The sequence below is a fragment of the Glacieibacterium frigidum genome (genome assembly GCF_007097155.1).
GTDB lineage: Bacteria > Pseudomonadota > Alphaproteobacteria > Sphingomonadales > Sphingomonadaceae > Glacieibacterium > Glacieibacterium frigidum.
Window position 1 is genome coordinate 111280 of sequence record NZ_VJWA01000002.1, and the last position, 110729, is coordinate 222008.

At 69.6% G+C, this 110729-nt stretch carries 113 protein-coding genes and 3 tRNA genes (2 of these 116 only partly in view); 49 read left to right on the plus strand and 67 right to left on the minus strand.

Features of this window, described 5'->3' with window-relative positions; genetic code table 11:
* The 4 genes in view from FMM06_RS10020 to FMM06_RS10035 are tightly spaced (each overlapping or abutting the next) and all read left to right on the plus strand, a layout consistent with a single transcriptional unit that may run on beyond the window.
* On the plus strand, nucleotides 1-947 hold the 3' portion of the coding sequence (locus FMM06_RS10020) for an NAD(P)H-dependent amine dehydrogenase family protein (RefSeq protein ID WP_144237270.1). 94 nt of this gene lie to the left of the window's left edge; the window shows 947 of its 1041 coding nt (coding positions 95-1041); the start codon falls outside the window, past its left edge; the stop codon is at nucleotides 945-947.
* The gene (locus FMM06_RS10025) at nucleotides 944-2089 is read left to right on the plus strand and encodes a thiolase family protein (protein ID WP_144237271.1); all 1146 of its coding nucleotides are present in this window, start codon (nucleotides 944-946) and stop codon (nucleotides 2087-2089) included. The genes FMM06_RS10020 and FMM06_RS10025 overlap by 4 nt, the downstream gene beginning before the upstream one ends.
* A complete protein-coding gene (locus FMM06_RS10030) occupies nucleotides 2086-3012 on the plus strand; it encodes an NAD(P)H-dependent flavin oxidoreductase (RefSeq protein ID WP_235889265.1) in 927 nt (308 codons plus the stop codon). Before FMM06_RS10025 ends, FMM06_RS10030 begins: the two co-directional genes overlap by 4 nt.
* The gene (locus FMM06_RS10035; RefSeq protein ID WP_144237272.1) at nucleotides 3009-3395 is read left to right on the plus strand and encodes a nuclear transport factor 2 family protein; all 387 of its coding nucleotides are present in this window, start codon (nucleotides 3009-3011) and stop codon (nucleotides 3393-3395) included. Before FMM06_RS10030 ends, FMM06_RS10035 begins: the two co-directional genes overlap by 4 nt.
* On the opposite strand, the gene FMM06_RS10040 is transcribed toward FMM06_RS10035, so the two are convergent.
* From FMM06_RS10040 to FMM06_RS10080, 9 genes are all read right to left on the minus strand, one after another.
* Nucleotides 3392-4183 carry a DUF1295 domain-containing protein gene (locus FMM06_RS10040; protein WP_144237273.1) on the minus strand — a complete coding sequence of 264 codons (792 nt, stop codon included), beginning with the start codon at nucleotides 4181-4183 and terminating at the stop codon, nucleotides 3392-3394. The two genes, FMM06_RS10035 and FMM06_RS10040, sit on opposite strands and share 4 nt — an antisense overlap.
* Before the next feature lie 9 nt (nucleotides 4184-4192).
* Nucleotides 4193-5977: an AMP-binding protein gene (locus FMM06_RS10045; RefSeq protein WP_144237274.1), complete on the minus strand. Its 1785-nt coding sequence runs from the start codon at nucleotides 5975-5977 to the stop codon at nucleotides 4193-4195.
* 8 nt (nucleotides 5978-5985) lie between these two features.
* Entirely contained in the window at nucleotides 5986-6486 is a 501-nt protein-coding gene (locus FMM06_RS10050; protein ID WP_235889266.1) for a nuclear transport factor 2 family protein, read from the minus strand.
* Nucleotides 6483-7709, minus strand: coding sequence for an acetyl-CoA acetyltransferase (locus tag FMM06_RS10055; RefSeq protein ID WP_144237275.1), 1227 nt, complete (start codon nucleotides 7707-7709; stop codon nucleotides 6483-6485). The genes FMM06_RS10050 and FMM06_RS10055 overlap by 4 nt, the downstream gene beginning before the upstream one ends.
* Before the next feature lie 52 nt (nucleotides 7710-7761).
* Nucleotides 7762-8643: an NAD(+)/NADH kinase gene (locus tag FMM06_RS10060; RefSeq protein WP_144237276.1), complete on the minus strand. Its 882-nt coding sequence runs from the start codon at nucleotides 8641-8643 to the stop codon at nucleotides 7762-7764.
* 3 nt (nucleotides 8644-8646) lie between these two features.
* Nucleotides 8647-9630, minus strand: coding sequence for an SPFH domain-containing protein (locus tag FMM06_RS10065; protein ID WP_144237277.1), 984 nt, complete (start codon nucleotides 9628-9630; stop codon nucleotides 8647-8649).
* 1 nt (nucleotide 9631) lies between these two features.
* Entirely contained in the window at nucleotides 9632-10303 is a 672-nt protein-coding gene (locus tag FMM06_RS10070; protein ID WP_235889267.1) for an NUDIX hydrolase, read from the minus strand.
* A 156-nt stretch (nucleotides 10304-10459) separates the two neighbouring features.
* Nucleotides 10460-10534: transfer RNA gene (locus tag FMM06_RS10075), tRNA-Gln, on the minus strand.
* A 23-nt stretch (nucleotides 10535-10557) separates the two neighbouring features.
* Nucleotides 10558-11598 (minus strand): glycosyltransferase family 4 protein, encoded by a 1041-nt coding sequence (locus tag FMM06_RS10080; protein ID WP_144237279.1) that lies wholly within the window; start codon nucleotides 11596-11598, stop codon nucleotides 10558-10560.
* Between the two features lie 198 nt (nucleotides 11599-11796).
* Here FMM06_RS10080 and FMM06_RS10085 point away from each other — a divergent pair, with 198 nt between their 5' ends.
* Nucleotides 11797-12747, plus strand: a complete 951-nt coding sequence (locus FMM06_RS10085; RefSeq protein WP_144237280.1) for an NAD-dependent epimerase/dehydratase family protein — start codon at nucleotides 11797-11799, stop codon at nucleotides 12745-12747.
* On the opposite strand, the gene fabI is transcribed toward FMM06_RS10085, so the two are convergent.
* From fabI to FMM06_RS10100, 3 genes are read right to left on the minus strand one after another with little or no spacing between them, the layout of a single operon-like run.
* Nucleotides 12744-13547: an enoyl-ACP reductase FabI gene (fabI, locus tag FMM06_RS10090; protein WP_144237281.1), complete on the minus strand. Its 804-nt coding sequence runs from the start codon at nucleotides 13545-13547 to the stop codon at nucleotides 12744-12746. The genes FMM06_RS10085 and fabI overlap by 4 nt on opposite strands.
* Entirely contained in the window at nucleotides 13540-14421 is an 882-nt protein-coding gene (locus FMM06_RS10095) for a YihY/virulence factor BrkB family protein (RefSeq protein ID WP_185965144.1), read from the minus strand. The genes fabI and FMM06_RS10095 overlap by 8 nt, the downstream gene beginning before the upstream one ends.
* Before the next feature lie 47 nt (nucleotides 14422-14468).
* Complete coding sequence (locus FMM06_RS10100; protein ID WP_144237283.1) at nucleotides 14469-15419, minus strand: DnaJ C-terminal domain-containing protein; 951 nt, start codon at nucleotides 15417-15419, stop codon at nucleotides 14469-14471.
* A gap of 63 nt (nucleotides 15420-15482) precedes the next feature.
* On the opposite strand from FMM06_RS10100, the gene greA reads away from it, so the two are divergent.
* The 6 genes from greA to FMM06_RS10130 all read left to right on the plus strand — a co-directional run bounded on the left by greA (nucleotide 15483) and on the right by FMM06_RS10130 (nucleotide 20711).
* The gene (gene greA, locus FMM06_RS10105; protein ID WP_144237284.1) at nucleotides 15483-15956 is read left to right on the plus strand and encodes a transcription elongation factor GreA; all 474 of its coding nucleotides are present in this window, start codon (nucleotides 15483-15485) and stop codon (nucleotides 15954-15956) included.
* Between the two features lie 38 nt (nucleotides 15957-15994).
* Nucleotides 15995-16573 (plus strand): pyridoxamine 5'-phosphate oxidase, encoded by a 579-nt coding sequence (gene pdxH / locus FMM06_RS10110; protein WP_144237285.1) that lies wholly within the window; start codon nucleotides 15995-15997, stop codon nucleotides 16571-16573.
* Complete coding sequence (locus tag FMM06_RS10115) at nucleotides 16570-17487, plus strand: cation diffusion facilitator family transporter (RefSeq protein ID WP_235889268.1); 918 nt, start codon at nucleotides 16570-16572, stop codon at nucleotides 17485-17487. The genes pdxH and FMM06_RS10115 overlap by 4 nt, the downstream gene beginning before the upstream one ends.
* Complete coding sequence (locus FMM06_RS10120) at nucleotides 17478-18287, plus strand: PhzF family phenazine biosynthesis protein (protein ID WP_144237286.1); 810 nt, start codon at nucleotides 17478-17480, stop codon at nucleotides 18285-18287. The genes FMM06_RS10115 and FMM06_RS10120 overlap by 10 nt, the downstream gene beginning before the upstream one ends.
* A 64-nt stretch (nucleotides 18288-18351) precedes the next feature.
* Nucleotides 18352-19731, plus strand: a complete 1380-nt coding sequence (locus FMM06_RS10125) for a cytochrome P450 (RefSeq protein WP_144237287.1) — start codon at nucleotides 18352-18354, stop codon at nucleotides 19729-19731.
* Nucleotides 19728-20711: an alpha/beta fold hydrolase gene (locus FMM06_RS10130; protein WP_235889269.1), complete on the plus strand. Its 984-nt coding sequence runs from the start codon at nucleotides 19728-19730 to the stop codon at nucleotides 20709-20711. Before FMM06_RS10125 ends, FMM06_RS10130 begins: the two co-directional genes overlap by 4 nt.
* Here the strand turns inward: FMM06_RS10130 and FMM06_RS10135 are convergent.
* Nucleotides 20681-21490 (minus strand): hypothetical protein, encoded by an 810-nt coding sequence (locus FMM06_RS10135; protein ID WP_144237288.1) that lies wholly within the window; start codon nucleotides 21488-21490, stop codon nucleotides 20681-20683. The genes FMM06_RS10130 and FMM06_RS10135 overlap by 31 nt on opposite strands.
* 218 nt (nucleotides 21491-21708) lie before the next feature.
* Here FMM06_RS10135 and FMM06_RS10140 point away from each other — a divergent pair, with 218 nt between their 5' ends.
* Nucleotides 21709-22683 (plus strand): sigma-54 interaction domain-containing protein, encoded by a 975-nt coding sequence (locus FMM06_RS10140; protein WP_235889270.1) that lies wholly within the window; start codon nucleotides 21709-21711, stop codon nucleotides 22681-22683.
* A gap of 65 nt (nucleotides 22684-22748) precedes the next feature.
* Nucleotides 22749-23513, plus strand: a complete 765-nt coding sequence (locus FMM06_RS10145) for a tetratricopeptide repeat protein (protein WP_144237290.1) — start codon at nucleotides 22749-22751, stop codon at nucleotides 23511-23513.
* Nucleotides 23514-23517: 4 nt separating this feature from the next.
* On the opposite strand, the gene FMM06_RS10150 is transcribed toward FMM06_RS10145, so the two are convergent.
* From FMM06_RS10150 to mnmA, 19 genes are all read right to left on the minus strand, one after another.
* Complete coding sequence (locus FMM06_RS10150; protein WP_144237291.1) at nucleotides 23518-23925, minus strand: flagellar export chaperone FliS; 408 nt, start codon at nucleotides 23923-23925, stop codon at nucleotides 23518-23520.
* Nucleotides 23926-23936: 11 nt separating this feature from the next.
* Nucleotides 23937-25301: a flagellar filament capping protein FliD gene (fliD, locus tag FMM06_RS10155; protein ID WP_144237292.1), complete on the minus strand. Its 1365-nt coding sequence runs from the start codon at nucleotides 25299-25301 to the stop codon at nucleotides 23937-23939.
* A 30-nt stretch (nucleotides 25302-25331) separates the two neighbouring features.
* Nucleotides 25332-26390, minus strand: a complete 1059-nt coding sequence (locus FMM06_RS10160; protein WP_144237293.1) for an EscU/YscU/HrcU family type III secretion system export apparatus switch protein — start codon at nucleotides 26388-26390, stop codon at nucleotides 25332-25334.
* Nucleotides 26390-27136: a flagellar biosynthetic protein FliR gene (locus tag FMM06_RS10165; protein ID WP_144237294.1), complete on the minus strand. Its 747-nt coding sequence runs from the start codon at nucleotides 27134-27136 to the stop codon at nucleotides 26390-26392. The genes FMM06_RS10160 and FMM06_RS10165 overlap by 1 nt, the downstream gene beginning before the upstream one ends.
* A complete protein-coding gene (locus FMM06_RS10170) occupies nucleotides 27133-27405 on the minus strand; it encodes a flagellar biosynthetic protein FliQ (protein WP_144237295.1) in 273 nt (90 codons plus the stop codon). Before FMM06_RS10170 ends, FMM06_RS10165 begins: the two co-directional genes overlap by 4 nt.
* Nucleotides 27402-28109, minus strand: coding sequence for a flagellar type III secretion system pore protein FliP (fliP, locus tag FMM06_RS10175; RefSeq protein WP_407925204.1), 708 nt, complete (start codon nucleotides 28107-28109; stop codon nucleotides 27402-27404). Before fliP ends, FMM06_RS10170 begins: the two co-directional genes overlap by 4 nt.
* Nucleotides 28058-28306 (minus strand): flagellar biosynthetic protein FliO, encoded by a 249-nt coding sequence (locus FMM06_RS10180; protein ID WP_144237297.1) that lies wholly within the window; start codon nucleotides 28304-28306, stop codon nucleotides 28058-28060. Before FMM06_RS10180 ends, fliP begins: the two co-directional genes overlap by 52 nt.
* Nucleotides 28303-28593: a FliM/FliN family flagellar motor switch protein gene (locus FMM06_RS10185; RefSeq protein WP_235889271.1), complete on the minus strand. Its 291-nt coding sequence runs from the start codon at nucleotides 28591-28593 to the stop codon at nucleotides 28303-28305. Before FMM06_RS10185 ends, FMM06_RS10180 begins: the two co-directional genes overlap by 4 nt.
* Nucleotides 28590-29306, minus strand: coding sequence for a FliM/FliN family flagellar motor switch protein (locus FMM06_RS10190; RefSeq protein WP_144237298.1), 717 nt, complete (start codon nucleotides 29304-29306; stop codon nucleotides 28590-28592). The genes FMM06_RS10185 and FMM06_RS10190 overlap by 4 nt, the downstream gene beginning before the upstream one ends.
* 8 nt (nucleotides 29307-29314) lie before the next feature.
* On the minus strand, nucleotides 29315-29824 hold the full coding sequence (locus FMM06_RS10195) for a flagellar basal body-associated FliL family protein (RefSeq protein ID WP_144237299.1): 510 nt from the start codon (nucleotides 29822-29824) through the stop codon (nucleotides 29315-29317).
* A 10-nt stretch (nucleotides 29825-29834) separates the two neighbouring features.
* The gene (locus FMM06_RS10200) at nucleotides 29835-31196 is read right to left on the minus strand and encodes a hypothetical protein (RefSeq protein WP_144237300.1); all 1362 of its coding nucleotides are present in this window, start codon (nucleotides 31194-31196) and stop codon (nucleotides 29835-29837) included.
* The gene (locus FMM06_RS10205; protein WP_144237301.1) at nucleotides 31193-31534 is read right to left on the minus strand and encodes a hypothetical protein; all 342 of its coding nucleotides are present in this window, start codon (nucleotides 31532-31534) and stop codon (nucleotides 31193-31195) included. The genes FMM06_RS10200 and FMM06_RS10205 overlap by 4 nt, the downstream gene beginning before the upstream one ends.
* Nucleotides 31531-32841, minus strand: coding sequence for a FliI/YscN family ATPase (locus FMM06_RS10210; protein ID WP_144237302.1), 1311 nt, complete (start codon nucleotides 32839-32841; stop codon nucleotides 31531-31533). The genes FMM06_RS10205 and FMM06_RS10210 overlap by 4 nt, the downstream gene beginning before the upstream one ends.
* Nucleotides 32838-33356 carry a FliH/SctL family protein gene (locus tag FMM06_RS10215; protein ID WP_144237303.1) on the minus strand — a complete coding sequence of 173 codons (519 nt, stop codon included), beginning with the start codon at nucleotides 33354-33356 and terminating at the stop codon, nucleotides 32838-32840. The genes FMM06_RS10210 and FMM06_RS10215 overlap by 4 nt, the downstream gene beginning before the upstream one ends.
* The gene (locus FMM06_RS10220; RefSeq protein ID WP_144237304.1) at nucleotides 33349-34344 is read right to left on the minus strand and encodes a flagellar motor switch protein FliG; all 996 of its coding nucleotides are present in this window, start codon (nucleotides 34342-34344) and stop codon (nucleotides 33349-33351) included. Before FMM06_RS10220 ends, FMM06_RS10215 begins: the two co-directional genes overlap by 8 nt.
* Nucleotides 34341-35882, minus strand: coding sequence for a flagellar basal-body MS-ring/collar protein FliF (gene fliF / locus FMM06_RS10225; protein ID WP_144237305.1), 1542 nt, complete (start codon nucleotides 35880-35882; stop codon nucleotides 34341-34343). Before fliF ends, FMM06_RS10220 begins: the two co-directional genes overlap by 4 nt.
* On the minus strand, nucleotides 35879-36196 hold the full coding sequence (gene fliE / locus FMM06_RS10230; protein ID WP_144237306.1) for a flagellar hook-basal body complex protein FliE: 318 nt from the start codon (nucleotides 36194-36196) through the stop codon (nucleotides 35879-35881). Before fliE ends, fliF begins: the two co-directional genes overlap by 4 nt.
* On the minus strand, nucleotides 36193-37188 hold the full coding sequence (locus FMM06_RS10235) for a sigma 54-interacting transcriptional regulator (RefSeq protein WP_144237307.1): 996 nt from the start codon (nucleotides 37186-37188) through the stop codon (nucleotides 36193-36195). The genes fliE and FMM06_RS10235 overlap by 4 nt, the downstream gene beginning before the upstream one ends.
* A gap of 116 nt (nucleotides 37189-37304) precedes the next feature.
* Nucleotides 37305-38402 carry a tRNA 2-thiouridine(34) synthase MnmA gene (gene mnmA / locus FMM06_RS10240; protein ID WP_144237308.1) on the minus strand — a complete coding sequence of 366 codons (1098 nt, stop codon included), beginning with the start codon at nucleotides 38400-38402 and terminating at the stop codon, nucleotides 37305-37307.
* 123 nt (nucleotides 38403-38525) lie between these two features.
* Here mnmA and sciP point away from each other — a divergent pair, with 123 nt between their 5' ends.
* Complete coding sequence (sciP, locus tag FMM06_RS10245; protein WP_144237309.1) at nucleotides 38526-38822, plus strand: CtrA inhibitor SciP; 297 nt, start codon at nucleotides 38526-38528, stop codon at nucleotides 38820-38822.
* 153 nt (nucleotides 38823-38975) lie between these two features.
* Nucleotides 38976-39677, plus strand: coding sequence for a response regulator transcription factor CtrA (gene ctrA / locus FMM06_RS10250; protein ID WP_144237310.1), 702 nt, complete (start codon nucleotides 38976-38978; stop codon nucleotides 39675-39677).
* A 134-nt stretch (nucleotides 39678-39811) separates the two neighbouring features.
* Here ctrA and FMM06_RS10255 read toward each other — a convergent pair whose 3' ends face one another.
* The 8 genes from FMM06_RS10255 to murI all read right to left on the minus strand — a co-directional run bounded on the left by FMM06_RS10255 (nucleotide 39812) and on the right by murI (nucleotide 46106).
* Nucleotides 39812-40543, minus strand: coding sequence for an RNA methyltransferase (locus FMM06_RS10255; protein WP_144237311.1), 732 nt, complete (start codon nucleotides 40541-40543; stop codon nucleotides 39812-39814).
* Nucleotides 40540-41034, minus strand: coding sequence for a transcriptional regulator NrdR (nrdR, locus tag FMM06_RS10260; RefSeq protein ID WP_144237312.1), 495 nt, complete (start codon nucleotides 41032-41034; stop codon nucleotides 40540-40542). The genes FMM06_RS10255 and nrdR overlap by 4 nt, the downstream gene beginning before the upstream one ends.
* On the minus strand, nucleotides 41035-42348 hold the full coding sequence (glyA, locus tag FMM06_RS10265; protein WP_144237313.1) for a serine hydroxymethyltransferase: 1314 nt from the start codon (nucleotides 42346-42348) through the stop codon (nucleotides 41035-41037).
* Entirely contained in the window at nucleotides 42345-42803 is a 459-nt protein-coding gene (gene rpiB, locus FMM06_RS10270; RefSeq protein WP_144237314.1) for a ribose 5-phosphate isomerase B, read from the minus strand. Before rpiB ends, glyA begins: the two co-directional genes overlap by 4 nt.
* A 91-nt stretch (nucleotides 42804-42894) precedes the next feature.
* Entirely contained in the window at nucleotides 42895-43836 is a 942-nt protein-coding gene (locus tag FMM06_RS10275; protein WP_144237315.1) for a DUF808 domain-containing protein, read from the minus strand.
* Entirely contained in the window at nucleotides 43836-44867 is a 1032-nt protein-coding gene (locus FMM06_RS10280; RefSeq protein WP_144237316.1) for an enoyl-CoA hydratase/isomerase family protein, read from the minus strand. The genes FMM06_RS10275 and FMM06_RS10280 overlap by 1 nt, the downstream gene beginning before the upstream one ends.
* Complete coding sequence (locus tag FMM06_RS10285) at nucleotides 44867-45307, minus strand: PaaI family thioesterase (RefSeq protein WP_144237317.1); 441 nt, start codon at nucleotides 45305-45307, stop codon at nucleotides 44867-44869. The genes FMM06_RS10280 and FMM06_RS10285 overlap by 1 nt, the downstream gene beginning before the upstream one ends.
* 7 nt (nucleotides 45308-45314) lie before the next feature.
* Nucleotides 45315-46106: a glutamate racemase gene (gene murI, locus FMM06_RS10290; protein ID WP_144237318.1), complete on the minus strand. Its 792-nt coding sequence runs from the start codon at nucleotides 46104-46106 to the stop codon at nucleotides 45315-45317.
* Nucleotides 46107-46171: 65 nt separating this feature from the next.
* Between murI and FMM06_RS10295 the strand changes: the two genes are divergently transcribed.
* From FMM06_RS10295 to FMM06_RS10320, 6 genes are all read left to right on the plus strand, one after another.
* Nucleotides 46172-46951 (plus strand): lysophospholipid acyltransferase family protein, encoded by a 780-nt coding sequence (locus FMM06_RS10295; protein WP_235889272.1) that lies wholly within the window; start codon nucleotides 46172-46174, stop codon nucleotides 46949-46951.
* A gap of 28 nt (nucleotides 46952-46979) precedes the next feature.
* The gene (gene hemB, locus FMM06_RS10300; protein ID WP_144237319.1) at nucleotides 46980-47969 is read left to right on the plus strand and encodes a porphobilinogen synthase; all 990 of its coding nucleotides are present in this window, start codon (nucleotides 46980-46982) and stop codon (nucleotides 47967-47969) included.
* 46 nt (nucleotides 47970-48015) lie between these two features.
* Nucleotides 48016-49053, plus strand: a complete 1038-nt coding sequence (gene argC, locus FMM06_RS10305) for an N-acetyl-gamma-glutamyl-phosphate reductase (RefSeq protein ID WP_185965145.1) — start codon at nucleotides 48016-48018, stop codon at nucleotides 49051-49053.
* Entirely contained in the window at nucleotides 49050-49580 is a 531-nt protein-coding gene (locus tag FMM06_RS10310; protein WP_144237320.1) for a GNAT family N-acetyltransferase, read from the plus strand. Before argC ends, FMM06_RS10310 begins: the two co-directional genes overlap by 4 nt.
* On the plus strand, nucleotides 49577-50086 hold the full coding sequence (locus tag FMM06_RS10315; RefSeq protein WP_144237321.1) for a gamma carbonic anhydrase family protein: 510 nt from the start codon (nucleotides 49577-49579) through the stop codon (nucleotides 50084-50086). Before FMM06_RS10310 ends, FMM06_RS10315 begins: the two co-directional genes overlap by 4 nt.
* A gap of 300 nt (nucleotides 50087-50386) precedes the next feature.
* Complete coding sequence (locus tag FMM06_RS10320) at nucleotides 50387-51205, plus strand: PEPxxWA-CTERM sorting domain-containing protein (RefSeq protein WP_185965146.1); 819 nt, start codon at nucleotides 50387-50389, stop codon at nucleotides 51203-51205.
* Between the two features lie 52 nt (nucleotides 51206-51257).
* On the opposite strand, the gene FMM06_RS10325 is transcribed toward FMM06_RS10320, so the two are convergent.
* From FMM06_RS10325 to prsK, 4 genes are all read right to left on the minus strand, one after another.
* Nucleotides 51258-51671 (minus strand): holin family protein, encoded by a 414-nt coding sequence (locus FMM06_RS10325; protein WP_144237323.1) that lies wholly within the window; start codon nucleotides 51669-51671, stop codon nucleotides 51258-51260.
* Between the two features lie 204 nt (nucleotides 51672-51875).
* A tRNA-Pro gene (locus tag FMM06_RS10330) sits at nucleotides 51876-51952 on the minus strand.
* A gap of 180 nt (nucleotides 51953-52132) precedes the next feature.
* Nucleotides 52133-53491 (minus strand): PEP-CTERM-box response regulator transcription factor, encoded by a 1359-nt coding sequence (prsR, locus tag FMM06_RS10335; protein ID WP_144237324.1) that lies wholly within the window; start codon nucleotides 53489-53491, stop codon nucleotides 52133-52135.
* On the minus strand, nucleotides 53488-55614 hold the full coding sequence (gene prsK / locus FMM06_RS10340) for an XrtA/PEP-CTERM system histidine kinase PrsK (protein ID WP_185965147.1): 2127 nt from the start codon (nucleotides 55612-55614) through the stop codon (nucleotides 53488-53490). The genes prsR and prsK overlap by 4 nt, the downstream gene beginning before the upstream one ends.
* Before the next feature lie 135 nt (nucleotides 55615-55749).
* Between prsK and FMM06_RS10345 the strand changes: the two genes are divergently transcribed.
* Entirely contained in the window at nucleotides 55750-56988 is a 1239-nt protein-coding gene (locus tag FMM06_RS10345) for a mannose-1-phosphate guanylyltransferase/mannose-6-phosphate isomerase (protein WP_144237326.1), read from the plus strand.
* Here FMM06_RS10345 and FMM06_RS10350 read toward each other — a convergent pair.
* Entirely contained in the window at nucleotides 56978-59683 is a 2706-nt protein-coding gene (locus FMM06_RS10350) for a TonB-dependent receptor plug domain-containing protein (RefSeq protein ID WP_144237327.1), read from the minus strand. The two genes, FMM06_RS10345 and FMM06_RS10350, sit on opposite strands and share 11 nt — an antisense overlap.
* A 66-nt stretch (nucleotides 59684-59749) precedes the next feature.
* Nucleotides 59750-61057, minus strand: a complete 1308-nt coding sequence (dctA, locus tag FMM06_RS10355; protein WP_144237328.1) for a C4-dicarboxylate transporter DctA — start codon at nucleotides 61055-61057, stop codon at nucleotides 59750-59752.
* A 103-nt stretch (nucleotides 61058-61160) separates the two neighbouring features.
* On the opposite strand from dctA, the gene FMM06_RS10360 reads away from it, so the two are divergent.
* The 3 genes from FMM06_RS10360 to FMM06_RS10370 all read left to right on the plus strand — a co-directional run bounded on the left by FMM06_RS10360 (nucleotide 61161) and on the right by FMM06_RS10370 (nucleotide 63743).
* Complete coding sequence (locus FMM06_RS10360; protein ID WP_144237329.1) at nucleotides 61161-62003, plus strand: oxygenase MpaB family protein; 843 nt, start codon at nucleotides 61161-61163, stop codon at nucleotides 62001-62003.
* Nucleotides 62004-62708: 705 nt separating this feature from the next.
* A complete protein-coding gene (locus FMM06_RS10365) occupies nucleotides 62709-63005 on the plus strand; it encodes a UrcA family protein (RefSeq protein WP_144237330.1) in 297 nt (98 codons plus the stop codon).
* Nucleotides 63006-63275: 270 nt separating this feature from the next.
* Nucleotides 63276-63743, plus strand: a complete 468-nt coding sequence (locus FMM06_RS10370; RefSeq protein ID WP_144237331.1) for a hypothetical protein — start codon at nucleotides 63276-63278, stop codon at nucleotides 63741-63743.
* Between the two features lie 32 nt (nucleotides 63744-63775).
* On the opposite strand, the gene gdhA is transcribed toward FMM06_RS10370, so the two are convergent.
* Nucleotides 63776-65137 carry an NADP-specific glutamate dehydrogenase gene (gene gdhA / locus FMM06_RS10375; RefSeq protein WP_144237332.1) on the minus strand — a complete coding sequence of 454 codons (1362 nt, stop codon included), beginning with the start codon at nucleotides 65135-65137 and terminating at the stop codon, nucleotides 63776-63778.
* Between the two features lie 163 nt (nucleotides 65138-65300).
* Between gdhA and FMM06_RS10380 the strand changes: the two genes are divergently transcribed.
* The 4 genes from FMM06_RS10380 to FMM06_RS10395 are packed head-to-tail and all read left to right on the plus strand — an operon-like array spanning nucleotide 65301 to nucleotide 71746.
* Nucleotides 65301-66515 (plus strand): efflux RND transporter periplasmic adaptor subunit, encoded by a 1215-nt coding sequence (locus tag FMM06_RS10380; protein ID WP_144237333.1) that lies wholly within the window; start codon nucleotides 65301-65303, stop codon nucleotides 66513-66515.
* A 1-nt stretch (nucleotide 66516) separates the two neighbouring features.
* Complete coding sequence (locus tag FMM06_RS10385) at nucleotides 66517-69735, plus strand: efflux RND transporter permease subunit (protein WP_144237334.1); 3219 nt, start codon at nucleotides 66517-66519, stop codon at nucleotides 69733-69735.
* On the plus strand, nucleotides 69732-71186 hold the full coding sequence (locus FMM06_RS10390; RefSeq protein WP_144237335.1) for an efflux transporter outer membrane subunit: 1455 nt from the start codon (nucleotides 69732-69734) through the stop codon (nucleotides 71184-71186). Before FMM06_RS10385 ends, FMM06_RS10390 begins: the two co-directional genes overlap by 4 nt.
* Before the next feature lie 32 nt (nucleotides 71187-71218).
* Complete coding sequence (locus tag FMM06_RS10395; RefSeq protein WP_144237336.1) at nucleotides 71219-71746, plus strand: hypothetical protein; 528 nt, start codon at nucleotides 71219-71221, stop codon at nucleotides 71744-71746.
* On the opposite strand, the gene FMM06_RS10400 is transcribed toward FMM06_RS10395, so the two are convergent.
* A complete protein-coding gene (locus FMM06_RS10400) occupies nucleotides 71743-72723 on the minus strand; it encodes an SDR family oxidoreductase (protein WP_144237337.1) in 981 nt (326 codons plus the stop codon). The genes FMM06_RS10395 and FMM06_RS10400 overlap by 4 nt on opposite strands.
* Before the next feature lie 211 nt (nucleotides 72724-72934).
* Here FMM06_RS10400 and FMM06_RS10405 point away from each other — a divergent pair, with 211 nt between their 5' ends.
* The 8 genes from FMM06_RS10405 (at nucleotide 72935) to FMM06_RS10440 (ending at nucleotide 81892) form a co-directional block, all read left to right on the plus strand.
* Nucleotides 72935-74422, plus strand: a complete 1488-nt coding sequence (locus FMM06_RS10405; RefSeq protein ID WP_144237338.1) for a carboxylesterase/lipase family protein — start codon at nucleotides 72935-72937, stop codon at nucleotides 74420-74422.
* Nucleotides 74419-75144, plus strand: a complete 726-nt coding sequence (locus FMM06_RS10410) for an SDR family NAD(P)-dependent oxidoreductase (protein WP_144237339.1) — start codon at nucleotides 74419-74421, stop codon at nucleotides 75142-75144. The genes FMM06_RS10405 and FMM06_RS10410 overlap by 4 nt, the downstream gene beginning before the upstream one ends.
* A gap of 97 nt (nucleotides 75145-75241) precedes the next feature.
* On the plus strand, nucleotides 75242-77434 hold the full coding sequence (locus tag FMM06_RS10415; protein ID WP_235889273.1) for a TonB-dependent receptor: 2193 nt from the start codon (nucleotides 75242-75244) through the stop codon (nucleotides 77432-77434).
* Between the two features lie 52 nt (nucleotides 77435-77486).
* A complete protein-coding gene (locus tag FMM06_RS10420; RefSeq protein ID WP_235889274.1) occupies nucleotides 77487-78839 on the plus strand; it encodes an FAD-binding oxidoreductase in 1353 nt (450 codons plus the stop codon).
* A gap of 12 nt (nucleotides 78840-78851) precedes the next feature.
* Nucleotides 78852-80171 (plus strand): MFS transporter, encoded by a 1320-nt coding sequence (locus FMM06_RS10425; RefSeq protein ID WP_235889275.1) that lies wholly within the window; start codon nucleotides 78852-78854, stop codon nucleotides 80169-80171.
* Nucleotides 80172-80178: 7 nt separating this feature from the next.
* Nucleotides 80179-80946, plus strand: a complete 768-nt coding sequence (locus FMM06_RS10430; RefSeq protein ID WP_144237341.1) for a helix-turn-helix transcriptional regulator — start codon at nucleotides 80179-80181, stop codon at nucleotides 80944-80946.
* Nucleotides 80947-81654 carry a FadR/GntR family transcriptional regulator gene (locus tag FMM06_RS10435; protein WP_144237342.1) on the plus strand — a complete coding sequence of 236 codons (708 nt, stop codon included), beginning with the start codon at nucleotides 80947-80949 and terminating at the stop codon, nucleotides 81652-81654.
* Between the two features lie 40 nt (nucleotides 81655-81694).
* Entirely contained in the window at nucleotides 81695-81892 is a 198-nt protein-coding gene (locus tag FMM06_RS10440) for a hypothetical protein (protein ID WP_144237343.1), read from the plus strand.
* Between the two features lie 355 nt (nucleotides 81893-82247).
* Here the strand turns inward: FMM06_RS10440 and FMM06_RS10445 are convergent, their stop codons facing one another.
* On the minus strand, nucleotides 82248-83135 hold the full coding sequence (locus tag FMM06_RS10445) for a LysR family transcriptional regulator (RefSeq protein WP_144237344.1): 888 nt from the start codon (nucleotides 83133-83135) through the stop codon (nucleotides 82248-82250).
* Between the two features lie 95 nt (nucleotides 83136-83230).
* Between FMM06_RS10445 and FMM06_RS10450 the strand changes: the two genes are divergently transcribed.
* Nucleotides 83231-84334: an aldo/keto reductase gene (locus FMM06_RS10450; protein ID WP_144237345.1), complete on the plus strand. Its 1104-nt coding sequence runs from the start codon at nucleotides 83231-83233 to the stop codon at nucleotides 84332-84334.
* A gap of 30 nt (nucleotides 84335-84364) precedes the next feature.
* On the opposite strand, the gene FMM06_RS10455 is transcribed toward FMM06_RS10450, so the two are convergent.
* Nucleotides 84365-84715, minus strand: coding sequence for a LysR substrate-binding domain-containing protein (locus FMM06_RS10455; RefSeq protein ID WP_207790279.1), 351 nt, complete (start codon nucleotides 84713-84715; stop codon nucleotides 84365-84367).
* Nucleotides 84716-84912: 197 nt separating this feature from the next.
* Here FMM06_RS10455 and FMM06_RS10460 point away from each other — a divergent pair, with 197 nt between their 5' ends.
* Nucleotides 84913-87753 carry a TonB-dependent receptor gene (locus tag FMM06_RS10460; RefSeq protein WP_144237346.1) on the plus strand — a complete coding sequence of 947 codons (2841 nt, stop codon included), beginning with the start codon at nucleotides 84913-84915 and terminating at the stop codon, nucleotides 87751-87753.
* A 142-nt stretch (nucleotides 87754-87895) separates the two neighbouring features.
* Here FMM06_RS10460 and FMM06_RS10465 read toward each other — a convergent pair.
* Together FMM06_RS10465 and folK are read right to left on the minus strand one after the other, a co-directional pair.
* A tRNA-Lys gene (locus tag FMM06_RS10465) sits at nucleotides 87896-87971 on the minus strand.
* On the minus strand, nucleotides 87962-88459 hold the full coding sequence (gene folK, locus FMM06_RS10470) for a 2-amino-4-hydroxy-6-hydroxymethyldihydropteridine diphosphokinase (RefSeq protein WP_144237347.1): 498 nt from the start codon (nucleotides 88457-88459) through the stop codon (nucleotides 87962-87964). Before folK ends, FMM06_RS10465 begins: the two co-directional genes overlap by 10 nt.
* Before the next feature lie 27 nt (nucleotides 88460-88486).
* Between folK and FMM06_RS10475 the strand changes: the two genes are divergently transcribed.
* From FMM06_RS10475 to FMM06_RS10485, 3 genes are all read left to right on the plus strand, one after another.
* Nucleotides 88487-89158 carry a uracil-DNA glycosylase gene (locus tag FMM06_RS10475; RefSeq protein WP_144237348.1) on the plus strand — a complete coding sequence of 224 codons (672 nt, stop codon included), beginning with the start codon at nucleotides 88487-88489 and terminating at the stop codon, nucleotides 89156-89158.
* Between the two features lie 73 nt (nucleotides 89159-89231).
* Nucleotides 89232-90542, plus strand: coding sequence for a DUF418 domain-containing protein (locus tag FMM06_RS10480; protein ID WP_144237349.1), 1311 nt, complete (start codon nucleotides 89232-89234; stop codon nucleotides 90540-90542).
* Nucleotides 90539-90871, plus strand: coding sequence for a GFA family protein (locus FMM06_RS10485; RefSeq protein ID WP_144237350.1), 333 nt, complete (start codon nucleotides 90539-90541; stop codon nucleotides 90869-90871). The genes FMM06_RS10480 and FMM06_RS10485 overlap by 4 nt, the downstream gene beginning before the upstream one ends.
* Here FMM06_RS10485 and aguB read toward each other — a convergent pair.
* The 5 genes from aguB to FMM06_RS10510 form a co-directional block, all read right to left on the minus strand.
* A complete protein-coding gene (gene aguB, locus FMM06_RS10490) occupies nucleotides 90868-91713 on the minus strand; it encodes an N-carbamoylputrescine amidase (RefSeq protein WP_144237351.1) in 846 nt (281 codons plus the stop codon). The genes FMM06_RS10485 and aguB overlap by 4 nt on opposite strands.
* Nucleotides 91710-92684, minus strand: a complete 975-nt coding sequence (locus tag FMM06_RS10495; protein WP_144237352.1) for an agmatine deiminase family protein — start codon at nucleotides 92682-92684, stop codon at nucleotides 91710-91712. The genes aguB and FMM06_RS10495 overlap by 4 nt, the downstream gene beginning before the upstream one ends.
* Nucleotides 92685-92700: 16 nt before the next feature.
* The gene (locus FMM06_RS10500) at nucleotides 92701-93441 is read right to left on the minus strand and encodes an RlmE family RNA methyltransferase (protein WP_144237353.1); all 741 of its coding nucleotides are present in this window, start codon (nucleotides 93439-93441) and stop codon (nucleotides 92701-92703) included.
* Entirely contained in the window at nucleotides 93438-94433 is a 996-nt protein-coding gene (locus FMM06_RS10505; RefSeq protein WP_144335441.1) for a Ppx/GppA phosphatase family protein, read from the minus strand. Before FMM06_RS10505 ends, FMM06_RS10500 begins: the two co-directional genes overlap by 4 nt.
* A 100-nt stretch (nucleotides 94434-94533) precedes the next feature.
* Nucleotides 94534-95379, minus strand: coding sequence for an LOG family protein (locus FMM06_RS10510; protein WP_144237354.1), 846 nt, complete (start codon nucleotides 95377-95379; stop codon nucleotides 94534-94536).
* Between the two features lie 143 nt (nucleotides 95380-95522).
* On the opposite strand from FMM06_RS10510, the gene FMM06_RS10515 reads away from it, so the two are divergent.
* From FMM06_RS10515 to FMM06_RS10535, 5 genes are all read left to right on the plus strand, one after another.
* Complete coding sequence (locus FMM06_RS10515) at nucleotides 95523-96647, plus strand: phosphoserine transaminase (protein ID WP_144237355.1); 1125 nt, start codon at nucleotides 95523-95525, stop codon at nucleotides 96645-96647.
* Between the two features lie 108 nt (nucleotides 96648-96755).
* On the plus strand, nucleotides 96756-98336 hold the full coding sequence (serA, locus tag FMM06_RS10520; RefSeq protein WP_144237356.1) for a phosphoglycerate dehydrogenase: 1581 nt from the start codon (nucleotides 96756-96758) through the stop codon (nucleotides 98334-98336).
* Nucleotides 98333-99412: an ATP phosphoribosyltransferase regulatory subunit gene (locus FMM06_RS10525; RefSeq protein ID WP_144237357.1), complete on the plus strand. Its 1080-nt coding sequence runs from the start codon at nucleotides 98333-98335 to the stop codon at nucleotides 99410-99412. The genes serA and FMM06_RS10525 overlap by 4 nt, the downstream gene beginning before the upstream one ends.
* A gap of 2 nt (nucleotides 99413-99414) precedes the next feature.
* Nucleotides 99415-99963, plus strand: a complete 549-nt coding sequence (locus FMM06_RS10530) for an NADPH-dependent FMN reductase (RefSeq protein ID WP_328591553.1) — start codon at nucleotides 99415-99417, stop codon at nucleotides 99961-99963.
* Between the two features lie 54 nt (nucleotides 99964-100017).
* Nucleotides 100018-101307, plus strand: a complete 1290-nt coding sequence (locus tag FMM06_RS10535; protein WP_144237359.1) for an adenylosuccinate synthase — start codon at nucleotides 100018-100020, stop codon at nucleotides 101305-101307.
* On the opposite strand, the gene FMM06_RS10540 is transcribed toward FMM06_RS10535, so the two are convergent.
* From FMM06_RS10540 to FMM06_RS10565, 6 genes are all read right to left on the minus strand, one after another.
* Nucleotides 101304-101573, minus strand: a complete 270-nt coding sequence (locus FMM06_RS10540) for an NINE protein (protein WP_144237360.1) — start codon at nucleotides 101571-101573, stop codon at nucleotides 101304-101306. The two genes, FMM06_RS10535 and FMM06_RS10540, sit on opposite strands and share 4 nt — an antisense overlap.
* A gap of 52 nt (nucleotides 101574-101625) precedes the next feature.
* On the minus strand, nucleotides 101626-102027 hold the full coding sequence (locus tag FMM06_RS10545) for a GFA family protein (RefSeq protein WP_144237361.1): 402 nt from the start codon (nucleotides 102025-102027) through the stop codon (nucleotides 101626-101628).
* A gap of 13 nt (nucleotides 102028-102040) precedes the next feature.
* Nucleotides 102041-103102, minus strand: a complete 1062-nt coding sequence (gene aroC / locus FMM06_RS10550) for a chorismate synthase (RefSeq protein ID WP_144237362.1) — start codon at nucleotides 103100-103102, stop codon at nucleotides 102041-102043.
* The gene (locus FMM06_RS10555) at nucleotides 103102-105912 is read right to left on the minus strand and encodes an SLBB domain-containing protein (RefSeq protein ID WP_185965148.1); all 2811 of its coding nucleotides are present in this window, start codon (nucleotides 105910-105912) and stop codon (nucleotides 103102-103104) included. The genes aroC and FMM06_RS10555 overlap by 1 nt, the downstream gene beginning before the upstream one ends.
* Nucleotides 105913-106009: 97 nt before the next feature.
* Nucleotides 106010-106198 (minus strand): hypothetical protein, encoded by a 189-nt coding sequence (locus FMM06_RS10560; RefSeq protein ID WP_144237364.1) that lies wholly within the window; start codon nucleotides 106196-106198, stop codon nucleotides 106010-106012.
* A gap of 144 nt (nucleotides 106199-106342) precedes the next feature.
* Nucleotides 106343-107230, minus strand: a complete 888-nt coding sequence (locus FMM06_RS10565; RefSeq protein WP_185965149.1) for a branched-chain amino acid aminotransferase — start codon at nucleotides 107228-107230, stop codon at nucleotides 106343-106345.
* Between the two features lie 68 nt (nucleotides 107231-107298).
* Here FMM06_RS10565 and FMM06_RS10570 point away from each other — a divergent pair, with 68 nt between their 5' ends.
* On the plus strand, nucleotides 107299-107799 hold the full coding sequence (locus tag FMM06_RS10570) for a MarR family transcriptional regulator (RefSeq protein ID WP_144237366.1): 501 nt from the start codon (nucleotides 107299-107301) through the stop codon (nucleotides 107797-107799).
* On the opposite strand, the gene FMM06_RS10575 is transcribed toward FMM06_RS10570, so the two are convergent.
* Nucleotides 107784-108341: a hypothetical protein gene (locus FMM06_RS10575; protein WP_144237367.1), complete on the minus strand. Its 558-nt coding sequence runs from the start codon at nucleotides 108339-108341 to the stop codon at nucleotides 107784-107786. The two genes, FMM06_RS10570 and FMM06_RS10575, sit on opposite strands and share 16 nt — an antisense overlap.
* Before the next feature lie 8 nt (nucleotides 108342-108349).
* A complete protein-coding gene (gene proC / locus FMM06_RS10580) occupies nucleotides 108350-109138 on the minus strand; it encodes a pyrroline-5-carboxylate reductase (RefSeq protein ID WP_144237368.1) in 789 nt (262 codons plus the stop codon).
* A 56-nt stretch (nucleotides 109139-109194) separates the two neighbouring features.
* Here proC and FMM06_RS10585 point away from each other — a divergent pair, with 56 nt between their 5' ends.
* Complete coding sequence (locus FMM06_RS10585; RefSeq protein WP_144237369.1) at nucleotides 109195-109596, plus strand: DUF1801 domain-containing protein; 402 nt, start codon at nucleotides 109195-109197, stop codon at nucleotides 109594-109596.
* On the opposite strand, the gene FMM06_RS10590 is transcribed toward FMM06_RS10585, so the two are convergent.
* Nucleotides 109593-110066 carry a hypothetical protein gene (locus tag FMM06_RS10590; protein WP_144237370.1) on the minus strand — a complete coding sequence of 158 codons (474 nt, stop codon included), beginning with the start codon at nucleotides 110064-110066 and terminating at the stop codon, nucleotides 109593-109595. The genes FMM06_RS10585 and FMM06_RS10590 overlap by 4 nt on opposite strands.
* Nucleotides 110067-110159: 93 nt before the next feature.
* Nucleotides 110160-110729, minus strand: the 3' portion of a protein-coding gene (locus FMM06_RS10595; protein WP_144237371.1) for a cyclase family protein. 99 nt of this gene lie beyond the right edge of the window; the window shows 570 of its 669 coding nt (coding positions 100-669); its start codon lies off the right edge, out of view; its stop codon occupies nucleotides 110160-110162.

Below are 110729 nucleotides of genomic sequence, written 5' to 3' on the forward strand. Positions count from 1 at the left end.
ACGTCTATGGCGCGGCCAAGGCCGGGCGCGACGCGGGCGAGCTGGCGCGGCGGCCCGCGACGGGCGTGCTGGCGACCAACGACCGCGCGGCGATCCTCGCGCTCGACGCCGATGTCGTGCTCCACACACCGCGCATCACCCTCCCCTACGACGCGCTCGTCGACGATGTCGTGGCGCTGCTGCGGTCGGGCAAGAATGTCGTGTCGACCGCGGGCTTTCATTGGCCGCAGGCGCACGGGCCCGACTATGTCGCGCGGCTGCACGATGCGGCGGTGGCTGGCGGCGTGACCCTGGCGGGCGTCGGCATCAACCCGGGGCTGGTCGTCGAGCGCATCGCGCTGGCGGCGACGGCGATGTGCCAGGACCTCGACCGCGTCTCGGTCTTCGAGACCGTCGACGCTTCGGCGATGACGTCGCCCGAATTCGTCTTCGGGCTGATGGGCTTCGGCAGCGATCCGTCAGTCGCCGACATCCGCGAGGGGCCGCTCGCGACGCTGTACGGCACGCTGTTCTCGGAGGTGCTGCACTTCGCGGCGGCCAATTTGGGCAGCCACGTCACCGGCATCGTCGCCGACCACCGCCTGACGCTGGCGCCCAAGCCGATCACCATCGGCGCGGGCACGATCGCCGCCGGCCAGGTCGCCGCGACCGAATGGCGATGGACGGCAAGCACCGCCGCGGGCCCCGAGCTGCTGCTGTCGATCCTGTGGACCGCCGACACTGGGCTGCACGGCCCCGACCGGCTCGGGCACTGGAACATCGTCATCGACGGCCGCCCGACGATCCGCATGACTATGGACATTTCGGAGCGCGACCCTGCCGCTCCGCCGTCGCGCGCGCTGACCGACGCGGTGATCGCGGTGGCGATGCGCGCCATTCCCGATGTCATCGCAGCGCCGCCCGGCCTGTTCGCCTATCACCCGCCCGCCGCGTGGAAAGCCGCATGAACGTCCTCATCTTCGACGCCGTGCGTACCCCGCGCGGCAAGGCACGGCCCGACGGCGGACTGGCACAGGAGACGCCGCACGGCCTCGTGGCTCATCTCGCGGCGGCGATCGGCGCGCGCGGCAACGACCCGCGCGCGGTCGACCAGCTGACATTGGGCTGCGTCGGGCAGATCGGCGCGCAGGGCGGGCATATCGGCATGGTCGCCAAGCTGGCGTGCGGCCTGCCCGACCGCGTCGCGCCGCACAGCCTCAACAATTATTGCGCGTCGGGGCTGAGCGCGATCGGCCAGGCGGCAGCGGCAGTCGCGGCGGGGCAGATCGACCGGGCGCTAGCGGGCGGTGTCGAGATGATGTCGCGCGTGCCGTTCATGGCCGACAAGGCTGACTATTACGAGGCGACCGACTTCGCACCGCGGCGGCGCTACATCCCCGTCGCGGTCGCCGCCGACCTGCTCGCAGTCAAGGAACGGATCGACCGCGAGGCGCTCGACCGGGTTGCCGCGACCTCGCAGGCGCGGGCTGCCGCTGCCGAGGACACGCCCGCGCTGATCGCATCGCGCATCGCGATCGGCGGGCTGGACCGCGAGGAAGCGCCGCGCGCAACCACGCCCGAAGCGCTCGCCAAGATGCCGCCCGCCTTCGCCGCGATGGCCGCCGGCTATGTCGAGGCGCTCGGCGGCGCGACGATCGAACATCGCCACACCGTCGCGCACGCGCCGCCGATGACCGACGGCGCCGGCCTCGCGCTGATCGGCCGCAACGGCGAGGGGGCGCGGGCGCGCATCCTCGCCTATGCGGAAGCCGGCGGCGACCCGCGCGACTCGCTCACCGCGGGCTTCACCGCGATGAACCGCGCGCTGGCGCGCGCCGAGCTGGGATTGCGCGACCTCGACCGCATCGAGTTCATGGAGGCTTTCGCGGTGACCATCGCCAAATTCATGCGCGACTGTCCGGTCGATCCGGACCGCGTCAATGTCTCGGGCGGGCACCTCGCCAAGGGCCACCCGATGGGCGCGACGGGGGCGATCCTGTTGTCGACCCTGCTCGACGCGCTGGATGCGGCGGACGGCACGCTAGGCATGGTCGTCGTCACCGGCGCGAACGGGGTCGGCGCGGCGATGATCGTGGAGCGGCTGCGGTGAGCGCGCTGCTCGCTAGGCTTCGCCTGCCCGTCGTCGCGGCACCGATGTTCCTCGTGTCGGGCCCCGACATCGTCATCGCCGCGGCGCGCGCCGGCATCGTCGGGTCGTTCCCGACGCCCAACTGTCGCACGGCCGAAGAGCTCGACGCGTGGATGACGCGGATCGTCGCCGAGACCGCCGGCGCGCCCGGCCTGTGGGCGGCGAACCTCGTCACCCACTCGTCGAACGCGCGGCTGGCGGACGACCTCGCGCTCGTCGCCAAGCATCGCCCGCCTGTGGTCATCACGGCGCTCGGCAGCCCGGCGCCGGCGATCGCCGCGGTGCATGCCTATGGCGGGCTCGTCCTTGCCGACGTGACGACCGAGGCGCTCGGGCGCAAGGCGGCGGCGGCCGGTGCCGACGGCCTCGTCGCGGTCGCGAGCGGCGCAGGCGGACACACCGGCAGCCTGTCGCCCTTCGCCTTCGTGTCGGTGCTGCGCAGCTTCTTCGACGGGATTGTCTGCGTCGGCGGGGGCATCGCCGACGGCGGCGCGGTGGCGGGCTCGGTCGCGGCCGGCGCGGACCTCGTCTACATGGGCACGCGCTTCCTCGCCGCGCGCGAGAGCATGGCGAGCGACGCCTACAAGGCGATGGTCATCGCCGCGGGTGCCGAGGATCTGGTCGTCAGCCCGGCGATTACCGGCACCGCCGCGTCGTGGCTGAAGCCCTCGCTGACCGCCGCGGGGTACGACGTCGGCAACCTGGGTGCAGCGCCGCCCCGCAACTATGGCGGCGAGCCGACCGCGAAGTGGCGCGACCTGTGGGCGGCGGGACAGGGCCTGCACGCCGTCACGGCGGAGGAACCGGTCGCGGCAATCGTCGACGAACTCGAGCGCGGCTACGATGCTGCGTTCGCACGCCTTTCCGACAGGAGACGGACATGACCGAGCAGGAAATCCTCGACTTCGCCAAGCGCTTCGTCGCGCACATCCAGGCCGGCGACGCCGAGGCGATGCGCGCCTGCTACGCCCCCGATGCCAAGATCTGGCACAACACCGACGGCATCGAGCAGACGATCGACGACAATATCAAGGTGCTCAACTGGTTCATCCGCACCCTGCCCGACCGCCACTATCACGTGCAGCGCGTCGAGGCGCTGAAGGACGGCTTCGTCCAGCAGCACATCCTGTCGGCGACGCTTCCCGACGGCACGAGATGGGCGATGGACGCGTGCGTGGTCGTGAAGATGGAGAACGGGCTGATCACCCGCCTCGACGAATATCTCGACTCGGCGAAGGGCGCGCAGCTGCGGTCGTTCGGGCGCTAGGCCCGCGGCGGCATCGGCACGAAGCCCGAGGTGCGGCGCATATACTCGGCGTACTCGGGCTTCTGCTTGCGCATCTTGTTCTCGACCGTCGGTGCGCCCGACCATTTCATCAGGGTCCAGGTCAGCAGCGCCGGGCCGATGAACGACCAGACCCCGGGCGCGGTCTCGGCAGCGACGAGGTAGATGCCCCACCACGCGCAGGCATCGCCGAAGTAGTTCGGGTGGCGGGTGAAGCGCCACAGGCCCGACTGCATCACCTTGCCGGCGTTGGCGGGGTTGCGCTTGAACGCCACCAGCTGCGCGTCGCCGATGCTCTCGAACGCCACGCCGAACAGCGCGAGCGCTGCACCGGCAACCGCCAGCGCGCCCAGCGGCGGACCGGCCGCGACCTGCCCCAGCTGGACGGGCAGGCAGACGATGAACAGCAGCGGCGCCTGCGTCGCGAAGACCAGCAGCGCCGACGCCTTGCCGAAGCCCCAGCCCTTCTTCGCCTCGGCCTTGCCGAGCAGCGCGACATAGCGCCGGTCGCTGCCGTGGCTGCGCCAGCGCCAGACCATATAGCTGCCCAGCCGCACCCCCCACAGCGCGCACAGGCCGAGCAGCAGCAGCTTGCGCTCGTACAGCCCGTCGGTGAGCGCGAAGCTCGTCAGCCCCATGATGACCATGCCGAACGCCCAGAAGCTGTCGACCGGCGTCACGTCGCGCGTCTTCAAGCAGATCGCCCAGAGCAGGACGAAGCAGCCGACGAGGATCAGCGCGTTGATGGCGAGCAAGGTCGCGGCGTTCATGTCATCCCCCTAGATTTCGCGGACGCCCGCCTCCGGCGGCTCCGCGTACAGCGCGTCGACCAGATCGCTGCGGTTATCGAGCACCGCGCGGCGGTTGATCGTGCCCTTGTCCGAAATCTCGTTAGCGTCGGCGGCGGGCGGCCGGTCGAACAGCGCCACGCGGCGCACCGTCGCCGAGGCACCGCGCTGGGTCGCGTTGAACTCGCGCAAACGTTCGACGATCTGGTCGAACGCGTCGTCGGGCGCACCCTGCTTCGGCCACGCTAGTAGCGTCAGGAACGGCCGGCTGTCGTCCGCGACGACGAGCTCGGCGACGAGCGGCGCCAGCGCCTTGAGCAGCGCCTCGCGCAGCTGCCCGCCATAGACCCAGGTGCCATTGCTGAGCTTGAACTCCTCCGCCATGCGGCCCGCGAAGGCGAGGCCCTGTTCGGGCGCCGCGCGGTCGTGGAACACCGCCATGTCGCCGGTGCGGTAATAGCCCTCCTCGTCGAACACCGACGCGGTCTTGTCGGGCTCGTCGAGGTACGACCGCATCAGCATCGGCCCGCGCATCCGCACCTCGTAGCGCGCGCCGTTGGGGACGAGCTTCAATTCGACACCGGGCCCCGGCAGCCCGATGCCGACCTTGTCGGTCTCGAAATGGATCGCGCAGCACCCCGATACCGTCTCGGTCATGCCGTACCCCGTCGTCATGTGGACGCGGTGCCCGGTCGCGGCGACGGCGTGCGCCTGCAGCCGGTCATAAACGTGCTGCGGCAGCCCCGCGCCGCCGTAGAGCATCAGGCGCATCTTCGCGAAGAAGGTGTCGCGCAGCTGCGTATCGGCGTCCATTGCGTCGACGAGCATCGCGTAACCCAGCGGCACGTTGTTGAAGTACGGCACGCTCAGCTCGCGCAGATTGGCGATCGAGGTGGCGAACAGCCCCGGCGCGGGCTTGCCGGCGTCGATGTGGAGCGTGCCGCCAAGCAGCAACCCGGCGCGCAGCACCGAGGCGCCCGCGGCGTGATGCCACGGCAGCCAGTCGAGCATCGTCTCGTCCCACCCCGCCGCGCGGCCGATCAGCCCGATGCCCTGCGCGGTGTTGGAGGCGAGCGCGCTTAGCGACTGCTCGACGACCTTGGGCAGGCCGGTCGACCCGGAGGTCATCATGTAGCTGGCGGGGGCGTCGGTATCGATCGCCGCGATGGCGTCGGCGACAGCAGCGGTCGGCGTCGTTGCGAGGACATCGGCGAGCGCCACCGCGTCGCCGAACGGTGCGGGGTCGCGCGAGATCACGATCGCCGTGCTGCCGATCGCCTCCAGGGCGGCCGCGTATTTCGGGTTCGGGTCGGCGAAGATCGCCGCGGGCCGCGTCTTGGCGAAGACATGCCGCAACCGCGCATGGTCGCCGCCCGCGACGCCGTAGGCCGGGCTGACCGGACACAGGATCGTGCCGGTCGCGAACGCCGCGAAGCCGAGCGCTGCGACCGCGACGCTGTTCTCCGCCATGACGACGAGCACGCTGCCGCGCGGCAGCGTGTCGAGCAGCCACTGCGCCGCCGCCTGCACCTGAGCGGCGAGCTCGGCGAAGCTCGTGTACGCCCAAGCCCCGTCGGGCCCGCGCTCGGCGAGCGCCGGGGCGTCGCCCTTCGCCGCTGCCATCTTCAGGAACGAGCGCGCCAGATTGGCGTCGATCGCTTCAAGCGGGTGGTTGCTGCGCAGCCGGATCGTGCCGTCGGCATCCTCGCGCAGGTCGAGATCGACCGACATGAACTGCGCCGGCCGGAACGGGGCGGACCGCCAGTCGTCCGCCATGCCGCTGCTCACTGTGCCGGACGCCCGATCAGCTGCTTGACCTGCGCCGTCCAGCCGCCGCCGGCCTTCTGCGCCTCGATGACGCCGCGGTCGACATAGTCGCGCCAGCCGCTGATCTTGTCGCCGCGGAACTCGATGACCCCGGCATAGGGCGCCGCGATGTCGACGCCGGCGGCCGTCGTATATTCGTCGACGCCTTCGACGAACAGCCGGTCGCCGACCTCGGCATGGTGGAAGATGCGCCAGCGCACCTCGCCGATGCCGGCGCCGAACGCGGTGATGAACTTCAGCGCGGCGTCCTTGCCGACCGCGGGCGGTGCGATCGCTGCGGCGTAGTGCCAGACGACATCGTCGGTCATCTGCGACAGCACGAAGTCGACGTCCTTGCGCTTCCAGCCGTCAATCACGGCTTGAAACTGTTCCATGCGGGTCATGCGGCGGGTCCTTGCAAAGGCAGGCTGGAGGGCGGCGAGCCCGGGGATGGCGAGCACGACACGGCGCGCGATCACGCCGCGGCGCGCTCGACGATGAAGCTGACCGTGGTCGTCGTCGAACCGCCGATGTTGAGCGTCTGGACGCGCTCGGCACCCTCGACCTGATAGTCGCCCGCGGTGCCTGTCACCTGCTTATGCGCGTCGAGCAGCATGCGCACCCCCGTCGCGCCGACGGGGTGGCCCAGGCCGATCAGCCCGCCCGAGGGGTTGATCGGGCACGCGCCGCCCATCTCGATGACCCCCTCCTCGATCGCCTTCCAGCTTTCGCCGGGGGCGGTCAGGCCGAGGTGATCGATCGCCATGTACTCGGTCGCGGTGAAGCAGTCGTGCGTCTCGACCGCGTCGATGCTGGCAAGGTCGATGCCGGCACGTGCGCGGGCATCCTCGATGGCGCGGCGGACCTGTGGAAAGACGTACGGCTGCCCGGCGCTGGCGCGGACCTTCTGCTTGTAGCCGATCGGTGCCGAGCGATGCCCCCAGCCGCTAATCCGCGACAGGCTCGACAGCGGGATGCCGCGCTTCGCAGCATATTCGGCGGCGCGCTTGTCGGAGGCGAGGAAGACGACGCTCGCGCCGTCGGTCACCTGACCGCAGTCCATCTTGCGCGTCCGCCCCTCGACCACCGGATTGGCCTCGTCGCAGGCGGTGAAGCTCTTGTCGCTGAACGCATATTTGCGCGTCTGCGAATTCGGGTTGCGCTTGGCGTTGCCGAAATTGATCTCGGCGATGCGCATCAGATGCTCGTATTTCAGCCCGTGGCGCGTGTCGTATTCCTCCGCCAGGTCGGAGAAGGCGCGCGGCCACACGTAGGTCGCGTCGGCGAACTCGTACCCCGTCCACGCCGCCGCGCCGAGGTGTTCCGCCGCGGTCTGCCCAGGCACGTTGCGCATCTGCTCGATGCCGAGCACGCACGCGAGGTCGTAGCGCCCGGCCTCGATCTCCGCCGTCGCCGCCAGGATCGCGACACTGCCGCTCGCGCATGCCGCCTCGTGCCGCGCCGTCGGCAGGCCGTCGAGATCGGGATGCACAAGCCCGAAGAAGCCGCCGAGCAGCCCCTGGCCTGCGAACAGCTCACCGACGAAATTGCCGACATGGCCGCTCTCGATGTCCCTGGGTTCGAGCCCCGTCGCGGCCAGCCCCTCGTTCATCGCTTCGGTGAACGCACCCGCGATATCGAGCCCCTCGCGCGTCCAGTTGAGCGAAAAATCGCTCTGCCATCCCCCGAGGATATAGACCACGCGCGTTCTCCCTGCCGCTTGTCCGCAGTCTAGGTCTGGTTATGCAACTTGTCTAGGCAGTGACCAGCCGGAGGGTGCGGTCGGCAGGCGCCAGGTTAACCGTCGCGCCCCAGCCGAAGAGCAGGAAGTCCTGCTCGATGCCGTCGGCGAAGATCACCCCGCCGTCGTTCATCCGCGAGGTCACCGCCAGCGCAGTGCCCGTTAACTTGCCCGACCGCAGCGTCGTGCCTGTGGCAACGCTGGGGAAGGGCTCGCGGACGAAATAGCCGATCGCCCGCTCCATCGGCGCCAGCACGATGCTCGCACCCGTCGCCAGCATGATCGACTGCGCCCAGCCGGTCGCGCCGGTGCCGCTCGCCACGATCAGCCCGCTCGACGACTGGTCTTCGGCCGTGTCGCCGACCGCGATCCGGTAGCGTGCCGACTGGTGGCTGCGGTGCCCGACGAAGATCTCGTTGAGCGACAGTAACCGCTCGCCGGTATCGAGCCGCGCCTCGACCATCGTCCGCGCCTCGACTTGCGCCTCGCCCTGAAGCGCCCGCGACAGCCGGTCGAGCGGCACGCGCACCAGCACGCCGTCGTACAGGTCGGGCGCGGGATTGATGCCCAGCACCGGCTGCCCATCCAGATACTTGGCGACGTTGGCGACGAGCCCGTCCTGCCCGACCGCGACGATCACATCCTGGGGGCCGAACAGAAATCGGTCGAAGTCGGCACGCCGGACCAGCGCCTGCCGCCACTCCCCCGGCACCGCCGCCCGTGCGGCCTTCAGCGTCGCCTCGAACTGGCCGTGCCGCCGCTCGACCTCGTTAATCCGTTGCCCGCGCGTTTCGAGGAAGAAGCGTGCCTGCTCACGCGTCGCGTGGCGCGCGATCAGCAGTTCATAGTCGGTCTCGCGGACGACGAAGACGGCGCGCGGGCTGTTCGTCGCCATGGCTTACCGCGCGTCGACCAGCGCCGGGCCCTTGCGGAACTCGCCGAGCACCGACGCGAGCAGGTCGGGCGTGACGTTCAGGTGCTCGATCGTGTCGAGCTTCCCCGCGAGGTCGCGCGCCGCGAGGCCGAGCAGCACCGCGGGCGGCAAGTCGCGATAGATGCCGATCCGCTCGCGCTCGGCCTCGGCATTGGCGCTCTCGACGGTGCGGGTGCGCTCGGCCTCGGCCGCGGCCTCGATCTGCTGCGCCTCGGCCAGCCCGACTGCGCGGTCGCGGGCGTTGCCGGTCTCCTCGGCGATCAGCTGCTTTTCACGACGCGCCAGTTCGGTGCGGTTGGCGAGCTCGTTCTCGGCAATCGCCCGCTCCTTGTCGACGGCGAGCGCGCGGCGTTCGAACATCGCCTGGTCGGCCTTCTGCTGCAGCGCCTCGAAGGTCGGCGTCTGCAGTGCACGCTCCAGCTCGCTCGACGGTGCGAGGCTGGTCAGCCGCACCGCGACGACCGCGATGCCGAGGTCGCTCAGCGACGGGTCGGCGCCGACCGCTGCCTCGAGGCGCAGGCGCAGCGGGTCGAGACCGGCATCGAGCAGCGCGCGCACCGGGGCCTCGGCGAGATACTGCGACGTCGCTTGGTTGAGCAGGCCGGCGAGCCGGGTCTCGATGCGCTCGATCGGCTCGCCTTGGTGGCGCCCGGTGTTGAGCGCGACGCTGAAATCGACGCGCTCGGCCAGCCGAACGGGATCGGCGACGCGCCACGCCAGCGTGCCTTGCACCGCAACGCTCTGGAAATCCTGGCTGCGGCCGCGCACGAACAGCGTCATCTCGCGGTCGTCCATCGGCAGTTCGGCGATGCTGCTGGTCTCGGGAACGAACCAGAACACCAGGCCGCGGCCGCTCGCGCGGATCTTGCCGTTGCGATAGCGGATGACGTGGTTGCTGGCGTCGCTGCGCAGCTGCGCCAGAAAGCCGAAGTTCTTGATATAGGCCATGTCAGGCTCCTTTCGTCGGACGGTAGCGATAGAGTTCGGCAGGCCGGAACGAGGCGCCGGTCTCGCGTTCGCCGGTCGCCTCCAGCCACCCCTTGTCGAGCATGCGGCGGCGGAACGCCGGCTTGTTGAGGCGGACACCCAGGATCGCCTCATGGACGTCCTGCAGTTCGCGCAGAGTGAAGCGCTCGGGCAGCAGCGCGAAGCCGACGCCCGAATAATCGAGCTTGCCGCGCAGCCGCAGCATCGTCTGGCCCAGGATCTCGGCTTCGCCCGCGGCCAGCGCCAGCTGCTCGCCACCGGGAGAGCAGACCTCGACCGGACCGCCCGCCTCCCCCGCCCAGGGCACGATCACCTCGCCAAGCGCGAGGTCGCTGCTGATCTTCAGCGGCGCGGCGAACCCTTGGCCCGCTACGAGTGCCACATAGGCGACGGTGACCGAGTGCTGTTCACCGAATGAGTAAAGCTGCTCGACATAGGCCGCATCGATGCGCGCCTCGTCGGCAAGGATGCGCTGCGCCGCCCCTTCGAGCGTCTCGCCGGCGAGCAGCGCACCGCCCGGCAGCACGTGCCGCCCGTCGTCCGCTGCGATCAGCACCGCGACCACCCCGTCGATGATACTCAACGGGACGACCTTGATCCCGACCGCGTAGTCAGCCTGTCCGTGGGAAGCCATCGCCATCCTGCCTTCTATGCATCTTGCAAATTAGATAATCGCGATACGGATATATGTCAATCGCGCACTTCTTGTGCAGACATGAGACGGCTAACGCAGGCGGGCAGCACCGCATGAAGCGGGGCTCAGGTGATCAGATTACTGGGCAGATGAAGTTGGCTGGGGCGGCAGGATTCGAACCTGCGGATGCCGGTACCAAAAACCGGTGCCTTACCACTTGGCGACGCCCCATCGCGGGAAGGCGCGGACCTAGGTCAGGTGGCGGGGCTTGGCAAGGCAGGCAGGCGCGTGAGCGCCAGCGTCGCGGCGTAGGCGACCGCCGAAATGCCGAGCCAGATCAGCCCCGTGCCGGGGAGCAGCACCGCGCCCGCGTTCGGCACCGCGACCAGCGCCAGATAGAGCCACAGGCCGCGGGGCCAGGTGAAATAGGCGTGGAGGTGGTGGTGGAGATGGTCGCGGTCGCCCTCGAACGGCGAGCGGCCGTTGAGCTTGCGCATCACCATCAGCCGCACTGTGTCGAACACGGGGATCGCGAACAGCACCGCGACGTCGTCGGCGCGCATCGTCGCGAAATCGCTATTGTACGCGAGGATCGCGAGCAGCCCGAACAGCGCCGACAGGGCATAGCTGCCGCCGTCGCCCATGAAGAGTTTGCCACGCATGTTGAACGCGAACATCACCGCCAGCGCGACGCCCGCGGCGGCGAGCACGGGCACGAATGCGGCGGGAAGGCGCGCCGCCAGCGACAGCGTCCAGATCAGCCCCATGCCGAGCACGATGCCGTTCTTGCCGTCGGCCATGTTGACCGCGTTGAGTAGCCCGACGAGGCACAGCAGCGCGAACGCATCGCCGCCGACGCCCATCGTCCACACGCTGTCCTGGCCGGCAAACCGCAGGAACCCCAGCGAAAAATCGGGCGCATAGCCGAGCACGACGCCCAGGGTCGCGATGGTCAGCACAAGGCGGATGATCGGCCCGAGCGCGAAACGGTCGTCGGCGAAGCCGATCAGGTACATCGCCAGCAGTGCTGCGCCGAGCCACGCCAGATGCTGGCTCATCCACGGTCCCATCGGCAGCAGCCACTGGCTGATCGCGCACGCCGCGACGCACGACGCGGTCAGCGCAATGCCGCCAACCAGCGGCGTCACCCCGGCATGGCGCTTCCGCCCGCCGTCGGTATCAGGATAGTCGAGCAACTCGAGCGTAGTGCCCAGCCAGCGCGCACGCAGGCCGACGCCGAGCGAGATGACCAGCGCGACGAGCGCCGACATCCCCGCGACAATCGCTGGCGTCACCGAATTCCCCTAACAGCCGCCTAACCGGGCGCGAGGTCCCCCGACTAGCCGCCCGGCACGGCTGCGGCAACCCGCCGCCTGCCCTCCACACCGGGCGGCATCCCGCCTCCCGCCCTCGACACCGGGCGGCCTCCCGCCGCCCGCCCTCGACAGCGCCGCGCCGCGGCGGCATGACGGGCACGCGCGACCGGGGGAAACATGGGCGTACTGGTAACGGGGGTGGCGGGCTTCATCGGGGCGGCGGTGGGGCGCGCGCTGCTCGACCGCGGCGAGAGCGTCGTCGGGATCGACAACCTCAATGCCTATTACCCGGTGTCGCTGAAGCGCGACCGGCTGGCGCGGCTGACCGGTAACTTCGCCTTCGTCGAGGGCGACTTTGCCGAGATGGCGACGCTCGACGCACTGCCGGCGTTCGACCGCATCGTCCATGTCGGGGCGCAGGCCGGGGTGCGCCACTCGCTCGACCACCCGCAGGATTATGTCCGGAGCAATTTGTCCGGACATCTGAACATCCTCGAACTGGCCCGCGCGCGCGGCGTCGCACACCTCGTCTATGCGTCGTCGTCGTCGGTCTATGGCGGCAATGCCAAGCTGCCGTTCGCGGTCGGCGACACCGTCGACCACCCGGTGTCGCTCTACGCCGCGACGAAGCGCGCCGACGAGCTGATGAGCGATGCCTATGCGCATCTGTTCGGCATTCCGCAGACCGGCCTGCGCTTCTTCACCGTCTATGGCCCGTGGGGACGGCCCGACATGGCGCCGTGGCTGTTTACCGAGGCGGTGCTGCGAGGGCACCCGATCCGCCTGTTCAACGGCGGCAAGATGAAGCGCGACTTCACCTATATCGACGACATCGTCGCGGGTGTGCTGGCGGCGCTCGAACGGCCGCCCGAGGGAACACGGCCGCACTTCATCTACAACCTCGGCAACGACCGCGCCGAGGAGCTGACGCGCTTCGTCGAGGTCATCGAGGCCGCGACGGGCAAGCGCGCGATCGTCGAGCATGCGCCGCTGCCGCCCGGCGACGTGATCGCGACGCATGCCGATATCGACCGCACGCGCGACAATCTGGAGTGGTGGCCGAAGACGACGCTCGACGAGGGGCTGCCCGCCTTCGTCGAGTGGTTCCGGGGCTATACCGGGCTTTAGCTGACCGCGATATCGGGCGCGTCCTCGGCCTTCATGCCGATGACGTTGTAGCCTGCGTCGACGTGGTGGATCTCGCCGGTTACGCCGCTCGCGAGGTCGCTGAGCAGGTAGACGCCGGCGCCGCCGACATCCTCGATCGTCACGTTGCGGCGCAGCGGCGAATTATACTCGTTCCACTTCAGGATGTAGCGGAAGTCGCCGATGCCGCTGGCGGCGAGCGTCTTGATCGGCCCGGCCGAGATGGCGTTCACGCGGACGTTCTGCGGACCAAGGTCCATCGCCAGATATTTGACGCTGGTCTCCAGCGCTGCCTTGGCGACGCCCATCACGTTGTAGTGCGGGATGACCTTCTCCGCCCCGTAATAGGTCAGCGTCAGCATCGAGCCACCCTCGGGCATCAGCGGCAGGGCGCGCTGGGCACAGGCGGTGAAGCTGTAGACGCTGATGTCCATCGTCTGGGCGAAGTTCTGCGGGGTGGTATCGACGTAGCGGCCGCGCAGCTCGTTCTTGTCCGAAAAGCCGATGGCGTGGACGAGGAAGTCGATTCGGGGCCAGCGCTCTGCCAGCGTCGCGAAGCAGGCATCGAGCGACGCGGTGTCGGAGACGTTGCACTCGATCAGGAAGTCGGCCCCCAGGCTCGCGGCGAGCGGGCGCACGCGCTTTTCCAGCGCCTCGCCCTGGAAGCTGAACGCGATCTCCGCGCCTTCGCGCGACAGGGCCTGGGCAATGCCCCAGGCAAGGCTGCGGTCGTTGGCGACACCCATGATCAGGCCGCGTTTCCCGCGCATCAATTCAGGCAACTGGCATCCCCGGTTCGTGGTCGTCCCGCTTTTGGCCGGTTTCGGGAACAATCGCCAGCGCCGCGTTCAAATGCGCGCCGACGACCAGCGCCAGCCCGATGATGTAGAAGAACAGCAGCGCGACGATCACCCCCGCCAGCGAGCCATAGGTGCGGCCATAGCCGCCGAACGTCCCGATAATGACGGGCAGCAGCATCGTCGTGCCGACCCAGGTCACCATCGTCAGCAGCGCGCCGGGCCAGATCGGCGACGCGTTGCGATATTTGTGCGGGGTCAGGGTGAAGAACACCAGCCAAAGGGCGACGAACAGCGCGATCGCCGGCGCCACTCGCCCGACGCCGAGCCAGTCGACCCAGCCGCCCGCGAACGGCAGCAGGCGCGTCATGAACTGTTCGACGCCGGTCAGCGCGACCTGCGCGATGAACGCGACCAGCATGAGCAGCACCGCCGCAACGATCATGCCGATCGACAACAGGCGATAGCGCCACACCGGCATGCTGAACTTCGCGCCATAGCTCTTGCGGATGATGTCGCGGATCGTCTCGATGAAGCCGCTGATCGTCCACAGCGTCAGCAGCAGGCCGACGGTCAGCAGGCCCGAATTCGACTGCGCCGCGATGACATCGGCGATCGGTTTCTCGATCAGCGTCGCGACGTCGCCCGGCACGGTCTGCAGGAAGGTCCGCACGGCGCGCGTGCCGTCCTCGGTACGGCCGAGCGAGCCGGCCAGCGTCGCGACACAGATGAAGAAGGGGAACAGCGTCAGCAGCGACAGATAGGCGATGTTGCCGGCGTGGACGAAGCCGTCGGCCCAGGTGCCGCTGACCGTCTGCTTGACGACGCACCAGCCGCGCGACGCACGGAAACGCGCCACGCGGTCGCGAACCGCGAGCGGGACGGCGTTGCGAAGCGTATCTGCGATCAATCGACCCCCAGCGCGGCACGGACAGACCGTCCGTCGTGCCAACGCGCGGTGAAGGCGCGAAGCTCCGCATCCTCGTGCGGCAGATCGACCTCGAGCGCCACCAGCAGGTCGCCGCGGGTGCCGTCGGCGCGCGTGAAGCCGCGCCCGCGCAGCCGCAGCACGCGGCCCGAGCTGCTGCCCGCCGCGACGGTCAGCGTGACCGGCCCGTCGGGCGTCGGCACACGCACCTTGGCACCGTCGACCGCCTCGTTGAGCGTCACCGGCAGGTCGAGGCGCACGTCGTCGCCGTCGCGCTTGAAGAACCGGTGGGGGGCGATGTCGAGGGTGATCAGCGCGTCGCCCGCGCCGCCAGCGCCGGCCTCGCCCTGCCCGGCCATGCGCAGCGGCTTCTCGGCGGAAAAGCCCGGCGGCAGCTTGAGGTCAATCGTCTTGCCGTTGCGCAGCGAGACGCGCTGCGGCTTGAGCACCGCCGCGTCCTCGAAGGGCACCGACAGGCGGTAGGCGACGTCCGCCCCCTTGGGCGCCATGCGGCGGCGCAGTTCCTCGTCGAAGCCGCCGCCACGCCCCGCGCCGCGTCCGAATAGTTCGGCGAACAGGTCGCTGGGGTCGGTGGTGAAGTCGAACGAGGAGGTCGATGCGCCCGGCCGCGCGCCGCCCGCGAATCCGCCGCCGCCAAAGCCGCCCGGAAAGCCCTGCCCCCCGCCGAAGCCTGCCGGCGCCTTGGGGTTGCCTTCGGCATCGATCTCGCCGCGGTCGAAACGCCCGCGCTGCTCGGCATCGCTCAGCAGGGCGTTGGCGGCCGACGCCTCCTTGAACTTTTCCAGCTTGGCGGGATTGTCCTTGTTGCGGTCGGGGTGGTTGTCCTTGGCGATCTTGCGATACGCCTTCTTGATCTCGGCATCGCTCGCCCCGCGCGCGACGCCCAATACGGTGTAGGGGTCTCTCATAGTCCTCCCGTTAGCATGGATGCTTTAGATGAGTAACACAGGTTTCCCTGTAAAGACCGTCCGGTGAGCGTTGCCTTCACCAAGGAGTCCGACAGCGAGGCGGTCGCCGCCGACCTGCCCGACAGGCCAATCTCGACGCATCCCAATCTGGTGACGCCCGCAGGCCTCGCGGCGATCGACGCCGAGCTGGCGACGGCCAAGACCGCCTATGCCGAGGCGCAGGCAAGCGGCGCGATTTCGGCGGACAGGACGGCGATGGCGCGGGCGACGCGCGACCTGCGCTACTGGTCGTCGCGGCGGGCGTCGGCGCAACTGATCGAGGCCGTGATCGACGACACCGTCGTGTTCGGCGCGAGCGTGACCATCGAGGGCGACGCCGGCCCGCGTACCTGGCGCATCGTCGGCGAGGACGAGGCCGACCCGGCGAACGGCAGCGTATCCTACGTCTCGCCGCTGGCGCGCGCACTGCTCGGCAAGGGCGTCGGCGAGGTCGCGATCGTCGCAGGCAGCGAGGTCGAGATCGTCGCGGTCGCGTAGTGGTTTCCCGACTCCGCGCGGCAGGCTAGGAGCCGCGCATGAATATCGATCCCTTCGCCCAGTTCGCCGACTGGTTCGCCGAAGCCAAGGCGGCCGAGCCCGCCGACCCCAACGCCTTCGCGCTCGCGACCGCGACGCCGGACGCGCGCCCATCGGTGCGCATCGTGCTGCTCAAGCACTGGGACGAGCGCGGCTTCGTGTTCTACACCAACCTCGACAGCCGCAAGGGCGGCGAGCTGGCGGCGAACCCGGCCGTCCACATGGATTTCCACTGGAAGTCGCTGCAGCGCCAGATCCGCATCGACGGCGATGCCGGCCTGATTCCCGATGCCGAGGCCGACGCCTATTTCGCCGGGCGGCCGCGCACCTCGCAGCTCGGCGCCTGGGCGTCGGACCAGTCGCGGCCGCTGGCCGACCGCGCGACCTTCGAGGCGCGAGTCGCCGAGGCGGAGGCGCGCTTCGAAGGCGGCGACGTGCCGCGTCCGCCGCGCTGGTCGGGCTTCCGCGTTGTGCCGCGCGCCATCGAATTCTGGCAGGACCGCGCCAACCGCCTGCACGAGCGGACCCTCTTCACCCGCACCAGCGACGGCTGGACGAGCGGGCTGCTCTACCCGTGACCGAGGCCGGCCCGGCGCGCGGAGTCCTGACGCGCCGGGCCGCGCTGGCGTCGGTGACCGTCGCCACGCTGCTCATCGGCCTCAAGATCTGGGGTGCTTGGGCGACGGGGTCGATGGCGATGCTGGGCAGCCTGGCGGACAGCGCGCTCGACCTAGCGGCGTCGCTGATGACTTTGTTCGCGGTCGGCCTGGCGGCGCAGCCCGCCGACGACGACCACCGCTTCGGGCACGGCAAGGCGGAGGCGATCGCCGCGCTGATGCAGACGCTGCTGATCGTCGCGTCGGCGGTGGCGATCGGCTGGCGCAGCATCATGCAGCTCGGCATCGACGAGCTGCCGACCCGCGGCGACATCGGCATCGGGGTCAGCCTGGCGGGCATCGCGCTGACGCTGGCGCTCGTCGCGTACCAGCGCGGCATCGTGAAGCGCACCGGATCGGTCGCGATCGCCACCGATCATCTGCACTACCAGTCCGACCTGCTGCTCAACGCGGCGGTCATCGTCGCGCTGGTGCTCGACATCTACGCCGGGCTGCACGGCGCCGACTCGATCTTCGGCATCGGCATTGCCGCCTATCTGGCTATCGGTGCGGTGCGCTCGGCACGGGCGGCGGTCGACATGCTGATGGACCGCGAATGGCCCGACGCGAAGCGGCAGAAGCTGCTCGCCATCGTCGCCGCCGAGACGCGCGTGTCAGGGGTCCACCAGCTGCGCACGCGGTCGAGCGGCGTCACCGACTTCATCCAGTTCCACGTCTGGCTGCCGCCCGAGATGAGCGTCGCCGCCGCGCACGACATCGTCGACGCGATCGAGACGCGCGTCGCCGCCGCCTTCCCGGGCGCCGAAATCCTGATCCACGTCGACCCTGCCGGGCATTACGACCCCGGCCACCAGCCGGAGCCGTTATGCGCCTGAACTTCGTCCAGATCGACGCCTTCGCCAGCCGCCCTTTCGAGGGCAATCCGGCCGCGGTGATGCTGCTCGACGCCTGGCTCGACGACGCGACGCTGCAGGCGATCGCGATGGAGCATAACCTCGCCGAGACCGCCTTCCTGGTCGCGCGAAGCAACGGTGAGGCCGACTACGACCTGCGCTGGTTCACCCCGACGGTCGAGGTCGCGATGTGCGGCCATGCGACGCTGGCGAGCGGTCATTTCCTGCTGTCGCGCGACCCGGCCCTTGCGGCGGTGCGCTTCTCGACGCGCAAGGCGGGCGTGCTGACGGTTGGCCGCGACGGCGATCGGCTGACCCTGTCGCTGCCCGCCTGGGGGCCGTCGCCCGGTCCGGTCGCGGGCCTCGCCGAGGCGCTCGGCGCGGTGCCCGAGGCGATCCTGACTCGCGGCGACGATTACCTCGTCGCGGTATTCGCGACCGCTGCCGAGGTGCGCGCCCTGACTCCCGACTTCCGCGCCATCGCCGCGCTGACGGGCGGCGACGTGCTGTGCATCGCGACCGCGCCGGGCGACGGCGATGTCTCGGGTGGCGACGTCGTCAGCCGCGCCTTTGCCCCCGGCGCGGGCATCGACGAGGACCCGGTCACCGGCTCGGCGCACGCGATCATCGTGCCCTACTGGGCCGAGCGCCTCGGCCTCGACCGCTTCACGGCTTTCCAGGCGAGCACACGCGGCGGGCACCTCGACTGCACGCTCGCCGGCGACCGGGTGATTCTCGGCGGGACGTGCGTGACCGTCATCGAAGGCGTGATGCACTTCTGACTTTCGAGTTGCACTCAAACATTGCTTGTGCGTATCGTTGCTCCGCACTCCGGAGTCGGCTCATATGAACGCGCATACCCCGCACTCGGCCTTCATTCCCGCCGACCTGCCCGAGCCCAGCTTCAAGGAGCTGTCGCACATCCCGGGCATGGAGCCGGCACGCAGCTCGATGTACCGCACCTTCAAGTTCCTGCAGGACCCGCTGGGCTACAGCATGCGCTCGGTCGAAGCCTATGGACGCATCTTCCGGCGGCAGGATTTCGGCGGCTGGGGCGTCTCGATGATCGGCCCCGAGGCGAACGAACTCGTGATGTTCAACAAGGACAAGAATTTCTCGTCGTCGCTCGGCTGGAATCCGGTGCTCGACCAGGTCTTCCCCAAGGGCCTGATGCTGATGGATTTCGAGGAACATCGCGTCCACCGCAAGACGCTCGGCGTGGCGTTCAAGCCCGAGCCGATGAAGCACTACCTCGGCCAGCTCAACGACGGCATCGCGCGCGGCATCGCCGGCTGGCCGGCCAAGGGCGAGTTCAAGTTCTACCCAGCGATCAAGGCGCTGACGCTCGACCTCGCGGCCGCGTCGTTCCTTGGTGTCGCGTGGGGCCCCGAGGCCGACAAGATCAACCGTGCCTTCGTCGACATGGTGCTCGCCGCGACCGGCATCGTCCGCAAGCCGCTGCCCTTCACCGCGATGCGCCGCGGCGTCGTCGCGCGCCAGTACATGTGCAAGTTCTTCGGCGCCGAGATCCCGAAGCGCCGCGGCCAGTCAGGCGACGACATCTTCACGCAGATCTGCAACGCCCGCGACGAGGACGGCCGGCTGCTCAGCGACCAGGAAATCATCGATCACATGAACTTCCTGATGATGGCGGCGCACGACACACTGACCTCGTCGCTGACCTCGACCGTGTTCTACCTCGGCAAGCACCCCGAGTGGCAGGACAGGCTCCGTGCCGAGATCATGGCGGTGAAGACTGAGACCGGCGGACCGCTGACCTATGAGACGCTGGGCAAGCTCGAGCTGTGCGAGATGGCGTTCAAGGAAGCGCTGCGCCTGATCCCGCCCGTCCCGTCGATGCCGCGCCGCGCGCTGCGCGAGTTCACCTTCATGAACCATGTCGTGCCCGCCGGCAGCCATGTCGGGATCAACACGATGGTCACGCACCGCCTGCCCGACATCTGGCCCGATCCCGAGCGCTTCGACCCGCTGCGCTTCTCGCCCGAGAACTCGAAGGGCCGCCACAAATACGCCTGGGTGCCGTTCGGGGGCGGGGCGCACATGTGCCTGGGGCTGCACTTCGCGTATATGCAGGCGAAGGCCTTCATGTTCGCGCTGCTGTCGGAGAACCGCATCGAGCTGGCGCCGACCGCGAGCGGCGAGTTCAACATGTTCCCGATCCCGAAACCCAAGGACGGCCTGCCGCTCAGGATCGTGCCGCTTTGAGCGGCAAGCGCGCGCGGCGCTGGCCGTGGGTGCTGCTGGCCCTCGTCGTGGTGCTGATAGGTGGGTGGCTAATGTTGCGCGTTCCCGACATTTCCGTTGCCGAGCTGCGCGCCAAATACGCCTCGCCGACGTCGCAGTTCGTCGAGGTGCTGCCGGGCCTGACCGTCCATCTGCGTGACGAGGGGCCGCGCGGCGCGCCCGTCCTGGTGCTACTGCACGGTTCCAATGCTTCGCTGCATACCTGGGAGCCGTGGGTTGCGCGGCTGAAGGACAGCTACCGCATCGTCAGTCTCGATTTGCCCGCGCATGGCCTGACGGGTCCCGACCCGCAGCGCGATTACAGCACCGTGAAATCGGCGCGCATCGTTGCGGCGGTCGCCGACCACCTGAGGCTGGGCCGCTTCGTGCTGGCAGGCAACTCCATGGGCGGCGGCATCGCAGCGCGCTTCGCGGTGACCTATCCGGATCGCCTGAACGGCCTGGTCCTTGTCGACGCGGGCGGACAACCGACACCGGGCGAGCGCGACACGCCGCTGGTGCTCAGGATCGCGCAAATCCCCGTCGTCCGAGACGTCGTCGCAGGCATCACGCCGCGCTGGCTCGTCGCCAACGGCCTTCAGGGTGCAGTCTCGGTCAAATCGGTGCTGACCGAGGCCGCGGTCGACCGCTATTGGGAGCTGCTGCGCTATCCCGGCAACCGCCAGGCGACGCTCGACCGCTTCGGGCAGGGCTATGGCAGCGTCTCCCCCGCCGAACTTGCCGGGGTCAAGACGCCGACGCTGATCCTGTGGGGCCGGGAGGACCGCTTCATCCCGGTCTCGTCCGCCGGCTGGTACGCGCAGCACCTGCCGAACGCGCGCACCGTGATCTACGACCGCGTCGGCCATCTGCCGATGGAGGAGACCCCCGACGTATCGGCGCGCGATGTCCGCGCCTTCATGGCGTCGCTTCAGCCGGCCGGGCGGATCGACGCCAGATAGGTCATCATCCGCGCAGCGGTATCGTCGGACAGCGTGATGATGCCGCGGCGCAGGTCGTCGGGGTCGGTCGTCCGCTCGAACATGCCGACGTCGCACAGGTTGCGGATCCAGCGCAGCGCGGTCGTCGTCGGCACCGCGGCGGCGATGCACAGGCTGGACACCGAGACGCTGCGCTTTTCCAGCCGCGCGGCAGTCAGGTCGAGCAGCATGTCCCAAGCCGGGTCGGAGAACAGCTCGGCGGGGAAATAGCGTTCGCGGTCGCGGCGGCGTTTCAGGATGGCGCGCACGAACGGCGCCCCGACATCCTCGACCGGCTGGACGCGCGCCTCGGTCGCCAGTTCGTTGAGCGCACGCGCGATGCGTTCGACCTCGCGCCCGAGCGCGTTGAGCCGCGAGGAATCGCGGTCCGAGAAATCGCCGACGGCAGAGCTGCTCCGGGCCAGTGCCGCAACGGCCGCGGCGCGGATCGCCCCAGCATCGGCATCGGGATCGAGATAGGCGCGCACCGACGGCGCCAGATTGACCCGGTCGACGAAGCGCGCGGCGTCGCCGATCAGCAGCGACGGCGGCGCGCCATCGGACTGCAGCCGGTCGATCAGGTCGGTGTCGGCGATACCCAGATCGACGACGCTGAGCGCCACCGTCCAGTCCTCGCCCAGGCGGCGGCGCAGCGAGGCGGCGTCGGGCTCGTGCGTCACGCGGAACCCCGGCGGCACCACGTCGCTGTCCACCAGTGCCCCGGCCTGCCCCGCCAGAACGATCAAATCGACATCATTCATTAATGAATCTCTAACCTTAGACCCCGTTACCATCACTCTGGCCTGCATTAGTACGGGTACGCAACGGATAAGAGACCGTTTCGGCTACATAATGTTTTCAAGCGGCGATTGCGTGGGCAGCGTCACTGCATCCCCAGTGGTGAGGAAGGGCGCGACTGGTTGGCAGAGGGGCGGACATGGGCGCAACGCGTCGGGCAGGGTCGATTCAACTCGCCGAGATGATCGGAACCAGCGCGGTCATGCGCGACGTGCGCGACCGCATCGACCGCGTCGCGTCGAGTGCCGCGACGGTTCTCCTGACCGGTCCGTCGGGGAGCGGCAAGGACGTCGTCGCCCGCCTGCTGCACCAGCGCGGTACGCGCGCCGCAGCCCCCTTCATCGCCGTCAACTGCGGTGCGGTTCCCGCCGAACTGATCGAGAGCGAAATCTTCGGGCACGAAGCCGGCGCCTTCACCGGAGCGGCGAGGGCGCGGTGCGGGCGGTTCGAGGCGGCGGACACCGGCACGCTGTTTCTCGACGAGGTTGGCGACATGCCCGCGGCAATGCAGGTCAAGCTGCTCCGCGTCCTTGAGACGCGCGTCGTCGAGCGTGTCGGCGGGATGATCGGCGTCGCGGTCGACGTGCGCCTGGTCGCCGCAACCAATCTCGACCTCGACGCCGCGATCGCCGCAGGGCGCTTCCGCGAGGACCTGTTCTACCGCCTCGCGGTCGTCGAGATCCGCATGCCGGCGCTGAGCGAGCGCCGCGACGACATCCCGCTGCTGATCGAGCATTTCGCGGCCGGGGGCGTCGGCTTCACGCGCGCCGCGCTGCGCCGCCTCGCCGAGATGCCGTGGCGCGGCAATGTCCGCGAGCTGCGCAACCTCGTCGAGCGCGCCGTCGCGCTGCACGGCACCGAAACGCTCGACGCCGACACCGCCGAGGCGCTGACCGAAGGGCCGCGCGGCACACCCTGGCCGCCGGCGATCGAGCGGCGGACGCGCAACCTGCCGCCGCGCCCGCCGGTTGCCGACGACCCGGGCGGCATCGACCTGAAGCGCCTCCTCGACGAGGTCGAGCAGACCTATATCGAGCAGGCGCTGAGCGATGCCGCCGGCGGCATCGCCGAATCCGCCCGCCGCCTCGGCCTGCGCCGCACGACGCTGATCGAGAAGATGCGGCGGCTCAACATCGTGCGCCTGCCGGTACACTAGCTGGCCGGTTGCCGCCCTCGTCCTCAGCCGATAGGCTGCGCCCGTTGCGTCAAGGGACCGCTGCGATGTCGCTCACCCTCCTGCTGATCGGCGCGCAGCTCGCGGCAGCGGTGCCCGCACCAGCGCCCCAGGCCGGCGACATCGTCGTCACTGCGCCCGGCGACAAGCCGCAGAAAGAGACGCTGGTCTACGCCGGTTCCCGCCTCCCGCGGGCGCCGGTGCTGTTGTCGCCCTATATCGCGAGCAGTACGGGGTTCCGCGGCCTGACCCCCGATTCAGGCCTCGACGCCTACAAGAGCACCAGATTTGTCCGGACAAAGACCTGCGTCGTCACTGGTGCGACCCTGTCCAAGGCTGCGGCGTGCGGGCTGGTGCCGGTGCAGAAAGCGCTGCTGGCGAACGATCCCGCGACGGCGCGCACCCACGCGCTGCGCCTGCTCGCGGTGCCGGGCCTGACCGTCACCGACCTCTTCGTCACGCAGAGCTTCCTGTACCGGATCGCCGAGACGGCGGGTGATGCCGCGGGGCGGCGCGCGGCGCTTGAAGCGATGGTCGAGAGCGGGCTGCTGGCGCCCGCCGACGAGCTCGCCGCGGCCAAGACGCTCGCGGCGATGGCGTACAGCGCCAACGACCGGCCGGAGGCGCTGCGCTGGTACCGCACCGCGCGCCTGCTCGACCGCGACGACACCCGGACGCTGATCAACCTCGCGGCACTGCTCCAATCGACCGGCGCGAGGGACGAGGCGCGCGGCTATGTGCGCGAGGCGGTTGCCGTCGTGCAGCGCCAGGGTGGCGAGCCGCCGCGCGACTGGATCGACAACAGCCGCTGACATTTCAGCGCGGCGGCGCGATCTCGCGCCACGCTCCGCTGAGCGTCGCCACGCGCTCGGCGGCGACCGACAGCAGCTCGGGGCGGCCTTCGGCATTGCCCGCGACGACTAGCGCCCGCAGTTCGCCGTAAAGCGCCGCGAGGCTTCGCGCCGGTCGGCCGCCGCTGCCGAAATCGAGGCTCGCCTCCAGCGCGTCGAGGATTGCCAGCGCGCGCGTCACGGTGCGGATACGCTGCGCCGGCTGGCGGTCGGCGAGCGCCCGTGCCGCGCCGCCCAGGCTGGTCCGCAGCCCGTCGAGCAGCATCGTCACCAGCTGGTGCGGCGACGCGGCGGCGACGCGCGCCGCGAGGTCGATGTCGCGGTAGTGCGCCGCGGCGGCGGCGGGCTGGCGGACGACGGTCGCTGTGTGCATCGCAGGCTCCTTCAGGTGTCGCGGTTCCACGCCTTGATCTGCTGATCGAGGTAGGACTGGGTGGCCTTGAAGCCGCCGACGGCGCGCTCCATCGCGGCATATTGGCGGGTCAGCTGAGTGCGCAGCGCGGCACTGCGGGTTTCCTGCGCGGCCTGTTCGTTGGCGATGCCGCGCTGTTCGCGTGCCAGCCGGTCGGTCGCGCCGCTGCCCAGTGCGCCGAGCGCGCCAACCAGCGCGCCGCCGGGGGCGGTCAGGCGGACGAGCAGCGCCTCGACGCCGTCGGGGTCGGCCTCAAGCGCCTTGGCGAGGCGCGCGGTATCGACGCTGACCTGCCCGCTGCGCTGCGTCGTCAGTCCGACGCTCGCGAGTCCTCCCGCGCCGACGGTCAGCCCGCTGAGCTGGCGCTGCAGCCCGCGCACCGTCGCGTCGCCCGCCAGCGCGCCCGCCGCCTCGCCGTTGCTCGCGCCGCGAGTCAGGGTCGCGTTGAGATCGTGCAGCGCGTTGAGCGCGTCCGCCAGGTCGCCGACCGCGCTCGCGAGTCCCCCGGTGTCGCGCGTTGCGGCGACGGTGACGGCCGTGCCCGCGGCGGCGCGCACGAGGTCGAGGCGGACGCCGGGGATCAGGTCGGCGACGCTGTTCGTCGGCCGGGTCACCGCGATACCGTCGACGCGCAGGTCGGCGTCGCGCGCCGTCGCCGCGACGGTCATCGCCGAGGCGGCGGGCGCATGGACGAACCGGTCGAGGCCGGGGTCGCCGCTGGCGGTCAGGATGAACGCCGATGCCGCGCCGGTCGGGCCTTTCAGCGACAGGCGCGCACCGCTGCCGTCGTCGACGATGCTGGCGCGTACGCTGGTCTGGGCGCGGTTGATCGCGGCGGCGAGGCCGGTCAGGCTGTCGTCGCCCGGCCCGATGACGATTTCGGTCCCCGCTGCCACCCCGGCGAAGGTGAAGCCGTCGCCGTCGGGGGTCATGCGGCCCAGCGTCAGACTCAGCGTCCCCTGCCCCACCGGTGCCGCCGCCGACGCGAGCGCCGCCGACACCAGCGACTGGCCGCCCGCCAGCGCCCGCACCTCGATGCTCGTCGGCTGCAGGTTGCGCGTCGCGCCCGCCGTGGCGCGCGCGGTGATGACACCGGTGTCGCTGCTGCCCGGGAGCGGCCCCAGCGCACCGCCGCGCGTCCGGCTCGCCATCGCCGCGACCAGCGCATCGAGCGCCGAGCCGATCTGCCCCAGCCCCGCCTGCCTAGCCGCGGCACGGTCGCCGCGGACCTTCAGCGCGGCATCGCGAGGCGCTCGGTCGGCGCTGACCAGCGCATCGATCAGTGCGGTGGTATCGACCCCCGAACCGACCCCAAGCGTGTTCGCGATGCTCGCCATGACAGGGTTAACGCGCGCGAAGCCGCGAGCTTAAACGCGGCGGCCGTCGGCGTCGAAATGCGCCGACGGCGGCACCGCGACCTCGGGCGGGACGTCGCGGTCGACGCTGAAGACATACGCCAGCACCGCCGCCACCGCGCCGAACAGGTCGTCGCGGATCGGCGCGCCGACCTTGGCGGTGAAGAAGATGCCGCGCGTCAGCTGCGGATAGCGCAGCACCGGCACCTTGTTCTCGGCCGCGAGGTCGCGGATCGCCGCCGCCACGACGTCGCGCCCCTTGGCGACGACAACCGGGCACGCATCGCGCCCCGGCACATAGCGCAGCGCGACCGCGAACTCGGCCGGGTTGACCGTCACCACCGTCGCATCGGCCATCGCTGGATGCAGCGCGGCGCGCGCGGCGGCGCGGGCGCGCTGGCGCTGCTGCGCGCGGACCTCGGACGAGCCCTCCGACTCCTTGTGCTCGTCGCGGACCTCCTGGAGGGTCATGCGCAGCTTGCCCCACCACTGTGCGCGGGTCAGCGGCAGGTCGAGCGCGGCGACGATCGCCAGCGCCACCGCGAGGCCCGCGAGCAGCGCGACGATCTGCCCGCCCAGCCGCGCCGCGCCGCCCATCAGGTCGCCCGACGCGATCAGCGGCGCGTCGATCGCCGCCCAGCCGACACCGCCGAGCAGCACGGCCTTGACCAGCGCCTTGCCCAGCTCGATCAGCCCCTGCGGTCCGATCATGCGCTTGCATCCCGCGAGCGGATCGAGGCGCGACGCCTTGGGCGCCGCCGCCTGCCCAGACCAGCGCGCACCGAGCAGCAGCGGCCCCGCGATACCCGCGACGACGATCAGCCCCGCCATGACCGCAAGCGGCACGACCAGCCCGCCGATCGCGGGCGGATCGCCGGGTGCGCCGAGCCCCTGCGCGACGAGCTGCGCGCACCCCGCGACCAGCGCCGGGCCGCACCACGCGGCGGCTGCCAGCGTTGCGATGCCGACGAGCGCGGTACCGAGCTCGCGCGACTGCCAGACGTCGCCGCGCTTCGCCGCATCCTCGCGGCGCTTGGTCGTAGGATCATGCGTCTTTTCGCCCTCGGCCATCAGGCGAGCAGCAGCGTCGCAAGTCTAGCCTGCGCGTCGGCGACCGCATCGCCCATCGTCCCCATCATCACCGGCAGCGCGAGCGGCAGCGCGACGAGGCCGACGACGGTGAGCACCGCGAAGCCGACCGAGAACAGGTTGAGCTGCGGCGCGCTCTTCGCCAGCACCGCGAGCCATAGATTAGCGAGCACCAGCACGCCCGCGACGGGCAGCGCGAGCAGTGCGCCGGTGGCGAAGGCGAAACCGCCCAGCCGTGCGACCTCACCGACGTCGGGCACCGCGCCCGGCGGCAACGTCGCGAAGCTGTGGACGAGGAGCGCGAACAGCCGCGCATGGCCGTCGAGGCCGATGAACACTGCCCAGAGCAGCAGCGACAGGAAGGTCGTGACGACCGGGCTCGTCGTGCCGCCGGGCTGGACGATCGTCGCGAAGCCCAGCCCCATCGCCTGCGCGAGCAGTTCGCCCGCGACGCTAGCGGTGGCGAACAGCGCCTGCAGCAAGACACCGACCGCCGCGCCGATCATCACCTCGCCCGCCACCGCGCCGAGCAGCGCGCCGCCGTCGGGCACGGTCACCGACCCCGCGACCAGCCAGCCGAGCGCGCCTGCCAACCCGATGCGGACGCGGATCGGCAGCAGCGCCCCGCCGATACCGGGCAGGAGCGCCAACGCCGCGCCGCCGCGGATGCTCGCGAACAACAGCTTCGCCAGCTCGGCTTCGGGCGCGGCGAGCCACGCCGCGATCATCGCAGCAGGTCCGGGATGCGGCCGTAGAGTTCGTGGGTGAAGTCGGTCAGCAAGCGCAGCATCAGCGCGCCGCCGAGCGCCAGCGCGCCGCCCGCGGCGAGCAGCTTGGGGATGAAGCTGAGGCTCGCCTCGTTGATCGAGGTTGCGGCCTGCACCAGCCCGACGACCAGCGCGACCACGACGATGGGCACCACGACGGGTGCCGCGACCTCGAGCACCACGAGCAGCGCCCGCGACGCGGCGTCGGCGATCAGGTCGGCATCCGTCACGCGAAACTCGCCGCCAGCGACCCGAGCAGCAGCGCCCAGCCATCGACGGCGACGAACAGCAGCAGCTTGAAGGGCAGCGAGATCAGGGTCGGCGAGACCATCATCATGCCAAGCGCCATCAGGATGCTCGCGACCACCAGGTCGATGACGAGGAACGGCAGATAGATGAGGAAACCGATCTCGAACGCCGTCTTGAGTTCGCTGGTCGCAAACGCCGGCACCAAGATGCTCATCGGGATGTCGGCGGGGCTCGCGAAGGGCCCGGCCTTGGCGAGGTTGGCGAACAGCCGGACGTCCTTCTCTCGCGTCTGAGCGCGCATGAAGGCGTGGAGATGCTTGCCGGCGCGCTCGATCGCGACTTCGGCGGCGATGGTGCCGGCGGCATAGGGGCGGTAGGCGTCGGCCTCGATCGCGGTCACCGTCGGGCGCATGACGAACAGGGTCAGGAACAGCGCGAGCCCGACGAGGAGCTGGTTGGGCGGCGACTGGCCCAGCCCGATCGCCTGGCGGACGATCGCCAGCACGATCAGGATGCGCGTGAAGCCGGTCATCATCAGCAGCAGCGACGGCAGCAGCGTCAGCACCGTCATCAGCAGCAGGATCTGCAGCGGCAGCGTCAGCGGCGCCTGCGCGACCGAGGCGATCGTTGGCGTCATGCCCGCACCAGCAGGCGCAGGCCCTCGCGCCCCGCGCCGATCAGCAATGTCTCGCCGCCGAACTCCGCAACGACGAGCCTGGACACCGGTGTCAGCGCGACGACCTGCACGACCTTGAGCGGCGGCGCGCCGACGCTCGCCCCCGGCAGCCGGATCAGCCCGCGCCGCGCCGCGACGAGCACACCGCCGAGCAACATCAGGATCGCCGGCAGCACCCACGCCAGCCGCCACGCCGCGTCGGTCATGCGACGAGCTCGACGAGGCGGACGCCGAAGCGGTCGCCGATGGTGACGACTTCGCCGCGCGCCAGCAGCCGGTCGTTGACGAGAATGTCGATCAGTTCATCGCTGCGCCGGTCGAGTTCGACGATGCCGCCGGGCTCAAGCGCCGACAGCGCCGCCAGCGTCAGCCGCGCCGCGCCGATCTCGACCGACAGGCGCATCTCGATATGGCCGAGCGCACCCAGCCCCGGCGGCGCGGTCGCGCGCTCGATCGCGGCGGTGAAATCATCGTCGTTGGTCAGCGCGTTCACAGATAATCCCCCGTCGCGACGATCTCGATCCGTCCGGTCTCGCCGTCGATCACCCGGCCGCGCGCGACGCGGTGGCGGCCGCTGCGCAGCGCGACCTCGCGCGCCGTGGCGATCGGCAGTACGTCGCCGACGCCGAGCGTGCGGACGGTGCGCATCGCGACGCGGTCCTCGTGCAGCACCAGCCGCAGTGGCAGCACGACCCGCGACAGCGCGGCGTTGAGCCCCTGCCCCCAGGTCTCGCGCGCCTGCATCGCGGCGCGGCACGGCGCGGCGACGATGCCGATGGCGAGCGTGTCCTCGACTCCACCGACGGTCACCGCGTGGACCGTCGCCGGGCCCTCGCCGCCCGGGGCCCAACCACCGCCGGGTACCAGCGCATCGCGTAGGGCCATGCCGAGGTCGCGAACCGCGCGGGCGACGCTTGCGCCCCCGGGACCGCCGGCCTCGAACGCCCCGCCGCAGTCGCGGGCGAGCAGTGCGCTCGCCAGCGCAGTCCCGCCGCCGCAGCCGAACGCCGCGCCATCCTCGCGCCGCCACCAGGTCATTGCCGGCGGTGCGCCGCCGCCCGGGACCACGCTCGCGGCAAACCCGCAGCGCGCGGCAAGCCAGTCGGCGATATCGGCGGAGCGGTCGGGCGCCACGGCTGCGACCGCGGCATCGGCACGCGGAAAGCGTAACGCGACGGGCGGATCGTCGACCGCTGCGGTGATCATCGACGCGCTCACTGGACGACCAGGCTGGTCAGGAAGACCTCGTCGATGCTGCCGCCGCCGGCCTTTTGCTTGAGCACGCCGTCGATCGCCTCGCGCAGCTGGCCCTTGAGCTTGGTCTTGGCGCCGCTGTCGGCGATGTCGCCCTCGCCCAGGTCGCCCATTACCGCGAGCACTGCGGAGACGATCGCCAGCTTGTGCGTCTGCAGCGCCGCGACGACGGGCGCGCCGCCGGTCGTGGAGACCGCGATGCGCAGCTGCAGGTAGCGGCCCGTGTCGGTCAGGTTCGAGGTGAAGGCATTGTCGATCTCGACGTATTCGAGCGGCGAAGGTGCGGCGGGCGCGCCCTTTGCGGGCGCAGCGGTGTGCGGTGCGAAGGCCGTCAGCGCCATCGCCGCACCCGCGCCGCCCGCCGCCGCGCCGCCTATAAAAGCGCCCACGGCGAGCAGCAGCCCGCCCGCACCGCGCTTCGGCTTCGCCTTGTCGGGCGCCTTTTCCTGGGGCTTTGCGGCGTCGGCCATGGCGATGTCCTCAGGCGTAGCGGTCGCGGCGCGGGCGCGCGGCGGGGGTCGGAGTTTCGGCCCCTTGTTCGGGCGGCGTCAGCACGGGCGGCGGCGGCGGACGGCGGCCGCCAGTCTCGCCGCGCACATCGACCGACAGCGCCTCGAGCCGCTGGCCCGACGCCGCGAGCGCCGTGTCGAGCCGATCGACCGCCGCGCTGAGCAAGGCCGCCGACGCACCGCGATCGACCGACAGCGCGACGGCGAGCCCGTCCGCCGCGTCGATCGCCACCCGCACCGCGCCGAGCCGGTCGGTCGCGACGATTATTGTGTCGGTGGTCATCGAGATGGGCGGTGCGGGTGGCGGATCGACGACAGGTTGGCGAGCGTCTGCAGGTGCGACGGCGGGCGCAGGGGCTAAGACGGGTGGCGCGGCGGCGGGAGCGGCGAAGGTGGGCAATGGCGCGATTCGAGGATCGCTTTCGCTGACCGGCCGTACGGCTCGCCGATCGGGCGCTGCAAGCAGGACGGGCTCGTCGCCGGCCGGCACACCGCGCCGTGGCGGATCAGGTCGTGGCGCAGGCGGAACGGGCGGCGGCACCAGCAAGGCGGCGGGCGCGGTTGGCGGCGGGGCCAGAGCCGTAGGCGGCGCGTCGTCAACCTTCGCCGCAGGTAGCAGCGACACACTCGAGGCTTGCAGCGCGGATGCAGTGACTGGCGCGAGCGCATCGTTGGCGGGCGCCCGGCCAAGGTCGTCGATGATAGGCGCGCCGACGACAGGGGGCGACACTTCCTTGCCCGTGTCGAGCGGCACGAGAGGTGCCGCGACGACCGCCGCGGCATTCGCCCTTGGCAGCGCACTACTGCGCGCACGCTCGGCAGGCGCGACCGGGAAACTAAGGGCGGGAGCTGAGCGAAGATCGTCAGGCGGCAGAGCCACCGGCTCGGCTGGCGGGCGGTCCGCAACCGAGATCGTCGGAAACAACAGCGTCGCGAGCAGCAGGACGGGCGGAGCGCTGGCGACTTCGACGCCGCAGGCCACGCCGTCCGCGGGGAGCTCGGCCGAAGCCTCGGCGGCTTCGCTCCCGGCAGCCTCGCCATCGCCCTCGGGCGCAGCTTCAGCGGTCGGCAGTTCCAATCCACGCGGCATCGGCGGCGCAATGGCAAGGAGCGGCGGTCCCGTCGGCACCGGTGGGGCCGTCGTCTCGTCGGTGAGATCGGCGTCTGGCGCGACCGACCCAGCTTCGCCCGGCAACGCCGGTCCGGCCGCTACCGCCGGCACCACTTGCATTGCGGCGAAGACCGCGAGCCAGTCGGCGGGCGGCGCAGCCGACCCGCCCGCCGGTGCGGCGACGACCGGCGCTGCGACCGGCAATGCGGCGGCGATCATCATGGCTGGCCCTCCCGGCGCGCGGCGGCGAGAGCGGTATCCACGACCTCGACGCGGGTGTGCAGCCGTTGCACCGCCGCCAGTGCTGCGCTGCGGGTCGGGGCCGCATCGGCGTCGCGCGCCGCGAGGCGGGTGCGCGCAGCGGCGAGCGCGGCGCGTGTCGCGGCCGCCGCCTGCGGGGCGGGACCGATGTGCGGCAGGTCGGCGATCAGCCGCTCGATACGCGCGCCCATCGCCTCAGCTTGCACAGTCGCGCGTTGCAGCGCCGCCAGCTCGCGCTGCGCAACGCGGAGTTCGACGGCACGGACGCTGCGCAGCCGGGCGAGGCGCGCGGCGCTCATGTGGCGATCAACGCGGCGCGGGCAGTGGCGAAATCGCAGACCTCGGCGCGGCCCTGGCGGCGCAGCGCCTCCATCGCCGGAACACGCGCGAAGGCGGCGTCGAGCGCGGCGTCGGCGCCCGGTGCGTACGCGCCCATCAGCACGAGGTCGCGGTTCGCCTCGACCAGCGCGTGGTCGCGGCGGAAGGCGGCCGCTGCAGCGGCGTGCGCGTCGTCGACCAGATCGTGCATCGAGCGGCTGACCGACGCGGCGATATCGATCGCCGGATAGATGCCGCGCTGCGCGACCGCGCGCGACAGCACGATATGCCCGTCGAGCACGCCGCGCGCGGCATCGACGACGGGGTCGTTCATGTCGTCGCCGTCGGCGAGCACGGTGTAGATCGCGGTCACCGACCCGCCGCCGACGGCATCGTTGCCGGCACGCTCGACGAGGCGCGGGACCAGCGCGATCGCCGACGGCGGATAGCCGCGCGCCGCCGCACCCTCGCCGAGCGCCAGGCCGATCTCGCGCTGCGCGTGGGCGACGCGGGTCAGGCTGTCGACGATCAGCAGGACGTGGCGGCCCGAACTGGCGAAATGCGCAGCCACCGCATGCGCGCGCATCGTGCCGCGGACGCGCAGCAGCGGTGCATCGTCGGCGGCGACCGCGATCAGGATGGTGCGGGCGCGCGTCGCGGCGTCGATCTGGTGGGTCACGAAATCGCCGATCTCGCGCCCGCGCTCGCCGATCAGCGCGACGACGACGATGTCGGCGGCGCACGCGCGCGCGATCTGGCCGAGCAGCACCGACTTGCCGACGCCGCTGCCCGCCATGATGCCGACGCGCTGGCCGCGCCCCAGCGTCAGCAGCGCGTTGACGACGCGGATCCCGCAGTCGAGCACCTGCCGCACGCCGCCGCGCGTCAGCGGGTTGGCGGCGGGCGAATCGAGCGCGACGCGCGCCGTGGTGCGCGGCACCGGGCCGCCGTCGAGCGGCCGTCCGCCACCGTCGAGGATGCGCCCGAGCAGCGCCTCGCCGACCGAGACGCGGCCGGCGTCCGCCAGCGGGACCACGCCCGCTCCGGGCAGCAGCGGTCCTGTCCGCGCAAGAGCCATCAGCAAGGTGCGACCGTCGCGGAAGCCGATAACCTCCGCCGGGCGCGTATCGGGCCCCACGCCGCAGACCGCGCCGACGCCGAGGTCGAGGCCGCCCGCCTCGATGGTCAGACCGTCGAACGCTAGGACGCGGCCGCCGGCGCGCGGGGGTGTCGGCGGGTGGACCGTGGCCGCGCGGGCGAGCGACGCGAGGGCGGCGGTCGCCGTCACAGGCTCCCCACGATCTCGCCGAGGCGCGCGGTCAGCGACGCGGCGACGACGTGGCGGGGGGTCTCCACGCGGATGTCGCCGGGGGCGAGGGTGGGGTCGATGACAACAGCGAGCTGAGTTTCAAGCAGCGCCGCGTCGGCCGCCGACAGATGCAGCACCGGCGCGCCGTCGACCTCGATGCTTGCGAGTGCCGCCGCAACAAGCCGCTCGATCGCCTCGGGCGAGGTACGCAATTCGGCCTCCACGACGGCGCGCGCGACGCGGGTCACGAGGTCGGCGAACAGCGGCTGCAGCGCCTCGGCATCGATCGCGGTTGCCGCGACTAGGGCACTTTCGGCAGCTGTCAGGGCGGCGCGCAAGGGTTCGATCGCGGCGCGCTCCTCGGCCCGCCCGCGCGCCTCGCCAGCAGCATCGGCAGCAGCGGCGATCGCACCGACGTCGGGCGGCGCGACGGGTTCGGCGACGCGCGGCGCCATCGCGCGCCACAGGCTGGTCAGCGTCGCGGCCTCAGACATAGCCGGCACCGCTGCCAGGCAGCATGAGCTCGCCGCGCTCGGCGAGGCTGCGGACGATGCCGGCGATGCCCGCCTGCGCCGCTGTCACGTCGTCGCGCTTCTGCGGGCCGAGGCCCATCAGCGCATCCTCGACCTGCGCTGCGGCGCGGCTCGACATCGCCGCAAGGATATGGGCGCGCAGGGGTGCGTCGGCGCCCTTTAGCGCAACCACCAGCCGCTCGGTGTCGACCTCGCGCACCACCGCCTGCAGGCCGCGCGCGTCGATGCGGATCAGGTCTGCGAAGACGAACAATTGCTCGGCGATAGCGTCGGCAAGGCCGTCGTCGACGCCGCGCACCGCCTCGATCAGCCGCGCCGGATCGGCGACTCCGCCCATCAGTAGCGCCGCCGCTGCGGTCCCGCCGCGCGCCGTCGAAGCCCGCGCCGCACGGTGGACGAGCAGAGCCTGTTCGAGATCGGCCTCCAACCCCGCCAGCGTCGCCGCCGACACCGGGCCGAGACGCGACAGGCGGACGAGCAGGCCGGGCTGTAGCTCGGGAGGAAGCGCGGCGAGCACGGCGGCCCCGGTATCGGCAGGCAGATGCGCGAGCAGCACAGCGCCGACCTGCGGATGCTCTGCCTCGATCAGCGCGGCGATCGTCGCGGGGTCGATCCACGCGAGCGTCGCGAAGGGCACCGGCGTCACCGGCGGCGGCAGGCGGCCGAGCAGCGCGCCGGCACGCGGCTCGCCGAACGCCTGGTGCATCAGGGTGCGCAGCTGCGCGCCGTCGCGGCCCAGTGCGGCGACCTCGGCATGGCGCGCGGCGAAGATGTCGAGGACGCCGTCGATTGCGGCGGGCTCGATCTCGGCGACCGACAGCATCGCGTCGCCGACGTCGCGCACCTCGTCGGCGGCGAGGCCGCGCAGGAGCAGCGCCGCGACCCCCTCGTCGAGGAGGAGCATCAGCACCGCGCACTGCTGCGCGCCGGTCAGCGGCTGCGGCGTCATGCGGGTTCGGCCCGCAGCAGGCCGCGCATGACCGCAGTCGCGCGCGCCGTGTCGGCCCCGGCGAGCCGCCGCGCCTCCGCCAGCTTGGCGTCGTAGTCGAGGGGGGCGGGCAGCACCTCCGGCACGGTTTCGAGCGCCGCGAGCCGCTCGGCCGCCCGCGCGCGCAACCAGGGGCGCGCGAGGCCGAAGACCAGCATCGCCAGCCCTGCAAGGCCCAGCACCCCCTTCGCCGCATCGCCGAGATACGCCTGCCACCACTCCGGCGCAGCGTTCGCATCAGCGCCCGCAAAGCCCTGCCCCGCCAGCGTCACGACGTCGCCGCGTCGCGCGTCGAAGCCGACCGCGCTGCGCACCAGCCCGGTCAGCGTCGCCAGCCGCGCCGCCCGGCCCTTGGGCGCGCCCAGCGCCTCGTCGCGCACTACGACCGCGACAGATAGGCGGCGCAGCGTGCCCCGCGCCGCGCGCGTCACCGACACCGCCTTGCCGATCTCGTAGCTGCGCGTGAAACTGTTCGATCCGGTCGGTGTTGCAGGCACGGGCGGTGCAGCGGCGGGGGGCGTCAGCGACACCTGCGCCGCCTGGGGGATGGTGTTCGACAGCGCGCCCGGGATGCCGCGCGCCGGCGGAGGCGGGGTTTCGGTGGTGCTGCTGCCCTGCTCGTTGACGAGCGTGCCGGGCGCCAGGCTCTCGCGCGTCGCGGCATTCTCGGCGAAATCGAGGTCGGCGGTGACCTGGGCGGTGAAGTTCTCGGCGCCGACGATGGGGGTCAGCAGCTGGACGACGCGCTGGCGCAGCTGCGCCGCCATGCGCGCCTCGACATCGAGCATGCGACCGCTCTCGCCCAGGTCGCCGGCGTCGGCCCCCGACAGGAGCGCACCGGTCTGGTCGACGACGCTGACGCCCGCGGGGGCGAGACCCGGCACGGCGGAGGCGACGAGGTGGACGATGGCGCGCACTTGCGCGTCGGACAGCGTCCGCCCTGCCGCGAGCACGACGAGCACCGACGCGGTCGGCGCGGCGCGGTCGCGGATGAAGACGCTCGCCTCGGGTGTCGCGAGATGGACCTGCGCGCTCTCGACCGCGTCGATCGCGGCGATGCTGGCGGCGAGGTCGCGTTCGGCCGCAAGCTTCAGCTGCGCGCCCTCGACTGCGCGGCTGCTGCCCAGCGGCATCGCGCCCAGCATCGTGCCGCTCGTCGGTGCGGCCTTGGGCAGGCCCTGTCCCGCCAGCAGGATCCGCGCTGCCGCCACCTGTGCGGCGGGCACCAGCACCGCGCCGCTGGCGGAGTCGATCGTTACCGCGAAGTCGGCGGTGCGCAGCGCGTCGGCGACGGCCGACTTGTCGGCGTCGGCGAGGCCCGGATAGACCGGCCGCGTATCGGGACTGCGCAGCAGCGACCAGAGCAACAGGCCGACGAACAGCGCCACGACGGCGGCGACCAGCGGCCACGACCGGCGCACCGCGGGCTGCGCGATGACGCGTTCCAGCCGCAGCCGCCAGTTCGGCGCCGCCCCGGCGACGGCAAGCGCGCCGCTCATACCGGCATGCTCATCACGTCACGATAGGCTCCCAGCAGCTTGTTGCGGACCTGCAGCGTCGCCTCGAAGCCGATCGACGCTTTCTGGCGGGCGAGCATCACCTGCGCGATATCGGCCGTATCGCCGCGTTCATAAGCCGCCGACGCCGCGCCAGCCGCAGTCTGATTGTCGTTGACCTTCGCCAGCGCCGCGTCGATCGCCGACGCGAATCCGCCCTGGGGTGCCGCAGCGGGCGCGAGCGCGGCATTGCGCGCGAGGATCTCGGCCCGCAGCGCGAGCACGCCGCGGGCGTCGAAGCCGCTGACCGGGGTCACTGGACGGTTGCCTGCGCGCCCATCGCGGCGAGCTTGTAGCGCAGCGTGCGCTCGCTGATGCCGAGGTGGCGTGCCGCGTCTATGCGGCGGCCGGCGCAGTCGCTCAGCGTACGGCGGATCATGTCGTGCTCGTGGCTCTGCACCTGCAGCGGCAGCGAGCGGACGGCGGTTTCAGCCTGCGGCCCGGCGTCGAAGACGATGTCGCGCGCCTCGATGCGCGGCCCGTCGGCATGCACCAGCGCGCGCTCGAGGACGTTGCCGAGTTCGCGGACGTTGCCCGGCCAGTCATGCGCGACCAGCCGGGCCAGCGCCGTTGCCGTCGGGCGCGGCGGGTTCGCACCGGCGAGGCGCAGCAGCAGTGCCGCCGCGATCGGCAATATGTCCGCCCGGCGCGCGGCAAGGCGCGTCGTCGCCAGCGGGAACACCGCGAGGCGATAGAAGAGGTCGGCGCGGAAGCGGCCGGCGGCGACTTCGGCGGCGAGGTCGCGGTTGGCTGTCGCGACGATCCGCACGTCGATGCGCACCGGCGTATTCGCACCGATCGCCAGCACCTCGCGCTCCTGCAGTGCACGCAAAAGCTTGGCTTGGCTGCCGAGCGGCAGTTCGGCGACCTCGTCGAGCAGCAGCGTGCCGCCGTGTGCGGCACGGAGCAGGCCCTTTGCCGCCGCTTGCGCCCCGGTAAAGGCGCCGCGCTCGTGTCCGAAGAGCAAGGCTTCGAGCATTGCCTCGGGGAGCGCGGCGCAGTTGACCGCGACGAAGGGGGCGTCGCGGCGGGGGGAACTCGAATGGATCAGCCGGGCTAGACCCTCCTTGCCCGTGCCGGTGGGGCCGCCGATCAGGACGGTGACGTCGCGCGCGCCGATGCGCTCGGCCATGGCGAGCAGCGCGAGGCTGGCGGGGTCGGCGGCGGCGGGGCGGTTCGGCGCGCGGCGCGCGGCGTCGAGGGCGGCCGCGAAGGCCCGGTCCGTATCTGTCGTCGTGCCGCTCGCCATTGCCGGACCCCTGGTTGCAAGGGGTACTCAGCAAGCTTCGTGCCAAGCGGGTTACCGGGGTGATCTACCCGAAAGCGTCAGCGGGGCGTCATCTCCAGCGTCAACGGCTTGACGCGTCAAGCCTTTGACACCGGCCAGGTGTCCGCGATCGTCCCGCCGCCCAGCACGCGGTTGCCGGCATAGAAGACCGCCGCCTGCCCCGGCGAGACGCCGAACTCGGGCGCGGCAAAGCGCAGGGCGTCGCCGTCGAGTCGCGCGTCGACGGGCAACGCCATCGATCGCACCTTGACCGTTACCTCGCCACGGGCGGTGCCACCGCCCAGCCAGTTGATGTCGCTCAGCGTCACGCCTGCGACCGCCAACGCAGCGCGCGGCCCCACCGTGAGCCGCCGCGTCGACGGGTCGAGCGCCACCGCATACAGTGGGTCGCGCGTCCCGCCGATGCCGATGCCGCGCCGCTGGCCGACGGTGAAATTGATTAGCCCGTCGTGGCGGCCGATGACCTGTCCGGACAAATCGACGATGTCGCCGGGTGCAACCGCCTCGGGCCGTAGCCTTGCCACGACCGCCGCATAGTCGCCGCCGGGGACGAAGCAGATGTCTTGGCTGTCGGGCTTGGCCGCGACCGACAGGCCGAGGCGCGCCGCATGGCCGCGCACCGCCGCCTTGCTCAAGGCTCCAAGCGGAAAGCGGAGATAATCGAGCTGCTCGGCCGTCGTCGCGTACAGGAAATAGCTCTGGTCCTTCGCCGGATCGACGCCGCGACGCAGTTCGGCACCACCCGGCCCCTCAACGCGGCGGACGTAATGGCCGGTCAGCAACGCCACCCCGCCGAGATCGCGCGCGACGCCGAGCAGGTCGCGGAACTTGACCGTCTGGTTGCAGCGCACGCACGGCACCGGGGTCTCCCCGCGCGCATAGCTGTCGGCGAAATCGTCGATGACCGCGGCCCGGAAAGCGCTTTCGTAATCGAGGACATAGTGCGGGATGCCGAGCCGCGCCGCGACGCCGCGCGCGTCGCGGATGTCTGCACCGGCGCAGCACGCCCCCGGCCGCGCGACTTCGCCCGACTGGTACAGCTGCAATGTCACGCCGACGACATCGCAGCCGGCTTCGACGCACAGCGCCGCGACGACCGACGAATCGACGCCGCCCGACATGGCGACGACGACGCGCGTGCCTGCAGGTGGCAGATCGGGAGCGTCGAGGAGCATCGCGGGCGACGTAGGCGGATGCGCGGCCCCGTCAAGCCTGACGGCCTTAACCATGGGGGCGGGTTAACATTGCGTTGCCGGAGCCGTTGATCCGAGTGTCGAGTTATTTGCGTAGGAGTGACGATGCCCGGCGACGCCATCGCACCACGACCCGCTTCGGTACCGGGTCCACTGGGCCGCCCGCTGACCCGCGCGGATTTGCCACCCCCCGACACGCGGCGCTGGGTGGCCCGCCGCAAGGCCGAGGTGATTGCCGCGATCCACGGTGGGCTGCTGGGCCGTGACGAGGCCAGGAAACTCTATAACCTGAGTGAAGAGGAGCTACGTCTTTGGGAACGTGCGATATCCTGCGCCGGGCTGCCTGGCCTGCGCGTCACCCGGGTCCAGATCTATCGTCCGGTCTTCGAGAGTGTACCCTGAAAGCCGCATTAACCTAGATAAGTGACCCCTATCGAAAGATTTATGCGCATTAACGCTTTACTCGCCCCTGGAAAGCCGCTCTGGTACGTCGGCGGGCGCAAGCTCGCCAGCGAGGGAGGGTCGCTGTTCGAACCACAGAGCATTGGGGTTAGTATGCGTATTCTCCTGGTTGAAGACGACCGTTTGATGGCCCGTTCGATCGAGCTGATGCTCGGCGGCGCGGGGCTCGAATACGAGACTGCAGGAACCGGCGAGGAAGCGATCGAACTCGCCCGCGTTTACGACTATGACGCGATCCTCCTCGACCTGACCCTGCCCGATCTGCATGGCATCGAGGTCCTCCGCCGCATGCGCGTCGCGCGCATCGCGACGCCGGTCATAATCCTGACCGGCAACAGTGAGACCGAGGCCAAGGTCACCAGCTTCGGCATCGGCGCCGACGATTATGTCACCAAGCCCTTTCAGCGCGCCGAGTTGCTGGCGCGCGTCCACGCACTCGTCCGCCGTTCGAAGGGCCACGCCCAGTCGATCATCCGCACCGGACCGATGTCGATCGACCTGGCCGCGCGCACCGTCGAGGTCAGCGGCCACCGCGTCCATCTGACGGGCAAGGAATATGCGATCCTCGAGATGCTGTCGCTCCGCAAGGGCATGACGCTGACCAAGGAAATGTTCCTGACGCACCTCTACGGCGGTCGCGACGAGCCCGAGCTGAAGATCATCGACGTCTTCATCTGCAAGCTGCGCAAGAAGCTTGCCGCCGCCGGCACCGGCGCGAGCGGGTGCATCGAGACCGTCTGGGGTCGCGGCTATGCGCTGCGCGATCCCGAGGGCGAGGTTCAGCAAGTCGCGTGAGCAGAGGCCGCGCGTAAGGCGTAACTCGCTTTTCGCGAATTCTGCCTTACGCGCGGACTCACGCGAACCCGGCCGGCGAAGCGGCGGACACACCGCCGCCCGTCCGACGACGCGGCTTTGCCGCGGCGCAGTCCTTATTCTTTCCGCCGCACCCGCGGCCCGTTGTGCAGCGCCGTCACCATGCCGCGCAGCGTCCGCACCTCCTTCGCCGACCACGCCGGTCGCGTCATCAGGTTGCGCAGCGTCATCCGCTTCGCCGAAACCGTCTCGGGTGGCTTGAAATAGCCCGCATCGACGAGCGCCGCGTCGAGCGCGACGATCAGCCCCTCTAGCTCGGCATGCGGCGCCGGCGCCTCGTAATTGGCGAGCACCGCCGCCGGTGTCGCATCGCCTGCGCGATGCCACTCGTACGCAGCAAGCAGCACAGCCTGCGCCAGGTTCAGCGACCCGAACGCCGGGTTGACCGGCACCGTCAGGATGGCGTTGGCGAAGATCAGCTCCTCGGTCAGCAGGCCCGACCGCTCGGCGCCGAACAGCAGGCCCGACCGTGCACCGCGGCCCCGCATCTCGGTCGCCGCCTGCGCGGGCGTCACCACAGGCCGTGTCAGCTCACGCCCGCGCACCGTCGTGGCGTAGACATAGCTGAGGTCGGCGACCGCCTCCTGCACCGTGTCGTACACGCGCGCCGCCGCCAGCACCTCGTCGGCACCGCTCGCGGCAGGGCCGGCGTCGGCGTTCGGCCAGCCGTCGCGCGGCGCCACCAACCGCAAATCGGTCAGTTCGAAGTTGAGCATCGCCCGCGCGCAACTGCCGATATTCTGACCGAGCTGCGGACGGACGAGGATGATCGCTGGGGCTTCGGTCACTCCGCCTCGCGCGCCAGCCGCCGCGTCGGCAGCGGCACCACCGACCCCGACAGCGACCCGACGAAGGTCTCGAAATCGCGCGCCTCGCGGAAGTCGCGGTAGACACTGGCGAAGCGGATGTAGGCGACCGGGTCGAGGGTCTGCAGCCCCTCCATCACCATCTCGCCGATCGTGCCGACGCCGATCTCGGTCTCGCCGGCGGACTCGAGGCGGCGGACGACGCCCGATACCAACCGCTCGATCTTGCCCTCGTCGATCGGACGCTTGCGGCACGCGATCTCGATCGAGCGCGCCAGCTTGTCACGGTCGAACACCTCGCGCTTGCCCGACTTCTTGACGACGGTCAGCTCGCGCAGCTGGATGCGCTCGAAGGTCGTGAAGCGCGCGCCGCACGCCGGGCACTGGCGGCGGCGGCGGATCGCGGCGCTATCCTCGGTCGGCCGGCTGTCCTTGACCTGGCTGTCGTCGTGAAGACAGAAGGGGCAGCGCATCTAGACCGGATAGATCGGGAAGCGGGCGCACAGCGCGCGGACGCGGACGTTGACCGCCGCCTCGACCGAGGCGTTGCCATGCTCGCCGTTCGCCTGCAGCCCGTCGAGGACGTCGGCGATCATGTCGCCGATCGCCGCGAACTCCGCCAGGCCGAAGCCGCGCGTCGTGCCGGCGGGCGAGCCGACGCGGATGCCGCTGGTCTTGGTCGGCGGCAGCGGGTCGAACGGTACGCCGTTCTTGTTGCAGGTGATGCCGGCACGCTCGAGCGCCTCGTCGGCGTCCTTGCCGGTCAGCCCCTTCGGCGTCAGGTCGATCAGCGCGAGATGCGTGTCGGTGCCGCCCGCGACGACCGCGCAGCCGCGCTCGACGAGCTTCGCCGCGAGGATCTTGGCGTTGGCCATCACCGCGGCGCTGTAGGTCCGGAATTCGGGCTGCAGCGCCTCGCCGAACGCCACCGCCTTGGCGGCGATGACGTGCATCAGCGGGCCGCCCTGCAGGCCCGGGAAGACCGCCGAGTTGAACTTCTTGCCCAGCGCCTCGTCGTTCGACAGGATCATGCCACCGCGGGGCCCACGCAGCGTCTTGTGCGTCGTCGTGGTCACGACATCGGCGTGCGGCAGTGGCGACGGGTGAAGCCCCGCCGCGACCAACCCCGCGAAGTGCGCCATGTCGACGAGCAGCTTCGCCCCCACCGCATCGGCGATGGCGCGGAAACGCGCGAAGTCGATGACGCGCGGATAGGCCGAGCCGCCGGCGATGATCAGCGTCGGCTTGTGCTCGTGAGCGAGGGCCTCGACCTGGTCGAAGTCGATCAGGTGATCCTCGCGGCGGACGCCGTACTGGATGGCGTTGAACCACTTGCCCGACATCGACGGCGCTGCGCCGTGCGTCAGGTGGCCGCCGGCGTCGAGGCTCATGCCGAGGATGGTGTCGCCGGGCCGGGTCAGCGCGAGCATCACGGCGCCGTTCGCCTGCGCGCCCGAATGCGGCTGGACGTTGGCATAGGCGCAGCCGAACAGCTGCTTCGCGCGCTCGATGGCAAGCGTCTCGACCGCGTCCGACGGGGCACAACCCTGATAGTAGCGCTTGCCCGGATAGCCTTCGGCGTACTTGTTGGTGAACACCGAGCCCTGCGCCTCGAGCACGGCGCGCGACACGATGTTCTCGCTCGCGATCAGCTCGATCTGGTTCTGCTGGCGGTCGAGTTCGCGCGCGATCGCCGCAGCGACTGCCGGGTCGCCGACCGTCACGCCGTCGGCGAAGAAGCCGCCCGGGGCCTCGTAGGTTTCGGCTACCGCCGCTGCGCTGGTCATTCCGCCGCCTCCTTGAGAGTCGCGCCGTCGAGCTTGGCGACGCGCCCCGCGTGCCGCCCGCCTTCGAACGCGGTATTCAGAAATTCGTGGACGCAGTCGCGCGCCACCTCGACGCCGATGATCCGGCTGCCGAGCACCAGGATGTTCGCGTCGTTGTGCGTCCGCGCCATGCGCGCCATCAGCCCGCTCGTGCACAGTGCCGCCCGCGCACCGGGCACGCGGTTGGCGGCGATCGCGATGCCGATCCCCGACCCGCACACCGCGATGCCGTGCGCCGCGCGCCCGCCGGCAACCGCCTGCGCCACCGCGAAACCATAGTCGGGATAATCGACCGAGGCCTCGCCGTGCGTGCCGAGGTCGAGCACGTCGTGCCCGGCAGCGCGCAGCTCGTCCGCCAGCAGCGCCTTGAGCGCGAAGCCAGCGTGATCGGCGGCGAGAGCGATGGTCTGGGTCATTCTACGGCTCGTGCGCGAGTCCTGTGTCAGGCGCAACATCTAGGCGAAATGGGGGGACCGGGCAACGCGGCAAAAGCGGATTGCCGCGTGGCTAGTGCTTCTTTCCCCGCGCGCGGTGGATCGCAATGACCACCGCCGCGACGATGCCGCCGACGACCAGGCCCACGATGCCTGCGCCGGTTGCCGTGACGATCCACTCGACGACGCCCGACATTGCGCCCATGCCGCCGCCGACCGCCACTGCCGCGTGGTGGATGACATGCTCGGGGCCGGCGAGCCCGAACTCGGCGAGGCCGTGGACGATGATGCCGCCGCCGACCCAGATCATCGCGGCGGTGCCGATCACCGACAGCGCCGCCAGCAGCTTGGGCATCCCCTTCACCAGCCCGCGCCCGACGGCGCGCAGCGCGCCCGAGCCGCCCTTGGCGAGGTGCAGGCCGATATCGTCCATCTTCACGATCAGCCCGACGACGCCATAGACGCCCACGGTGATCGCTATCGCGACGACGGCGAGCACGGCCCCCTGCGTCACCAGCGGGCGGTCGGCGACATCGGCGAGGGCAATCGCCATGATCTCCGCCGACAGGATGAAATCGGTGCGGATCGCCCCGGACACCTTTTCGTTCTCGATGGTCGCCGGGTCCTGCACGGTCTCGACGACTGCCTCGTGGCCGTGCGGGAAGACCTTCTCGATGACCTTTTCGGCACCCTCGAAACACAGATAGGCACCGCCGATCATCAGGATCGGCGTCAGCGCCCAAGGCGCGAAGGCGCTGAGCAGCAGCGCCGCGGGCAGCAGGAACAGCAGCTTGTTCTTGAGCGAGCCGCGCGCGATCTTCCAGATGATCGGCAGCTCGCGGTCGGGGCTGAGCCCCGTCACATAGCGCGGGGTGACCGCGGTATCGTCGATGACGACACCCGCCGCCTTCGCCCCCGCCTTGCCCGCTGCGCCCGCGATATCGTCGAGCGACGCGGCCGCGAGCTTGGTCAGTGCCGCGACATCGTCGAGGAGGGCAACCAGTCCACCGGCCATCAGTCGAACTCCAGATCGCCGCTCGGCGGCTCACGCAGGTACGATGCCACCATGGCGTCGTCGACCTCTTCGAGGGTCGCGGGCGACCACAGGGGCGACCTGTCCTTGTCGATCAGCTGAGCGCGCACGCCTTCGTAGAAGTCGCGGCCGTGCTTGATCGCGCAGACCATGCGATATTCGGTGCGCAGCGCCGCCTCGATCGTGCCGCCGCGCGCCATGCGGACGCCCTTCAGCGAAATCTTGAGCGAGGTCGGCGACATGCGCGCGATCACCTCGTGCTGCGCGCGCGCCCAGTCGTCGCCCTCGGCCAGGCTCGCCTGGATGTCCTCGACCCGGTCGTGCGCGAAGTGGAAGTCGATGCCCTCACGCAGCGCCGCCAGCGCGCTGTCGCCGGCGGGCGCGTCGAGCGTGTCGAGGATCGTCCCCGCCTCCTCCTCGCCATCGGCGAGCAGGTCACGCAGCAGCGGCAGCCGCTCGGCCGGCACGAAATGGGTCGCGATCCCGGCGTATCGGCAGTCGGCTGCCCTCAGGCGTGCCCCGGTCAGCGCCAGCCACGTGCCGATTTCGCCGGGCAGCGCGCTCAGGGCGTGCGTGCCGCCGACATCGGGGATCAGGCCGATCCCCGTCTCGGGCATCGCGAACAAGGTGCGCTCGGTGGCGACGCGGTAGCGGCCGTGAACCGACAGGCCGACCCCGCCGCCCATCGTCACGCCGTCCATCAGCGCGACATAGTCGACGGGCAGGCGCGCGACCGCCTGGTTCATGCGGTATTCGTCGTGGAAGAAGCCCTCCCACTCGTCCGATCCGGCTCGGCCCGCCGTATGCAGCCCGACGACGTCGCCGCCCGCGCAAAAGGCCCGGTCGCCCGCCCCTTCGATAACGATCCGGTCGACCTCCGGGTCGGCGGCGCCGTCCATCAGCGCGCGGTGGATCGCCAGCACCATCGCCCGGTCGATAGCATTGAGCGCCGTCTGCCGATCGAGCGTGACGAACAGCGCGCGGCCGCGCCGCTCGGTGCGGACTGCGGTCATCACGCCTCCACCAGGTTCGCGTCGTCGGGCATCGGCACCGGCAGCGCGCTCGTCGACAGCTTGGCGAGCACGCGGCCATCGGCGTCGGTCAGCTCGGCCTCCATGAACGCCACGCGCTTGCCGATCTTCAGGCAGCGCCCCAGGCCGAAGACCGGCCCCAGGCGAACGACACCGAAGAAGCTGCACTTCAGCTCGATGGTCGGCACGACGATGCGCTTTCCCGACGCGACCACCGCCGACACCGCCGCGCAGTCGTCGAGCATCGCGACGATGAAACCGCCCTGCACATTGCCCATCGGGTTGCAGAACTCGGGCTTGGGCGCGAAGCTCATCCGCACCGTGCCCGCGGCGCTGTCGACGCCAATGATCTGCGTGCCGAGCAGGCGCGACGTCGGCGGCGCGACGCGGTTCATCCGCTCCATCAGCTCGGCGTCGGTCATTGCCACCCTAGAGGATCTCGGTCCGCATCAGGCCATAGCCATGAAGCGCGGGCGCGAGGGCGTCAACGTCGGGGCCGGGCCGCGTGAACACCGCGATGCCGGGCGGGGCGATGTCGGGCCATGTGATGCCCGCGAGCAGGTGCACGACGCGGCGGGCAATCCCGGCGCTGCCGTCGACGAAGGTCAGCTGGCGCGGTGCCGCGGCAGCCAGCTCCGCAGCGACGAGCGGGAAGTGGGTGCACGCCAGCACGACGGTGTCGATGCGCTCGCCGCCCGGCTGGTCGAGCAGCCCGTGGAGTTCGGTGGCATAGTCGGCCGCGTCGGTCACCCGCCCGTGCAGCTTGGCCTCGGCCAGCTCGACGAGACGACCCGAGCCGTGGCGCAGGACCGTGCAGTCGGCGGCGAACTCGGCGGCGAGCCGGTCAACATAGGGCTGCCGCACCGTCGCGACCGTGCCCAGCACACCGATGGCGCGTGTCACGCTGGCTGCGGCGGCAGGCTTGATCGCAGGCACCGTGCCGACCACGGGCACCGCCAGCGCGGCACGGACATGCGCCAGCGCGATCGTCGAGGCGGTATTGCACGCGATGATGACGAGCGCCGGCTTGTAGCGTTCGGTCAGCCGCCCGAGCAGCGCGCAGACCCGCGTCGCCACCTCCATCTCGGTCTTGGGACCATAGGGAAAGCCGGCGTTATCGGCGGCGTAGACGATCGGCGCAGTCGGCAGCGCGGCGCGCACCGGCCCGAGCACCGACAGGCCGCCCACACCGGAGTCGAAAAACAGGATCGGCGCCGCCATGACCCGCGACCTAGCCGCGCTGGCCGGACGGTGCAACGCGTGTCAGCGGGCCGTCGGGGCCGACCATGCCCCTCGCGGACCCGCGCAAAGGCTGCGACAAGGAAGCGATGGGGAGCGTCGATCCGAACGATCGGGCCTGGCGTGTCTGGGGCCGCGCGGCGTGGCTGATCGCGGCGCTGTTCGCGACCTTGGTCCCGCACGCGCTGTGGCGGCTGGCGGGGCAGCCGTCGCCCTGGCCGCGGCACTTTCTGCGCGCCGCTGCGCGGGCCAGCGGCGTGCGGGTCACAGTCGCCGGGACACCCTGCCGCCCGCCAGTGTTCTTCGTCGCCAACCATCTGTCGTGGACCGACATCTGCATCCTGGGCGGGGTCGTGGAGACCAGCTTCGTCGCGCAGGACATGATCGCCGGCTGGCCGGTGATCGGCTGGATGGCGCGCCTCAACGACACCGTGTTCGTGTCGCGCACCGACCGGCGCAGCGCCGGGGACCAGGTCGCGCGCCTGCGCCTCGCGATCGCGCGGCCGCGGCCGGTGACGCTGTTTCCCGAAGGCACGACCACCGACGGGCGCAGCCTGCTGCCCTTCAAGACGCCGCTGTTCGAGGGGCTGGCGCCGCCGCCGCCGGGCCTGATGGTGCAGCCGGTCCATCTCGATTTCGACGACGCAGGCAAGGCGCTGGCGTGGATCGGGACCGAGGGCGCACCCGCCAACGCGCGGCGGACACTGGCGCGGCGGGGCAGCTTCGGCGTGACCGTCCGCTTCCTCGAACCCTTCGACCCCGCGGGCATGGACCGCAAGGCGATCGCCGCGACGGCGCGGGCGCGGATCGCCGCGTCGCTTGCTTGAGCCGGCGGCGGCGTTATCAGTCGCGGGCATGACCGCATCCTATCCCGCCCTCCGCCTCCGCCGCAGCCGCGCCCAGCCCTGGTCGCGCGCCATGGTCGCCGAGACCGTGCTGACGCCCGCCGACCTGATCTGGCCGGTGTTCGTCACCGGGGGCACAGGCGTGCGCGACCCGATCCGCACCATGCCCGGCGTCGAGCGCCTGTCGGCGGACTTGCTCGGCGCGGCAGCGAAGGAGGCGGCATCGCTCGGCATCCCGTGCCTCGCGCTGTTCCCGAACACCCCTGCGAGCGCGCGCAGCGACGACGGTGCGGAGGCCGCCAACCCCGACAATTTGATGTGCAACGCCGTCCGCGCCATCAAGGACAGCGGCGCGAATATCGGCATCCTGACCGACGTAGCGCTCGACCCCTACACCAGCCACGGTCACGACGGGCTGCTCCACGACGACGGGCGCATCCTGAACGACGCGACCGTCGAGGCGCTGGTCGCCCAGGCGCTCAACCAGGCGCGCGCGGGGGCCGACATCATCGCGCCGTCGGACATGATGGACGGCCGCGTCGGCATCATCCGCGCCGCGCTCGAGAGCGAGGGCTTCCACGATGTCCAGATCATGGCCTACGCCGCCAAGTACGCGAGCGCCTTCTACGGCCCGTTCCGCGACGCGGTCGGGTCGGGCGGCTACCTGAAGGGCGACAAGAAGACCTATCAGATGGACCCCGGCAATTCCGAGGAGGCGCTGCGCGAAGTCGCGCTCGACCTCGCCGAGGGCGCCGACAGCGTGATGGTCAAGCCCGGCCTGCCCTATCTCGACATCGTCCGCCGCGTGAAGGAGCGCTTCGAAGTCCCTGTCTTCGCCTATCAGGTGTCGGGCGAGTACGCGATGATCGAAGCCGCGGTCGCAGCCGGCGTGCTGGAGCGCGAGCGCGGCGTGCTGGAGACGCTGACCGCGTTCAAGCGCGCGGGATGTTCGGGGGTGCTGACCTACCACGCGGTCGTGGCGGCGCGGCTGCTGGGTTAGGCGCCCGTTCTTGCCCGCGGGGCCGCATTCCCTTAACGCCCCGCCCATGATCGCCCCCATCCGCATCGCCGTCCTGGGCGCCTCCGGCTACACCGGCGCAGACCTCGTGCGCCTGGCGCTGACGCACCCGCACATCGAGATCGCGGCGCTCAGCGCCAACGCAAAGGCGGGGCTGACGATGGCGGAGGTGTGGCCGCACTTCGCGCCCTATCCCGACCTGCCGCGCCTGACGTTGGCGGAGGAGGTCGACTGGGCGGGCGTCGACGCGGTGTTCGGCTGCCTGCCGCACGCGGCGTCGGCGGCGCTGCTGGCGACGCTGGAAGGGCCGCGGATTGTCGATCTGTCGGCGGACTTCCGCTTGAAGGACGCGGGCACCTATGCCGAGTGGTACGGCGGCGCGCACCCTGCCCCGGCCCTGCTGCCGCAAGCGGTCTATGGCCTGACCGAGTACGCCCGTGACGCGCTGCCCGGTGCGCGGTTGGTGGCATGCCCGGGCTGCTACCCCACTGCCGTGCTGCTCGCGGTCCTTCCGCTGGTCGAGGCCGGGCTGATCGATCCGGCGCGGGTCAGCGTCAATGCGCTATCGGGCGTGTCCGGTGCGGGGCGCGGCCTGAAGGAGGCGAACCTGTTCGCCGAGGTAGCGGAGGCCGTTCACCCCTATGCGATCGGCGCGCATCGCCACATGCCGGAGATCGAGCAGGAGATCGGGCTGCGTGCCGGGACGGACGTGCGGATCAGCTTCACCCCGCACCTCGTGCCGATGAACCGCGGCGAGCTGGTGACGATCGCGGTCGAGACGCGCGGCACGGTCGCCGACCTGCGCGCCGCACTGCAGGCCCGCTACACCGACGAGCCGTTCGTGCACCTGCTGCCCGAGGGCGTTGCGCCGAGCACGCGGATGGTGCGGGGGTCGAACCACGCGGTGCTCAACGTCTTCGCCGATCGCTTGCCCGGCCGGGCGCTGGTCATCGCGGCGATCGACAATCTGGTGAAGGGGTCGAGCGGCCAGGCGATCCAGAACCTCAACCTGATGTTCGGCCTGCCCGAGACCGCGGGGCTGACGCAGGCGCCGCTGTTTCCATGATCGAGACCGAGCGCCTGATCCTCGCCGAATGGCGCGACGACCATCGCGCACCGATCGCCGCGATCAACGCCGATCCCGAGGTCATGCGCTATTTCGTGGCGCCGATGACGCGCGCCGAGACCGACGCGCAGGTCGACCGGCAGATCGCCGCCCAGACCGAGCACGGCTTCTGCTTCTGGGCGATCGAACGCAAGGCGGACGGGGTGTTGATGGGCCTCGCGGGTCTCAAGCTCGGCGCCCCCGACACGCCGATCGCGCGCGACCTCGAAGTCGGCTGGCGCTTCGGCAAGGACTTCTGGGGCCACGGCTATGCCAGCGAGGCGGCGCGCGCGGCGCTGGCGCACGGCTTCGCCGACCCCGCGTGGCCGCGCATCGCGGCGATCACCACGACCGAGAACCGGGCATCACGGGCGGTCATGGACCGCATCGGCATGACCTATGCCGAAGGGCTGGACTTCGACCATCCAGCGGTGCCGCGCGACAGTCCGGTGCTGCGCCACGTCACCTATTTCATCGACCGGCCGTGACGCTCCACGGCTTCGGCGGGGCCTATCCGCAGGTCGCCGACGACGTCTTCATCGCTGCCGGCGCCCAGGTGATCGGCAATGTCAGCATCGGCGCGGGCGCGAGCATCTGGTTCAACTGCGTGCTGCGCGGCGACGTCATGCCGATTGCGGTCGGGGCGCGGTCGAACATCCAGGACGGCACCGTCGTGCACGTGTCGCGCGGTACGCACGGCACGGTGATCGGCAGCGACTGCCTGATCGGCCACATGGCGATGATCCACCGTTGCACCCTGCACGACCACGCCTTTGTCGGGCTTGGTTCGATCGTCATGGACGGCTGCGTCATCGAGAGCGACGCCATGCTCGCGGCAGGCTCGCTGCTGACGCCGGGGAAGGTCGTGCGCACCGGCGAACTATGGACGGGCCGGCCCGCCGCCTTCGCGCGCAGGCTAAGTCCTATCGAAATAGAGCGCAATCGGAGTGCAGCGGCGGGCTACGTCGAACTCGCGTCGCTCTACCGCACCTAAGCGTTAACTAAGATTACGAACCGATTCGGTTGATATATATCGAAGGTATATGTCATTTCCGGCGCGTTATGTTCTCATTAACCCAGATTTTTTACACGTAAACGGTAAGCTGTCGGCGGTCTTTACACCCATCTGGAATCGTCCGGACAACCTGTTACGGACTCCCACTGATATCGTTGAATTTTCCGATCTGGCACGCCTCTTGCTACCGTGAATGTACGGTTGGTTGCTTGGCTGGAGGGGCCCTAAATGATTGCTGTAACTAGAAAGTCGCGTACCGTTGCGAAATTGGCGTTGGCAGTGACCCTGCTCTGCGGTGTCGCCGCCGCTCCGGCCCGCGCCGTAACGGCGATCAGCGGCTCGGCGTTCGACGTTAAGGTCAACCTGCAGCTGCTCGGCCTTCTCGGCGTCGGGATCGGTCCCTTCAGCCAATCCTCGGGTTCGGGCACCGCGGCTTTCACTGACAACGACAGCTTTGCCGGGGTTTCGGAACGGCTCAACCTCGGCGTCGCCAACATCGTCGGCGTACAGCAGCGGGTCGACACCGGCCTGTTGCTGACCTCGGCATCGTCGTCGCTGCCGCTGCAGGTGGGTTCGGCGCGCGCTACCGTCAACGACTTGTCGTTGCGTCTCGGCACGGTGTTCCTCGGCAACTTCACCAGCCTGTTGTCGATCACCTCCGGCGAGGTCATCTCGACATCGCGCGTCGGGGCGAACGGCGGTGCCAATGCCAGCGGCTTCACCTCGATCGCCGGCCTGACGATCTCGGGCGCCGCGCTTGGCGGCCTGGTCATCAACGGTGCGGCCTTCGTCAATCCGGACCCCAACACGGTTCTGCTCGACGTGCTCGGGCTGCGCATCATCCTCAACGAACAGACCCCGATCGGCACGCAGTCGGCGAGCTCGGCGGGCATCTCGACCAACGCCATCCGCCTGATCTTCGACGGCTTTTCGATCGGCGGCGGGCTGCTGAGCGGTGATGTCATCATCGCGCACAGCGAAGCGCAGATCAACGACGCGATCACCTCGGTGCCGGAGCCGGCGACGTGGGCGCAGATGATCCTGGGCTTTGGGTTGATCGGGCTGGTCGCGCGTCGCCGCAAGGCCGTCACCGCCTGATCGGCTCGGGCGGTCCGGCCAGCCCCCCGCACCGGACCGCCCCAGCCATCGTCTATCGGTCGCCGGCCTTCGCCTTGCCCCACTCGCGCGCCGCGGTGTAGCCGAGGTAGCCGGTACCGAAGAGTGCATATAGCGGCTCCGGGATCGCCGCGAGATAGCCAGTCATCCCCTTGCCGATCGCGACCGCCATAGCGGGGTTGACCGCTGCGATCAGCCCCATCGGGATCGCCCACAGTAACAGCGTGTACATCACGTAGAGAAAGCTCGGCCGCGCCCGGCTGGTCCACGGATCAACCGACTGCGCCTCGGCGACGATCGCCGACAGCTGCAATTTCACACCCTCCAGATCCTGCGTGCCCTGCAGCTTGAGCAATTCTAGCTTGGCGGCATCACGCGCCCGCGGATCGGGGATCAGCTTGTCGAGCAGGCCCGCCACCGGGCCGATGATCGCGTCGAGAAATGCCATTGCGGTGCCTCCAGCGAATTTGCCTAAGTTGACGAAGTTGACACTCGCGACGTGTTTCGTCGCAAAGGCCAATCTCCGTATCTGGCGGTTCGCCGGACCGTTGTTGTATCGCCTATTTGGTTCATTTTGTCAAGCAAAATGTCGGCGCTGGGTGCTGCCGGTGGTGGCTCGCGCTTCGGATCGATCGGTTGTGGGGGCCGCTACTGGTCGGAGCGACAGGATTCGAACCTGCGACCCCTTGACCCCCAGTCAAGTGCGCTACCAGGCTGCGCCACGCTCCGACCGGCGGTTCGTGTAGGCGGGGGAGCGTGGGGATGCAAGGCCTTCCCCTCCTCTTCAGGAGAGGGGCGAGAGACGGCGAAGCCGGCCCGGGGGTGGGGCGGCTGCGCGCTCAGTCTCCCCCACCCCGGGGCCGCGCCTGCGGCGCGGCTCTCCGACCCTCCCCTGAAGGTGAGGGTTGGCTACCCCTCCAACCCGTACTGCTTCAGCAGATCGTACAGCGTCGGCCGGCTTACCCCCAGCAGCTTGGCGGTCGAGGAGATATTCCCCTCCGTCCGCGCCATCGCCAGGCGGATCGCCCGCCGATCCGCCTGTTCACGCGCCGTCTTGAGGTTGAGCGCCGCGGCGCCGTCCTCCTTGCCGCCCAGGTCGAGGTCGGCGGCGTCGAGGCGGATGCCCTCGGCCATGATCACCGCGCGCTTCAGGCGGTTCTCCAGCTCGCGGACGTTGCCCGGCCAGTGCCAGTCGGTCATCGCGGCGATCGCGGCGGGGGTGAAGCCCTTGAACGGCCGGCCATGGTCGCGCGAGAATTTCGCGAGGAAGTGATGCGCCAGCAGCGTTGCGTCGCCGGGCCGCTCCGACAGGCTGGGGATGCGCACGACGATCTCAGCGAGGCGGTAGTAGAGGTCCTCGCGGAACCGCGTGCTGGCGATCATCGCGTCGAGGTCCTGGTGCGTCGCGCAGACGATGCGCACGTCGACCGGGATCGGACGACGCCCGCCGATGCGTTCGATGACGCGCTCCTGCAGGAAGCGCAGCAGCTTGACCTGCAGCGGCAGCGGGATGTCGCCGACCTCGTCGAGGAACAGCGTGCCGCCCTCGGCAAGCTCGATCTTGCCCTCGGTGGTCTTGGCCGCGCCGGTGAACGCGCCCTTCTCATAGCCGAACAGCTCGGATTCGAGCAGGTTCTCGGGGATCGCCGCGCAGTTTATCGCGATGAACGGCTTGGCCTTGCGGAGCGACGCATTGTGCAGACCGCGCGCCAGCAGTTCCTTGCCCGTGCCGCTGGCGCCGAGCAGCATCACCGACACGTCGGCGGTAGCGACGCGCTCGATCATCCGCGCGACCTTGAGCATCTCGGGCGCGCCGGTGACGATGCCGCCCAGCACGTCCTGCGGGCCGACGGCGTCGCTCAGCCGCCGGTTCTCGGCCTCCAGGTCGTAGACGTGGAAGGCGCGGCGGACGATCAGGCCGAGTTCGTCGATGTCGACGGGCTTCGCATAGAAATCGAAGGCACCGCCGGCAATCGCGCGGATCGCGCTGTCGCGGGCGCCGTGGCCCGAGGCGACGATGACCTTGGTCGCGGGCGCGTGGCGCAGGATCTCGGTCAGCGTCGCAAAGCCCTCGCTGACCCCGTCGGGATCGGGCGGGAGACCCAGATCGAGCGTCACCACCGCGGGGGCATAGGTGCGCATCGCCTCCATCGCCGCGGTGCGGTCGCCGGCGACGATGACCTCGTAATCCTCGTAGCTCCAGCGCAACTGGCGCTGCAGGCCCTCGTCGTCCTCGACGACGAGCAGCTTCCTCGGTCCGTTGTTCAAGCCCGCAACCTTTCGTACGCAGGCGCAGACGCCGGCACTGCTATTTCTTCCGGCGACAGCGCCGGAAGGGTGATGGTGAAGACGGTGCCCTCGCCCTCGCGGCTGGCAACGTCGAGGCGGCCACCCACGCCGCGGGCGATCTCGCGCGCCTCATAGGCCCCGATGCCGAAGCCGCCGGGCTTGGTCGAGCGGAAGGGCTTGAACAGCTCGGTACGGACGAACGCCGCCGACATGCCGCAGCCGTTGTCGGCGATCGTCACCTGCACCGTGTCGCCGACCAGCCGCGCGGTGACGTCGATGCGCGCGTCGGCCTCGCTGGCGTCGATGGCGTTCTGCAGCAGGTGGACGAACAATTGTTCGAGGCGCGTCGGGTCGGCATCGACGAACGCCTCGGCGCCGTCGATCACCGGATAGATCGACGGATGCGCGCGGCGCTTGGCGGCGACGACCTGGCCGATCAGCGCGGCGACATCGACGGGCTCACGCGCCTCTGGCCGCCCGGTGTTGTGCTGCGCCAGCCGCGCCAGGAGGTCGTTCATCTTGCCCACCGACGATTGCAGCGTCGCCACCATGTCGGCGCGGAACGCCGGATTGTCGGCGTGGCGCTCGGCATTGCGAGAGACGAGGCTGAGCTGCGACACCAGGTTCTTGATGTCGTGCATGATAAACGCGAAGCGGCGGTTGAACTCGTCGAAGGCGCCCGCCTCGTCGAGCGCGACCTGCGTCGAGGCCTCGGCGATATAGCTCGCCGCCTGGCGCCCGAGGGTGCGCAGCAGGTCGTAATCCTCCCAGTTCAGCTCGCGCGGCGCGACGGTGCGCGACACCAGGATGAAGCCCGCCAGCGTGTCGAGGTGGATCAGCGGCACCGCGAGCCAGACGCGGCGATCCTCCAGCGCCCAGTCGGGCAGCTGCATCCCCTCATAGCTGCCCGCCCCTGACCGCCACTCGTCGAAATCGACAACGCGCTGCTGCTGCGACAGGAAATGCGCGAAGCCGCTCGCGGCGCCCAGTTCCTGCCCATCGAAATCGCGCCATTCCCAGCGCGCGACGCGGTCGAAGCCGCCGTCGCCGGTAGGCGCGAACAGCGCGCCGCCGGGCGAATCGAGCACCGCGCACACCGCCTGGACGACGCGCTCGGACAGCTGGCCGTGGCCGGCATCGGTGCGCGACACGGTGGCGATGAAGCGCAGCCACTCCTGCCGGTAATCATATTTATAGGCGAAGAAGTTCTTGGCGATGGCGACGCGCAGCGCGGCGCGGAAGCGCGGGGATACCAACACCACGACACCCAGGATCGCGGTGGCGAACAGGAAGCTGATCTGCAGCAACCGCCCCCAGTCGCCGCCGACCAGGCTGAGGCCGTAGGCGGTCAGCGCCATGACGATCAGGTAAACCCCGATGATGCTGAACGACATGGTGTGGAACACCACCTGCCGCGACACCTGGACCTTCGATGCCCAGGACGAGCTGGCGCTGAGCAGCAGCAGCGGCACGACGATCGCATCGACCGCGCCGCGGATGTTGAACAGGTCGCTCGACAGCTCGCCGAGCAGGAACTGCAGCGTGTAGAGATTGAGGTCGTAGCCGAAGAAGCCGGCCAGCCCGATCGCCAGCAGACGGATGCCGCCGCGGCTGGCGGGTGCCGCGTTGACCCACAAATTGTGCAGCAGCACGAGGCCCGAGATCGCGACGATCAGCCGGCCGATGACGAACAAGGTGCCGAGCAGCGCTGCCTGGTCGCCGCCGAAGACGCCGTAGCCGCTGCCGTCGACGACATCGAGGAGCAGCTGCATGCTGGTCACGAAGCCGATCGCGCCCGCCAGGAAGAACGACGAGCTGAGCCGGTCCTCCAGCCGCCACGAGGCGCGCAGCAGCGAGACGACGAACGCCACCCACGCGCCGGTACGAAGCGTCTCCATCAGCGACAGCAGCCACGCGCCGCTGCCGTCGCCGCGCGCCATGACGACGAAGGTCGCCGCCCAGATCGCGGTCATCGCGGCCGCACCCGCCAGCCATAGCGACGTCTGCTGGCGCGCGCGGCGCACCAGCGCGGTGACTGCCAGCGCAGCGAATGCGATGCTGGCGATCAGATGGCTGAACAGGCCGACGTCGGTCAGTTGCACCTGGCTCGTCCCCCCTTCGCCACCCTGCCCCCGCATGGTTCTAGCGCCTTATCGCGCACCGGGCCATGCCCCCCGATGCTTGGCGGCAGCGGGCGATGCCGGTAGTGGCAGCCCCAGCCGCTGCGGAGTGAGATTTTGAGCGACGATATCTGGCCGGTCATCCTGTCGGGCGGTTCGGGCACAAGGCTGTGGCCGTTGTCGCGCACCGAGGCGCCCAAGCAGCTGCTCGCGCTGACCGGCGCGCGCACCATGCTGCAGGAGACCGCGCTGCGAACCGCGGTGCCGGGCTTCCACCCGCCGGTCGTCGTTTGCGGTGCGGCGCATGTCGCGGCGATCGACGCGCAGCTGAGCGAACTGGGCATCGCGGCGGCGGCGACGATCGTCGAGCCGGCGGCGCGCAACACCGCCGCCGCGATCGCGCTGGCGGCGCTGGAGGTCGCGGCGCGCGACGTGGACGGCGTCCTGCTCGTGATGCCGTCGGACCATGTCATCGACGACGTGCCTGCCCTGCTGGCAGCCGTCGCGCGCGGCGGGGCTGCGGTTGCCGATGGGTGGCTGGCGACCTTCGGCATCGCCCCCACCGGCCCGGCGACGGGGTACGGCTATATTGCTCGTGGCGAGGCGATCGGCGGCGGGGTGTTCGCGGCGCGGCGCTTCATCGAGAAGCCCGCGCTGGCGGCGGCGCAGGCGATGCTCGACGCGGGCGGGCACGACTGGAACGGCGGGCTGTTCCTGTTCCGCGCCGAAGCCTTCATCGCGGCGCTCCGCGAGCATGCGCCCGAGATCCTGGCCGCGGCGCGCGCGGCGCTGGCGCAGGCTGTCCGGACAAGTGCCGAAATCCATCCCGATGCCGGGCAGTTTGTCGCCGCCCCGTCGATCTCGGTCGACTATGCTGTGATGGAGCGCGCGGAGCGCGTTGCGGTGATCCCCGTCGACATGGGCTGGTCGGACATCGGCGCGTGGGACGCGGTACTGGCGCACGGGTCGGGCGACGCCGATGGCAACGTGACGCGCGGGCCGGTGCTGCTGAGCGGCACGCGCGACTGCCTGGTGCGCAGCGAGGGGCCGCTGGTCGCGACCCTGGGGGTAGAAGGGCTGATCGTCGTCGCGACCGGCGACGCGGTGCTCGTCGCCGCCGCCGCCCACGCGCAGGAAGTCCGCGACCTCGTCGCGCGTCTGCCCGACCCGGCCCTCGCGACACGCGCCTGTGCGGGAGCGCGCCGCGTCGCGACCGGCGACGGCGTGACCGTCGACGAGGTCGTGCTGGCGCCAGGCGAGGCCTTCGCCGGCGAGGCGATCCTGTTGTCCGGACAGCTTCAGGACGGCGTGGCGGGCCCCGAAGGCGCCCGCCTGCTCGTCGCGATCAGAAGCTGAGGCTGGCGCGGGCGTAGAGGAAGCGCCCGTTGAAGCCGAACGGCGAGAAGTTGCTGTACGGCGCGACATAGCGGGTCGCGGCATAGTTGCGCGTGGCACCGGTGATCGGATCGGCGCCCTGCCCGGTCGGGATCAGGTCGGGATATTCGTCGAGCAGGTTGTTGGCACCGATCGCGAACTCCAGGCCCTTACCCGGCTTGATCCGCGCCTCGAGGTCGACGACCCACTTGGCGCCCAGGAACACGTCGTTGAACGGCTCCGACCCGCCGTCGAGCACCTTGCCGTAGCGGTTGCCGCGCAGCGTCACGCCCAGGATCTCATAGTCGTAGTCGAGGCCCAGGTTGACCTTGGTGCGCGGCTGGCCCTGCTCGATGCGCAAGGACTCCTGGCGCCCGAACAAAGTCACGCCCGGCACCTGGCTCAGCGCGCCCGGCGTAGCGTTGCGCCCGGTGATGCGCGTCTTGTTGTAGTTGAACCCGGCACTGGCGCGCAGCTTGCCGCCTTCACCCAGGTCGATCCGGTAGGTCGCGACCGCGTCGACACCCTGCGTGCGGGTATCGATGCCGTTGATGAAGAAGCGCGCCGCCGAGATGGTGCGGAACCCTGCGTTGTTCAGGATCTGCGCGATCTGGAAGCCCGACGAGGTCGGTGCACCGCTGGGGTTGCCGAGCGCGTCGCGCGTCGCGTTCAGGTTCTCGGTGACGACGATGCGGTCGTCGATGTCGATGTGGTAGTAATCGACAGTCAGGCTCAGCTCGGGCACCGGATTGATGACGAAGCCCGCCGAGTAGCTGACCGAGGTTTCGGCCTGCAGCGGGCTGGCGCCCAGCGCCTGCGCGACGGGGTTGTTCACCGGCAGCGTCACCGCATCGACCAGGATGCCGTTGACGTTGTTGGTCGCGGCCGCCGCGAAAAACTGCTGCTGCAGCGACGGCGCGCGGAAGCCGGTCGAAACCGCGCCGCGCACAGCATAGCCGTCGATGGGCTCGAAGCGCGCCGAGACCTTGCCGTTCCAGTCGCTGCCGAAGTCCGAGTAGTCCTCGTAGCGACCCGCCGCCTGGATGGTGAAGCGGTCGGAGATGTCGGCGTCGACCTCGACATAGGCCGAGAAATTGTGGCGCTCGCGCTTGCGCCCGGTGACCTGCTGCCCGCCGATCGTCGGCTGGAAGCCCGGGAACACCTGCGCGCCCGGTGCCGCGCCCGCCGCCAAACCGCTCGCCGGCGAGGTCGGGTTGTTGGCACCGACGATCGCCGGGCCGGCCCGGTAGCTGTCGGGCTCGCCGGCGCGGATCTCGTAATCCTCGTTGCGATACTCGAGGCCGCCGGCGAGGTTGAACGACTTGAGGCCGCCGATCTCGAAATCGCGGTTGAGGTCGAGGTTGGCGGTGAACTGGCCGTAGCGCAGCCCGCCCGCGTCGAACTCGGTCTTCGAGGACGGCCCGATCGAGGCGTTGAGCGTGTTGGTGATGAAGAAGTCGAACTCGTTCTTGGCATAGGCCATCGACACGTCGACGTTGATATCGCTGCCGACCACGCCCTTCAGGCCGCCGGTGAACGAATAATCGTCGAGCTCCGAATTGATCAGCGGCAGGAAGCCGTTCGGATAGACCGACAGCACGTTCCGCGCGTCGTTCGACAGGCGGTAGAAGCCGCCCGATTCACCCTCGCGGTGGCCGTAGCTGGCGAAAGCATAGAGCTCGAGGTCCTCGGCGAGCGGCGTGCCGAAGTTGATGAACGCGTTATAGTCCTCGGTGCGCGCGTCGCCGTAGCGGTGCGACAGGCGGTCGAAGCTGAACTCGTTCGCCGTATAGGCACCGCTGGAGTTGAACTGGCGGCGCGGGTCGTAGCCGGTGCGGTTGGTCGGGTCGCGGTCGCGGTACTCGCCCGTGACGTTGATGAAGCCCTCGCTGGCGAACGGCAGGCCGATGTTGCCGGTGACGGTCAGCGTCTTGCCGTCCGACACGCTGCGGTCCTTGCCGGTGTTGACCAGCGCCAGCGTGCCGTCGGGGGCGATGACGGGGACGCCCGGCGCGCTGGTCTGGACGCCGGTGACTTCCTTGATGCCCTCGACGTCGCTCTCGTACTGGCCGTAGGTGACGCTGATCCGCCCGCCCTCACGCGCGCGGCGCAGCTGGAAGTTGATCACGCCGGCGATCGCGTCGGAGCCGTACTGCGCCGCCGCACCGTCGCGCAGCACCTCGACACGCTCCAGCGCGGCCGACGGGATCAGGTTGATGTCGACAGCCGCGGTGCCGCGCCCGACCGAGCCGTTGATATTGAGCAGCGCGGTGGTGTGGCGGCGCTTGCCGTTGACCAGCACCAGCGTCTGGTCGGGTCCCAGGCCGCGCAGCGTCGCCGGGCGGATGACGTCGGTGCCGTCGGTGATCGACGGCTGGGGAAAGTTGAACGATGGCACGAGCTGGTTCAGCACGCGGTTCGTCTCGGTATAGCCGGTATTCTGGATCGCCTCGGCGCCGATGACGTCGATCGGCACGGTCGAATCGGCGACGGTGCGGTCGCTGCGCCGCGTACCGGTGACGATGATCGTGTCGGCGTCGAGCGCGGTATCGTCGGCGGCGGCCGTCTCGACTGGTGCAGCGGCTGCGGCGGCCGGAGCGTCCTGCGCGAACGCGGGCGTAGCGAGCATGCCCGTGGCGATGCCGGCGAGAAGCGTGGCGCGAAGCGTCGATGTCATTGAAAGGCCCCCGAAAAGATTACGGACCCATCATTGTGCAGTGCACCCGGCCCGATCAAGCGGGCGTCACACAGGGGCAACAGTTTCCTCAGGGTTGTTGCCGTTCGGTGACAGGGCCGCCCCCAGCGCCGCCTTGTCGAGCCCGCCCTCCCACTTCGCCACGACGATCGTCGCAACCGCGTTGCCGATGAAGTTGGTCAGGCTGCGGCATTCGCTCATGAAGCGGTCGACGCCGAGGATCAGCGCCATGCCAGCGACGGGCACGCTCGGCACCACCGACAGGGTGGCGGCCAAGGTGATGAAGCCTGCCCCCGTCACCCCCGCCGCGCCCTTCGAGCTGAGCATCGCGACGCCCAGTAACAATAGCTGGTCGGCGAGCGACAACTCGACATCGCACGCCTGCGCGATGAACAGCGCCGCCAGCGTCATGTAGATGTTGGTCCCGTCGAGGTTGAACGAATAGCCGGTCGGGACGACGAGCCCGACGACGCGCGGTTCGCAGCCGGCGCGTTCCAGCTTGTCGATCAGCGCGGGGAGTGCGCTCTCGGACGACGAGGTGCCGAGCACCAGCAGCAGCTCCGCCTTCAAGTAGACGAGCAGCCGCCACAGGCTAAACCCGGCCGCGCGCGCGATCAGGCCCAGCACGACGACGACGAACAGCAGTGCGGTCAGGTAGAAGGTCGCGACCAGTCCGATGAGATTGGCGATGCTGCCCAGCCCGAACTTGCCGATGGTGAAGGCGAGCCCCCCGAACGCGCCGATCGGTGCGGCGCGCATCAGCATGCCGATCAGCCGCATGACCGCGGCAGTCGCGGCGTCGAGCACGCCGACCAGCGGTGCCGCGCGCTCGCCGGCCATCACCACCGCGATGCCGAACAGCACCGCGATGAACAGCACCTGCAGGATCTCGCCCTCGGCGAGCGCGCCGACCAATGTGCCGGGGATGATGTTGAGCAGGAAGCCGGTCAGCGTCGTGTCGTGCGCCTTGGCGGCGAAGTCGGCGACGGCGCTGGTGTCGAGCGTCGCGAAATCGATGTGCAGCCCGTCGCCCGGGCGCACGACATTGGCAACGACCAGCCCGACGACGAGCGCCAGCGTCGAGACGGTGAGGAAATAGGTCAGCGCCTTGGCAAAGGTCCGCCCGACGCCGCCGAGGTCGCGCATATGGGCGATGCCGGTAACCACGGTCAGGAAGATCAGCGGTGCGATGACCATCTTGACGAGCTTGATGAAGGCGTCGCCCAGAGGCTTCATCGCGGTGCCGACATCGGGCCAGATCGCACCGACGAGCACACCCAGCACGATGGCGATCAGCACCTGGATATACAGCACGCCGTACCAGCGGCGCGGCGGCGAGGCTTCGGCGGCGTGCATGGCGATCTCCCCTGGCGCGTTGTCGCGTGGCCTTGCGGGTGATGCAATGGGTCGCGGGCGGCGCGCCCTTACAATCGCCGGCCCATGGTCTAGCTTGGGAATGATGCAGAGCGTCCGCAGCACCATCGCCGACGAAGTCCACAAGCTGGTCGGCAGCCGCGCCGACATGCCGGGCTTCGCGCGCGCCGACGACGATCCCGGGCTGCTCGGGCCGGGGTCGGCGGCCTGGGCGATCCACGGCGACTTCGCGACGATGATGATCGGCGGGGTCTCGGCGCTGCTGCTGCAGATGCTGCACCCGGTCGCGCTGGCGGGCGTGTGGGACCATTCGAATTTCCGCCGCGACATGGCGGGGCGGCTGCGGCGCACCGCGCAGTTCATGGCGGGCACGACCTTCGGCTCGACCACCTATGCCGAGCATCTGATCGGTCACGTCCGCGATATCCACGACCGCGTCACCGGCACGTTGCCCGACGGCACGCCGTATGGCGCGAACGACCCTGCGACGCTGACCTGGGTGCATGCGTCGGGGGCGTGGAGCTTCGTCAACGCCTATGCGCGCTACCGCGAGCCGTGGCTGAGCACCGCGACGCAGGATCGATACTACGCCGAGACCGCCGAGATCGCGCGACGGCTGGGGGCGACCGACGTACCGACGACGCGGCGCGACACCGAACGCTATATGCAGCGCATGCGCCCGCGGCTGCGCGCCGATGCGCGGTCGCGCGAGGTGGCGCGCGTCGTGCTCGCCAGTCCGCCCCCGAGCGCTGCCGTTGCGCCGGTCAGCCGGGTGATGATGCAGGCGGGTATCGACCTGATGCCGCGCTGGGCGCAGACGATGCATGGCCTGCACGTGCCGCTGCTGCAGCGCCCGCTGGTGCGCGCCGGGGCGACGGGAACGGCGGGCGTGCTGCGCTGGGCGCTCAAGCGGCCCGCGCCGGCCTGAGGCCCAAACGCAAATGGAGGCCGGTGTCGCCACCGGCCTCCACTGTGTCGCCGCGCGTCGCTCGCGTTTCGCTTCGGGCGTGAGCCTTTGGCGTCGCTCGCGGGTGCTGCGGCACATTCGACGTGGCGGTCCGGACCCGAGGGCCGGTGCTACCGCGCCGGGATCGGCGGCCGGTGCCTGATGGGTCTGCCGCTTCCCCCCAGTTGCCCAAGGGTCGACGCCACGCTCGCCAGGTCGTTCCGCTTCTCCTGACCACCCCTCGTCTGCTGCCGGGCGGAGCCGCCGAAGCGACCCGCCAGCGCCGCGCCGGGCTAGCCGTAACTATCTGCTTTCCTTCGGCATTTCTGCGTCGGTCGGCGTCTGGCTACCCACGAATGATGTGCCTGTCGGGCGAGTCGTCAAAGCGGAATATCGGCTCTCAAGCCTGTGGATAACGAGGATAACGGGGACAGTGTTTGTGACAATGCCCTTTCGTCGGCTTGCGCCGATTGCGGCGTTCAGGCCGCAGCAATGCGAACTTTTGGCGTAAAAGACGATACTTTGGCGGAACAATCCGTCTGTGTTATTCGGGCGATACGCTGTCGAGCCTGCAAGTCGCTGTAATTGCTTGAGTGACACTCCGCCCGGTCACTTGGCACGGCTTGTGCATAGCCCTTGGCATGGGACGCCGGATGGTCCGGAGCCCCTGCCAAAGGAGCCAGACCAATGTTCGCCACCAACGATTTCGCCCGCAACGTCGTCGGCGCTGCCGGTGCCGCCCTGCTCGCCGGTGCCTGCCTGTTCGCCGCGACTGCCCCCGCCCAGGCCTCGCCGGTCGCCGTCAGTAAGACTGTCAGCTACGCCGACCTGAACCTCGCCCAGCCCGAGGGCCGCGCGACGCTTCACGCCCGCATCAAGTCGGCCGCCCGTGAAGTCTGCGCCATCAACCGCAGCGACCTGAAGGCCCGTCTCGACGAGACGCGCTGCATCCGCACTGCGATCGCCGACGCCACGCGCTCGTGATCGCAATCAGCCACCCCGCCGCGCGGACCTGCCGCGCGGCGGTGGAACCCTGCTAATAGCCTGCCATGCACCGGCGGCAGGACAGCCATGCCGCCGACATCATTACCCAAACGGATCGATATACCCCATCTGGGGCTCTGCGCCGGAGCATCGGCGTGCAACCTGGTTGCATCACGCGGCGCATCGCAACGTTACGCCGCTGCAACTGGTTGGGGTCCGCGTTCGTAACTAAATCGCAACTCATCAACCGAACCACGAAAGACCGCCGAGATGTACGCCGCCGCCGCCAACAGCCTGCCCAGCATCGCCGCCCCGGCGACCGGCGCACGCTTCACCCCGCTCGAGCTGCGCGTGCTGCGCCTCGCCGCGTCGGGCAGCGAGCGTCCCTCGACCAGCGTCGAACCCGGCTATCGCCGGGTCGCGCGCCGCATCGGCAATGTCGTCATGGCGCGCCGTGGCAGCCACGAACTCGCCGACCCCCGCCTGGAGGCGCTGCGCAGCTACGGCGCCAGCGTCGCGCTGGGCAAGTCCGACGGCCTCGCGACCTTCTACGCTGCGGGCTACACCGCGCCGCAGGCCGCTGAGGTCAAGCGCTTCGTCGCCGACGCTGCCCGAGCCGCAAAGGCCAACCCGAACGCCGCACGCGACCGCATGGTCTATGCCAGCGGCATCTCGATCGGGCTCGCCTCGCTGCTCGGCTTCGTCGGCATGACGGGGACGCTGCTCGCGGGCTACTGAATTCAGTCCCGGCTTTCGCCGGGATGACGTTGTCAGACGACGCCGTACGCCAGCATCGCATCGGCGACCTTCTTGAAGCCCGCGATATTGGCGCCCTTGACGTAGTCGATGTAGCCCGGCGCACCGGCGACCCCGCCGTACTCCTCGCAGCGGCGGTGGATGTCGTCCATGATGCCCTGCAGCAGCGCCTGAAGCTCGGCTTCCTTCCAGCTGATCCGCGCCGAGTTCTGGCTCATCTCCAGCCCCGACACCGCGACGCCGCCGGCGTTCGCTGCCTTGCCCGGCGCGTAGAGGATGCGCGCTTCCTTGAAGACGTGCACGCCCTCCAGGTCGGTCGGCATGTTGGCGCCCTCGCTGACCGCCATGCAGCCGTTCGCCACCAGCGTCCGCGCATCCTCGCCGAGCAGCTCGTTCTGCGTCGCGCACGGCAGCGCGACGTCGCAGGTCACGCCCCACGGCGTCTTGCCGGCGTGGAAGGTCGAGCCCGCGAACTGGTCGACATATTCGCTGATCCGCCCGCGCCGGACGTTCTTCAGCTGCTTCACCCAGTCGATCTTCTCCTGCGTCATCCCCGCCGGATCATGGACGAAGCCCGCGCTGTCGCTGAGCGTCACGACCTTGCCGCCCAGCATCGTCACCTTCTCGGCCGCGTGGGTCGCGACATTGCCCGAACCCGAGATTACCGCGACCTTGCCGACCAGGTCCTGCCCCTTGGTCTTGAGCATGTTCGCCAGGAAATAGGTCGCGCCATAACCCGTCGCCTCGGTGCGGATCAGCGAGCCGCCGTATTCGAGGCCCTTGCCCGTCAGCACGCCGGTGAACTCGTTGGTCAGGCGCTTGTACTGGCCGAACATATAGCCGATCTCGCGCCCGCCGACGCCGATGTCGCCCGCCGGCACGTCGATGTCGGCGCCGATGTGGCGGTACAGCTCGGTCATGAACGACTGGCAAAAGCGCATCACCTCGTTGTTCGACTTGCCCTTGGGATTGAAGTTCGACCCACCCTTGCCGCCGCCCATCGGCAGGCCGGTCAGCGCGTTCTTGAACGTTTGCTCGAATGCCAGGAACTTGAGGATCGACTCGGTCACCGACGGGTGGAAGCGGATGCCGCCCTTGTAGGGTCCGATCGAATTATTGTTCTGCACGCGCCAGCCGCGCTGGACGCGGATATTGCCCTGGTCGTCCTGCCAGCAGACGCGGAAGGAGATGACGCGATCGGGCTCGGCGATGCGGCGCAGGATCTGCGCCTCGTGGTACAACGGCTTGTCGGCCATGAATTCGAAGATGTCCTGCGCCACCTCGTGCACCGCCTGCACGAATTCGGGCTGGCCGGGATTGCGGCGCTCGACGCCGGCGATGAAGCGCGGCAGGTCGACGTGGTCGGCAGTCGTCATCGGCATGTCCCCCAAGGATCGTTGCTAGGACGGAATGTCGCACTTTCAACGCGTTCGGCACAGCGAAAACTTTGCCGCCTTAAAGCATTTGAGTGCAACTCGACTCTGGCGGTCGGGCATGATTACGGGTACATACGCTGCAATGCAGCAAGCTGGACAACCGATGGTGCGGACCTTTGCCAGTGTGCTCGCACTGGTTCTTCTCGCGGCTTGTGGGGCGAAGGAGGACGGTCAGTCGCCGCCGCCCGGCGCGCCCGGCGGGCCGCCGCCGCAGGTCACCGTCGCCAATCCGCTGATCAAGCCGATCGTCGACTGGGACGAGTATACCGGACGCTTCGAGGCGGTCGAGACCAGCGAGGTGCGCCCCCGCGTGTCGGGCCAGATCCAGCGCGTCGCCTTCCGCGACGGCGAGTTCGCGCGCGCCGGCGACCTGTTGTTCGTCATCGACCCGCGCCCGTTCGAGGCGATCGTCGCGCAGGCGCGAGCCGATGCCCAGCGGCTGCGTGCCGCGGCGTCCGTCGCGCAGACGAGCTTCGCGCGCACCAAGACGCTGCTCGACGCCGATGCGGTCAGCAAGGAAGAGTATGAGCAGGCGCAGGCCGCGCTGCTCCAGGCGCAGGCGGCGCTCGCGGCCGGCGAAGCCAATGTCCGGGCCAAGGCGCTCGACGTGGACTTCACCCGCGTTCGTGCACCAATCTCGGGCCGCATGTCCGACGCGCGCCTCGACGTCGGCAATTTCGTGACCGCCGGGCAGACGGTGCTGACCACCGTCGTCAAGCTCGATCCTATCTACTTCACCTTCGACGGGTCGGAGGCGGTCTATCTGAAATACCAGCGCGCCAATCGCGCCGGGACCCGCCCCTCGTCGCGCGTCGCGCCCAACCCGGTCGACATCCGGCTGGGCGACGAGACCGAGTATCGCTGGCGCGGCAAGATGAACTTCGTCGACAATACGATCACGCAGGACAGCGGCACGATCCGCGGCCGGGCCGAGGTGCGCAACCCCGACGGCTTCCTGACGCCGGGCCTTTTCGGCCACATGCGGCTGCTCGGTTCGGGCGCCTATGACGGCATGCTGATCCCCGAGGATTCGGTGGTCACCGACCAGACGCGCAAGGTCGCGCTCGTCGTCGGCCCCGACAACAAGGTCTCGCAGCGCGTCGTCGAGCTCGGACCGCTGGTCGATGGGCTGCGCGTCGTGCGGTCGGGCCTGAAGCGCACCGACCGGATCATCATCGCGGGCGTCCAGCGCGCGCGGCCGGGTACGCCGGTGACGGTGCGTGTCGGGCGGATCGTGCCGCCGTCGCCGGGCACCGGGCCGCAGCCACCGGCGATCATCGAGCCACCGGCGACCTCGGCCACGATCGCGGCGCGCTGAGGTGCGGCTCTCGCATTTCTTCATCGACCGCCCGATCTTTGCCGCGGTGGTCTCGATCCTGATTGTGCTGATCGGCGCGTTCGCCTATCCGTCGCTGCCCGTCGCCCAATATCCGGAGATCGCGCCGCCGACCGTGTCGGTGACCGCATCCTACCCGGGCGCGTCGGCTGAAGTCCTCGCCGATACCGTCGCTGCGCCGCTGGAGCAGGAGATCAACGGCGTCGAGAACATGCTGTACATCACCTCGTCGTCGACCGCGAACGGCCAGGTGACGATCAACGTCGTGTTCGCGCTGGGCACCAACCTCGATACTGCGCAGGTCCTCGTCCAGAACCGTGTCTCGTCGGCCGAGCCGCGTCTGCCCGACACCGTCCGCGCGCTCGGCGTGACGACGCGCAAGAACACCCCCGACATCCTGATGGTCGTCTTCCTGTCGTCGCCCGACGGCAGCCACGACGTCCAGTATCTGTCGAACTATGCGACGCTGCAGGTTCGCGACCGGTTGCTGCGGCAGGGCGGCATCGGCGGCGTCAACCTGTTCGGTGCGCGCGACTATGCAATGCGCGTCTGGATCGACCCCGAGAAGGCGGCATCGCGCAACCTGAATGCGAGCGATATCGTCAATGCGCTGCGCAACCAGAACGTCCAGGTCGCGGCCGGCAGCGTCGGTGCGCCGCCGTTCGCGCGCGGCGGGTCGGGGTTCGAGCTCAGCGTCCAGACGCAGGGCCGACTGTCGACGCCCGAGGAGTTCGGGCAGATCGTCATCAAGGCCGCTCCCGACGGCGCGCTGACGCGCGTCTCCGACGTCGCGCGGATCGAGGTCGGCGCACAGGATTACGGCACCAACACCGCGGTCGACGCGACCCCGGGTGTCGGCCTCGGCATCACCCAGCTGCCGGGATCGAACGCGCTCGCGACGGCCGAAGCCGTCATCGCGACGATGGAGGAAGCGAAGAAGAGCTTCCCGCCCGGCGTCGCCTATTCGATCCCCTACAACCCGACCGAATATGTCGCCGCGTCGATCGAGAGCGTGCAGGAGACGCTGGTCGAGGCGATCATCCTCGTCGTCCTCGTCGTGCTGATCTTCCTGCAGAGCTGGCGCGCCGCGCTGATCCCCGTGCTGGCGATCCCCGTGTCGCTGGTCGGCACCTTCGCGGTCATGGCGGCGTTCGGCTACAGCCTCAACAACCTCTCGCTGTTCGGCCTGGTGCTCGCGATCGGCATCGTCGTCGACGACGCGATCGTCGTCGTCGAGAATGTCGAGCGCGAGCTGCGCGCCGGCTACAGCCCGCGCGACGCGGCGTACCGCACGATGGACGAGGTCGGCGGCGCGCTGGTCGCCATCGCGCTGACCTTGTGCGCGGTCTTCGTGCCGACCGCCTTCATCAGCGGCATCTCGGGCCAATTCTACAAGCAGTTCGCGCTGACCATCTCGGCCGCGACCCTGATCTCGATGGTCGTCTCGCTGACCCTGTCGCCGGCGCTCGCCGCACTGCTGTTCAAGCCGCACGAGGCGCATCACGACGAGCCGCGCGGCCGCTTCGCCTTCGTGCAGCGCGCCGCCAACGGCTTCAACCGCGGCTTCGACTGGCTGTCGGACCGCTACGGCCGGTTGACCGCGCGGACGGTGCGCACCGTCGGCATCGTGCTCGTGCTGTACGTCGTGCTCCTCGGCGTCGCGGGCTGGCGCTTCAATGCGACGCCAACCGGTTTCATCCCGGCGCAGGACCAGGGCTATCTGATCGGCGTCGTCCAGATGCCGCCGGGCTCGACGCTCGAGCGCACCGACGCGGTGATGAAGCAAGCGGTCAAGACGGCGCGCAGCGTCAAGGGCGTGCATCACATCGTCAACATCGCCGGCCTCGACGGCGCCAGCTTCTCGAATGCGCCGAACGCCGGCACGATGTTCCTGGCGCTCGACGATTTCGCGACGCGCAAGAAGAACAACCAGACCGGCGATTCCATCCTCGCCGACCTGCGCGGCAAGCTGAGCCAGATCGATTCCGCGAACCTGCTGGTCATCGCACCGCCCCCGGTGCGCGGCATCGGCACGGGCGGCGGCTTCAAGATGATGGTCCAGGACCGCGGCTCGAAGGGCGCGCAGGCGCTCGAGGGCGCAACGATGGGCATGATGATGAAGGGGAACGCGACGCCCGGCCTGACCAGCGTGTTCACGCTGTTCAACACCGGCACGCCGCGCATCTATGCCGACATCGACCGCGAGAAGGCGCAGCAGCTGGGCGTCGCGCCCAGCGACGTGTTCTCCACCATGCAGACCTATCTCGGCTCGACCTATGTCAACGACTTCAACCTGTTCGGGCGCACCTACCGCGTCACCGCGCAGGCCGATGCGCCGTACCGCCAGGCGCCGTCGGACATCCTGGCGCTCAAGACGCGCTCGACATCGGGCGCGATGGTGCCGATCGGGTCGGTCGCGACGCTGAAGGACATTTCCGGTCCGTACCGCGTCGTGCGCCACAACCTGTATCCGGCGGCCGAGCTGCAGGGCGACACGCTGCCCGGCTTCTCGTCGGGCCAGTCGCTCGCGGCGATGGAGGACCTCGCGGCGAAGAACCTGCCCGAGGGCTTCGGCTATGAATGGACCGAGCTCGCGTACCAGCAGAAGACGCAGGGCAATACCGCGGCGATCGTCTTCGCTCTCGCGGTGGTGTTCGTCTTCCTGCTGCTCGCGGCGCAGTACGAATCGCTGGTGCTGCCGCTGGCGGTCATCCTGATCGTGCCGATGTGCCTGTTGGCGGCGATCCTCGGCGTCAATTTGCGCGGCTTCGACAATAATATCCTGACGCAGATCGGGCTTGTGGTGCTCGTCGGCTTGGCAGCCAAGAACGCCATCCTGATCGTCGAATTCGCCAAGCAGGCGGAGGAGCGCGGCGAGGACCGCTGGCAGGCGGCCGAGAGCGCCGCGCGAACCCGGTTGCGGCCGATCCTGATGACCAGCTTCGCCTTCATCCTGGGCGTCGTGCCGCTCGTCATCGCCAGCGGCCCGGGCGCCGAGATGCGCCAGGCGCTGGGCACCGCGGTGTTCTTCGGGATGATCGGCGTGACGATCTTCGGCCTGATCTTCACGCCGGTGTTCTACGTCATCGCCAGCTGGATCTCGTCGAAGTTGCCGCACAAGCATCGTGAGGCGGCGGTAGTGCCGCCAGGGCAACGCGACCCCGCGCCGCCGCCGCACACCGCGCCGGAGCCCGCGACATGAAGCGCCTGATCCCCCTCGCCGCAGCCCTTGCGCTGTCCGCGTGCAGCGTCGGCCCCGAGTATCGCCCCGCGCCGATCGCGCCCGCCGCGGCGGGCCAATTCGATGCGGCCAAGCGCCCGGTGTTTGACCAGGACGACGCGCCGGCGGTCTGGTGGCGGCTCTACAATGACCCCGTCCTCGACGCGCTGATCCAGAAGGCGTTCGCCGCGAACACCGATATCCGCGTCGCGACCGCCAACCTGCGCCGCGCCCGTGCAGTACTGCGCGAGGCCCGCGGAAGCCGGCTGCCGACCACCGACACCTCGGCGAGCGGGCAGTACCGGCGTTTCGGCGGCCCCTCGGGCGCCAGCGCCGCCGGCCAGGCGGGTGCGGGCGGCGGCGTGTTCGAGAGCGAGACCTATTCGGCCGGCCTCGACGTCGACTATGAGATCGACCTGTTCGGCCGCGTCGGGCGGCTGATCGCGGCCGCGCGCGCCGATGCCGAGGCGCTGGCGGCGGTGCGCGACACCGTGCGTATCACCGTCGCCGCCGAGACCGCGCGCGCCTATGCCGACGCCTGCTCGTCGGCGCGCCAGCTCGCGGTGGCGCGCGGCTCGCTCGACGTCCAGACGCGCAGCTTCGACCTGACCGAGCGCCTCTATGCCGCCGGGCGCGGCACACCGCTCGACACCGCCCGTGCGCGCGCGCAGCTGGAGACGGTGCGCGCCACGCTGCCGACCTTCGTCGCCAACCGGCAGGAGGCGTTGTACCGCCTCGCCGTGCTGACCGGCGATGCGCCGTCGCAGATCGCGCCCGAGGCCGCCGCCTGCATCGCGCCGCCGCTGCTCAGCCGTCCGCTGCCCGTCGGCGACGGGGCCGAGCTGATCAAGCGCCGCCCCGACATCCGCGAGGCCGACCGCCGGCTGGCGGCCGAGATCGCGCGCATCGGCGTCGCGACCGCCGACCTGTATCCGCGCATCAGCATCGGGGCATCGGTCTCGACCTCGGCGCTGTCGCTCGGGGGCCTGGGCAAGTCGCCCAGCATCGCGTTCGGCATCGGGCCGCTGCTCAGCTGGAGCTTCCCCAATTTCGCCGTCGTGCGTGCGCGTATCGCCCAAGCACAGGCGTCGGCCGAAGGCGCGCTCGCGACCTTCGACGACACGCTGCTCAACGCGCTGCAGGAGACCGAGACCGCGCTCGCCGACTATGCCGGGGAACGCGACCGCAACGCCGCACTGCTGAACGCCCGCGACCTCAACCGAGAGGCGGTGCGCATCGTCCGCCTGCGCTACGGCGCGGGGGCGACGAGCTTCATCGACGTCCTCGACGCCGAGCGCAGCCTGTCGAACGCCGACGCCTCGCTCGCGGAATCGGACGCGCTGCTGACGACGCGGCAGATCGCGGTGTTCAAGGCGCTTGGCGGCGGATGGGAGGGCTTGCCTGAGCCCGTTGCGCCGCCAAAACTGAAGTGATATAGTTGGGCAACACACCAAGGAGTTGCCCGATGCGCCTGCTGCCCCTGATCATCGCCCTGCCCCTGCTCGCCGCCTGCTCGGTCAAGGCCGACAGCGACGCGAAAAAGGCCGAAGTTTCGATCGGTGGCGTCGAGATCGATGCCGACGGCGAGAAGGCGACGGTCAGCGTCGGCGGCGAGAGCGGCATGAAGATCGAGACCGACGGCTTCAAGGCGGCGCTCGACATTCCCGGCATGGATATTGGCGGCAAGGACTTCGATATCGACGGGATGAAGCTCTACCCCGGCTCGGTGGTCAAGGGCATGGCGGTCAACGCCACCGGCAAGGGCGACGCCAAGACGAGCACCGTCAAGGTGACCTTCACCAGCCCCGCCGCGCCCGACGCCGTGCTGGCTCACACCGAAGCCGAAGCCAAGCGCGAGGGCTTCACCGCGACGCGCAGCGGCCTCGGGCTGACCGGCAGCGACGGCAAGGACAAGTCGATCCAGGTCCGCGTCGCCGCCGCTGGCAAGGGCAGCACGGGCACGCTGACCCTCACCGACGCCAAGGCGGGTTAGGGGCTGCCCCTGCCGCCGTGTGCGCCGACGACGGTGCCGGTGCTGTAGCTCGCCTCGTCGGACGCCAGCATGACGTAGAGCGTCGCGAGCTCGGCCGGCTGACCGGCGCGGCCGAGCGGCGTGTCCTGCCCGAATTCGCCCATCTTGCCCGGCAACTGCCCGCCAGCGACCTGCAGCGGCGTCCAGATCGGCCCGGGCGCGACCGCATTGACGCGGATGCCTCGCTTGGCGAGCTGCTTCGCGAGGCCCTTGGTCAGGATCAGCTGAGCACCCTTGGTCGAGGCGTAGTCGAGCAGCTCCTCGCCGGGGTCGTAGCTGTTGACCGAGATGGTGTTGATGATCACCGACCCCGGCGGCATGCTGGGGATCGCGGCTTTGCTGATGCGGAACGGCGCATAGATGTTGGTCTTGAACGTTCGATCAAATTGCTCGTCGCTGATTTCCGAAATGTCGGCCTTGCTCTGCTGATACGCGGCGTTGTTGACCAGGATATCGAGACCGCCCAGGCCGCGCACCGCATCGGCGACCAGCTTCTCGCAGGCGGCGAGCGTCCGAATATCGGCAGGCAGCGCGACCGCCTTGCGCCCGGCGGCACGGATCAGTGCGACGACCTCGCGCGCATCGGGCTCCTCGCTCGGGTAATAATTGATCGCGACGTCGGCGCCCTCGCGCGCGAAGGCGATCGCCGCGGCACGTCCGATGCCGCTGTCGCCGCCGGTCACCAGCGCCTTGCGCCCGGCAAGCCGGCCCGAGCCGCGATAGCTTTCCTCGCCATGGTCGGGACGCGGGTTCATCTTCGACGCGAGGCCCGGCCATTCCTGCCGCTGTTCGGGAAACGGGGTCCGGGTATGCTTGGTGCGCGGATCGCGCAGCGGGACCGGCGCGGAAGTGGTCTGCGCCGCAGCCCCCGTTGCCGCCGTCGCTGCCAGCCCGATCGCCGCGCCGCCGAGTATCGTCCGTCGTGATGTTCCGTCCATGCGCCGTCTCCTCGACGCCCGAACGACAGGCGCGATCGGAGGTTCAGGGACAGCCGCGAAACAATGGTGAGCCCTGCGGGAGCGCACGAGAGACCAGTCGAGGACGACGCACAAGCCGACGGTCTCGAATCCGTCTAGGCGGCACAGCAATCGTTTCGATGAGCAAACCTGTGCCCCTGGCGGTACTTAGCTTCGCGCCTAAAGTGCTGCGATGAACGACGCCATGTCACCAGCACCTGTCATCACGCTTCCACAGGGGCGGATAAAGGGCACTGCGGCCCATGGTATTCGGCAGTTCCTCGGCGTTCCCTATTCCGCGCCGCCCGCAGGTGCACTCCGCTTCGCGCTGCCCGTGCCGCCAGCACCCTGGACCGGGGTTCGGGATGCCTCGAAGCCGGGACCGAGCTATCCGCAGCGGCTGAAGCCTTTTCCCGGTCTCGACGTGCAGCCCCTGGTCGACGGCGGCCAGCCGCCTGGCGACGACTATCTCACGCTGAACATCTGGGCTCCCGAAACCGGGGACGGCCACCCCGTCATGGTCTGGATCCACGGCGGCGGCTTCGTGGTCGGCAGCAAGGATGCGCCGATCAGCGACGGCACCGCCTTCGCGCGCGACGGCATCGTCTGCGTCGCGATCAACTACCGGCTGGGCGTCGACGGCTTCCTGCCGATCGACGGCGTGCCGACCAACCTCGGGCTGCGCGACATGCTGGCGGGGCTCGCCTGGGTTCGGGACAATGTCGCCGCTTTCGGTGGCGACCCCGACAATGTCACCGTCACGGGCGAGAGCGCCGGTGCCATGGCGACCGCCGACCTGGTCACCTCGCCCCTTGCCAACGGACTGTTCCGGCGCGCGATCGTGCAGAGCGGCCACGGCTCGATGGTGCGCGAGATCGGCGTCGCCAAGCGGCTGGTCGACACGCTCGCACGCCGGCTGAGGGTTTCCCCCGACGCGGCGGGGTTCGGCAGCGCGCCGTACGGGGCGATCTTCGACGCGATCGAGGGGCTGGCCAAGCCCGGCAAGGTCGACCTGCGGGATACTGCCGGGTTCGAGCCGGTGTTCGGCATCAGCCGCTTCGTGCCGGTGTTCGGTGACGACGTCTTGCCCGTGCATCCGGTCGAGGCACTGCGCCGCGGCGCTGGCAAGGACGTGCAGCTGCTGATCGGCACCAACGCCGAGGAGATGAACCTCTATTTCGTGCCGACCGGCGTACGCGCCAAGATGATCGGTCTGGTGGCGCGGTGGTTCGTCGGCAAGTCGATGCCCGCCGCCGGAAAGGCACTCAAGGCGTACGGGCTCGGCCGCAGGAAAGCCGGCTGGGCGATGACCGAGGCGCTGCACGACCTCGTGTTCCGCTGGCCGGCGCGGGTGTTCGCGGCGGCGCATCAGGGGCGCACCCACATGTACGAGTTCGAGTGGCGCTCGCCCGCTTGTGGCGGCGAACTGGGTGCCTGCCACGGCATGGAGCTGCCCTTCGTCTTCGACACGCTCGACATCGCGACCGGGCCTGAGGGCTTGGCCGGCACCGCGCCGCCGCAGGCGCTCGCCGACCGCATCCATGCGCTTTGGGTAGGCTTCATCCGCGACGGATCGCTGCCCTGGCCCGAGTTCGAGTCCGGGACGCGCAGTGTCTACCAGCTCGAGCGCGGCGAGGCCGTGCACGAACCCGTCATGCCCGCCGCCGCCTTCCTGCCGTGAGCTACCTCGACCGCCTGCGTGTCGATGGGCGCGTCGCCTTCGTCACCGGCGGAGCGCAGGGCATTGGGGCAGCGTGCGCCGATGCGCTGCGGGAGATGGGCGCGACCGTCATGACGGGCGACCTGAAAGGCGGCGACATCGTCCTCGACGTGACCGATTCGCGCCAGGTCGATGCGATCGCCGCACAGCTCGTCGCCGATCATGGTCGCGTCGACATCCTCGTCAACAATGCCGGCATCGCGCGCAGCGAGACGGCAGCCGAAGATGTGGCCGACGAGCATTGGCTAAACGTCATCGACGTCAATCTGAACGGCAGCTTCTGGTGCGCGCGCGCCTTCGGTCGGCACATGCTTGCGCGAGGGTCGGGCAGCATCGTCAACGTCGGGTCGATGTCGGGCTTCATCGTCAACCGCCCGCAGCCACAAAGCTATTATAACGCCTCGAAGGCTGCGGTTCACCAGCTGACCAGATCGCTTGCAGCTGAGTGGGCCGGGCGCGGCGTACGGGTCAACGCGGTCGCGCCGACCTACATCCGGACGCCGCTCAACGCCTTCGCCGACCAGACCAGCGAAATGTATCGCCGCTGGATCGACGGAACGCCGATGGGACGGCTCGGTGAGCCCGAAGAAGTTGCTTCGATCGTCGCTTTCCTCGCGTCCGATGCGGCCAGCCTGATGACCGGCAGTATCGTGCTGGCCGACGGCGGCTACAGCTGCTGGTGATCCGATCGGCATAGTATCCGCGCCGCCCGGCAAACTCCCATGACCTTTCAGATAGGTAAGCTATCATATAGGTCTGTCGTATAAAGGGAGGATAACAATGAAACGAGCCATTTTGCTGACGACCGCAATGCTGGTCGCGGCCCCCGTCTACGCTCAATCCAACGACAACGGTGCCAAGGCGACTGGCCAGGACTCTCCCGCCGCCAACACCGCCGAAGCGGCGGCCGCGTCGAGCGACGCCGGCGACATCATCGTGACCGCCCGCAAGCGCGAGGAGACGCTGCGTGACGTGCCTGTTGCGGCGACCGCCCTGACAGGAGCGTTGCTCGAGAACCGCGGCATCCAGTCGGTGCGCGAAGCCGCGACCTTAGCCCCCGGCCTCAACATCAGCAGCGACGGCGCCGGCCGCGCCTTCGTCTCGATCCGCGGCGTCGGCGTGACGCTGGTCCAGAGCGTCCAGCCTGGCGTCGGCCTGTTCATCGACGGCATCTATCAGCCGAACACCGGATACTTGAACAACCCGCTGCTCGACGTCGAGCGTATCGAGGTGCTGCGCGGCCCGCAGGGCACGCTGTACGGGAAGAACACGCTGGGCGGCGCGATCAACGTCATCACCCGCCAGCCCGGCAACGACCTGGAAGTGCGCGGCATTGCGAGCTACGCAGGCCCCGACGACAGCTGGCTGGTGTCGGGGTCGGTCTCCGGGCCGATCATCGAGGACAAGCTGCAGGTCCGCGTCGCCGCCTCGCACCGCGAGCAGCAGGGCTTCCTGCGCAACACCGTGATCGGCGGCGATGCCAATCCGTTCAACACCGACAGCGTCAACGCCACCATCCGCGCAGCCCCCAGCGAGGCGGTCACCCTGACGGTTAAGGGCTATTACGACCGGGTCAGCGGCGTGAACACGCCCTATGCCCGTGTCACCGGTCCGACCGACTATTCGCGTGACGTCCAGTTCAACACCCTGAACCGCGTCGATTTCCGCTATCGCGGCGTCAGTGCGCGGCTCGAGGCCGAAATGGGCGACAATAGCTTGTCGCTGATCGGCTCCTACGATGCCCGCAACGGCCGGGTGCCCGACGGCGAGGGGGACTTCGGGCCCGGCAACTTCGTGCGCAGCGTCGGCAGTGACCGGCTGCGTACCAAGACCGTCGAAGCGCGCCTCGACTCCAGCTGGAGCGACAGCATCACCTCGCTGTTCGGGCTCTTCTACAGCAATGAGCGGACGCGCGCGCAGGATGTCAGCACGATCTTCGGGGCGTTCACGGGCCTGCCCTTCAATATCGTTCGCACGACGCAGAACCGCACCAATGCCGACACTTATGCGGCATTCGGAACGGTGTTCTGGAAGCCCAGCGAAGCGTGGGAGCTATCCGTCGGCCTGCGCTACGACCACGAGGACCGCGAGGCCAACGGCTCGGTGGTGACCGTCGTCGGCCCCCTCGCACCGTCGGGTGGTGCTACCCCGCAGGCTCAGATCAAGTCTGACCAGGTCGAGCCGCGCGTCACGCTGAAGCGCCAGTGGAGCCGCGACCTGATGACCTATGCGTCGGTCGCGCGCGGCTATCGCGGCGGCGGCTTCAACGCCCCGACCGCGCCGGTCCGGACGTACAAGGGCGACAGCGCCTGGACCTATGAGCTGGGCACCAAGTTCGCCTCGCCCGACCGTCGCGCCTCGATCTCCGTCGCGGCATTCTACAGCGACTACAAGGACTATATCGGCCTCAACTCGATCGCCCCGGCGGCGGGCGGCGGGCTGGTCACCGTCGACCTCAACAGCGGCGACGTCGAAAGCTATGGTGTCGAGGTCGAGGGCCTGGTGAAGCCGACGCGCGAATGGACGATTACCGGCGGCCTCACCCTGATGCACGCCCGGCTGACCGACAGCAGCCCGTATACCCGGATCACCGGCCGCCAATTGTCGTCGGATCGGCTGACCTTCCAGCCTGACTTCACCGGCAGTCTTTACAGCGACTATGCCATTCCGCTCGGCGGGGGCGACACGCTGACGCTGACCGCCGGCGCGACCGCCAAGGGCAAGCGACTTGCAGGAACGCTCAACGAGACGACGCCGACCTTCCTCAAGGGCTATGTCCTGGCCAACACGTCGATCACCTACCGCCACGGGCCGCTCGAGCTGTCGCTGTTCGCCAACAACGTGTTCAACAAGCGGTACTTCGAAGCCTATATCGAGAAGACGACGCTCGTGCTGGCCGGCCTTCCGGCGTCCGACCTCGGCATCATCGGCGACCTGCGACGCTACGGCGTTCGGGCAAGTATCAAGTTCTAGCACGATGACCGCGCACCCCATTTTCGCCGCTCCGCCGTTGGCGCCGGCCCTGATGACCGGACTGCAGGCGATTTTCGGCGACCGCGTGCAGACCGGCGACGCGATCCGCGACCAGCATGGCCGAAGCGAATCGCACTTCACGCCGATGCCCCCTCAGGCGGTCGTCTTCGCCGAAACCACCGAGGAGGTGGCCGCCCTGGTGCGCCTGTGCATGGCGCACGACACGCCGATCATCGCCTTCGGTGCCGGCACGTCGATCGAAGGCAACACGCTGGCGGTACGGGGCGGGGTCGCGATCAACCTGTCGGGCATGGACGCGATCATCGAAGTCAATGCCGAGGACTTCGACTGCGTCGTCCAGGCTGGGGTGCGCCGCGAGCAGCTGAACGAGTATCTGCGCGACAAGGGCCTCTTCTTCCCGATCGATCCGGGCGCCAACGCCACGATCGGGGGCATGGCATCGACGCGCGCTTCGGGGACCAACGCCGTGCGCTACGGCACGATGCGCGAGGCGGTGCTGTCGCTGAAGGTGGTCACCGCCGACGGCCGCATCATCCGGACCGCCAGGCGGGCGCGCAAGTCGGCAGCCGGCTACGACCTGACGCGGCTGTTCGTCGGATCGGAGGGAACGCTCGGCATCATCACCGAGGTGGCGCTGCGTCTGCACCCGATCCCCGAGGCGATCTCGTCCGCCGTCTGCGCCTTTGGCACTCTGAAAGGCGCGGTCGACACGGTCGTCCAGTCGATCCAGCTCGGTGTGCCGCTGGCGCGCGTCGAGATCCTCGATGCGGTGCAGATGCGCGCGGTCAACCGCTGGTCGAAGCTCGACTATCCCGAGGCGCCGACGCTGTTCTTCGAGTTCCACGGCTCCCCCCTTCAGGTCGGCGAGCAGGTCGAGACCGTCGGCGCGCTAGCGGCCGACAATGGCGGCGGCGCGTTCAGCTGGTCGAATCTGCCCGAGGAGCGGTCGCGGCTTTGGAAGGCCCGGCACGAGGCCTATTACGCCGCCGTCAACATGCGCGCCGGCGCGGTTGGCTGGGCCACAGATGTCTGCGTCCCGATCAGCCGCCTTGCCGAGTGCATCGAGCAGACTCGCGCCGACCTCGACGCCGGCACGGTCCCCGCGACCATCCTCGGTCATGTCGGCGACGGCAATTTTCACGTCGTTTTCTCGATCGACCCCAAGACGCCCGACGAGATGCGCGAGGTCGAGGCGATCAACGTGCGCCTCGTCGAGCGCGCGCTGGCGATGGACGGCACCTGCACCGGCGAGCACGGCATCGGCGTCGGCAAGCAGGACTGGCTGGTCGCCGAACTGGGCGAGGCGGTCGACCTGATGCGCCTGATCAAGCGCGCCTTCGACCCGACCGACCTGCTGAATCCCGGCAAGATCTTCCAGCTCTGAGAGGCGCGCGCGATGGATAGCCCGAACCTCGTCGATGCCGGCTCCCCGGTCCCTGCAGACCGCGCGATGCCGCGCCTGGACGGGCTCGCGCCGACGATCCGGCGCAACTGGCCGACATTGCTCGTCCTGGCGGTAGTCGTCGCGATGGCTTTCCTGAGCGTCGGATCGTTCAGCGCGGTTCAGGAGGCGGCCAAGGCGGAGCTGCGCCTGAGCGACGTGATGCTCGGCACCATCCAGGGGGTGTCGGCGGCGGTGCCGCTGGTCCTGCTGTCGGCGCCGGCGGGTGCAGCGGTCGACCGGGTCAACCGCATGCACCTGCTGCTCGGCATGTCGGTGATCTGGACCATGGGCACGCTGGGCACGGCCTTCGCCGGTAGCGCAGCGATGCTCTTCGTCGCGCGCATGCTGGCGAGCATCGGCATCGCGGGCGCGCTGACCGCCGCCATCTCGATCGCCGCCGACCTGTGCGGGCAGTCCGAGCGGGGCCGTGCGATGCTGATCCTGACGCTCGGCAAGTCGGCCGGCCAGGCGGCGGCATTCAGCGCGACCGGCGCGCTGTTCGGCTTCTTCCAGATCGCCGGCCCGTCGCTGGGAGAGCTGTCAGCGTGGCGGGCGTCGCACGTCATCCTCGCGATCGCAGCGGCTGTCTTGACCTTGCCGCTGCTGATGCTGCGCGAACCCGCGCGGCAGGAGACGCAGATCGAGGGCACGCGACCGCCATTCGGCGTCGTGCTGCGCAGCCTGTGGGCGCGCCGCAGCTTCATCCTGCCGCTGTTCGCCGGCGGCGTCGCGGTGGCGATGGCGGACACCGCCGCGGCGATCTGGGCGGCGCCGGTGCTCGGCCGCGCGTTCAACCTGACTCCCGATCAATTCGGCGGCTGGATGGGCGCGATCATGCTCGTCACCGGTATCGTGGGAGCGGTCACCGGCGGCTTGGCCGCCGACTGGGGGCAGAAGCGCGGGCGTATCCTGTTCCCGGCGATCCTCGCGGCAGGGCTCAGCGTGCCGGCGGCACTTTTCCCGGTGATGGGCAGCGTCACCGGGTTCGCGGTGGTGCTCGCGCTGTTCGCCTTCTCGGGCTACGTCATCGGCGTCATCATTGCGGCCGTCCTTGCGGTGACCCTGCCCAATGAGATGCGCGGCCTTGGCATCGGCATCTTCCTCGCGCTCGCCGGTCTCGTAGCGTTCGGCCTCGCGCCGCCGCTGGTCGGCTGGATCGCGACGTTGCTGGGCGGTGAGGCGCACTTGCCGGCCGCGTTGGCGCTGGTTGCGACGACGGTCAGTGCCTTCTCGCTGGTCTGCTTCATCATCGCGGCGCGCAGACCTATCTGAAAGGTGATTGTCAGACGCATCCGTGTTCGATACCGTGCGACTTATGGAAATCGTCCACGTCTCCCCTGAAATGGTCACGCTGATCGGCGCCGGGCCGCTGCCGGTGGCGGAGTTCCCGGCAGACCCGGTGGCGCTGATGTTCGTCGATGCGCGCGTCATGGTGGTGGCTGCGCCCGACTGCCGTGCCGAGCTCGACGGCGGTTTCGCGCTGGTCGTCGCGCGCGAGGCGCTCGACCGGCTGTTCGGATGGGGCGCGCGCGCCTGCGACGGCGGCCGCTATCACCTGAGTCACCAGCTGCGCCGGGTTACCGAGGCGCTGCTGTCGCGCGACCGCGTCGGCGAGGCGCTCAAGACCTACCGGCTCGCCAAGAGCATCGAACTGCTCTGCGAGACCGTCCCCGAGATAACGGCCGGCACTCTCGTCCCCGACATTCCGCTCGGTCCGGTCGATACGCGCCGCATCCTGATGGCGCGCCAGATCATCGACGAACGCTGGAGCGAGCCCCTGACGCTCGCGGCGATCGCGCGGGCCTGCGGCCTGAACCGCGCCAAGCTGACCCGTGGCTTTCGCGCCTTGTTCAGCTCGAGTGTCGCCGAGGCGCTGCTCGAGCGACGGCTCGACGAGGCGCGCCGTGCGCTGCTGACCACCGACCTTCCGGTCGGGCAGGTCGCCTATCGCAACGGCTATCTGAACAATGCGAGCTTCACCCGGGCGTTCGGACGGCGCTATGGCCAGTCGCCCACCGACTGCCGCGCACGAGCTATGGCGGCCTAGATGGCGTTGCACGCGGTGCAGGGCAATTCACTGGTCCGCCAGGCGATGGATGCGGTCCATGGCTTTATTCGCGACCAGGGGCTGCGCGTCGGCGACACGCTGCCCGGCGAGGCGCATTTCGCAGGCCAGCTCGGCGTCAGCCGGGCGGTGATGCGCGAGGCGTTCGGCGGGCTTGCAGCGCTGCGCCTGATCGACGTCGGCAACGGCCGCCGGGCGCGCGTCGCCGCCATCGACGGCTCGGTGATGGCGACATCGCTCGACCATGCGATCGGCACCGCGCAGATCAGCGTGCTGGAGGTCTGGGAGGTTCGCCGCACGCTCGAGGCGCGCACCGCCGAGCTCGCGGCGGTCAACCGCTCCGATGCCGAGGCCGCCGAGATCGTGGCGCTGGCGGACAGTATCGAACGCGACATCGACGACATGGCGGCGATCACGCGGCACGATATCGCCTTTCACCGCGCCATTGCCCGCGCAGCCGGAAACGCGCTGCTGACGCAGATCATCCAGTCTTTCGGTCCGCTGATGCAGATCGCGGTTCCTGCCGCCTGGCGCACCCGCAAGACCGCAGCGGAGCAGCAGGCGATCATCCGCCAGCATCAGCAGCTCGCCGCCGCGATCATGGATCGCGATGCGGCGCGCGCCGCGCACTGCATGCATGGCCATTTCGACGCTTCGGTTGCCAGTACTCTCGCGAATACCGACGCCTGAAGTTGAGAGACGACCTCCCGCGTGACCGGCATGAAGGGACGTGGACTGCCTGACCGCCGACGTCGAAACGGGCGACACCGAGACTGTCGAGGGCGCGCATGTCAGCGCGATCGCCGAGATGTATCTTCGTTGCCGCTATGCGGTTCATGGTGTGCTCCCCGGCGCTTATTCGATGAAGCTCAACTTCATGCATGTACAAGAAGATGTCGCCAGCTTCGACCCCTTTGCTTCGAACTGACGAGCTATTGAGCCCGATCCTGCCGCAATGCTCTGTCCCGGCCACGGCGAGCACCAATGCCGCTAACAGCCCGCCGAGCCTGCCGCCCAGCGCTCCCGACGCTGTTCGCGGCGACATCGCCTGAGGCGAGAGGTGGAGCTTATTGCGGTCAGGACGGGCCGGGTGAACTGCGGGGCAACCCTGCGCGGGCAAAGGTGCCACCGAAAGCGCTCGACGAGGCTGTTGCCGCCCGCCTCTGGCAGGTGTCGGAAACCATGACCAAGGTGCCGTTCGAAGCGGAGGAAAGCGGCTTTGTGGGTCTGGCAAGGTAAACTCGCCGAGTTTCCACGGTCTTGCTCCCCGGGAAACGCGCTCGTCAGATGCGCATCGCCGTCACAAATGCCCGGAACGCAGCAGTCGGCTGGCGTCGGCTGGGATAATAGAGGTGGTTCGGCGCCAAGGTGGGTGCCCAGCCCGCCAACACCTCGACCAGCGTGCCGTCGGCCAGCTGTCGCGCCGCGTGCGGCAGGGGAAGACAGGTCACGCCCAGCCCTGCCAGCGCGGCGTCGCGCATCACGTCGATGTCGTTGGTGGTGAAGGCGCCGCTGATCGACCGCTCGGACGTCTGGCCATCCCGCTCGAATTCCCAACGGTGGACCACACCGGACGACGTGTATCGGTAACACAGGCATCGATGCTGGACGAGGTCGTCCGGATCGACGGGGGCGGCACGGTCGACGAGGTAGGCCGGGGCGGCGACGAAGACGAGCGGCACCGGCTCGCTGATGCGGACCGATATCATGTCGGCTTGCAGGCTCAGCGCATGCCGTACCCCGCAGTCGAAACGGCCGGCGACGATATCGACGAACCCGTCATCGACAACCAGTTCGACGGCAATGTCGGGATAGGCACGCGCGAAGTCGGCAAGCCTTGGCAGGATGGCATAGATCGCCGCGACCCGGTGCGCGCTGACCCGGATACGCCCTGCCGGCCGTTCGCGGGCGCCGTCCAGATCCTCCAGGGCGCCCGCGACCGAGGCTATTGCCGGCCTCAACCGAAGCAGCAGTTCCTCGCCCGCGGGCGTCGGCGCGAGTGACCGGGTGGTACGGTCGAGCAGCCGAACGCCAAGTTTCGTCTCCAGCGACCGCATCGCATGGCTTAACGCGGAAGCCGACAGGCCAAGGCGTGTCGCCGCCCGGGCAAAGCTGCCAGCCTCGACGATCGCTTCGAACACCGCGAGGCCGGACCAGAGATCGCGATCCATTGCTGCACATCCTTCAGGAGCCCATGCGAGCCGGACGCCCTAATCCTGCGGCCGCATGGCGTCCATCTGAAGGCGACCAACTGCAGGACGCCACAATGAACCTCGATACCTATCGCCCGCTCGGCCGCTCCGGCCTGCTCGTCAGCCCGCTGGCTCTCGGCACGATGACCTTCGGCACGCCCCGCTGGGGGCTGGACGAGGGCGGCAGCCGCGCGGTGTTCGAACGCTATACCGAGCTCGGCGGCAATTTCGTCGATACCGCCGACGTTTATGCCGGCGGACGATCGGAAGAAATGATAGGCAATTTCGTCGCTGCGCAATCGTCGCGCGAGCGGATGGTCATCGCGACCAAATCCGGATTTGCGACTGGCCGGGGCCCTCATGCGGGCGGCAACGGCGCCCGCCACATCCTGGCGTCGGTTGAAGGGTCGCTCCGCCGGATCCAGACGGACTTTATCGACCTGTACTGGGTGCATGTCTGGGACGGCATCACGCCGGCGGAGGAATTGCTGCGGACGATGGCCGGCCTCGTGGCTTCGGGCAAGATCCGCTACTGGGGCGTGTCGAACACCCCTGCCTGGTATGTCGCCGAGCTCGCAACACTGGCGCGGGTCCAGGGTGATCCGGCGCCGATCGGGCTGCAGTATTTCTACTCGCTGGTCGAGCGTGGGGTCGAAGCCGAGCATCTGCCGCTTGCGCGGTCGGCCGGCATGGGGCTCATCCCGTGGAGCCCCCTCGCCTATGGCCTGCTGACGGGCAAATACGACCGCGCCACCGTCGAGGCGGGTCCGAAGCGGGCGGGCGGCGTCCCCAACCAGGCTGGCGAGGACACCTCGGCGCGGCCTGCGGACGACAAGCGCCTCGATGGCGACAATCCGTTCGGCGACACGCTGTTCACCGAGCGCAACTGGCAGGTCTTGGACGTCCTGAAGCGTATCGCAGCGACGATTGGCGAGACGCCGGCGCGCGTGGCGCTGGCCTGGGTGGTCGGGCGGCCGGGCGTCGCCTCGACGTTGATGGGGGTGAGCCGGTCCGATCAGGTGACCGACAACGTCACTGCACTCGGCCTTACCCTGCCGCCGGAGCATCGTGCTGCGCTCGATGCGGTGAGCAGCGGCAACCAGCCGTTCCTCTATGGCTTGTTCGAACCCGCCGCGCGCAACCAGATCGTTTTCGGCGGCGGCGATATTCGAAGCTAGGGCCCGCGATGGATGTCTTCCGCAGTACGGTCATATCCTCCCAGCCGCCTGTGCCGTCTCGAACAGCCGGGCGAGCCAGTCCCCGAGCGTCCGCACCCGAGGGGCGAGATTGCGGCTCGCGGGGTAGAGAACGTGGATCGGCATCGGGGCGGGCGGCTGATGCTCCAGCACCGGCACCAGTTCTCCGGACCTTATCCGGTGCTCGACGCGGCAGCGCGGCACCTGGATCAGGCCGAGCCCGGCAAGACCGGCGGCGGTGTAGATCTTGGCCCCCCGGACAACGACGTCGAAAGCCAGCGCGACCGCCGGGGTCGTCGACCGACCCCGGTGTCCCGAAGCGATCGAGATACGCCGGACTGGCCGAGAGGTATTCTGGCGCAATGCTCGATGGCCTTGTCTCCTGCTGGCGCGCCGCGCTGGGCCGCGGACGAAGGCCACTTCCGCCGTGCCACTGTGCCCCATCGGCAACGTTCGCAATTTGATAACGAGACGGACCCGTAATCACGCTTGAGGTCCAGCACCGTGGACCGTACCGGACGCGTCCGTTCGTAAAATCAAAAAAAGCCTTTGGGAGCAACATGAAGCATCTTTTCCTGGCCTCGGCCTGTGCCCTCGTCATGCCTGCCGCTGTGCTCGCCCAGACTGCCGATGCTCCGGCCGGCAGCGCCGCCCTCACCGTCAACACGCCGAACGCGTCGCCCGCGCCGGTCCCCGCAACTGCCGGCCAGGGCGCTGTCTCCGATGCCGTCGCACCGGGCACTGCTGACGCCAGCGACCCCAACGACGGCGAGATCATCATCACCGCGACGCGCCGCAGCCAGGCGCTGTCGAACGTGCCGATCGCGGTCTCGGCCGTCAGCCAGGAGTCGCTCCAGAACTCCGGCGCCAACGACATCCGCGCACTGAATCAGCTCGCGCCGTCGCTGCTCGTCTCGTCGACCGGCAACGAGGCCAACGGCTCGGCCCGTATCCGCGGCATCGGCACGGTCGGCGACAACCCCGGCCTCGAAAGCTCGGTCGCGGTGTTCATCGACGGCGTCTACCGCAGCCGCACCGGCTCGGGCCTCAACGAGCTCGGCGAGATCGAGCGCATCGAGGTGCTGCGCGGTCCCCAGGGCACCTTGTTCGGCCGCAACGCGTCCGCCGGCCTGATCAACATCATCACCGCCAAGCCGTCGTTCGACTTCGGCGCCAATGGCGAGGCGACCTACGGCAACTACAACCAGATCCGCCTGCAGGGTGGCGTCACCGGCCCGATCATCGCCGAGAAGCTCGCCGCCCGCATCGACGGCGTCTTTGTGAAGCGCGACGGCTTCTACAAGGACGTCACCGGTGGCAACGGCCGCGTCAACGACCGCGACCGCTACTTCGTCCGCGGCCAGTTGCTGTTCACGCCGACCGACGACATCAGCCTGCGCCTGATCGGTGACTACACGAACCGGAACGAGGAGTGCTGCGCCGCCGTCTACACCTCGACGCGCGAGACCTTCGACCCGACCGGCGGCGCGCAGAACGCCACTTCGCCGGGCTTCAACACCGATCGTGCGGTCGCGACCGCGAACACCAACCGCATCGTCGACATCCTCGGCCGCCTCGGCAACGTCTTCCCTACCCCGGGTGACCCGTACAGCCGCCAGATCGCCGTGACGCCGGGCCGCTCGTTCCGCAACACCACGACCGACTGGGGCGGCTCGGGCCAGCTCGACTGGGACCTGGGCGACGTCACGCTGACCTCGATCACCGCCTACCGCCAGTACAAGGCCGGCGGCGCTGCCGACATCGACTATACGAACCTCGACCTCACCTACCGCGCGGACGACGGCAACGCGTTCCGCCGCTTCAAGACCTTCACGCAGGAAGTCCGCCTCCAGGGCTCGCTGTTCGACGACCGCCTCGACTGGCTGGTCGGCGGCTTCTACAGCCGCGAGAAGCTGAAGGTCGTCGATAACGCCCGCTTCGGCACGCAGTACGGCCAGTTCGCCGCCTGCCGCGTCGTCTCGGGCCTGCAGGAAGCGACTGGCATCCCGTACCAGGCGCTGATCAACACCGCGAACCCGGGCTGCCTCAGCGCCACCGCGACGGCCGTGCTGAATGGCGGCTTCGGTGCCGCGGCGCCGCTGATTGCGGGAGGCCTGCAGCGGCTGTCGACGCTCAACGACCTCGGCGACCAGCGTGCCGTCTACAACCAGGACAGCGAGAACTACGCGTTCTTCACGCACAACATCTTCAAGGTCACCGACCGGCTCAGCCTGACGGTGGGTGCGCGCTACACGCACGAGCAGAAGGATTTTGACGCCAACTTCGTCAACAACAACACTGTCTGCCCGACGCAGCAGTCGTCGCTGGGGCCGCTTCTGGGCAACCCGGCGCTGGCGGCGCTGGCCGGCGGCATCATCACGCTCAGCTGCACCGGCAACTCGTCGTCGGCGCTGAACGCGCTCAACCTTAACGACAGCTTCAAGGAGAGCCAGTGGACCGGCACCGCGGTCCTGTCGTGGAAGCCGATCGATCCGCTGCTGGTCTATGCCTCCTACGCCAAGGGCTATAAGGCGGGCGGCTACAACCTCGACCGTTCGGACCTCGGCTCTGCGCTGTTCCCGCGCTCGAACGCCAATGCGGCAAACCTGCAGTTCGAGCCCGAGAAGGTCGATGCCTACGAGCTCGGTGCGAAGCTGAAGCTGCGCGGCTTCACGCTGAACGCCGCGGTCTTCCGCCAGGAGTTCAAGAGCTTCCAGCTGAACACCTTCAACGGCACCGTCTTCGTCGTGCAGAACATCAATTCCTGCGGCGACAGCCTGAACGGCCTCGACCAGGATTCCAGCGCGACCACCGGTGCCTGTTCCGGCAAGGTCAAGCCCGGCGTGATCAGCCAGGGCGTGGAGCTTGAGGCCGTCCTCAGCCCGACGCCGAACGTCCAGGTCAGCGCCGGCTACACCTACTCCGACACGTTTTATAAGAAGAACCTTGTCGGCAGCACCTCGGGCGAGGCGCTCGACCCGGCGCTCTTCCTGCTGCCGGGCCGCCAGCTGTCGAACGCGCCGAAGCACACGGTCACGACCTCGGCCGCGTTCACGCCGGACATCGGTAGCAGCGGGCTGAGCGGGCTCTTCTATGTCGATAGCCGCACGACCTCCAAGTACAACACCGGCTCCGACCTCTTTCCGGAGAAGGAGCAGGCGTCGTTCACGACCGTCAATGCCCGCATCGGCATCCGCGGTGCCGATCAGAAGTGGGCGCTGGAGCTGTGGGGCCAGAACATCTTCAACGTGAACTACAAGCAGGTCGCCTTTAACACGCCGTTCCAGGGCGCGGGCTCCTCGGCCCAGACCGCGGCGTTCGGCACCGTGGCGAACCAGCTGTTCAGCAGCTTCCTGGCTGAGCCGCGCACCTACGGCGTGACCGGGCGCTTCCGCTTCTAGTCCCGCACACGCCTGCACGGACGAAGAAACCCGCGCCGGCAACGGCGCGGGTTTTCCTTGTGCGTCGCGGTCGTCACGCAGCCTGCTGGATTAAGCGCCGTGATCGCGGCCACGGCGTCTTCACACGACTGACTGAAGATGTTGGTGAGCCCTGCGGGATTCGAACCCGCGACCTACTGATTAAAAGTCAGTTGCTCTACCGATTGAGCTAAGGGCTCGGCGATGCCGCTTTAGGGCGGTGGAGGCGGGCGTGCAACTGACGCGCGGTCGCGCCCAGCAGCGGATGACGCCAGCGCGGCGCTACCTCGACCAGCGGGTCGAGGACGAAGGCGCGTTGATGCAGGCGCGGGTGGGGCAGCGTCAGACGGCGGGTCTTCAGCACCGCCGGCCCCTGCGCCAGCAGGTCGAGGTCGAGCACCCGTGCCCCCCAGCGCCGCGCGCCGCGGCGGCCGAACGCCGCCTCGATGCCGTTGAGCACGTCCAGCACCTGCGCCGGGCCAAGATCGGTCGCCACCGCCACCACGGCATTGGCGAAGCGCCGCCCGCCCGGGCCCACGGCAGCGGTCGAATGCGTCCGCGAGCGCCGCACGACCCGCAGGCCTGCCGCGTCGAGCGCCGCGACCGCCGCGGCGACGACCCCGGCGGGCGATCCGTGCCGCCCGTGCCGCCGGTTCGAGCCGAGCGCGATCAGGGTGTTTGCCGCCATGCCCGCCGCCGCTTACACGCCACGCCGATGGACACCAACTTCCTCCCCGACCCGCCGCTTGCCTATGCGGGGGACCCGCCAAGAGATTGCCCGCGCTGCCCGCGCCTCGTCGAATACCGCGAGGCCAACCGCATCGCGCACCCCGACTGGTTCAACGCGCCCGTCCCCGGCTGGGGCGATCCGGAGGCCTGGCTGTGCGTCGCGGGGCTGGCGCCGGGCGTGTCGGGGGCGAACCGCACCGGGCGGCCGTTCACCGGCGACGGCGCGGGCGTGCTGCTGTACGCGACGCTGGCGAAGTTCGGGCTGTCGGAGGGCGAGTACGGCGCCGACCCTGCCGACGGGCTGCGGCTGACGGGAGCCTTTATCTCCAACGCCGCGCGCTGCGTGCCGCCTGCCAATCGCCCGACGCCCGAGGAAGTGCGGACCTGCCGCCCGTTCCTCGAGAGCCAGCTCGCCAGCCTGCCGAACCTGAAAGTCGTCGTCGCGCTCGGCCAGATCGCGCATCAGTCGGTAGTCAAGGCGCTCGGCGGCAAGCTGCCAAAGCATCCGTTCGCGCACGGCGCGGTCCACCGGCTGCACACCGGCTATGTGATGATCGACTCGTATCACTGCTCGCGCCTCAACACGAACACCGGGCGGCTGACGACGCCGATGTTCGAAGCAGTGTTCGAGGCGGCGGCGGCGGCTCGCACGGCGTAAGCTGCGCGCGGTTGAAAGTCGTTACGGGACAGGCCACAACGGCAGGCCCGAGCGTCTGGGAGCCAGCGCAGCAATGACCACAGCCCCCGTCGGACGGATTACCGAGCGCGAACGCATCGCCCAGCTCGACGTGCTGCGCGGTCTCGCGATCCTGCTCATCCTGTTCATGAACGTGCCGTACATGGGCGACGTCGTGACCGAGGACTACCTGCCGCAGCGCCTCAGCTGGACGGCATTCGACCAGGCGTGGTGGTGGGTCAATCGGCTGCTCGACGGCACGCAGCGCGGTCTGCTCGAGCTGCTGTTCGGCGCCGGCGTGCTGATCATGGCGCGCACCGCGATGACCCCCGATGGGCCCGTCGCGGTCGCCGACCTGCATATCCGGCGTAACCTGTGGCTCGCGGCGTTCGGCATCGCCAACGGCGTCATACTTTTCTGGGAAGGCGACATCCTGCTCAGTTACGGCTGCGCCGCGCTGCTGATCTTTCCGTTCCGGACGCTCAGGGTGCGGCAGTTGCTCATCATCGGCATCGCGATGAGCGTTGCGCTGTGGTCGCACAATCTCGTCGACTATATCGAGCGCGTCGACCTCGCCGAGCGTGCCGCAGCGACTGCAACGACTCCCGCGCAGTCCGCCGACCGCGCCGCCGCGCAGCGCGATCTCGACAAATACACGCGTGAGGTGCGCGTCCCCGACCCCGCGGTCGCTGCGATGCAGATCGCCGGCAACAAGGGTTCGTGGACCGATTTCGCCGTCTACCGGGTCATGTCCTGGGCCTACGTCCAGTTTACCGGCGTCGGCATCTTCTGGGAGAATGTCGTCGAGGCGTTTGCGGCGATGCTGATCGGCATGGCGCTGTTCAAGACGGGGATCATCCAGGGCAAGGCATCGCGCCGCACCTATTGGTGGCTGCTCGGCCTTGGCTACGGCATCGGCTGGGGGTTGCGAATCGATGCGACGATCGACGCGATGCGGTTCAGCGGGGAGCCGTACATCGGGCTGTTCACGCACAGCTTGGCGCGGCTGCCGATCGTCATGGACCATATCGGCGCGGTGGCTTTGCTGCTGCAAAGCCGCACCGGCGCACGGTTGCTCGCGCCGTTCCAGGCGACGGGGCGCCTGCCGCTGACGACGTACCTTGGAGCGTCGCTCGTCGCGATGCTGGTCTTCGGCCCCCTGGGGGGCCAGTTCGCGCAGCACGGCTATGGCACGCTGGCGACCGGGGCCGCGCTGTTCATGGCGCTGCAGCTTGCGGGCGCGAACCTGTGGCTGCGCAACTTCGCCAACGGGCCGGTCGAATGGCTGTGGAAGAGCCTCGGGTACAACCGCCGCCAGCCCTTCCGCCGCGGCGACCCGCTGATCGGTGCCGAGGCGACGTCGTGATCGCCGCCGCGTGCCATTGCGGGGCGGTGACGCTCAAGCTCGACGCGGCGCCGGCCGAGGTGACGAGCTGCAACTGCTCGATCTGCCGCCGCACCGGGCTGCTGTGGGCCTATTATGCGCTCGCACAGGTGCAGGTAGACGGGGCGACCGACACCTATGTCTGGGGCGACCGCTCGCTCGCGCTGCACCGCTGCCGGACGTGCGGCTGCGTCAGCCACTGGCTGGCGTTCGATCCCGGCTATGACCGGATGGGGGTCAACGCGCGGCTGCTCGACCCCGCAGTGCTCGCCGCCGCCAGCGTGAAGCTGGTCGACGGCGCGTCGTTCTAGCGGTCCTCGCTCAGCCGTCCGTACAGCTCGGGCCGGCGGTCGCGGAAGAAGCCGAACGCCGCGCGATTGGCGCGCACCTCCGCCAGGTCGAATGTCGCGATGACATGGCCCTGCTCGTCGGTGCCGAGTTCGCTGACGATGTCGCCGCGCTGATCGGCGATGAAGCTGTTGCCGTAGAAGCGCTGGTCCTCCTCGACACCCGTGCGGTTGGCGGCAACCACCGGCACGACGTTCGACACCGCATGGCCGATCATCGCGCGGATCCACATGCGGCGCGTGTCGAGGTTGGGCTCGGCGGGCTCGGAACCGATCGCGGTCGGGTAGAACAGGATCTCGGCGCCCATCAGCATCATCGCGCGCGCGGTCTCAGGGAACCACTGGTCCCAGCAGATGCCGACGCCGATGCGCCCGTGGCGCGTGTCCCAGACCTTGAAACCGGTGTTGCCAGGGCGGAAGTAGAATTTCTCCTCGTAGCCCGGCCCGTCGGGAATGTGCGACTTGCGGTAGATGCCCATCACCGCGCCGCGGTCGTCGATCATCGCGAGGCTGTTGTAATAGTGCGGCCCGTCGCGCTCGAAAAAGCTCGTTGGAATATAGGTGCCAGTGTCGCGCGCCACCGCCTGCATAGTCTCGATCGCAGGGTGCGCGTCGGCCGGGAAAGCGCGCGCGAAGAATTCGTCGCGCTCGTGGCGGCAGAAATAATAGCCCTGGAATAGCTCGGGCGGCAAGATGACCTGGGCACCCGCCTGCGCCGCGGCACGCACGGCGTCGGCAGTCGCGGCGATGTCGCGATCCATGTCGTCGCTGAACGACAATTGCAGCGCGGCGGCGGTGATCGTCATGCGGGAACCTGCTGGGTGATGCAGTGGAAACTGCCACCGCCCGTCAGGATATGGTTCGCCCGCAGCCCGATGCAATCGCGACCCGGGAACAGCGCGGCGACTGCGGCGACCGCGGCGTCGTCGTACGCCGTGCCGTAGACCGGCACGACGACGCAGCCGTTGGCGACGTACCAGTTCATGTGGCTGGCGGGCACGACCTCGCCGTCGACCTCGACACGGCCCGGCGAGGGGATCGTCACGACGTCTAGGCCGAAGTCGCGTGCCCGGTCGTGCGCGTCGGCGAAGGCATCGGCATTGGGATCGTCGGTGCCCGAGGCATGGGGAAGCGCCAGCACACCGGGCGCAACAAGGCGCGCGAGGTTGTCGACGTGTCCGTCGGTATGGTCGTTGAGCAAACCATCGCCGAGCCACAGCACGCGCTCGAGGCCAAGATCGCGGCGCAGGTGCGATTCGACCTCGAACCGGTCCATGTGCGGATTGCGGTTGGGGTTGAGCAGGCACGCCTCGGTGGTGACGCACAGGCCCTCGCCGTCGACCTCGATCGCGCCGCCTTCGAGTACCCAGGCGTGGCGGACCAGCGGGACGTCCGCGCCATCAGCGACGAAGGCCGCGACGCCGTCGTCGCCGGCGAGGTCGTACTTGCCGCCCCAGCCGTTGAAGCGGAAACCCGCCGCCGCCAGCCCATGCGCCGAGGACAGGAACAGCGGGCCGGTATCACGCAGCCAGATGTCGCCGAAGGCATAGCGGTGGAAGCCGACGTTAACGCCGCCCAGCGCCGCGCGCGCGGCGGCTTCGGCGCCTTCCGTGGCGCACAGCAGTTCGACGCGCTCCGACGCCGCGATGGCGCGAACCATGGCGGCGACCTCGGCCTGGGCGGGCGCGAGATCGTCCTCCCACAGGTCATCGGCGCTGGGAAATGCCGTCCAGCACGCGGCGTGGGGCATCCATTCGGCAGGCTGGCGAGCGGTCATGTGCGCCGCTTGCCAGTCATTCAGGGTCGGGCGCAACCCCCTCGGCGGGGTCGGGCGCAACCTCTTCCGCCATTCGCCCCTTGAAGCCCTGCGCGACGACGTACCACTCGCTCGATCCCTTGCGGCTCGCGGGTGGCTTGACGTGCTTAACGGTCGCGAACGCCTGCTTGAGCGCGGCGGTCAGCGTATTGTCGCCGCCGCCCGCGAGCACCTTCGCGACGAAGCAGCCGCCCGGCCGCAACAGCCGGGTCGCCATGTCGAGGCCCAGCTCGATCAGCCCCATCGTGCGGATATGGTCGGTCTGCTGATGCCCCACCGTATTCGCCGCCATATCCGACAGCACGAGGTCGGCGGTGCCGCCGAGCGCCTCGAGGATCAGCGCCTCGGCATCATCGTCGCGGATGTCCTTCTGGAAGATCGTCACCCCGGTGATCGGCTCGATCGGCAGCAGGTCGATCGCGACGACCGTTGCTCTCGGCCGGTCCTGCATCACCACCTGGCACCAGCCACCGGGTGCCGCGCCCAGGTCGACGACGCGGTTGACGCCGCGCAGCAGGTTGAACCGCTCGTCGAGTTCGATCAGCTTGAATGCCGCGCGGCTGCGCCACCCGGCGGCTTTCGCGGCCTTGACGTACGGGTCGTTCAACTGGCGCTGCAGCCAGCGGTTCGACGAATTGCTGCGCTTCTTGGCGGTCAGGACGCGCGTCTTGCCGCCCTGCGACCGTCCGCTGCCGCCGCCACCCGATGGTGCCTTCATGGCCGCGCCATGAGCGTGCGCAGGATGCCCTCGCGGATTCCGCGGTCGGCGACGCGGATCTCCTCGGCGGGCCAGCAGTCGAGGATCGCGAGCAGGATGGCGCAGCCCGCGACGACCAGGTCGGCGCGTTCGTGGCCGATGCAGGTAACCTCGGCGCGCTCGGCCGGCGATCGGCTGCTCAGCATCGCCGAGATCTCGCGCATCGCTACCGCGGTGACCATGCAGCCGTCGACCTGCCGCCGGTCATAGGCCGGCAGGCCGAGGTGGACGCTCGCCAGCGTGGTGATCGTGCCGCTGGTGCCGAGCAGCTGGATCGGGCCCGGTGCGAGGCGCGCGACATCGGCGGCGAAACGCGTCAGATGGCCGGCGGCGAGTGCGCGCATGCGTTCGAAGGCAGGTCCTCGCTCTTCCGGCGGCAGGACGATCGCCTCGGTCTCGGCAAGCGACACGACGCCCCACGGCACGCTGACCCAGGCCAGCATCTCGGGCTCGCCGCGCGCGTCGGCACGCACCAGGCTGAGCTCGGTCGAGCCGCCACCGATGTCGAAGACCAGCGCCGGCGGACCGTCGGGGTCGATCAGCGACTGGCAGCCGAGCACCGCCAGCCGTGCCTCCTCGGCAGGCGTGATGACGTCGAGCGCAATGCCGGTCTCGGCGTAGACGCGGTCGACGAAGGCCGCGCCGTTTGACGCGCGGCGGCAGGCCTCGGTCGCGACGTTGCGCGTCACGAAGACCTGGCGGCGCTGCAATTTCTCGCTGCAGATCCGCAGCGCCTCGATCGCGCGGTCCTGCGCTCGGTCGCTGAGACGCCCCGACTGGACGAGCCCCTCGCCGAGCCGGACGATGCGCGAGAAGGCGTCAACGATGGTGAAGCCGCCAGCGCCGGGCCGCGCGATCAGCAGGCGACAGTTATTGGTGCCGAGATCGAGCGCGCCGAAAGTGCGCGTGCGCGGACGGTAGGATTCGGCTGGGGCGGTCTGCCCCGCGAGCATCGGCACGGTCGTCGCCTTAGATCTTCGCCGGCCCGCGGGGATACCGCGCCGGTCACTTGACCCAAGTGTAGGCGGACGCGGCGCGCGGGGCAACCGCGGGCTAGATCTCGTAATGCTTGCGGACGATCGCCCAGCCCTCTTCGGCGGTATCGACGGTGTGGAACAGGTCGAGGTCGCCGCGCGCGATGACGCCTTCGTCGGCCAGCGCCTCGAAATTGACGATGCGGCCCCAGAATTCGCGCCCGTACAGCAGGATCGGCAGCGGCGAGATCTTGCCGGTTTGCACCAGCGTCAGCAGCTCCATGAACTCGTCGAGTGTGCCGAAGCCGCCCGGGAACACCGCGACGGCACGGGCGCGCATTAGGAAGTGCATCTTGCGGAGCGCGAAATAGTGGAACTGGAAGCTCAGCCCCGGCGTGACGTACGGGTTTGGCACCTGCTCGAAGGGCAGCACGATGTTGAGGCCCACCGACGGGGCGCCGACGTCCGCGGCACCGCGATTCGCCGCTTCCATGATCGACGGCCCGCCGCCCGAGCAGACGGTGAACCAGCGCTGGTCCTCCCCCTCCCCCGACACCAGCCGCGCCAGTGAACGCGCGATGTCGTAGTATTTCGCATTCGCCGCCAGCCGTGTCGCCACCGCGCGCTCGGCATCGGTCTTCGCGGCATCGATCAGCGCCTGCGCATCCTCGGGCGCCGGGATTCGCGCCGAGCCGTAGAACACGAACATCGACTTGATGCCGGCGGCCGCCAGCGCAAGGTCGCACTTCGCCATCTCAAGCTGCAGCCGCACCGGCCGCATCTCGTCGGTGAGCAGGAAGTCCTTGTCCTGGAACGCCAGCTCGTACGCCGGGTGCTCGGTCTGCGGCACGCTCGTCGGCTTGTTGGCGACGGCGGCCTCGTCGCGCGCGGTCGGGAAGAGGCGATCTGGGAGATTGGGGTGCATGGCGCGTGCCTAACGGACGGCGGGCGGAATTAGCGCCAAGACGTTTCGCGCACAATCCATTTGACAGCCGCGACGCCCTCCCTATGAGCGGCGGCGGGCCACGGCGTCCCAACGCGCCGCGAGCTCTCTGTGAGGAGAGACTGATGACTGACCGTCCTACCGCGCGTCCTGCGCGTGCGCATTTTTCGTCCGGCCCCTGCGCCAAGCGGCCCGGATGGTCCGCCGCCGGACTCGCCACCGACAGCCTCGGCCGCTCGCATCGCTCGAAGATCGGCAAGGCGCGCCTGCAGCGTGCCATCGACCTGACGCGCGAGGTGCTGAAGGTCCCCGACACGCACCGCATCGGCATCGTCCCCGGCTCCGACACCGGCGCCTATGAGATGGCGATGTGGACGATGCTCGGCGCACGCCCGGTCACCATGCTGGCGTGGGAGAGCTTCGGCGAAGGCTGGGTGACCGACGCGGTCAAGCAATTGAAGCTCGACGCCACCGTCGTCACCGCGCCCTATGGCGAGTTGCCCGACCTGACGCGCGTGCCGCAGTCGGGCGACGTCTGCTTCACCGCCAACGGCACGACGTCGGGCGTCCGCATCCCCAACTACGACTGGATCCGCGACGACCGCGAGGGGCTGATGCTCGTCGACGCGACCAGCGCGGTGTTCGCGCAGGACGTCGACTGGGACAAGGTCGATGTGCTGACCTTCAGCTGGCAGAAGGCGCTGGGCGGCGAAGGCGGCCACGGCGTGCTGATCCTGGGTCCGCGCGCCGTCGAGCGGCTGGAAAGCTACACCCCGGCCTGGCCGCTGCCCAAGGTCTTCCGCCTCGTCTCGAAGGGCAAGCTGACCGAAGGCATCTTCGTCGGCGAGACGATCAACACGCCGTCGATGCTCGCGGTCGAGGATTGCATCGATGCACTCGAATGGGCGCAGTCGATCGGCGGTCTCGTCGAGATGCAGGCGCGCGCCGATGCCAATGCGCAGGCGCTCGACCGCTGGGTCCAGGCGACGCCGTGGGTCGAGCATCTCTGCGCCGACGCCGCGATCCGGTCGAACACCAGCGTCTGCCTGACGCTGCCGGGCGCCTCGCCCGAGGTCCCCAAGGCGATCGCATCACTGCTCGAGAAGGAGGGCGTCGCCTTCGACATCGGCGGCTACCGCGACGCACCGCCGGGCCTGCGAGTCTGGTGCGGATCGACGGTCGACGCCGCCGATATCGAAGCGCTGGGGCCGTGGCTCGACTGGGCGCACGCGCAGGTCACTGCGGGCTAAGTGCGTCATGCTGGCGAACGCCAGCACCCATCGCGCCGCCAACCCGACTCTCAGAAATTGCCCCACCGTGGGTGCTGGCGTTCGCCAGCATGACGAAGGAACACCGAAATGCCCAAAGTCCTCATCTCCGACCAGATGTCCCCCAAGGCCGCCGAAATCTTCCGCGCGCGCGGCGTCGAGGTCGACGAGATCACCGGCCTGTCGAAGGACGAGCTGATCAAGATCATCGGCAACTACGACGGCTTGGCGATCCGCTCGTCGACCAAGGCGACGAAGGAAATCATTGCCGCTGCGACCAACCTGAAGGTCATCGGACGCGCCGGCATCGGCGTCGATAACGTCGACATCCCCGCCGCAAGCGCCGCCGGCGTCGTCGTGATGAACACGCCGTTCGGCAATTCGATCACCACCGCCGAACACGCCATCGCGCTGATGTTCGCGCTGGCCCGCCAGCTGCCCGAGGCCGACGCCTCGACCCAGGCCGGCAAGTGGGAGAAGAACCGCTTCATGGGGGTCGAGCTGACCGCCAAGACACTGGGCCTGATCGGCGCCGGCAACATCGGGTCGATCGTCGCCGACCGCGCGCTCGGCCTGCGCATGAAGGTCATCGCCTACGACCCGTTCCTAACCGCCGAACGCGCCGCGACTTTGGGCATCGAGAAGGTGACCCTCGACGAGCTGCTGGCGCGCGCCGAGTTCATCACGCTCCACACGCCGCTGACCGATTCGACCCGCAACATCCTGTCGGCGGAGAATCTGGCCAAGACCAAGCCCGGCGTGCGCATCATCAACTGCGCCCGCGGCGGGCTGATCGACGAGGCGGCGCTCAAGGCGGGCCTCGATTCAGGTCACATCGGCGGCGCGGCGCTCGACGTCTTCGTCACTGAGCCCGCCAAGGAGTCGCCGCTGTTCGGCACGCCAAACTTCGTCTCGACCCCCCACCTCGGCGCGTCGACCGACGAGGCGCAGGTCAATGTCGCGATCCAGGTCGCCGAGCAGATGGCCGACTTCCTGCTCACGGGTGGCGTCACCAACGCGCTCAACGTGCCCTCGCTGTCGGCCGACGAAGCGCCGCGCCTGCGCCCCTACATGGCGCTCGCCGAAAAGCTCGGGAGCCTGATCGGCCAGCTCGTTACCGACGGCATGACCGGCGTGACCGTCGAAGTCGAGGGCGCAGCGGCCGAGCTCAACATCAAGCCGATAACCGCCGCGGTGCTCGCCGGGCTGATGCGCCCGCACTCCGACACGGTGAACATGGTCAACGCGCCCTATCTGGCGCGCGAGCGCAACATCGAGATCGCCGAAGTCCGTCACGAGCGTGAGACCGACTACCACACGCTCGTCCGCGTCACCGTCCGCACCCCCGACGGCGAGCGCTCGGTCGCCGGTACCTTGTTCGCCGGCCGCGAGCCGCGCCTCGTCGAGATCGTCGGCATCAGCATCGAGGCCGAGCTGAAGGGCGCGATGCTGTTCGTGGTCAATGAGGACAAGCCCGGCTTCATCGGCCGCATCGGCACGACGCTGGGCGAGGCGGGGGTCAACATCGGCACCTTCCACCTCGGCCGCCGCGACGCGGGGTCGGAGGCGGTGCTGCTGCTCTCGGTCGACGGCGCGATCCCCGATCCGCTGCTCGCCGCGGTCTGCGGCCTGCCCGGCGTCAAGACGGTGAAGGGGCTGATGTTCGCGTGACCGCGCTCCTCCCCGAGGGGCTGCGCGACCGGCTGCCGCCGCACGCCGAGGCGAACGCGAGCCTCGTCGCGACGCTGCTCGGCGTGATCGCGGGCCACGGCTACGACCGCGTCCAGCCACCGCTCGTCGAGTTCGAGGAGAGCCTGGCGGCGACCGTCGGCACGACAAAACGCGAGCTGCTGCGCTTCGTCGATCCCGTGACGCAGCGGACGCTCGCTCTGCGCTCGGACATCACCGGCCAGGTCGGGCGAATCGCCGCGACGCGCCTCGCGCACGTCCCGCGCCCGCTGCGGCTGAGCTATGCCGGCCCGGTGCTGCGCGTGAAGGGCGACCAGCTGACCCCCGAGCGCGAGCGGCTGCAGCTCGGTGCCGAGCTGATCGGCAGCGACAGCGTCGCCGCCGCCAGCGAAGTCCTGGGCGTCGCGGTCGAGGCGCTCGCCGCGACCGGCCTGACGGGTATCTCGATCGACCTGACGCTCCCCGACATCGTCGAGACGCTGGCGAGCCACGTCCTGCCGCAGGCGCGCATCGACCGGCTGAAGGCGCTGCTCGACATGAAGGATGCGGGCGCGATGACCGCCGAGGGGTTCGCCAGCTGGCTGCCGTTGACCGCCGCGACGGGACCGCTGGCGACCGCGCTGCCGGCTCTGCGCGCCTTCGACCATGCCGGGCTGCTCGCGTCGCGCCTCGACGGCATCGAGCAGGTCGCGGCGGCGCTGGGCGATGTCCGCGTCACCCTCGACCCGACCGAGCGCCACGGCTTCGAGTATCAGAGCTGGATCGGCTTCTCGATCTTCGCCGACGCCATCCGCGGCGAGGTCGGGCGCGGCGGCAGCTACCGCGTCGGGGACGGCGAGGCGGCGGTCGGCTTCTCGCTCTACGTCGACGGGCTCGTCGATGCCGGGCTGGGCGCGACCACCCGCCGCCGCGTCTGGCTGCCGCTCGGGACGCCCGTCGAAACCGCCGCTGCCTTGCGCGCGGATGGCTATGCGACGGTCGCTGCACTTGCCGCGAGCGACGCCTGCGAAGATTGTACGCACCGCTGGACCCCCGCAGGGGTCGTCGAGGAGGCTTGACCATGACCAGGACCGTCGCCGTGATCGTCGGCAGTGCCCGCACGGGCTCCTTCACCCGCCGCGTCGCCGACGCGCTGATCGCGCGCGCGCCTGCGGGCCTTGCCTGCGAGGTCGTGCCGATCGCCGACCTGCCGATGTACAACCAGGATCACGACGCCGCGCCGCCCGCCGAATGGGTGGCGTTCCGCGACCGTATCCGGCCGATGCACGGCGTGCTGTTCGCGACGCCCGAATACAACCGCTCGTTCCCGGCGCTGCTCAAGAACGCCATCGACATCGGCTCGCGCCCCTACGGCCATAGCGTCTGGGGCGGCAAGGCCGCCGCGGTGGTCAGCGTCACCCCCGGCGCGCTGGGCGGGGCTTTGTGCAACCACGCGGTGCGCCAGACGCTGGTCTTTCTCGACATGCCGGTGATGCAGCAGCCCGAGGCCTATATCGGCAATGTCGCGACGCTGTTCGGCGAGGACGGCGAGCCCGTCGACGCGACTGCCGAGTTCTTCACCAAGTTCATGAGCGCCTACGGCAAGTGGGTCGAGCGGCTGACGGCCTAGACGCCGTCGGCGTGAGGCTTTAGCTGCACTCGCGCAATTTTCTAGGATCAGCTGTTGGCCAACGTCGTCGTCATCGGGGCGCAATGGGGGGACGAGGGTAAGGGCAAGATCGTCGACTGGCTGTCGGCGCGCGCCGATGTCGTCGTGCGTTTCCAGGGCGGTCACAACGCCGGGCACACGCTCGTCGTCGGCGAGCAGGTCTACAAGCTCAGCCTGCTGCCCTCGGGCATCGTGCGCGGCGCGCTGTCGGTGATCGGCAACGGCGTCGTCTTCGATCCGTGGCACTTCAAGGCCGAAGTCGAGAAGATCCGCGCGCAGGGCGTCGAGATTAGTCCGGACAATTTGAAGGTCGCGGAGACCTGCCCGCTGATCCTGCCGCTGCATTCGGACCTCGACGGCGCACGCGAGGATGCGAGCGGCGCGGGCAAGATCGGTACGACACGGCGCGGTATCGGGCCCGCATACGAGGACAAGGCGGGGCGGCGTGCGCTGCGCGTCTGCGATCTCGCGCATCTCGACAAGGCGGGACCGCAGCTCGACCGGCTGCTCGCGCACCATGACGCTCTGCGCGTCGGCTTCGGGATCGCACCCGTCGACCGCGAGGCGCTGGTCGCGAGCCTCGCCGAGGTCGCGCCGTACGTGCTCCCCTATGCGGCACCGGTCTGGGCGGCGCTGGGCGACGCGCGGCGGGCAGGCAAACGCATCCTGTTCGAGGGCGCGCAGGGCGTGCTGCTCGATGTCGATCACGGTACCTACCCGTTCGTGACCTCGTCGAACGTCGTCGCGGGCACCGCGGCCGCGGGCAGCGGTATGGGGCCGGGCGCGATCCAGTACGTGCTCGGCATCGTCAAGGCGTACACGACGCGCGTCGGCGGCGGGCCCTTCCCGACCGAGCTCGACGATGCGATCGGGCAGCGACTGGGCGAGCGCGGCCGCGAATTCGGCACAGTGACGGGGCGCAAGCGGCGCTGCGGCTGGTTCGACGCCGTGCTGGTGCGCCAGGCGTGCCAGGTCTCGGGCGTCCACGGCATGGCGCTGACCAAGCTCGACGTGCTCGATGGCCTCGACGAGCTGCTGGTCTGCACGGGCTACCGGCTGGGCGGCCGGACGATCGATCATTTCCCCGCGCACGCTGCCGACCAGGCCGCGGTCGAGCCGATATACGAGGTCTTCGACGGCTGGCAGGAGTCGACCGCGGGTGCGCGCAGCTGGGCGCAGCTGCCGGCGGCCGCGATCAAGTACATCCGCCGGATCGAGGAATTGACGAACTGCCCGGTTGCGCTCGTCTCGACGTCACCCGAGCGCGACGACACGATCCTCGTGCGCGACCCGTTCCTCGACTAGCGGCGCTCGGCCATCCAGCCCGGGATGAGCAGCGCGTCGATCAGCCACCACAGCGCCAGCGCGCCCCAGACGATAAAGCCCAGGCCGAACCACCAGGTCAGCCAGCCGACGCCCTGCATCAACAGCATCAGCACACCCGAACCGACGCGCCCGGTGATGAAGCGGTGGCCGCCGAGCGTGCCGAGGAAGAACCAGACGACATAGACGACGACCGTCGAGACGACCGGCGGGCCGACTTCGTTGCTGCGGTAGCGGTCGATTGCCATCGGAAACTCCGTACTGTGTTACCCAGCTAATATAGTAAGCGCGTGGCGGCTTTCAAGCGCCGGGGTAACGATCGAAATCATGCAGGCCCGGCGCCGAGTTGGTCCACGACAGGCGCTCGGCGGCCTGGATGTTCGCCATCGGCGGGAAGGCCTCGGGGTCGTCGTAGGTCACGACCTGAATGTCGACGAGGCCCGGCAGCACAGTCTGGTTGCGGTAGTACAGCCCCGTGCCGCATTCGCCGCAGAAGCTGCGGAAGGCGTCGCCCGACGAGTTGACCGTCTTCGCCTCGCCCTGCGTGACCTTGAACTGTTCTTCCTTGAAGCCTCCCCAGGCGACCATCGGCGCGCCGCTGCTGCGCTGGCAGTCGCGGCAGTGGCATAATGTGACGTGCAGCGCATCGCCCTCGGTCTGGTATCGCACCGCGCCGCACTGGCACCCGCCCGATCGCTGCATCAGCTTTACTCCCTCAGCCGCATTGCGCCCGATGCTGCAATTTTGCGTCCGCGAGTACAAGCGCGACCATCGCCTCCATCACCGGCGCAGCGCGGATGCCGACGCACGGATCGTGGCGGCCCGGCGTCGCGATCTCGGCGGCCGCACCGCTGCGGTCGATCGTCTCGACCGGCGTCAGGATCGACGAGGTCGGCTTCAGCGCCATCCGCACCACCACCGGCTGGCCCGTCGAAATACCGCCCGCGGTGCCGCCGGCGTGGTTCGACAGGAACACCGGCCCGTCGGGCCCGGGGCGCATCGCATCGGCATTATCCTCGCCGCGCAGCCGGGCAGCGGCGAACCCGTCGCCGATCTCGACCCCCTTGACCGCGTTGATCGACATGCAGGCCGCCGCCAGATCGGCGTCGAGCTTGCCGTACACCGGGCTGCCCCACCCCGCCGGCACGCCGGTCGCGACGCATTCGACGACCGCACCGAGCGACGACCCCGCCTTGCGTGCGGCGTCAAGCAGGACTTCCCAGCGCGCTGCGGCGGCGGCATCGGGGCAGAAGAACGGGTTGGCGTCGATCTCGGCATCGTCGAACGTCTCGACCCGGTCGCCGCCGAGTTCGACGAGATAGGCGCGCACGCGCACCTCGGGGATCACCAGCCGCGCGACGCCGCCCGCCGCGACGCGCATCGCGGTCTCCCGCGCCGACGACCGCCCGCCACCGCGGGGGTCGCGGAAACCATACTTGGCGTCATAGGCATAGTCGGCGTGACCGGGACGGTACGCCTGCGCGACGCCCGCATAGTCCTTCGACCGCTGGTCGACATTGTCGATGTGCAGTGCGATCGGCGTGCCCGTGGTGCGGCCTTCGTAGACGCCCGACAGAATGCGGACCGTGTCGGGCTCCTGCCGCTGCGTCGTGAAGCGCGACGTGCCCGGCCGGCGCCGGTCGAGCCAGGGCTGGAGGTCAGCCTCGCCGAGCGTCAGTCCCGGCGGACAGCCGTCGACCACCGCGCCGATCGCGGGGCCGTGGCTCTCGCCCCATGTCGTGACCCGCAACAGCCGCCCGAAGCTGTTCAGGCTCATCAGTTGGTCGCGAGCAGCGCCACCGTGGCGATCGAGGTGAACAGCGTCCCGACGATCGTCGTGATGTCGCGCGCGATGTCGAGGGTAAACAGCGGGTCGATGTTCTTCGGCACGATGATCGTCGACCCCGGCGGGATCACGCCCTGCGCATTGCTGCGCGCCCAGCGTCCGCCCTTGAGCGGCTGCGACGTGCCGTTGGGCAGCACGACGAAGATGCGGTCGTCGTCGGCGGTGGACTGGGTGCCGCCGGTCTCGGCCAGGTAGTCCTTCGCCGACTTGCCGTTGATGAACTGCAGCGCACCGGGGTTGTTCACGTCGCCCAGCGCCAGCACGAAGTTCGGCCGCTTGGGCACATAGATCGCGTCGCCGCTCTCCAGCACCGTGTCGAGATCGGGGCGCACGGCGAGGACGCGCGGGTCGGCCTCGACGACGACGCGGCCCGGGGCCTCGACGGTGGTCAGCTGTTGGATAAGCCCCTGCGCCGCGAGCAACGAGTCGCCGCTGCCGGCACCGGTCTTGCGCGCCGACACCGCGAGCAACGAATTGGTCAGCTCGCGGCCCGTGCGGCGGAAGCCTTCCTGCTGCAGCTCCTTGACGCTGCGCCGCGTGAACACCGTGCCATAGGCATAGGCGAGCGGCGACAGGCCGCCCGCACGCGCCATCAGCTGCGACAGCGTCTCGCCCTTGCGGATCGAATACAGGCCGGGACGGCCGAACTCGCCGGTCAGCAGCACGCCGCCCGCCTCGTACTGCGGCTGCGCGGCGTTGAAGCGCAGATCGTCACCCGCGACGACGCGCGTCGTCGCCAGCGTCCGCCCGCCGATGTCGGTCGCCAGGCGCTGCTGCGTCGTCGTCTCGCCGCTGGCGCGGGTCACGTCGAGCGTCAGCGCCGTGGTGTTGCCCAGCAGGCCTTCGGCGGCACTGGCGATATCCTTCGCCGACGCACTGCCGGCGATCGGATAGGCGCCCGGACGGCGCACCGCGCCCGACACCGCGACGGCATTCTCGATCAGCACGGGGAGCAACTCGGGCTCCTCCTCGAACACCGCCGGGCAGACGCCGATGTCGCGCGCCAGCCGCGCCGACTGCGCCGTGCCATAGGGATCGTTGACCTCGTTGATTTCGTCGAACCGGTCTTGATCGACTTGGTCGCGCGCCGCTTCCTCGCCGGTACGCGCGGTGCGCACCGGACGACCGCGCGCCAGCCCGACCTGATCGGCACCGGTCCGCAGCGTCTCCTCGCCGCGCCGCGAACTGCCGACGCCGCCGGTAGCGGCGATGTCGCTCTGTCCGCCACGCTCGACGATGAAGCTGCCGCGCGTCACCGCGCTGAAGCGCGCCGACTGCGTGTCGCGCACCAGCGCCTCGAGCCGGTCGAGCGAGGTGCACTCGGGGAGCGAATTGGGCTGGCCCAGCACGATGCGGCGCACCGGCGTACGGTTCAGGAAGTCGATGTCGCTGCGCCCGAAGACGTACAGCCGGTCGTCGCTGCGCAGCGGCACGCCCGGCCGCTCGGTCAGCGCGGTCAGCAGGTTGACGGGCTCGAAGACGCGCGCTGCGGTGCCGGGATCGCGGCGCACCAGCACCGCCATCGGCAGATAGGTATCGAAACGCAGGTCGCGGATTTCGCCGAGCAAATCGCGCACCGTCGGCGCCTGGCCCAGCGAGCGCGGCCCCGGATTGGCGACGAAGCCGCGCAGCAGTACGCGCCCCGCGGCACCACCCGCGCTGCCGCCGGTCAGCTGTACCGCGTCGCCGGGGATCAGCGCCGAGCCGAGTGCCGCCGAGCGGACGAATTCCTCGCTGCCGTCGGCGGCGATGCGGCTGATCGCGATCTGGTTGCCGCGCGGGCGCAGCGCGCCGCCGGCATAATCGAGCAGCGCGGCGACCGACGTGCCGCGGCGGATTTCGTAGATGCCCGGGCGCGCGACATTGCCGGCGATCGCCACCGTGTCGCCGATAACGGGCACGATGATCCGGTCGCCGTCGCGCAAGGATACCGACGGCGGCGAGCCGATGCCGAGCAGGCCGTACAGGTCGACGGTAAAGCTGCCGCCCGCACGCACGACGCGGACGTTGCGCAACGAGCCGGTGCGGCGCACGCCGCCCGCCTGCGCCAGCGCCGCCGAGATATCGGCGAGCGAGGTCAACTGGAACTGGCCCGGCCGCTCGACTTCGCCGCCGACGAACACCGTCGCGGCGCGGACCGTGCCCAGGCTGACGTAGACGTCAGTGCCGAGCAGGGTACGGCGGGTGGCGGCTGCGAGATCGTTGCGCACGGCGCCCAGCGAGCGGCCCGCGGCGCGCACCGCCGGCAGGGTGCCGACGACGAGGCGCCCCTCGCGGTCGACGCGGACGGTGCGGCTGTCGTTGGTGGCGCCCTGGAATTGGATGACGATCTCGTCGCCCGGCCCAATGATATAGCTGTCGCTGACCGCGCCGGTCAGCGAACCCGCGCTGCCGGGCACCGACTGGAACAGCTCATAGCCGAACTGGCGCAGCGTCGGATCGGACAGTCGGTCGCGGAATTCGCGCTCGACGGGCGACGGGCGGTACAGGCGCTCGATCGCGGCGCGCGACTGAATGCGGCGGAGCTCCTGCTCCTCGGGCGTGTCGATACGGATGCCCTGCTGCTCGAGCGCCCGCAGGCCCTGGGCATTGTCACGCGCGCGGTCGAGCGGGCTGGCGGACGACTGGGGACCGAGCACGCTTGCGCCGTTCCCGCTGCCGAGTTGACCCTGCACCTGCGCGAGCACGCGAGGATCGATCGACTGGGCGTGCCCGACAGAAGGCAGTGCGACGAGCGCCAACAGCGCCGCGCGAGCCCGGAATATTATCATTGGTCGAGAACCCCGCATAGGTCGCGGGGTTTAGGATCAGCCACCCGCGTCGTCAATCGAACGCAGATCAGCGCGCCAGTGCAGCCTCGACCTGGGCATCGGCCGAGAGCAGCGTCGGACGCAGCGCCGCCGCATCGGCATTCGCCTCGACCAGCGCGCGATCGGCGTGGGCGAAGCGCTGGCCGATCGTACCCATACCCTGGGTGCCGATCGAGGGGACGACCCAGAGCACAGCCGCGAGGCCGAGCACCGTCATCACTGGAAGGGCGCGAACAGTCATAAAAAAGCGAGGCACCGTTGTTGAACCGGTTCCCGGCCTATTGCCGGGCCTATGTTGCTGTTGCGTGAACACATTGCGGTTCACGAGGTTGCATCGCTGTTCGCACCTGCACAATTAATGTCAACTGTTGCGGCTTTGCCCGCGGACGAGTGCTGCATAATCGGCGGCGAGCTGTTTTCCCATGCCGCCGACAGTGAAACGCCAGGGCCCGATCTCGGCGATCTGGGTCACTTCGGCGGCGCTGCCGGTCAGGAAGGCGGCCTCGAACGACGACATTTCCTCGGGCCAGATCGCGCGCTCGATGACCTCGATTCCCCGCGCCTTGGCCAGCCCGATCACCGTGCGGCGGGTGATGCCGTCGAGGAAGCAGTCGGGCGTCGGCGTGTGCAGGGCGCCGTCCTTGACGAAAAACAGGTTGGCGCCCGTCGCCTCGGCGACCTGGCCGCGCCAGTCGAGCATCAGCGCGTCGTCATAGCCCTTGTCGGCCGCCGCATGCTTAGACAGCGTGCAGATCATGTACAGGCCCGCCGCCTTCGACCGTGTCGGGGCGGTATAGGGTGCCGGGCGCCGCCACGAGGCGATGTCGAGGCGCAGCCCCTTGGCGAGCACCTCGTCGCCGAAATAGGCGCCCCAATGCCAGCAGGCGATCGCCAGGTGCGGCTTCGTCCGCTGCGCCGCGACGCCCATCTGCTCCGACCCGCGCCAAGCGATCGGGCGAACGTAGCAATCGGTGAAACCGTTGGCGGCAATAACCTCGTTGGTCGCGGCATTGATCTGCTCGAGGCTCCACGGGATCTCGAAGCCCAGCAGCCGCGCCGATTCGATCAGGCGCTGGCTGTGCTGCTCAAGCGCGAAGACCGTGCCGTTGTAGCAGCGCTGCCCCTCGAAAACCGCGCTCGCATAATGCATCGCGTGGGTCAGGATGTGGACATTCGCCTCGCGCCACGGGCGCAATGCGCCGTCGAACCAGATGAAGCCGTCGCGGTCGTCGTAGGTGGCTTCGATCACGATCCGTCCCCATATTTTTATGTCGCAGCGTCTGGTTCGCCTAACATTTTCGTGCGAAGTAGGTCAACATGGCTGACGCAAATTCGCACACCCAGGCCTCCCCGCTGTTCCTCCGTGAAGCCGAGATACGGCGCGGTGTCGAGCTGTTGTACTTCGGTTACGCCAACATGGTGCGCGGGGCCGACGGGGTGCTGGCGACACGCGGGCTGGGACGCGCGCACCACCGCGCGATGTACTTCATCGCGCGCCGTCCGGGCCTGCCGGTCAGCGACCTGCTGCGGTTGCTCGCGATCACCAAGCAGTCGCTGAGCCGCGTTCTCGGCGACCTGCAGACGATGCAGCTCGTCGCGGTCGCCGTTGGTGCGCGTGACCGGCGCCAGCGGCTGCTGACGCTGACGACCGAAGGTGCGGCGCTCGAGGCGGCGCTGTTCGAGGAGCTGCGGCGCGGCATGGCGGCGGCGTACACGGCGGCGGGCCAGGGTTCGGTCACGGGGTTCTGGGCGGTGCTGGCAGGCCTGATCCCACAGGCCGACCGGCCGCTCGTCGAGGCGCTTCAGGCGGGGCTCTGATTGGCCCAGCGCTCGGCGCGTTCGAGCGCGGTATCGAGCGCCTTCATCGTCGCTGCCAGGTCGGGATCGGTATCGTCGAGCCAGGTCCGCGACACATGCAGCACCAGCAGGGTCAGCGCCTTGACGCGCAGCGGCCCAAGCCAACCGCCGGTCTCGACCCCTGCCGCGTCGGCAATACGCGCCACCGACACGGGCAGCGTCGCGAGCATGAAGGCTGCAAGGCCGGGATCGCGCCGCGCGGCGTCGGCCAGGATGCGCACTGCCGCCTTGTGATCCTCGCCCGCGTCGAAGCGTGCCATCAGGATCGCGAACAGCCGGTCGCGGACGCTCGCGTCGCGGTCGCTGGCTGCGTCCGCCAGTGCAGCGGTGTCGAGGCGCGCCTGAAACCCACGCAGGGCGGTCCAGCGGTCGGGATAGGCGGCGGCGACTTCCGCCGTCGTCGCACCGCACAGCTCGGCGACGCCGTCGATGCGTGCCGCCATCCAGCCGTCCCGCGCGATCGCCGTCAGCCAGCCGTCGAGGATTTGATCGTGCGTCGCCATGCCCGATCCTACACCGCTTCGCCCAGTTCGCGCGAGCGGCGCGCTGCCGCAGCGACCGTCGCGGTCACCAGCGGCCCCAGCGCGGGCTGCAGCACCGCCAGGCCTGCCGCCGTCGTTCCGTTCGGGCTGGTCACGCTCTCCCGCAGCGCCGCCGGCGATGCCTCGCCCAACGCCGCGAGGTGCCCTGCCCCCGCGACGGTGCGCAGCGCCAGCTCGTCGGCGAGCGCCTGCGGCAGGCCCGCCGCCACTCCCGCCGCCGCCAACGCCTCGATCATCGCGAACACATAGGCTGGCCCCGACCCCGACACCGCGGTCACCGCATCGAACTGCGCCTCATCGTCGAGCCAAACGGTGGTGCCCGCCGCCGAGAAGAGCGCGTCGGCGGTGCCGTCGGCGCGCGGGCCGAACAGCGCGGTCACCCCCTGCCCGGCGCTCGCGGGCGTATTGGGCATTGTCCGGACAACTTGCCGCCCCCCGAACATTGCAGACAGCGTTGCGCTGGACACCCCGGCGACGATGGACACGATCAGCGTGTCCGGCCCGAGCCGAGCGATCAGCGGCGCGGCAGCCTCGGCAAGCATCTGCGGCTTGACCGCGACGACGAGCACGTCAGGCACCCCCTCGGGCGGCGTCGCGTCTGCCGCCACCCCCTCGGGCAGCGAGCGCGGCGCAGGGTCGATCACCGCGACCCGCGTCAGCCCCGCCTCCACCCAGCGCCGCAGCAGGGCGCCCCCCATGTTGCCGCAGCCGAGCAGCCAGACGGAGCCGATGTCGGGGAGCGGGCGAGGCGTGATCATCGCGCGAGTATCGGCTACAGTGCAGCCGACTGCCAGCAGCGATCCGGGGGGATGACATGGCCGAGACGAAGACGAAGCCAACGTCGGTCAGCGTCGACGACTTCATCGCGAGCGTCGAGAAGCCGGTGCGCCGCGCCGACGCCGCCACCCTGTGCGATCTGATGGCGCGCGTGACGGGCGAGACGCCGACGATGTGGGGGCCGACGATCATCGGCTTCGGCACCTATCACTACCGCTATGCCAGCGGCCACGAGGGCGACATGTGCCGCGTCGGCTTCTCGCCGCGCGCCGCGAACCTGGTGCTCTACGTCGGCAGCTTTCCCGAACTCGACTCGCTGCTCGGCCGCCTCGGGAAGTTCAAGGGTTCGAAGTCCTGCCTCTACGTCAACAAGCTTGCCGACATCGACCTCGCGGTTCTCGAAGACATAATCCGGCGCAGCTATGAGGCGGCCCGCTAGTTCCGCGCCCCCGGGCACTTCCGGCTCAGCGCGATGCCGCGCAGGAAACCGCGCCGGGCGAAGCCGGCGTCAATCGCGGCATTCAGGCGGCGCTGTGCCGGGCCGGCGCCCGAAATCTCGCGGACCAGGCCGCGGAACGGAATGAGCGCGTTGATGATCGTCTTGCCCCCGGCCTCGGCGAGGCGGCCTGCCTTGTTCTCGGGCTTGTCGCGGCCGACCGCGAAGTCGGGGCCGAGCGCCTCCGTCAGCGCAGCGGTCTCCTGTCCGATCTGCGCGCAGGTCTTGAGGCCGTCGAGATCATAGGGATTGTCCTGCGCACGCTCGAGAACCGGCGGGATCTTGATCTTTTCGGCGCCGACATCCTTGACGGGTTGGCTGATGATCTCGCCGCCGCGCTTCACGGTGTCGCCGAACTTGTCGGGCTGATCGCCTGGCTGCGCGGCGACGAGGAAAAGCATGAGACTCAGCATTGCGCCATTTTGCTTCGGCCAGCGCCGGAATGACAGAGGAAATCAAACAGCGCCCGGCGCGTCACCGCACCGCAACAGACGGCTTCACGCCGGTCAGCGGCAAGCGAAGGCGCGCACCGGGAAGGTCCCCATACCGGCGATCTTGGGCGGCACCGCGGTGAAAGACGCGCCCTGGTCGGGCACCGCCGCCAAATTGGTCAGATGCTCACAAACCGGGATGCCCGCGCCGAGTAGCGTCGTGTGGACGGGGCGCGAGCGTGTCCGCGTGTCATCGATATTGTGCGAATCGATGCCGACGATCGTCGCCCCTGCCTCGACCAGCCAGCGTGCCGCCGCCGCGGTCAGGAAGGGGTGGTTCTCAAAATAAGCCTCGGTCCGCCAGTGGCGATCCCAACCGGTATGGACGAGCACCGCGCGGCCGCGGCAGTCGAGGCCTTCGAACGCCGCGACGTCGACCGCGAGCCCCGTCTCGAACGACTGGCGCACCACCACCGCCGGCACTCCTGCCAGGCGCGACAGGTCGAGGCCCGCGAGGTCGGTGCCGTCGGCGAATCGGTGGAACGGGCTGTCGATATAGGTGCCGGTGTTGGCGACCATGTCGATCCGCCCGATCTGAAACGACGAGCCGTCGTCGTAGTTCACCGCAGACGCCGCGCGGCTCCA

What these genes read in the sequence shown, in the direction of transcription:
- FMM06_RS10025 (WP_144237271.1), top strand. Translation starts at nt 944, where the DNA reads ATGAACGTCCTCATCTTCGACGCCGTGCGTACCCCGCGCGGCAAGGCA.
- FMM06_RS10035 (WP_144237272.1), top strand. Translation starts at nt 3,009, where the DNA reads ATGACCGAGCAGGAAATCCTCGACTTCGCCAAGCGCTTCGTCGCGCAC.
- FMM06_RS10040 (WP_144237273.1), bottom strand. Translation starts at nt 4,183, where the DNA reads ATGAACGCCGCGACCTTGCTCGCCATCAACGCGCTGATCCTCGTCGGC.
- FMM06_RS10045 (WP_144237274.1), bottom strand. Translation starts at nt 5,977, where the DNA reads ATGGCGGACGACTGGCGGTCCGCCCCGTTCCGGCCGGCGCAGTTCATG.
- FMM06_RS10060 (WP_144237276.1), bottom strand. Translation starts at nt 8,643, where the DNA reads ATGGCGACGAACAGCCCGCGCGCCGTCTTCGTCGTCCGCGAGACCGAC.
- FMM06_RS10065 (WP_144237277.1), bottom strand. Translation starts at nt 9,630, where the DNA reads ATGGCCTATATCAAGAACTTCGGCTTTCTGGCGCAGCTGCGCAGCGAC.
- FMM06_RS10070 (WP_235889267.1), bottom strand. Translation starts at nt 10,303, where the DNA reads ATGGCTTCCCACGGACAGGCTGACTACGCGGTCGGGATCAAGGTCGTC.
- FMM06_RS10085 (WP_144237280.1), top strand. Translation starts at nt 11,797, where the DNA reads ATGGGCGTACTGGTAACGGGGGTGGCGGGCTTCATCGGGGCGGCGGTG.
- FMM06_RS10100 (WP_144237283.1), bottom strand. Translation starts at nt 15,419, where the DNA reads ATGAGAGACCCCTACACCGTATTGGGCGTCGCGCGCGGGGCGAGCGAT.
- pdxH (WP_144237285.1), top strand. Translation starts at nt 15,995, where the DNA reads ATGAATATCGATCCCTTCGCCCAGTTCGCCGACTGGTTCGCCGAAGCC.
- FMM06_RS10120 (WP_144237286.1), top strand. Translation starts at nt 17,478, where the DNA reads ATGCGCCTGAACTTCGTCCAGATCGACGCCTTCGCCAGCCGCCCTTTC.
- FMM06_RS10125 (WP_144237287.1), top strand. Translation starts at nt 18,352, where the DNA reads ATGAACGCGCATACCCCGCACTCGGCCTTCATTCCCGCCGACCTGCCC.
- FMM06_RS10135 (WP_144237288.1), bottom strand. Translation starts at nt 21,490, where the DNA reads ATGAATGATGTCGATTTGATCGTTCTGGCGGGGCAGGCCGGGGCACTG.
- FMM06_RS10140 (WP_235889270.1), top strand. Translation starts at nt 21,709, where the DNA reads ATGATCGGAACCAGCGCGGTCATGCGCGACGTGCGCGACCGCATCGAC.
- FMM06_RS10145 (WP_144237290.1), top strand. Translation starts at nt 22,749, where the DNA reads ATGTCGCTCACCCTCCTGCTGATCGGCGCGCAGCTCGCGGCAGCGGTG.
- FMM06_RS10150 (WP_144237291.1), bottom strand. Translation starts at nt 23,925, where the DNA reads ATGCACACAGCGACCGTCGTCCGCCAGCCCGCCGCCGCCGCGGCGCAC.
- fliD (WP_144237292.1), bottom strand. Translation starts at nt 25,301, where the DNA reads ATGGCGAGCATCGCGAACACGCTTGGGGTCGGTTCGGGGGTCGATACC.
- FMM06_RS10160 (WP_144237293.1), bottom strand. Translation starts at nt 26,390, where the DNA reads ATGGCCGAGGGCGAAAAGACGCATGATCCTACGACCAAGCGCCGCGAG.
- FMM06_RS10165 (WP_144237294.1), bottom strand. Translation starts at nt 27,136, where the DNA reads ATGATCGCGGCGTGGCTCGCCGCGCCCGAAGCCGAGCTGGCGAAGCTG.
- FMM06_RS10180 (WP_144237297.1), bottom strand. Translation starts at nt 28,306, where the DNA reads ATGACCGACGCGGCGTGGCGGCTGGCGTGGGTGCTGCCGGCGATCCTG.
- FMM06_RS10190 (WP_144237298.1), bottom strand. Translation starts at nt 29,306, where the DNA reads ATGATCACCGCAGCGGTCGACGATCCGCCCGTCGCGTTACGCTTTCCG.
- FMM06_RS10195 (WP_144237299.1), bottom strand. Translation starts at nt 29,824, where the DNA reads ATGGCCGACGCCGCAAAGCCCCAGGAAAAGGCGCCCGACAAGGCGAAG.
- FMM06_RS10200 (WP_144237300.1), bottom strand. Translation starts at nt 31,196, where the DNA reads ATGATGATCGCCGCCGCATTGCCGGTCGCAGCGCCGGTCGTCGCCGCA.
- FMM06_RS10205 (WP_144237301.1), bottom strand. Translation starts at nt 31,534, where the DNA reads ATGAGCGCCGCGCGCCTCGCCCGGCTGCGCAGCGTCCGTGCCGTCGAA.
- FMM06_RS10215 (WP_144237303.1), bottom strand. Translation starts at nt 33,356, where the DNA reads ATGTCTGAGGCCGCGACGCTGACCAGCCTGTGGCGCGCGATGGCGCCG.
- FMM06_RS10220 (WP_144237304.1), bottom strand. Translation starts at nt 34,344, where the DNA reads ATGACGCCGCAGCCGCTGACCGGCGCGCAGCAGTGCGCGGTGCTGATG.
- fliF (WP_144237305.1), bottom strand. Translation starts at nt 35,882, where the DNA reads ATGAGCGGCGCGCTTGCCGTCGCCGGGGCGGCGCCGAACTGGCGGCTG.
- FMM06_RS10235 (WP_144237307.1), bottom strand. Translation starts at nt 37,188, where the DNA reads ATGGCGAGCGGCACGACGACAGATACGGACCGGGCCTTCGCGGCCGCC.
- mnmA (WP_144237308.1), bottom strand. Translation starts at nt 38,402, where the DNA reads ATGCTCCTCGACGCTCCCGATCTGCCACCTGCAGGCACGCGCGTCGTC.
- sciP (WP_144237309.1), top strand. Translation starts at nt 38,526, where the DNA reads ATGCCCGGCGACGCCATCGCACCACGACCCGCTTCGGTACCGGGTCCA.
- ctrA (WP_144237310.1), top strand. Translation starts at nt 38,976, where the DNA reads ATGCGTATTCTCCTGGTTGAAGACGACCGTTTGATGGCCCGTTCGATC.
- nrdR (WP_144237312.1), bottom strand. Translation starts at nt 41,034, where the DNA reads ATGCGCTGCCCCTTCTGTCTTCACGACGACAGCCAGGTCAAGGACAGC.
- glyA (WP_144237313.1), bottom strand. Translation starts at nt 42,348, where the DNA reads ATGACCAGCGCAGCGGCGGTAGCCGAAACCTACGAGGCCCCGGGCGGC.
- rpiB (WP_144237314.1), bottom strand. Translation starts at nt 42,803, where the DNA reads ATGACCCAGACCATCGCTCTCGCCGCCGATCACGCTGGCTTCGCGCTC.
- FMM06_RS10275 (WP_144237315.1), bottom strand. Translation starts at nt 43,836, where the DNA reads ATGGCCGGTGGACTGGTTGCCCTCCTCGACGATGTCGCGGCACTGACC.
- FMM06_RS10280 (WP_144237316.1), bottom strand. Translation starts at nt 44,867, where the DNA reads ATGACCGCAGTCCGCACCGAGCGGCGCGGCCGCGCGCTGTTCGTCACG.
- FMM06_RS10285 (WP_144237317.1), bottom strand. Translation starts at nt 45,307, where the DNA reads ATGACCGACGCCGAGCTGATGGAGCGGATGAACCGCGTCGCGCCGCCG.
- murI (WP_144237318.1), bottom strand. Translation starts at nt 46,106, where the DNA reads ATGGCGGCGCCGATCCTGTTTTTCGACTCCGGTGTGGGCGGCCTGTCG.
- FMM06_RS10295 (WP_235889272.1), top strand. Translation starts at nt 46,172, where the DNA reads ATGCCCCTCGCGGACCCGCGCAAAGGCTGCGACAAGGAAGCGATGGGG.
- hemB (WP_144237319.1), top strand. Translation starts at nt 46,980, where the DNA reads ATGACCGCATCCTATCCCGCCCTCCGCCTCCGCCGCAGCCGCGCCCAG.
- argC (WP_185965145.1), top strand. Translation starts at nt 48,016, where the DNA reads ATGATCGCCCCCATCCGCATCGCCGTCCTGGGCGCCTCCGGCTACACC.
- FMM06_RS10310 (WP_144237320.1), top strand. Translation starts at nt 49,050, where the DNA reads ATGATCGAGACCGAGCGCCTGATCCTCGCCGAATGGCGCGACGACCAT.
- FMM06_RS10325 (WP_144237323.1), bottom strand. Translation starts at nt 51,671, where the DNA reads ATGGCATTTCTCGACGCGATCATCGGCCCGGTGGCGGGCCTGCTCGAC.
- FMM06_RS10350 (WP_144237327.1), bottom strand. Translation starts at nt 59,683, where the DNA reads ATGACATCGACGCTTCGCGCCACGCTTCTCGCCGGCATCGCCACGGGC.
- dctA (WP_144237328.1), bottom strand. Translation starts at nt 61,057, where the DNA reads ATGCACGCCGCCGAAGCCTCGCCGCCGCGCCGCTGGTACGGCGTGCTG.
- FMM06_RS10360 (WP_144237329.1), top strand. Translation starts at nt 61,161, where the DNA reads ATGCAGAGCGTCCGCAGCACCATCGCCGACGAAGTCCACAAGCTGGTC.
- FMM06_RS10365 (WP_144237330.1), top strand. Translation starts at nt 62,709, where the DNA reads ATGTTCGCCACCAACGATTTCGCCCGCAACGTCGTCGGCGCTGCCGGT.
- FMM06_RS10370 (WP_144237331.1), top strand. Translation starts at nt 63,276, where the DNA reads ATGTACGCCGCCGCCGCCAACAGCCTGCCCAGCATCGCCGCCCCGGCG.
- gdhA (WP_144237332.1), bottom strand. Translation starts at nt 65,137, where the DNA reads ATGACGACTGCCGACCACGTCGACCTGCCGCGCTTCATCGCCGGCGTC.
- FMM06_RS10380 (WP_144237333.1), top strand. Translation starts at nt 65,301, where the DNA reads ATGGTGCGGACCTTTGCCAGTGTGCTCGCACTGGTTCTTCTCGCGGCT.
- FMM06_RS10390 (WP_144237335.1), top strand. Translation starts at nt 69,732, where the DNA reads ATGAAGCGCCTGATCCCCCTCGCCGCAGCCCTTGCGCTGTCCGCGTGC.
- FMM06_RS10395 (WP_144237336.1), top strand. Translation starts at nt 71,219, where the DNA reads ATGCGCCTGCTGCCCCTGATCATCGCCCTGCCCCTGCTCGCCGCCTGC.
- FMM06_RS10400 (WP_144237337.1), bottom strand. Translation starts at nt 72,723, where the DNA reads ATGGACGGAACATCACGACGGACGATACTCGGCGGCGCGGCGATCGGG.
- FMM06_RS10405 (WP_144237338.1), top strand. Translation starts at nt 72,935, where the DNA reads ATGAACGACGCCATGTCACCAGCACCTGTCATCACGCTTCCACAGGGG.
- FMM06_RS10415 (WP_235889273.1), top strand. Translation starts at nt 75,242, where the DNA reads ATGAAACGAGCCATTTTGCTGACGACCGCAATGCTGGTCGCGGCCCCC.
- FMM06_RS10420 (WP_235889274.1), top strand. Translation starts at nt 77,487, where the DNA reads ATGACCGGACTGCAGGCGATTTTCGGCGACCGCGTGCAGACCGGCGAC.
- FMM06_RS10425 (WP_235889275.1), top strand. Translation starts at nt 78,852, where the DNA reads ATGGATAGCCCGAACCTCGTCGATGCCGGCTCCCCGGTCCCTGCAGAC.
- FMM06_RS10435 (WP_144237342.1), top strand. Translation starts at nt 80,947, where the DNA reads ATGGCGTTGCACGCGGTGCAGGGCAATTCACTGGTCCGCCAGGCGATG.
- FMM06_RS10445 (WP_144237344.1), bottom strand. Translation starts at nt 83,135, where the DNA reads ATGGATCGCGATCTCTGGTCCGGCCTCGCGGTGTTCGAAGCGATCGTC.
- FMM06_RS10450 (WP_144237345.1), top strand. Translation starts at nt 83,231, where the DNA reads ATGAACCTCGATACCTATCGCCCGCTCGGCCGCTCCGGCCTGCTCGTC.
- FMM06_RS10460 (WP_144237346.1), top strand. Translation starts at nt 84,913, where the DNA reads ATGAAGCATCTTTTCCTGGCCTCGGCCTGTGCCCTCGTCATGCCTGCC.
- folK (WP_144237347.1), bottom strand. Translation starts at nt 88,459, where the DNA reads ATGGCGGCAAACACCCTGATCGCGCTCGGCTCGAACCGGCGGCACGGG.
- FMM06_RS10475 (WP_144237348.1), top strand. Translation starts at nt 88,487, where the DNA reads ATGGACACCAACTTCCTCCCCGACCCGCCGCTTGCCTATGCGGGGGAC.
- FMM06_RS10480 (WP_144237349.1), top strand. Translation starts at nt 89,232, where the DNA reads ATGACCACAGCCCCCGTCGGACGGATTACCGAGCGCGAACGCATCGCC.
- aguB (WP_144237351.1), bottom strand. Translation starts at nt 91,713, where the DNA reads ATGACGATCACCGCCGCCGCGCTGCAATTGTCGTTCAGCGACGACATG.
- FMM06_RS10495 (WP_144237352.1), bottom strand. Translation starts at nt 92,684, where the DNA reads ATGACCGCTCGCCAGCCTGCCGAATGGATGCCCCACGCCGCGTGCTGG.
- FMM06_RS10500 (WP_144237353.1), bottom strand. Translation starts at nt 93,441, where the DNA reads ATGAAGGCACCATCGGGTGGCGGCGGCAGCGGACGGTCGCAGGGCGGC.
- FMM06_RS10505 (WP_144335441.1), bottom strand. Translation starts at nt 94,433, where the DNA reads ATGCTCGCGGGGCAGACCGCCCCAGCCGAATCCTACCGTCCGCGCACG.
- FMM06_RS10510 (WP_144237354.1), bottom strand. Translation starts at nt 95,379, where the DNA reads ATGCACCCCAATCTCCCAGATCGCCTCTTCCCGACCGCGCGCGACGAG.
- FMM06_RS10515 (WP_144237355.1), top strand. Translation starts at nt 95,523, where the DNA reads ATGACTGACCGTCCTACCGCGCGTCCTGCGCGTGCGCATTTTTCGTCC.
- serA (WP_144237356.1), top strand. Translation starts at nt 96,756, where the DNA reads ATGCCCAAAGTCCTCATCTCCGACCAGATGTCCCCCAAGGCCGCCGAA.
- FMM06_RS10530 (WP_328591553.1), top strand. Translation starts at nt 99,415, where the DNA reads ATGACCAGGACCGTCGCCGTGATCGTCGGCAGTGCCCGCACGGGCTCC.
- FMM06_RS10540 (WP_144237360.1), bottom strand. Translation starts at nt 101,573, where the DNA reads ATGGCAATCGACCGCTACCGCAGCAACGAAGTCGGCCCGCCGGTCGTC.
- FMM06_RS10545 (WP_144237361.1), bottom strand. Translation starts at nt 102,027, where the DNA reads ATGCAGCGATCGGGCGGGTGCCAGTGCGGCGCGGTGCGATACCAGACC.
- aroC (WP_144237362.1), bottom strand. Translation starts at nt 103,102, where the DNA reads ATGAGCCTGAACAGCTTCGGGCGGCTGTTGCGGGTCACGACATGGGGC.
- FMM06_RS10560 (WP_144237364.1), bottom strand. Translation starts at nt 106,198, where the DNA reads ATGACGGTGCTCGGCCTCGCGGCTGTGCTCTGGGTCGTCCCCTCGATC.
- FMM06_RS10570 (WP_144237366.1), top strand. Translation starts at nt 107,299, where the DNA reads ATGGCTGACGCAAATTCGCACACCCAGGCCTCCCCGCTGTTCCTCCGT.
- FMM06_RS10575 (WP_144237367.1), bottom strand. Translation starts at nt 108,341, where the DNA reads ATGGCGACGCACGATCAAATCCTCGACGGCTGGCTGACGGCGATCGCG.
- proC (WP_144237368.1), bottom strand. Translation starts at nt 109,138, where the DNA reads ATGATCACGCCTCGCCCGCTCCCCGACATCGGCTCCGTCTGGCTGCTC.
- FMM06_RS10585 (WP_144237369.1), top strand. Translation starts at nt 109,195, where the DNA reads ATGGCCGAGACGAAGACGAAGCCAACGTCGGTCAGCGTCGACGACTTC.
- FMM06_RS10590 (WP_144237370.1), bottom strand. Translation starts at nt 110,066, where the DNA reads ATGCTGAGTCTCATGCTTTTCCTCGTCGCCGCGCAGCCAGGCGATCAG.